The sequence below is a fragment of the Ralstonia sp. RRA genome (genome assembly GCF_037023145.1).
GTDB lineage: Bacteria > Pseudomonadota > Gammaproteobacteria > Burkholderiales > Burkholderiaceae > Ralstonia.
Map to the genome: position 1 here is coordinate 1,835,654 of NZ_CP146092.1, position 115,343 is coordinate 1,950,996.

The following is a 115,343-nucleotide window of genomic DNA, read 5'->3' on the forward strand; positions in this document are numbered from 1 at the left end:
CCACGGCGGCCAGCAGGTCAAGGTAGTCGTCCAGTTGCGTCAGCGGCGGCATGAAGACGTGCAGCAGGCGTTTGCCGCTGCCGAAGGCGTCGTGCTCGACCTTGGGGCCAGCAGCTCGGGCTGGGTCGCGCGCTTCCACGCATAGCGCGGTGCGGTGCGTCCACGAGGCTGACTCGCCTCGCGCCGGCACACGCTCCACCGCTGGCTGGCCAGCGCCCACGCCCAGCGGGGACGACGGTTCGGCCGCGCCATCGGTGCCATCGGTGCCTTCGCCCCGCTCACCCTGGTACTGCATGCGCAACGCTGCCGCCGTGCGTAGCGGCGTGGCTGGACCAAACGGATCATGGGGATGCTGATACGGGTAGTCGCCCTTGCTCACCCACGGCAGGGAGTCCAGCGGCAGGCGATAGCCCATGGGCGAATCGCCCGGCATCAGGTACATGCGCGCATCGCGGAAGAACCACGGGCCCGTCACCCAGCGCGGGCCTGACAGCGCCGCATCCTGCTCGCGCGCCAGCGGCAGCACATAGCCCGTCACAGCCGACAGGCCCGCATCGAACACACGGCGCAGGCGCACGCGCTCCAACTCATCGTCCAGGCGCGCATCGAATGGATCAACGTTGATGGGCAGCCGCCGCTCACGCCACAGGTAGTACAAGGTGTCTTCATAGGCGGGCTGAATGCACTGCGCATCCACCGACAGCTTGCCCGCCAGATGGCGGATGAAGCGCTGCGCATCGTCAGCGGTGTAGTGGCCGGGGTTGCGCTCGTCGGCAAACAGCGTAGGGTCGGCCCAGCAGGGCTGGCCATCGGTACGCCAGTAGAGCGATAGCGCCCAGCGCGGCAGCTGCTCGCCGGGGTACCACTTGCCCTGGCCGATATGCAGGAAGCCGTTGGCGCCGTATTGCCGGCGCAGCTTGTCCATCAACGCGACGGCGTAGCTGCGCTTCGTCGGGCCCAGCGCGTCGGTGCTCCATTCAGCGGCATCTCGATCGCGCACCGCCACAAAGGTGGGCTCGCCGCCCATGGTCAGGCGCACGTCCATGGCCGCGAGCTGGGCATCCACGTGGGCACCCATCTGCACCACATCGGCCCAGTCGGCCTCGGTGTAGGGCTTGGTCACGCGCGGGGCTTCCAGCACGCGCGTGATGGTCATGCGGTGCTCGAACTCCACCTCGCTTTCATCGACCGCGCCGGAGATGGGCGCTGCGCTGCCTGGCTCCGGCGTGCACGCCACGGGGATGTGCCCTTCGCCCGCCAGCAGGCCCGAGGTCGGGTCAAAACCGATCCACCCCGCGCCCGGCAGGTAGACCTCGCACCAGGCGTGCAGATCAGTGAAATCGACCTCGGTACCGCTGGGGCCGTCAACGGCCTTCACATCAGGCACCAATTGCAGCAGGTAGCCCGACACGAAGCGCGCAGCCAACCCCAATTGCCGCAGCGTCTGCACCAGCAGCCAGCCGGTATCGCGGCACGAACCGGAGCCGAGCGCCAATGTCTCTTCCGGCGTCTGCACACCGGGCTCCATGCGGATCAGGTAGCGAATCTCCTGCTGCAGACGCTGGTTCAACTCCACCAGGAAATCGATGGTGCGACGCGGCGTGCGGTCGATGCTGGCCACAAACGCGGCAAAACGCGGCGTCATCTCCCGCTTGACGAGGTAGGGCGCCAGCTCGGCGGCCAGCGCATCGTCGTAGGTGAACAGAAATTCCTCAGCCTCGGGCGTCAGGAAGAAATCGAACGGGTTGTAGACCGCCATCTCGGCAACCAGGTCGATGGTCACCTTAAACTCGGTGGTCTTCTCGGGAAACACCAGCCGCGCCTGGTAGTTGGCGAAGGCGTCCTGCTGCCAGTTGATGAAATGCTCGGCCGGCTCCACCCGCATGGAATACGAATGGATCGGCGTGCGGCAGTGCGGCGCCGGGCGCAGGCGCACCACCTGCGGCGACAGCCCGACGAGCCGGTCATAGCGATAATGGGTAACGTGGTTCAGCGCGACTCGGATCGACACACGGACTCCTCAATGGCTCGGACTGGTAGGGCCGGCACGGTGCCGGTGGGCAGTTCAAGCAAGGTTCATGCCGTTTGTGCGGCATACCCGGCTTGGTGCGACGGACCATCGTGCCATGTGTGCACGGCCGTGCGTATGACACGCCAATGCGGTACAACGTTTGCTGGACTGCTCGTCACTGCCATCCCAACATCTTGGTTGGCGATCACCCCAAACGCTAGCCTTCGCCCCGTCCTTGGATCGCCATGAAAACGTTCCACTGCAACCGTTGCCAGCAACTCGTCTTCTTCGAAAACGTCTTCTGCGAGCGCTGTGAAGCCCTGCTCGGCTACCTCCCCGACGTCGGCGAGATCAGCGCGTTTGAACCTGCCGACGCGCCAGCAGAAACAGCCGAGACAGGCGAGGCCGCAGACAAGCGCTGGCGCAGCCTGCACCCCGATGCGCAAGGCCAGCTCTACCGCCAGTGCCACAACTACGCGGTCGAGAACGTCTGCAACTGGATGATCCCCGCCGATTCGCCCGACACCCTGTGCCGCGCCTGCCAGTTCACCGACACCATCCCCGACCTGACCGTGCCGGAAAACCGGTTCTACTGGTACAAGATGGAGGTGGCCAAGCGCCGGCTGCTCTATACGCTCATGACGCTGGGCCTGCCACTGGAATCGCGCCTGGAGAACCCCGAGACCGGGTTGGAGTTTGCGTTTCTGCAAAGCAAGGAAGACAGCGAGCCCGTGATGACCGGCCACAACCATGGCCGCATCACGCTCAACATTGCCGAAGCCGACGATGCCGCGCGCGAAAAAGCCCGCACGGAACTGCGCGAGCCCTATCGCACGCTGCTCGGCCACTTCCGCCATGAATCCGGGCACTACTTCTTCGACCGCCTGATTGCCGGCAAGCCAATGTGGGAAGCCGCTTTCCGCCTGCGTTTTGGCGATGAACGCGCGAGCTATGCCGACGCCCTCAAGGCCTACTATGACAATGGACCGCCGGCCGACTGGGCGCAGCACTACATCAGCGCCTACGCCACCATGCACCCCTGGGAGGACTGGGCCGAAACCTGGGCGCACTACCTGCATATGGTTGACGCACTGGACACCGCCGTGTCGTACGGCCTGGCCCTGCTGCCCGACCACCCGCAAGAGCCCGAGCTGACCGACCAGACGCCGGTGGAAGAGGCGAGTTTCAATAATCTGATGAGCCGCTGGTTTCCGCTCACCTATGTGCTCAACAGCCTGAACCGCAGTCTCGGGCAACCCGACGGCTACCCGTTCACGCTGGCCTCGCCGGTGATCGACAAGCTGCGCTTCGTGCACCGAGTCATCGCCACTTCAGCAGTGAAAACCGGTTGAACGCACCAATGTTGTGCAGCCTGCACGCGATGTCCACCAACTGCAGCCGGCGGATGGAATATTTCCTGCACCTGGCGCGTTTACTATCAGGGCCGGGCATGCACGGCCCGGCTCAACACCGGAGGATGGCCATGCAGACTCAACTTACCAAGTGGATCGGGATTGGCGCGGCGGCGCTCGCGCTCGGTGCCTGCGCGACGCTGGAGCCGGTGCAGACCGCGCAAAAAATGATCGGCCAGCCGGAAAGCGCCGTGCGCACCGCCTTTGGCGCCCCCACTGAAACGTATCAGCTTGCAGGCGGCACGCAACGCTGGATCTATTCGAAGCAGCCCATGGGGCACGAGGTCTATGCGGCGGATTTTGACAGCGGCGGCAAACTCACCGGCTTTCGCCAGATGCTGACCGAGAAGGAAATCTACGAGGCACGCCCGGGTGTGTGGACCAAGCATGACGTGGCCGAGCGCTTCGGCATGCCGCGCGAGCCGACACAGTACTACCCGCTCATGAAGCGCGAGGCGTGGTCCTACCGGATGTACATTGCCGGCTATCAGCAAGCGCACTTCAGCGCGCTCTTTGACGACAACGGCGTGCTCGATCGCACGATGATCGTGGTCGATCCGCTTGGCGGCGATCACCACAGCCGCAAGTGACGCTCAGGTGATACCCGGCGGCGCATTGCACGCCGCCGGTCATTCGCAATGCTTAGGCCAGCGCCGACGCAATCGCCTGCGCCAGTTCATTGGCCTCGAACTTGGCGACGTAGCCATTGGCACCGACACGACGCACGTGGTCTTCATTGGCCGAGCCCGACAGCGACGAGTGAATCACCACCGGAATCGACTGGAACGCCGGCTCGGTCTTGATCTTGCGCGTGAGCGTGAAGCCGTCCATCTCGGGCATTTCCAGATCGGTGAGCACCAGCGCAATCTTGTCGCGCACGGTCTTGCCTTCGCGGGCTGCGTCACGTGCGATGTTCTGCAGCGTGTCCCAGGCTTCCTGGCCGCTCTTGGTCATTACGTACGGTGTGCCCATGGCTTCCAGACCGTTGGCGATCAACGTACGCGCCAGACCGGAATCATCCGCCACCAGCAGCTTGGCGCCCGGCGGCAGCTTGATCGGGCGCTCGTCGTTGTCGGGGGCCAGATCAGTGCGGCGGGTCGGGAACACGTCAACCAGGATTTGCTCAACATCAATCACCTGCGCCAGGCGCGAGTTGTCGGCATTGCCGTCCAGGCGCGCCAGGCTGGTGATGTTGCTGCTGCCCACGCTGGCCTCGGCCGGGAAGATCTGGCTCCACTCCAGGCGAACGATCTCGTCCACCTCCTCCACCGCAAAGCCCTGGGTGGAACGCGCGTATTCCGTAATCAGCAGGATGTTGGCGTTGCTGTTCTTGGTGCCGATCACGCTGGCCAGGTCGATCACCGGGATGATCTGACCGCGCACGTTCACCGCGCCCAGGATGTGGGCGCCGGCATCTGCCACGTGCGTCACAGGTGGCATGACCATGATCTCGCGCACCTTGAACACGTTGATGCCGAACATTTCGCGCTGGTTGGATCGCGCAGATTCGCCCAGGCGGAACAGCAACAGCTCAAAGCGGTTGTTGTTCGTCAGATTGGTCCGTTCATCGACTTCCAGTTGCGAATGCAGTGACATTTGCGTCTTCCCCCCGTTCAAGCACACGTTATGTGGCGGTAAACGGCACGCCCGCATGCAACTAAAGAGGCAACTTGAAGGGATTTACGAATGTGAACGCCACGCCCTTCCTGCGTGGGGAGACGGCCGCCTAGGCAACCTTCACATGCGCGACCAGAAAGTCCAGAAACGCCCGTACACGCGCCGGCAAATGCGCGCCCTGACCGACATAAACCGCGTGAATATCTTCGGTTTCGCCGGGGTTGTAATCCTCTAGTACCGGCATGAGACGGCCGGCATCAAGATCCGCCCGCACCTGAAACTCAGCCAGCCGCGCCAGGCCCAGGCCGGCTACGGCCACCGCGCGCAGGGCCTCGCCATCGCTGATCTGCGTGTTGCCCTGCGGCATGACCTCAGTGCGGCGCCCCCGTTTCGTGAAAGGCCAGCCGTTGACCGCGCGCACGTAGCTGAACGCCAGGCAGTTGTGACTGGCCAGGTCGGCCGGCGTGCGCGGCGTACCCATGCGGGCCAGATAGGCGGGGGAAGCCACCACCATCAGCCGCGTCTGCCCCAGCTTGCGCGCGACCAAGCGGGAGCTCTTCAGTGGCCCGCTGCGCAGTGCAACATCGGTGCGGTCTTCCAGCAGATCCACCACCCGATCCGTCAGCGCAATGTCGAGCGACACCTGCGGATGGCACGCCAGAAACGCCGGCACGATCGGCAGCAGTAGATGCGTACCCACCGGCACATTGGCGTTGACGCGCAACCGCCCCGACGGCAGCGCACCGGCTGAAGCCTCGCGCTCTGCCTCGTCCAGATCCGCTAGCACCGCCACGCTGCGTTCATAAAAGGCCGCGCCTTCCGGCGTGAGCTGAAAGCGCCGCGTTGACCGGTTCACCAGCCGTACGCCAAGCCGTGCCTCCAACCGGGCCACCAGCTTGCTCACCGCCGACGGCGTCATCCGGCACGCCCGCGCGGCCGCTGAAAACCCACCCTGCTCCACCACCCGCACGAAGACTTCCATCTCGCCAAAGCGATTGATATCGAGCCGCGACATTGTGATTTGAATTCATAGATGTTGTGCTTCCAGGCAGTCTATCGCACAAGCCACGACGTCGACATACTTGGCCGCATTCCGCCACTGCGGCCAGTTTCAAGGACATCGAACCATGCCTGTCGCTTTACTCGCCCTGACCGCCGGTGCATTTGGCATCGGCGTCACCGAATTCGTTTTGATGGGGTTGCTGCTGGAGGCCAGCGCAGACCTGCACGTCACCGTCGCCCAGGCGGGCTTGCTGATCTCCGGCTACGCGTTCGGCGTCGTGCTGGGCGCCCCAGTACTGACCGCGCTCACGGCGCGGTGGCCACGCAAGGCCGTGCTGCTGGGGCTCATGGTCATCTTCACGGTGGGCAACGCGGCTTGTGCGCTGGCACCCAACTACGCCCTACTGATGACCGCCCGCGTGCTGACCGCATTTGCACACGGCACGTTCTTCGGCGTTGGCTCGGTGGTTGCCACCGGCCTGGTGCCACCCAACCGCCGCGCCTCTGCCATCGCCATCATGTTCACGGGGCTGACGGTGGCGTCCATCCTGGGCGTGCCGCTGGGCACGTGGTTGGGCCAGGCCTATGGCTGGCGCGCCGCGTTCTGGGCCATCGTGGCCGTTGGCGTGGTGGCGCTGGCCGTCATCGCCCGCTTTGTACCGAACGAACCCGCCCCGCAGGATGCCGGCGACTGGCGCCAGGACATGCGCGTACTGATGCGCGGCCCCGTGCTGCTCGGCCTGCTGACCACGGTGCTCGGTTATGCCGGCGTGTTTGCAGTGTTCACCTACATCGCGCCGCTCATCATCGAGGTGACGGGCTATACCAGCGCCGCCGTCTCGCCGGTGATGCTCGTGTTTGGCGGCGGGCTCATCGCCGGCAACCTGGTGGGCGGTCGGCTGGCAGACCGCCACTTGCGCGGCACGCTCATCGGCACCCTGGTCGCCCTGGCCGTGACGCTCGCGCTGATGACGTTTGCCGTGCACGACAAGGTATGGGCCGTGGTGTTCGTAGCGCTGCTGGGCGCGGTGGCCTTCTCCACCGTGCCGCCGCTGCAGATGTGGGTGCTGGAGAAGGCGCAGGGGGCCGGCCAGAGCATCGCATCGAGCTTCAACATCGCGGCGTTCAACCTGGGGAATGCGCTCGGTGCATGGGTTGGCGGCGTGGTGATCTCACATGGCCCAGGGCTGACCGCCCTGCCTTGGGTTGCCGCCCTGGCCCCCATCGGCGCGCTTCTCCTCATTGCCATCGGCCTGCGCCTGCATGGCACTGAAGATGCCGCAACGCAGCGCCCACAAGCCGCCTGATCGCACAGCACATCACCGCACACCATCATGACTGCACACCACAAAGTCGCGCTCGTCGTGGGCGCCCAGGGCGTAATCGGCCGCAATCTGATCGACCACCTCGCGACGCTGGACGACTGGCGCATCGTCGGGCTTTCGCGACGCGGCGGCGAGTCGACCGAGCGCGTCCGCCACATCGCCGTCGACCTGCTGGATGCGGCTGACACCCGCGCCAAGCTCGGTGCGCTCAGCAACGTCACACACATCTTTTACGCCGCCTATCAGGACCGCCCGACCTGGGCGGAGCTTGTGCCGCCCAACCTGGCCATGCTGACCAACGTGGTCGACGCCATCGAAGCCGCGGCGCCGCACCTCGCGCACATCAGCCTGATGCAGGGCTACAAGGTCTACGGCGGTCATCTTGGGCCTTTCAAAACCCCGGCACGCGAAACCGATGCGCACTTCATGCCGCCCGAGTTCATGTTCGACCAGCAGACCTTTCTGGAAGCGCGTCAGCAGGGCAAAGCGTGGACGTGGTCGGCCATCCGCCCGTCAGTGGTGGGCGGCTTTGCGCTGGGCAACCCGATGAACCTGGCGGTAGCCATTGCGACATACGCGTCGATATCGAAAGAGCTGGGCCTGCCGCTGCGCTTTCCCGGCAAACCCGGCGCATACGACCATCTGCTTGAGATGACTGATGCCGGCCTGCTCGCCCGCGCCACGGTATGGGCCGCGACCGACCCGCGCTGCGCCAATCAGGCCTTCAACATCAACAACGGCGATCTGTTCCGCTGGAGCGAAATGTGGCCCAAGATCGCGCGCTACTTTGATCTGGAAGTCGCCCCGCCACTGCCCCTGTCGCTCGACACCGTCATGGCCGACAAGGCACCGCTGTGGCAAAGCATGATCGCCAGGCACAGGCTGGCCGACACACCGTACCGCGACGTGTCTTCGTGGCGCTTTGCCGACTTCGTCTTCTCGTGGGACTACGACATGTTTGGCGACGGCTCCAAAGCACGCCGCTTCGGCTTTCATGAATACGTGGAGACGGAAGCGATGTTCATGCGCATCTTCGACGACCTGCGGCGGCGCCAAATCATTCCGGGCTAGAGCGTCCGGATGCCTCGACCACCCCGACCGACTGACCGATCGGGCTAGGGAAATGTCCCGACTCGGGATTCCTCAGGAAGCGTCGATATAGTGAAGGCGGGACGGTAGCTCATGGGTCGAGCAGCGCCGGTTTACCGACGCAGGCAGGCAGGTTCAAGTCCTGTACGTCCCACCATTTCTTCGACAATGCCGCGATTTTCCGGATGCAGGAAAGCGCGGCATTTCAATGCTGCGCGTTCTGATAGTGCGCCTCCAGGCAGCGCACCACCTCGGGTGCAGGCGTCAATTCGCCCTGCACATCAATCCCTCCGCTCGCCGCCACAAGAATGGCGTGCTTCGAATGCCGCCAGGCCGATGGGGGTCAGACCGTTGCAATACGTCTTGGGTTGATTCAAGTTGGTTTGCACGCAGACTGCCGAAGTGGGCTGTTCACTTGCAACTGCTGTGTCTATTCACAACCGCCGGGCAGTCTCCGTTCAACGGGATTGGGAAAATGAACCCGCGCGATTGCATGTGCCGATGTTTTCATCTCGCCCGCTATCCCCAGCGACCAAATATCGCTTAGGCAGTGAAGACGAATCAGTCGGCCAATCGCAAAGCCCATCACGAAAAGCCGTTCAATGCTTGCCTTATCAGCAAACAGAACAGCGATCGCCCCTACAACAAAATCCCCACATCAACTTTTGAACGGCTTTCCGACGCGCCCGGAACCATGGAAAATCGCGCACTGATTCCTCCTCCCCACCCTGCGCTTCGGCATGACAGACAACAATCCCTCGGAGACCGCGCGGCACGCTCTCAAGCTGCTGGCCTCACGCAGGTTGGCCCCCACGCCAGACAACTTTGCCGCGGTCTACTACGAAATTGCCGGCAGCCAACCCAACGGGGACGCGCAGAACGCAGACCGGATGACGCTGGTGCGGGAGTTGCGCGAACAGCTTGCGCGCACGGTTGAGCACTGCCTGCCCGCGCTGGGCGAAGATGACGTCGCGATCGGCCCGGTTGCCTGGGCATTGATCAAGACCTGTCGCTCAGAAACAGAAAACCTCACGCACCTGAACGCCAAGCTGGCGGCGTTCAACCATCGGCTATCGCTGGTGGCAGACGACCAGAACGAGATCCGAAAATCGCTGCTGGGCCTGCTGCAGCTTGTCTTTGAGAACATCGGCCAGTTGTCATTGGACGACCGATGGCTGCGCGGCCAGATCGATGCGCTGTTGAAAGCCAGCGAAGCACCAGTCAACCTGCGACGGCTTGACGACGTACGGCGCCGCCTCAAAGAGGTGATCCACAAACAAGGCGTGTTGAAGGCAAAGTCAGTCGAAGCCCAGGAAGACATGAAGCGGCTCCTGGCCTCGTTCATGGAGCGGCTGTCTACGGCTGCTGAAACATCCGGCGAGCATCACCGGCAGATGGAAGCGTGCGCCAAGAAGATCGAGTCGGCCGAGACCCTCTCCGAGATTGCCCCCGCCATTCAGGACGCACTAGCCGCCACGCGCTGGATGTCGCAGCAGGCTGCCCACAATCGCGACGAGCTTTCGGCAATGAAGCAGAAGGCCGAAGATGCCGCGGCCGAAGTTGCGAGTCTTCGCAAGGCGCTCGACATGGCGTCAGCCTCGGCACGTCACGACCTGCTCACGGGGGCACTCAACCGCAAAGGGCTGGAAGAAGCGTTGGAGCGCGAGGTCGCCCGCGCCGCGCATCAGAACTCGACACTCTCCATCGCCTTCCTGGACATCGACGATTTCAAATCCATCAACGATGCCCACGGACACAGCCTCGGGGACGATGCCCTGTCACACCTGGCCCAGGTAGCGCGCGAGTGCATACGCCCCCAGGACGCACTCGCGCGTTTTGGCGGTGAAGAGTTCGTGATCCTCATGCCCGGCACCTGCCTGGAAGACGGTGTGCAAGCCATCACCCGCCTGCAACGCACCCTCACCCAGCGCTTCTTTGCCTCCGGTGAGACCCGGCTTTTCATCACGTTCTCTGCAGGTGTGGCGGAACTCGGCAAGGATGAAACCCCGATGGCGGCGATCCAGCGTGCGGACCGCGGCATGTATCAAGCCAAGCGCGCGGGAAAGAACAAGGTCGTCAGTGCATGACGCCCCGTTGCCAAGGACTTGGCAACGCACGGGCCAGAGGCCAGTGATAGAGTCGCTTTCCGCTGCAGCACGATCTTCCATTTCCGAACGTGCCACGCGTCTCGCCTGCCAACGACATAGCAACGTTGCCATTGCGCCATAGCGACTGACCCAAGGAATCCAACCTTCATGCCGTACGTCAACATTCAGATCACGGCGGGTGCAACCCGTGAGCAGAAAGCCCAACTGGTCAAAGACGTGACCGATTCTCTGGGTCGCGTTCTCGGCAAGAAGCCCGAGCACACGCACGTTGTGATTCAGGAGATCAAGGAAGAGGATTGGGGATTTGCTGGGTTGCTGACGGATGAATGGAAGAGGCAGCAACAGCAGGCCACGTCGAACGAATAAGCCGACCCATGAACCGCTCGTACCAAGTGATCTCGATGATGTTGGATGAGGTCTCGTCTCTGCACTATGAGTCGTATCGCGATAACGTCTTTACCGTGTTCGACTTCGTTGCGGGCGATATCCGGCAGCGCTGGTTCAGGGTGCCCGGACGCCATGAAATACGGCCTGGGATGCGCGTCACGGCCGTCCTTGGAGAGCCGGAGAATTGGCAGACATTGCAAGCCTGGCGGTTCGACGGGCAGAACAAGGTCGTGATCTCCATCTCGCCCGTCGCTGGTTTGATTTACCTGTGTCTGCTATGCGTAGCGACCGTCGTACTGCTGTGGCTGCTCTTCGTTGGACACAGCCGGGTTCAGGTGCCGACTGCAGGGTTGGCATTTGGCGCGTTTGCGGTGGCGTCCTTTGCCGGGGGCATGTACTTTGAGTGGCAGAACAGCCGGGCTGTGATGCGTCTATTGGCAGCAACACCGCGCCAGCAGCATGACCTATCAAGATAGCCCCAGGAAAAGCCGGAATGCCGCAGACACTCTATTGTTGGCGCTGCAAGATTGACGTACCGATGCTGACAGAGGAGGAGTGGAGCCTTGTCAGGCCGGGCGACGTCATTGCGGAGATCAAGCGCTACCGAGAGGCGACGGGATGCTCGCTTGCCGAGGCGAACCGGAAGGGATGGGGGCAAAGATCGCTGGCCGCCTATGAGCGCATTACCGGGTTCAAGGAGAGCAACCCGCATGCACTGCCTCACCATCGAATCAGTTTGTATGGCCCCCAATGCCACGTCTGTGGTAAGCCACTAAGGACTCCCAAAGCGGAACATTGCGCCGCGTGTGGCGCTGAACGACGCTTGTAACGCCCTAGCGCGACTTGCTCCGCGCACCCTTGCTGCCCGCACCAGCACGCCCAATCTCCTGCCCGGCACCAGCCCCCTCCCCGCCCATCCGCTCCAGCCAGGACAGCGCATCCACATACGCCAGGAACTGCCGCAGATACTCCGGCGACACCTCGCGCATCAGCAGCAGAGACCGGTGCACAAGGCTGCTCGAATTGAGCGGCCCGGCGTTGGTCGGCACTTGATCAAGCGATTGGCGCAACTGTTTCTCTGCACTGACGCGCGACCAGGTTTCCCGCACGTCTTCGAGAATCTTCAGTTCAGTGGCGGCATGGGGATGGCGTTCCAGGCCAATGGCCGCTGCGCTGCCGGCATCCGCGCGCGCGTGGTTGGCGATGCTGTCGAGCAATTCAGCCAACACGCTACGGGCAGGCTCACGGGACCCCGCATCCGGCTCGGACGAGGGCATCGCCCGATCAAGGTCATCCGCATACGCGGCAATCAGGTTGCCAAGCCGTTCATCCAGAATGCGCCGCGCCTCGCCCGTCTGGCCGACCGCACGGCGATGCAGCGCTTCAATGAAATGAAAGCGCACGCGATCGAAGCCATCCGCACCACGTGCGCGCCACGCATCGAGCGTTGCCTGCGTGGACGAATCAGTTCGGCTCACGGCGCCCACCGTTGGAAGCAGACTGCCTCGGCACCGGCGCAATCTCCACGCGCCGGTTCTTCGCGCGGCCCACATCATCCGCGTTGGAACTCACGGGCTGCTGCGAGCCAAACGCCGCAGCAAACACGCTCGACGCCGGGATACCCTCGTCAATCAACGCGCGCGTCACGGTCAACGCGCGCTTGGCAGACAGCTCCCAGTTATCGGCAAACTGGCGATTGCCTGCCCGCACCTGCTGGTCATCGGAGAACCCGCTCACCATCAGGATCTCGTCACGCGATTTGAGATAGGCCGCCAGCGGCCCCGCCAGACTTTTCATCAGCGTGCGGCCTTCGGGCTGCAATTGGTCAGAGTTGAGCGCAAACAACACGTTGCCGTTGATGCCGATCCGCCCGTTGACGAGTGTCACGCGCCCCGCCGCCAGCGGGCCAGCCAGCGCCTGTTCCAGCGTCTTGCGGCGCTGCGCCTCTGCCTCACGCTGCTTGACCTCGTTCTCCAGCTTGGACGACAGCTCCAGCTGCACGCCAATCACGCCCACCAGAATCAGCACGAAGGCGCCCAGCACCACCGACATCAAGTCGCCAAACGCGGCCCAGACCGGCGCGGACTCCAGGCCGCCGTCAATCTCGTCGCTCATTGCATCACTCATGCCGCTTCGGTTCCGGCAAGGGCACGCTGGTCGCCCAGGCGCTGCAGGTCCTCAAGAATCTGCTTTTGCGACAGCATGCTCAGATCGATCACCTCACGGGCCTGCGCCACGTAGTAGGCAAGCTGTTCATCGCTGCGCGTGAGCGACTTGTCCAGCGCAGATTCGATCCGCTGCAGGTGCGCCACCAGCTTGTCGTTCGACTCGCCAAACAGGTGCACCGCCGCGCCAAACGCCTCGCCCAGGCTCGCCACCTCAACGGCACTGCCGGTCACCTGCGCGGCCACCGTGCCCAGCTTGCCGGTCTCGGCCTCGACCCGATCGGTGAACCGCACACCAACGCGTTCGAGCAACTCCGCCGAGCTCGCCACCAGGGCATCCACCGCGCTTCGCTGTTCGGTCGACGCGTGGTTCACGGCGTCGAGCAGCGTCTCCAGCGTGCCCAGCATGCGCGTGCGTTCTTCCAGCATCGCCGTATCGCGAACCATGCTGTCGGACAGCTTCTGCCGCAGCTCGGCAACCACTTCGGCCGCAGCCTTGGGCGCCTCCGAGGCGGCCTGCACCAGTCGAGAAATCTCGGCGATCGTGTCGCTGGCGTGGGCCTGTGTTTGCGAAGAGATGTCGCACGCGGTCTGTGCCAGCGCATCGCAAATCTCCTGCTGACGGCTCGCCGTGTCGGCACCCGCCTTCTCCCACGCTTGGCTCAGCTTGGCGCCCATCGCGCCCAGCGCATCGGTCCAGGCCGTCAGACGTTGCTCGTCGCGGGCTTGCAGCGCGTTGTGCAGCTCCACGAGCGATTGGCGCGACGCGTCCTGCGCCGATGCAACATCGCGTGCGGTCTGCGCCAGCGCATCGCAAATTTCCTGCTGACGGCTCGCCGTGTCGGCGCCGGCCCTCTCCCACGCCTGGCTCAGCTTGGCACCCATTGCACCCAGCGCATCCGTCCAGGCTGCCAGACGTTGCTGATCGCGCGATTCCAGTGCCGTTTGTAGCGCCGTATGCGATTGGCGCGACGCGTCCTGCAGCGAGACAGCATGCTGCTCGAATGTCGCCACAGCCGCCTCCAGCGCGCGCTGGTTCTGCCCAGCCAGTTCTGCGTGGGTGTGCTCCTGGCGCGCAAGCGCATCGTTCCAAGCACCGGACAGGCTACCGGCCGTAGCATCCAGGCGCTCGGCAACGCCGTCGAGCAGACGGGTCGAGCGTTGCTCAAAGGTTTCGGCAAACCGGTCCAGCGACGTGCCCACGTTCTCCACCAGCGCAGCGCTTGCGCGTTGGTGCTCCGACAAGGCGGTGTTCCAGATGCTCGCGACCATCTCGGCGGTGGTTTCGAAGCGCGTCGACAGGCCGTCCAGTTGGCGCTGCACGGCATGTTTCACCGTCTCATGCAGCGCGGCTGATTCACGCGCAAGCCCCGCCATCGTCGAGTCAACCACCGGTTGCAGCGCCGCACCAGCCACGCGTGCGCTTTCGGCGGCGCTGTCCTGCAATGACTGCCCAACAGAGGACGCCAGTTGACGGTAAGCCACCTCCGTCTTGTCGAGAAACGCTTGCTGGCTGGCGATCTGGCGTTCACTGCTGGCGGCGCTCTGTTGCTCCAGCGCGGCCATCATTGCCTGCAGCCGGTCCACCAGGGCGGGCATGACGTCCGACTGCCGCTGCAGCAGCTTGAACGTCTCTTCGCGTTGATGCGTGTGCGAATAGATGCGCAGCGTCGTAGCGATCTGGGTGTCGAGCGCCTGAACCGCCTGCAGCCGCTCACGCCGGCACAGCGCGGACAGCAACCCCAGCATGGCAGACGTGGCCACACCGGCAATCGAGGTGCCGAACGAGAACCCCAGGCCCTTGACCGGCGCCGCCAGCGACGCGCGAATCGCCTGCAGGTCGGTGGCGCTCTCCAGCGCGGCGCCCGTGCCCTTGAGCGTCATCACCATGCCGAGCAACGTCCCCAGCATGCCCAGCAGGACAAGCAGACCCACCAGATACGGCGTCAACGCGGGGCCGGGCAACGCAACGCGCTCGCCTTCCACGCGCAAGCGCACGGCGTTGCGCAGGCTCGGATGCAGTTGCTCCAGCCAGGCCCCCAGCTTGGGCGGCTGTTCAGACAGCCCGGCCACGGCTTGCGTGAGCGTGCCGGTGGCCTGCTGATAGCGGCGCAACTCCAACGCACCTGCCACGTAGGCGGCGCCAATCACGATGGTGACGACCAGCGCGAGCGGGTTGAGGCCCACGACATAGCCTGCCGCGATCCACCCCAGGGCCACCAGCCCGGCAAAGAAAACGATGAGATTCAGGTGATTTCTGGACATGGTGTCCTGTTTAACGCTTAGCGAGTACGAAGGGCGGCAAGCAACCCGTCGACCGGTTGAAAACGAACATCCAGCTCTGCAAGCAGCACGCTCTGCATATCCTTGCGGAACGCATGCAGCCATGCGCGGGATGTGGGTTGGGTGGTTTGGGCCGGGCTCTCCGATGGCGCATCAGCTTGCGGCTGCTCGGCCGCGCGCAAGCGCTCGAAGTACGGCCCGAGCATCGTCGGGATGGCACCCAATAGCGTGCGTTCGCGTGCGCCAAGGGCCTGCTCCATGCTGGCGTCCAGCACGGCAAGCCGGGCCAGATCCGGCGTCTTGGCGGCCAGCACGCGTCGCAGGCGGCCACGCAGCTCGCCAATCTCCATCTCCATGGTCTGCTGCATCAAGATGTAGCGCTGCCGAATGTCCGCATAGTCGACCGGCGCGGCCGGCATGGCGGGTTGAATGGGCGCGCGCCCACCTCCGCCCGGCCTGGCATCAGGCGCACAAGCGGTGGCGATGGACTTTGCCAATGCGGCGCGCACACGGCTGCACATGGTCTCGGCATCCATGCCAACGGGCCGCACACCCGGGGTGATGGCCGGCGGACTGGTGGCAAGCGCGGTCGAGAGCGTGATGGCATCCGTCCAACTGAGCCATTGGCTCAGCCGGTCTGAAAGCGGCTGCCCGGATTCGGAAACGTCAATGTCCGCCAGGCGAGCAAGTAAGCGGATCAGCGCAGGGCCGCTGAGCGCCCTGCGTTGCTGGGCGTGCGCCATGCTACGAGTGCCAAAAAAAGGCTGGAGTTTACACTGCCCGCCCGCCCAGACCGCCTTCCGCGAGCGGCGAAAGCATCACTTGCGCGGGAAGAATCGTAACAACTAGCCAGACCGCGGGCGATACAAGGCCGCATCGGCCAGCGCATAGCGCTGCATCAGGCCCGGCTTCCGGGTGCGCAAACAGGCCAACGGCCAGTTGGATTATCCTCATGCCCCTTCTTGCACGACTGGGAGCACCCGCATGCGAATCGCCGTCATCGGCACATCGGGGGTGGGCAAATCGACGCTCGCCCGGCGGCTGGCCGTATCGACCCAGGCTGCGTACATCGAGCTCGATGCCATCAACTGGCAAGCAGAATGGAAAGCGCTGGCCACCGACGATCCGGCGGAGTTTTACCGTCGTGTCGAGGTAGCCGTCGCCGGCCCGTCGTGGGTCTGCGATGGCAACTACCCCGGCGTGCGGGACATCGTCCTGGCCCGTGCAACGCACGTCGTGTGGCTGGACTACGCCCGCCCGGTCATCATGTGGCGCGTGATCCGGCGCTCGTTCTGGCGCGCCGCCACCAAGGCCGAGCTTTGGCCGGGCACGGGCAATACCGAGGGATTTGCGCGGTGGTTCGACAAGGGCCACCCGATCCGGTGGGCGTGGGACACGTTCGCACAACGCCGCGAACAGTACGCCCGCCTGCTTGAGGCGCCGATCCTGGCGGCGGCGCAGAAGTACCGTGTGACACATCCCCGGGATCTTGCGGCAGTCGAATCCATACTGGGTCTGCAGCACGATGGCACCAGAACATGATCAGACAGGTGCAGTACCCTGCGCCCGCCTGCATTGTGTGTTTGCACCGCCAGCGGTATCGTGTCGCCCACTACCGCGCCCTACCCCGCCTTCTACCCATTCCGCTGTGACCCATCACCCCACCCTCACCTGGACCGACGTTGAAACCGACGCCGTCCACACCGCCCTGTGGCGCTCCGAAGCCGGCAACCCGCCGCCCAAGCGTGTGGTCATTGCTGACGACCGCACCACCGCAGACACCGCCTACCGCCTGGCCTGCGAAGGCACAGCACTGCTCTGGCGCGGCGACTTCCAGAACGCGCGGCAACTGCTGCAGGCCATATCCCGCCGCACCGATCGCAAGCCGCGCAAGGAAGCCACTTCGCCCATCGAGGCGTTCAACTTCCATCGCCAGGCCCAATCGCAGCGCGCCCGCACGCTCGGCATGCTGCTGATTCCGCTGGATGCCGATTACACAATCCCGCTGCGCCGTGCACCTGACATGCGCGAAGCCTGCAATGAAGCGTATGGCGCGGGTGAAGCCGCTTCGGTCGTTTCGCTGCGCGAGCTGCTCGGCCTGATCGGCGCGCACGAATGGCGCAAGAAGGGGGTGGAGATTCCCGCGTTGGATGGTGCGCGCATTCACCCGCACTACGGCGTGTTCTCACCCGTGCGTGGGGAATACATCGACTTGGTTGCGCAAGCGCCGTTGCCGTCGAAGGCGCTGGCATTCGATATCGGCACGGGCACGGGTGTGCTGGCTGCGGTGCTGGCAAAGCGCGGCGTCAAGCGTGTCGTTGGCACCGATCAAGACCCGCGTGCACTCGCTTGCGCGCGAGACAACCTGACACGCCTTGGGCTGCAAACCCAGGTGGACGTCGTTGACGCCGATCTCTTTCCCGAAGGGCGTGCACCGCTGGTCGTGTGCAACCCGCCGTGGTTGCCAGCGCGGCCCAGCTCGCCGATCGAGCGGGCCGTCTATGACCCGGATAGCGCCATGTTGCGCGGCTTTCTCAACGGCCTTGCCGCACACCTAGAGCCCGGTGGCGAGGGCTGGCTGATCCTGTCGGACTTTGCCGAGCATCTGGGCCTGCGCACACGTGAGGCCCTACTGGCCATGATCGACGCCGCCGGCCTGCAAGTCGTCGGCCGCCAAGACATCAAGCCCAAGCACCCGAAAGCCTCGGATGAAAACGACCCGCTGTACCAAGCGCGCGTGGCCGAGGTGACCTCGCTGTGGCGCCTGAAGGCGCGCTAACGCCTTGACGCTCTAGTGCCCTAACGCCCTAACGTGTCGCCAAATAGTCGAGCACGCCCTGCCCAGCAGCCGCGCCCGTCGCAAAGCACGCTGTCAGCAGATAGCCGCCTGTCGGGGCTTCCCAATCGAGCATCTCGCCCGCGCAGAACACGCCGGGCAGGCGCTCGATCATCAGGTTGGCATCCAACGCTTCAAACGCCACGCCGCCCGCGCTGCTGATCGCTTCGTCAATCGGCCGGGTGCGCGTGAGGCGCAGCGGCAGTGCCTTGATGGCAGTGGCCAACTGTGCGAGATCAGCAAACGCCTCTTTCGACAGGCACTCGCGCAGCAACCCCAGCTTCACGCCCGTGATGTTCAGCTTGCTCTGCAGATGGCTCGACATCGAGCGCGCGCCACGCGGGCGCATCAGCTCATCGTGCACGCGCTGCGCACTCCACCCAGGCGCCAAGTCCAGCCAGATCGTCGCCTCTCCGGCGGCGGCCAGCGCATCGCGAATGGGCGCCGACAACGCATAGACGAGGCTGCCTTCCACCCCCGTCTGCGTGACCATGAACTCGCCCTGGCGGAACTGCAGCGCACCGTCGTCGCCAGACGGCAAACCAATGCCCACCGACTTGACCGGCTGCCCCGCAAAGCGCTCCTGAAAATGCGGGCTCCAGTCCGCATCGAACCCGCAGTTGGCAGGCTTAAGCGGCAACACCTGCACACCGCGCGCCTCCAGGTGCGGCACCCATGCACCATCGGAGCCCAGGCGCGGCCAACTGCCACCACCCGTCGCCAGAACCACGGCATCCGCTTGCACCACGCGTTCGCCATCCGGCGTGTCGAAGCGCAGCGTTTGCGCATGCCCCGCATCCGACGGCGCGCCCCAGCCAACCCAGCGATGCCGCATCTGCAACTGCACGCCGGCCTGGCGCAGCCGATGCAGCCAGGCGCGCAGCAACGGCGCCGCCTTCATCTCGGTCGGAAACACGCGGCCCGAGCTGCCGACAAACGTGTCGATGCCCAGCCCATGAATCCACGCGCGCAACGCATCGGGGTTGAGGCGATCGACGATGGGCGCAAGCTGCTCGCGGCGCGCGCGATAGCGCCCCAGAAACGCATCCAGCGGTTCGGAATGCGTGATGTTCATCCCGCCAATGCCCGCCAGCAGGAACTTGCGCCCGGCTGAGGGCATGGCGTCAAACACCTCCACGCGCACGCCTTGGTTGGACAACACTTCAGCGGCCATCAGCCCGGCCGGGCCGGCACCAATGACAGCAACCAGGGGAACGTTTTGGGGTTCAGACATGCGAAGGTGAATCAGAGAAATAAGTGCCGGAGATCAAGCAGACCGACTCCAGATCCTGCTCGGCGCATTGCATTCGCAGAACCTGAAACGTTGCAAACGCCCCCTCCATCAGCCACCCGAACGCTTGCCGCGCAAACGCGCGAGCACGTCCGCAGCGGGCTTGACCTTGCCGTCTATCGCCTCCTGCGTGCCCAGCGCCAGCACCTTAAGCAGCGCATGCGTCTCTTCATAAGACGTCTCGTCTTGCAGCACCGGCGTGGTTTCGCCGTTCTGGGTGGTGAGTTTGACTGGGAATGCGTAGCGCATAGGGGAACAGGCTTCCGTGAGGGGGACTGAATATAGTCTTTTGACGAGCCTCGAACAACCACAACCGCGCGCCAAAAGCAAACTTAATTAGCTTATTTGTTAGCAAAATGCTAACATGCTCTCATGCACGCAATCGAGTTCACGAAGCAAGCCGCACAAGCCCTGAAAGCCATGCCGCGCAATGTCGCAGCAACGATTCGAGCCAAGATCGATGCACTTGCAGTCGACCCCTATGCGCCGAACCCGAACGCAAAGAAGCTCGCCGGACGTGAAGGCTACCGGCTCCGCGTTGGTGACTGGCGTGTGCTCTATCAGATTGAAGACGGCCGCGTCGTGATCGTGGTGCTGGCCATCAAACCGCGCGGAGGCGCATATCAATGACGCAAATCCAATACATCGAGCGTGATGGACATCGCGAATTTGCCGTGGTGCCCATCGAACTCTGGGACCGCATCAAGCATCTGGCCGAAGACCTGGACGACGAAACCCTGTTCGACCAAGCGACCGCCGCAGACGACGGTTTCCGCATTCCTGCCGCCGTTGTAGATGCCGAACTTGCCGGCGATCACCCCGTGCGCGCATGGCGCAACTACCGACGCATGACCCAAGATGCCCTGGCAGAGGCCACCGGTATCAGCAAACCCTATCTCAGCCAGATTGAAACCGGGCAGCGCGGCGGCACAGCCGAACTGCTCAAGAAGCTGGCCGATGCATTGAACGTGCCCCTCGACCTGCTGGTCGATGCTCAACATTGATTCACCTGCGATGTCCAACAAGACCCACGAAATCCGCCCCAACCAGTCGATCGAGCTGCTCAAGGAACTGCACATCCTCACGCGCGACGGCAAGATGAACCAGGACAGCCGCCGCAAGCTCAAGCAGGTGTATCACCTGTTCCAGTTTATCGAGCCGCTGCTGGCCGACGTGCAGCAGGCCAAGGGGCATGTCTCGCTGGTTGACCACGGCGCGGGCAAGTCGTACCTGGGCTTCATCCTGTATGACCTGTTCTTCAAGGAGCAACCCGCTGGTGACACCGCCCATGGCACCTCGCACATCTACGGCATTGAAACGCGCGAAGAGCTGGTCACCAAGTCGACCGAGCTTGCGGCGCGGCTCGGCTTCAAGGGGATGTCGTTCCTGAACCTGTCGGTGGCCGATTCCATTACGTCAGACCGTCTGCCGGCCACCATCGACATCGTGACCGCGCTGCATGCGTGCAATACCGCCACGGATGATGCGATCCGCTTTGCGCTGGAAAAGCAGGCGCAGTACATCGTGATCGTGCCGTGCTGCCAGGCAGAAGTGGCCGGGGTGCTGCGCAAGAACAAGGGCAAGTCGCTCGGCAATGCGCTCACAGAAATCTGGCGCCACCCGCTGCACACGCGTGAATTTGGCAGCCAGGTCACCAACGTGCTGCGCTGCCTGCAGCTGGAAGCCCACGGCTATCAGGTGAGCGTGACCGAGCTGGTTGGCTGGGAGCACTCGATGAAGAACGAGCTGATCGTTGCGCAGTACAAGAACCTGCCGCGCAAGCGCCCGACCGAGCGGCTGCATGAGGTGATCAGCACGTTGGGGCTGGAAGAGCTGAACGAGCGGTTCTTTGCGCCGGCTTGATTGCCAGCGTTCCACCCCAGGTTTATCGCGATAAAAAAAGGGCTTGGACCATTGCGGTTCAAGCCCTTTTCTCTTTCATGCACCCATACCGATGTGGTGAATCGGCTATTCGCGCTGTCACGGTAAAACGCCCATGGCCATCTCAATAGAAATCGCTTGGGCATATTGCTTATTGCCTTGTTTCTGCCCGCGTCAGCTGCCCGTGAACACCGCCCTCCATTACGCATGCTCCCCTGCTCAGGGCGTTGGCTGCACACACAACAAATAACAGTTCCCTCGGGGCGCGTTGCGTCCGCTGAACCGCATAATTTGGCCCCGGCTTCGCCCATCAACTGACCGTCTGCCACGGGCCAATACGTTGATGACGACGTCGCAATCTATGCGGGCCAACCCACTCGGGTGGCCAAAGCCCATTCCCTTTCTTGATTGCGTTTCTGATGGATGCGTTGCGCACGCTTGCCAACGGCTCGATCGCAACTGAACCCTTCTTTTAAACATGAGGTGACACATGAAAACATTGTTGATTACGGGCGGCACAAGTGGCATTGGCGAAGCCACCGCGCGGCACGCTGTTGCCGAAGGCCATCAGGTGTATGTCACCGGTCGCCAGCGCCAGCGGCTGGACGATTTTCTCGGCTCGTTCGATGCGGACGCCCGCCAACGGATCACGGGCGATGTTGTCGATGCATCGTCCTGGGAGCAAACGCAGCGCGCGGTGCAGGCCTGCGTCGACCACTTCGGTGGCCTGGATGTCGCCTATGCCAACGCGGGGTTTTCTTCGCGCGGTGATTTGCTGACCGGCGACCCGGACAGCTGGCGCGACATGATCAACACCAACTTCCTGGGCGCCGCGCTGTTGATCAAGGCCGCACTGCCGGTGTTGACCGAACGGCGCGGGCATTTTCTGTTCACCGGTAGCGTGTCCGGACGCAAGGTGTATCCGGGCAACCTGTACACCGCCACCAAATGGGCCATCACCGGGCTGGCGGAAAGCCTGCGACAACAGGTTATTGGCACGGGGGTGCGTGTTTCCATCATTGCCCCCGGCCATGTCGACACCCCACTTTGGGGAGAGACCCCAGTTGCGATGATGCAGCCCGACGACGTCGCGCGTGTCGTGATGTGGGTACTCAAGCAGCCAGAGCATGTGGACGTGAGCGAGGTGATTGTCCGGGCGCTCGGGCAGATCATTTGACGGTTGAAGGGTCCGTCCTGTTTGGCGGCGTTGCTGCCAAGCGTGTATCGCGATCATGCTTTCCATCGCGCAAGGCGCTGTCGGCGCGCTTTGCCACCCGCGCCACGAAGAAGGAAACCCCCACGGCGCACTCACGCTGCAACGCTGTTGCCAAGCCCCCGCCCCCGTGCGGGGGCTTTTTGTTTCTGATGTGGATCAAATGGCGCTACGGCGCGGCTTTCCGGGTTGTGCACCTGCACATTTTTTAGGACTTTTCTTATTCTTTGAACACCGCCCCATCCCTATCCTGACCTTGTCACCTTTAACTCGCTGGAAGGAACTGGGAAATGAACAAGATCTATCGCTCCATCTGGAACACCACCACCAATACTTGGACGGCTGCTGCTGAAACGGCGAAGTCGCGCTCGAAGGGGTCGGCCCGTGCTGCGCGCAGTGCGCTGGCTGCGCTTGTGCTGGGTGGTGCGGCCATGGGCGGCGCATCGGCTGCCGAGGTTTGCACAACGGAAGATGGCAAGCATGGCACGCTCGATGTAGCGGGCGTTTGCAAGGCGGATGCTGGCGCCACCGGCACGATGGGCTCTGTTGGCACGATGGCGGCGCTGGACGATGCCCGCATCAAGATCGGTAACGCCGCCGTAACGGGCAACGCCACAGCCACAGGTACGAACGACATCGCTATCGGTCCAAGGGCCACGGCAGACTCCGCCTCAGCAATTGGCCACACTCCAGGGGACTACTCCTTGGCGCTTGGTGGTGATGCACGGGCTATCGGGTCGGGTAACGTTGCAATTGGTGGCGGCGCAGTAGCTTCCAACGGCGACAATAAATTCCAACTGATGGGAACCGCAATAGGTGGTCTAGCTACTGTCACGGCAACCAACAGCGTCGCGCTGGGATATAGCTCGGCAGCAAACCGCGACAACACCGTCTCAATCGGCAACGCCACAACGCAACGCCAGATCGTCAACATGGCCGCCGGCACGCAAGCCACCGACGCCGTGAACGTCTCGCAACTCAAATCCTCCGTAGAAGCACTGGGCGGCGACGCCACGATGAATGCGGACGGCACCATCAAGGGCCCGAGCTACACCGTTGCAGGCGGCACGCAACCACCGTGGGTGGTGCGCTGACTGCGCTCGACGGTGCGCTGACCACCACCAAAGCAACGGCAGACAAGAACACGTCGGACATCACCAACATCCAAAACAACCTGAACAGCGGCACGGTCGGCCTGGTGCAGCAGAACGCCACCACCAGCAACATCACCGTGGCTTCGGACAAGGGCGGCGACCTCGTCAACTTCACCGGCACCGATGGCGAGCGCAAGCTCACCGGCATTGCCAATGGCGAGGTGTCCGCCACCAGCACCGATGCGGTCACGGGCAAGCAACTGAACACGGTGGTCGACAGCGTGACTGGCCTGACCGGCCGCATGGTCACGGCCGAAGACAACATCGATAAGCTGAAAACCGAAGTCGGCTCGGGCGCCGTGGGCCTGGTGCAGCAGAACGCCATTACCAACAACATCACCGTGGCTGCGGACAAGGCCGGCACTCTGGTCGACTTTGCGGGCACCGATGGCGAACGCAAGCTGACCGGCATTGCCAATGGCGAGGTGTCTGCCACCAGCACCGATGCCGTCACGGGCAAGCAACTGAACGCCACCAACGCGGCGGTGGACAAGAACACGGGCGACATCTCCAAGCTGAACACCACCGTGTCCGGCATCGATGGCAACGTGAAGAAGAACACGGGCGACATCACCGACATCAACACCAAGCTCAGCGGCCTGGAAGGCGGCTCGGTCGGCCTCGTCCAACAGAACGCAGGCACCGGCGACATTACGGTGGCAGCGGCCACGGGGGGCTCGGTGGTCAACTTTGCGGGCACGGCAGGCGGCCGCGTGCTGACCGGCGTGGCCAACGGTGTGAATGACAGTGATGCGGTGACGATTGCACAGCTGCGCGCCACGGGCCTGATCGACTACACGGGCAAGGAAATTGGCGCGGTGACGTATGACGATCTGACGCTGGGCAGCGTGTCGCTGGGGGATACCACCGGCTTGGGCACCTTCCTGAACAACGTGCGTGCGGGTGACATCTCCGCCGGCAGCAAGCAGGCCGTCAACGGTGGCCAGCTGTTTGCCATGCAGCAGAAGTACGACAAGCAGTTCAGCGACATGGATGACCGCGTGAAGGACATCGAAAGCGGTGGTGGCGTGGGCCCTGTCCTGCCCCCGGGCACGGGTGGCGGCGTTGGAGAGGGCTCGGGCGGCCCGGGTTCGATCGTGGTGGGTGATGGTGCCGATGCCTCGGGCAAGAACAGCACGGCCATCGGTTCGGGCGCCAAGGCCTCGGGTGAAAACTCGGTGGCGCTGGGCAACAGCGCGGTGGCCGATCGCGACAACGAAGTGTCGGTCGGTGCGCCTGGTCAGGAACGCTTCCTGGGCAACGTGCGCGATGGCGAACGTGATACCGATGCGGTGAATGTGCGCCAGTTGAACAACGCGATTGGCGGCCTGCAGAACCAGGTGGACACCAACCGCCGTGACGCCATGGGCGGTACCGCCGCGGCGATGGCGGTGGCGGGCTTGCCGCAGTCGTCGATGCCGGGCCGCACGTTCATGGCCGTCGCGGGCAGCACGTACGGCGGCGAGCAAGGTACTGCGCTGGGCGTGTCGTACATGTCCAAGGACGGCCGCTGGATGGTCAAGAGCGCAGTCAACACCAGCTCCCGCGGAGAAGTGGGCGCGGTGGTGGGGCGGCTTCTACTGGTAAGCCAAACCCGCAACGTCTCTAGCACGCACGTAAGACCTGCTCGCCTTCTGGTCTTGCTTTCCCAGCTCCTTCCTTGGGGGCGGATGGGTCAAACGTGCGGCACATAGGGGGAAAGGGCCTCGGGAAACCGGGGCCTTTTTTTCATGGCGCGCTCGCGCGTGCATTGCAGCACGCCTAGTCAACCTCATGCACCTGTGTGCATGTGCGCCCCCACCATGCAGCCAATGAGGTGAGAGCGTGTCTGCCGGATCCTGCACAACGTTGCCGAGTTGGTTGGGTGGAAGCACGCGATGAAGAACAAGCTGGTCATCGCGCAGTACGCAGTGGACGAACCCGCTGCGCAAGTGCCCGACCGAGCGGCTGCGTGAGGTGATCAGCACACTGGGGCTGGAAGAACGGCATGAGCGGTGCTTTGCGCTGGCTTGAATCGGCATTGGGTGGCATCGGCCTGCACGGCCTGATGGCATCCCCGCCCGTCTCGGGGACACGTCCGTCTGGTTGTTACTGGCTCTCGCCAGCCCGCTCTATGGCGGCAAGCACTTCCCACGTATCAGGGTTGATCTGACAGCCCTCCAACACCATCGACACGAACGCGCAGATGCCATCCAGAAACCCCGCGCGATATTCCGGCGGGTGCCTGCTGGTGTAGGTCAGTTCCCAGCGCAATGTGTCGGGTCGGAGCTTGCGGTGGACACGCAGGTCTGCCTGTGTATAGCGGAGGTAGTCCCGCGCGGCCAGTGCGCCGGTCAGGTAGATGCGACGTTGGGCAGGGGTCATCATTGCGCGCCTCCTGACCGGCAGGAATGAAGGCAGCGTATGGGTGGGGATGGGTAAGACGCGGGGCGGTACCCGCTATAGACAGATGGCATGTCGGCCTCTCTAAGTTGCGTAGGAGGCTCGCCATCTCGTCGCCAGACGAGGGTGGCGGGCCTGACGGCGGGGCTGGCGAACCGGCCCTTAGAGAACGACCGGCAGACCCGAAGGTCTCCCCACCCGGCCCGCCGTAAGAAACACAAGCGAGTGAGGGCGGACCGTCGCTTGCGCGACAGCCTCTCTAAGAACTGCTGTGCAGATCGCCAGACCCGGCTACCGTTGGTGCGGCAGCGGTGGCAATTATAACGAGGAGGATTGCGCGCGGATTCTGATTCTTGGGCGCTAGATTGCAATCGCCCAAACAAAAGGCCGCCTTTGCAGGCGACCTCCATCACATCATGTCGTTAGCATTGCGCTTGGCACCTGTCTTTGCACGACGCGCCAGCAACTTCGCCGCGTTGAAAACACTGGCACCAAATAAAAAAACCGGCCACGTAGGCCGGTCATGTCACCCGCTTCGACACTCAGGGGGCAATTTGCGCGTCGGTTTTTTTGTCACTGCCGAAATCGTCAATCCACGTAAAAGAGAGTCTGCCCTCACCTTGCTGAAGCGCCTGGACTGGCACAGGCAACTCAATGGATGACAACGGCGGCACCACACCATCGCCCGTTTCCAACGGCGTCTTTGCGTCGCCCAACTCGACAGTCGCCAGGTTGACATGCCACGGCGTGGGGTTGTCGATATGCAGCTTGCGCTCGTTACCTTGCCCCACCCAGCGCCAACGCAACATGGCCGGCGCTTCGGCGGCGCTACCCGGCAGACCTGATGGCCGGTAGAACAGCTTGATGCGCGACCTGACAGCCAGATTCAGCTTGGCATCGGCTGTGTTGGAGCGTTCCGGCACATCCAGCACGTTGATATAAAACAGGGATTCACGATCGGTGGCCAACGCTGCGCGGTCAACCGTCAGAATCCGGATCGCCTGCTGGCTGTCGGGCTCCAGCCGGAAAAACGGCTTCGAAACGATGAATGGGATTTTCAGCTGCGCGGGGTCAACAAAGCGGTCCCCCTGATCCAACCAGAGTTGAAACAACGCTGGGCGCTTGCCCGAATGGATGATCGGCAGCGCTTGTTCGCGGTCAGCCTGCGTCAGGATGACACGGGTTAAGCCAAGGCTGGTGCCGCCGCTCTCACCGCCAGCGTAGGCGGCAAACGGTGCGCAGCAGGCCAGCACCGCACCGGCCAGAGCACGCGCAAGAGCCCATGATTTCATGTACGACATCTCCGTGCGGCGCTGTTGTCCAGCGCACGGCTGGACGCTGGGCCAGCGCTGGTTTAACGATAGTCGATTGTAAACGTCGCCTCAGCCTCAACTTTTCCTGGGCTCACGGTAGGCGCCGTCTGGTACAGGGCCGCGCGCAACGGAACCGTATAGTTGCCGGCCAAGCCAGAAAAACCGGGCACATCATATGCCGTGCCAAACGCCAGCGTGCTTTCCGTACTGCCGCTCAGGCGCCGCACGCGCACACCGAGGCCGGTTGCCCCACCCGCTTTCAGTGCCAGCACACCATCCGTCGCACTGATGGGCGTGATGACCGGGTCCAACTGGTATGTCATGGACGTACCTGCTGGGCAACTGGTCAGGGCCAAATTGAAATCGCGCTGTGCCGGGGTGGAACCCACACCGGTAAAGCGGCTTGCATCAACGGAGCCAAAATCCACCTCCACGTTGGAGGTCGTGCATGCAGGCCGAACCACGCTGGTTTTTCCTCCAATGGTGTAGTTCGTCTCTGGTACTGTGCCGAAGTATTGAGCCGGCGGCAAGGCGGCCCAAGCACTGGGCTGAGATCTCGCAATGACAACACCATCCAGGTCAATGGTCCCAGAACCCACTGCACCTGTCGTCCGTACCAATGCAATAGCCACCCGCTCACGTAAAGACTCGGTGCCCGAGCCACCGCCGGAGAGCCCGCCCGCTGCGGCTGCCACTACCCCCGTGGTGGCGCTATAGGACTTGTAGTAACTGCAACTCGCAACAGGACTAGAACCGCAACCGATGGTGTAACTGCTATAGTTGGCTCCAGCAACTGCAATCCCAATTCCTGGCACACCGCTCTCGAATACAGCAATGGTGGCGTGGCCAGCATCTGGCGCGGTCACGGTCGTATCAGTAATACTCTTGCCTCCGCTATACACCAATGTGGTTCGCGACCCACCACTGGAACCGGAACCGCTGGACACATTGATAGAGCAGCTGTATCGGACCGGCATGGTTGTTGCAACCCAAGTTGACAGTAGCTGACCCTTAGTCGCGCTGGCCGGCACCGTTATCGTAGCCGGCAGCGATAGCACTACAGTGCCGCCTCCCGTGCAGCGTACGCTGCTCGACGCATGCGCCGCACCTGCTATGAGCAGCATCACGGCCATTGGCAGCAGGCGCTCCATCACAAACTTATTCATTTCATCCGCTCCGTTCTGAGCACACCACACTCAATATTCAACATGGAAACTCGCGCGCTTTGGCGCCGCTTCAATTTCCGCCCCTGCGGCGCATTTAGCGCGCCGTTCTTGCCGCCAGCGGCGTCATGTTCCGGTTCTTCGTCAGCACATCAACCCGGCACTTGGTGACCACCAATTCGCCACTGGCCACACCGGCCAGGCTGTAGTCGATCGCACACTGCTGCGCGGCACCTTGGCCCCAGTTCACGGACAGGCGCCCCTTTTCTTCCACACCCCGCACCCACAACCGGCTGCCCTGGCCCACCACGCCCACCACGTCGCCGGCTTCGTTGGTCACTTCCACACCAAACGGCAGCGGTTGACCATTGTCTTGCGGCGCCTCGATCAGTGCGCTGCGGCCGCTGACGGTGGGAACCGTCACCTTTACGATTGCGCCGGCGGTGGGCACCGTCATCACAGAAGCGACCTTCAGATCGATATCCAAGGGCAGGCCCTTCGGGTCCACCGTCACATCGTTGCGGCGGTAGGGGCTCAGATACGGCACCACGGCAAACCCCTGGGCGTTGGTTTTCACGCCCACCGCGTTACCAATCTGCGCGCCTTCTGCGTTGGGCACTTCCACAATACCAATGGTGTCGCCCAATTGCTGCGAGAACGCAACGCCGCCCTTGTGCAGCACCACGCCCCCCGAAGCGCCCACCGACAACTGGCGGCTGCCCGAGGCCTGGCTGAAGCTGGCATTGAGGTCGGCAACCGGCAGGTTGTAGTTCAGGCCACCGCCCACGTTGTTGTTGCCGGTGCTATGGCCCACCGAAGCGTTGTAACTGCCCTGGCGGTTTTCGCCAAAGCTGCCGCTCAGGTTGCTGTTGATGCTCGAGCCGCCGTTGCTGCTACGGTTGAAGCTGGTGCTCATCGACGGCGCATTGCTGCCTGCCTTGCCCAGCGGAATACTCACGTTCAGGCTGATGGTGTTGTTGGTACGCGTAGCACCACCGTTGAACAGCGACTGTTCCATCGTGCGCTGAACGTTGATGTTGTAGTTGATGCGGCGCCACGAGTTACTGTAGCCGGCCGAGTAGCTGGTGGTGCGTTGGCTGTTGCTCCAATAGTTGGCGCTGCTGCCGCTGATATACAGCGAGCCATTGCCTTCGCCCAACCGCTGGTTGACGGTCAGATCAACACGGCTGCGCTGGCGTTGCACATTCTGCCCGTCCAGCCCGGCGCTCAGGTTGTCGCGCAGGCGCGCCGCGTCCGACAGCGACAGGTAGCCCTGCGTGGAATACCGATAGGCCGCCACCGAGAAATAGGTACCGGTGGTGACCATGTTCTTGCTGTAGGTCACGCGGTAGGACTGACCCGACATGGTGCTGCCAAAACCGGGCATCTGGCCGGGCAGGTTTGTCCTGGACGCAGTCACGTCACCCGAGAAAGCACCCAAGCGCGTGTTGACTGCGCCGCCAAACAGCGCAGCCCCGTAGCCTTGCGATGCTGTCACGCCGCCAAAGAGCGTGACCTGGTTGCTGATGCCGCGACGCAGCGTTGCTTCCACAAAGCCGGGCTCGCTGCCTGCGGTGGCATTGCGCAGCTTGCCAGCCGTCACGCTATAGCGCTGCTGGCCTTCGCGCAGCAGTTGCGGCACGGCGGCAAAGGGCACGGTGAAACGCTGCACGCGGCCGTCGGCCTCGGTCACCTCAACCTGCAGGTCACCGCCGTAGGACGTGCCGTAAAGGTCTGCGATTTCAAACGGGCCGGGCGACACCATGGTTTCGTAGACGACCGTGCCAAGCTGGCGGATCGTCACGCGCGCGTTGGTCTGCGCAATACCACGTACAACCGGCGCGTAGCTGCTCTCGGAATCGGGCAGCATCCGCTCGTCGCTGCTGATGTTGGCGCCGCGATAGTTGACGCTGTCGAAAATGTCGCCGTTGGTGGTGAAGTCACCCAGCGTGAGCTGCGCTTCCAACTTTGGCACGGCGCGCTGAACGTAGGTACGCCCCGCACTGTAGTGCGTGCCGGCGCCGCTGGTGTCCGAAAGATAGCCGTCGTGACGGAAGCGCCATGCGCCCACGTTCGCGCCAGCATTGAGCACCACGCTGGTGGTGTAGTTGCTGCCACCCCCGCTGCTGTTCAAGCGCAGGTGGTTGGCGCTGTAGCCCACGCGCGCGGCGGTGATGCCGTCGTCCCAAAGCTCCGGGCTCACCCACCCGCGCGGATCGCGTGCCAGATAAGCCTGCGGAATACTGACGTCGAGCACCTGCTCACCGGCATCAAAGCTGACGGTGGCGTCGGGAATGTAGTTGGACAGGGCATCGCAGAACGTCTCTTTCGGCAGCGGGCGCAGCCGTGTTACCTCGCCCGTTTGCTCCGACACCACCCGCCGTGCTTCCACACGCGTGGCGTTCAGGCCAAACAGGTCTACCAGCTGGGGCGTCAGGCAGACGGCGGTGCTGCCGTCATCCATGGCGCGCACTTCCACATCACGACGGCCAACAGTCGCGCCGTTGATTCGGACGTCGGCACTGTAGATGCCCGGCAACATGTCGCCCTTCTCGAAACGATCCAGATCAACCTGCTGCGCGGATTTGCCGTACAGGAAGTTGCGGTTGAACTCAACGGCCTGCGATGCCATCGCAGCCGACGGCAACAGCAACGTGGACATCACCGCTTGAGCCAGTTGGCTTCGTCGCAACCCGATGAGGGTCAGAGGTGAATTGCGGGACATAGCTGGATGCTCGGGAAAATTTGGGCGCAGGAATGCGCCCACGCAAATGCGTGGGGCGCACCACACTTGGGGAAACGGGAACTACGAGAAACGAGAACTACAAGATGCGATGCCGCGTCTGGTGCGGTCAGCGCGCGGCTTGTGCCAGCGGAACCGATTGGGCGCGCACTGCGCCTTGGTCATTCACGTACTGGAACTGCACGTCGCCAGCCGCAGGCTTGTGATTCAGGCCTTTGAGCGGAAACACAGCAACAGACGCCGGTGCCACCAGGCCGATGTCGCTATACGGGTAGTTCTGCCCATTGGCGCTCAAACCCACGCTGCTGAAGTTGACGTAGTACGGCGTCGGATTGTTGGCTTGCAGAGCCCAGCCGCTGCCATGAGCAATGACAGACCATTGCAGGTGTTCATGGGCCTCTGCAGCATCCACTGCATTCAACCCTTCTGGGCGATAGATCAGCTTCAGACGCGTACGCACGCTGAGCTGCATGTAGTTGTTTGGGGCCGCCTCAGCTTCAGACTTGGCAGAAGGCGTGGGCGGAATGTCCAGCACGTTCAGCCAGTACAGGCTCTCGCGATCCTTCGGCAGGTCTGCTGCAGTCGACAGGATGCGCAGCACCTGGCTCTTACCTTGATCAAGACGGAACATCGGGGGCCGCAACACGAAGGGCGCATTCGCCGCTTCCGGTGTCGACCGTTCATTGCTGCCATCGTCTGTCCATGCCTGGACCAGTGCAGCACGCTTGCCGGTGTTCTGGACTCGGACGGTCACTTCACGTTCCTTGCCCGGAAAGAGGACTCGGGTGCCGTGCACAATGACCTCGGCTTGTGCAGCCACGCTCGCAAACAAGGCAAGCGGCGCCAGTACGCAAGCACCAACTAGATGGCTTTTGATCTTCATTGTGCATTCCTCCCTTGAGTTTGCCCTGGGAGCACCCAGGAAATGGCTGGGGCCAGAAGCGCCCCAGCCGCTGCAATCAACCGTTCAGGTCGATTACGGGTAGATCACCGAGTATTCAACGCTGGTGTCCACCAGGCCTGCAGTCGCGGCACCCGTGGCGTAGTACTGGCCGTACAGCGGAATGGTGGCCGAGCCGCTGGTGACGGCGATGGTTTCGGAGTTGGTGTTGTCGAGCAGGTTGATGTCTTGACGCTTTTCGTTCATCAGCACCACGTCCACGTTGGTTGCCTGACCGGCACCAGCGGTGTTGCTCAGACGACCAGCGGTGTTGACGTTGGCGCCGTTGTGGAAGTACGCCTTGACGTTGCTTGCCGAGCAAGCGTCGGCACCCGTACCACCCACCACGATGTTGAACGGCACTTCAGCGATACGCGAGCCCGCCGTTGCCAGCGAGTTGGCAGCAACCTTCGGCAGCGTAACGGTGGCGTCAGCGGCGCCGGAGCCGCCCACGTCGATCTTGCAGCTCGTGGCAACGACTTCACCCTTGAAGGTGATGGTGCCGTCTGCATCAGCAGCTTGTGCCGAAGCAGCAACGCCCATGGCCAGAGCGGCGATTGCGATAGCGATCTTGTTCATAGTTTTGCGCAAAAAAACGATATTGAGATACGGGAGCATTGGGTTTGACTGCCAGGCATCGCCTCCCGAATGCGCTTGCCTGTTGTCTGCAACTTTATGGAAAACCGGCACACTCGATAATCGGAATGCTCTGAATCTTGGGCGTTGCAGCATGACCACAAGCATTTGGCTGGCGCAGGTTGCGCCCGTGTTCTGCGCAAGATTTGTTGCTGCGCCGCCTACCAAACGACCCTTCAAGCGCATGTCGCGTTGCGATGCGATTCGGCTCGTAGGCCCGCAAGTAAATTCGGATGGGCAGGAACGCCATGCGAGCGGCGCTCATCTGCAGGTAGCTGGCGATACGCGTTCGGGAGGGCCTGGCGGTGCGTCAGAACAACGCCCTCGCCAGATTGCGCCGAACAAGCCGATGTCAGGTAATGCACTGACGGCCGGAAGCAAAAGCCCCGGCCGTTGCGATCACCAGATCAGGTCGATTACGGGTAGATCACCGAGTATTCGACGTTGGTGTCCACCAGACCCGCAGTCGCGGCACCCGTGGCGTAGTACTGGCCAAACAGCGGAATCGTGGCCGTGCCGCTGCTGATGGCGATGGTTTCAGAGTTGGTGTTGTCAACAAGGTTGATGTCCTGACGCTTGGCATTCATCAGCACCACGTCCACGTTGGTAGCCTGACCGGTACCAGCGGTGTTGCTCAGGCGCCCAGCTGCGTTGACGTTGGCGCCCTTATGGAAGTACGCCTTGACGTTGCTTTGGGAGCAAGCATCCGCGCCAGAACCGCCCACCACGATGTTGAACGGCACCTCAGAAGTACGGGAGCCCGCCGTTGCCAACGAGGTGGCGGCAACCTTCGGCAGCGTAATGGTGGCGTTGGCTGCGCCTTCGCCACCCACGTCGATCTTGCAGCTCGTCGAGAGGACCTCGCCGTCAAAAGTGATGGTGCCGTCGGCGGCTTGCGCTGAAGCGACAACACCCAGGGCCAGCGTGGCGGCCAGTGCGATAGCGATCTTGTTCATACTTGTACGTGTACGCCAAACAAGGCGATTGAGCTTGCGGGAGATGGGAAATCGGAACCGAGGCATCGCCCCCCGAACGCGCTTGCCTGCAACAGGCAAGCCTACGAAACCCATACACTGCGCAGCAATCAGAATGCTCTGACTTTGCCGCGCCCGTCACGCAAAAACAGGCTTTCTTTGGACGTCACGCTGCCGCATCGCAAGCGGACAGGCAGGCGTTGGAAATCTCTACCGACTGAGATCGGCTTCTTGTTCCCTGACTGCACCGTAGTCATCAATCACATCAAAGCTGACTTTGACTGTGTCGCCGAGTTGGGCGGGGAGTTTGCGCGCATCGAGCCTGAACATGGCTTTATCACGTGGTGCCACCATGCCGCCTTCATTCAACTTGCCGCCGCCATCGATCTTCAGGCCAATCCGTGCAAAGTTGACGTAGTAAGGCGAAGGGTTGAAGACCTGGAGCGCCGCACCTGTTCCGCCCCCGTCGGCCACCCACGTCCATTTCAGTTGCTTGAACGCCGTCGCAGCGCCTCCCGATAGCGCCACCGGCCGGAAGATCAGCTTGAGTCGCGTGCGAAATGCGAGTTGAAGAGTATTGCCATCCTTTGCACCAGCAGATCCGGACGGCACTTCTAGCGCGTTGAACCAGTACAGGGTTTCTCGATCGAGCGGCAAAGGCTCGCGCGTATAGCGCAGGCGTACCACCTGGCTCCTACCGGGCCCCATGCGAAAGATGGGTGGCACAAGCGCGAATGGCACATCGGCCTCTTCCGGTGCAGCCAACTCATCGCCGGCATCCACCCACACCTGTACCAGTGCGGGCACGGTGTTTTCGTTGGTCAGCCGGACAGATACCTCTCTATCCTGCGCGCCGTAGATGACGCGCGTTCCATCAACAACAACGGCGGCATGAGCGATGCTCGCACTCAGCCCGGCCCACCAGACCAGTGCAGCGGCGACACGACGAAATTGACGAAATGGACGAGACATACCAATAGATGCTCTTGCGTTGAATCGTGCAATTTTGATGAAGCACCGGCACGAAAGTTATAGGACTACGCCTAACCTCGCTGAAATTTCGTTACGTGCTGAACCGTGGCGCAGTCATACCGCCATCGGCTGCATGCGCGAAAGACTCAGCAACATCGCATAGTCACGCACCAGCTCCACAACAGACCTCACCTGCAGCTTGTCGAACACATTGGCGCGATAGGTCTCCACGGTACGTGGCGACAGGCCGCCGAGATTGCGCGCAATCTCCTTGTTGCTGAGGCCGCTTACGATGCCGTCGAAGACCTCTCTCTCGCGCGTGCTCAATGTCGCAATACGCTCGGCCCGCACTTGCTGGTCGTCGTTGCCATCGCCTTGCTGGCGCCGCTTGCGGATTGCCTGCTGGACCACGCCAATCAGCTCGTCGTCATCAACGGGTTTGCGCAGAAAGTCGAGCGCGCCGCCTTTGAATGCGCGGCGGCACGAGTCGATGTTGCCGTGGCCGCTCATCACAACAATTGGCAAGTCGTAACGGCTGCTCACGTGATCCAGCAAGTCCAGGCCGCTCATGCCCGGCATGCGAATGTCGAACAGCGCGCAGCCGAGCGCGGTGTCGCCGGCATCTGCCAGAAAGCTGTTCGCATCGGGGTAGCAGCGGGTCTGCAGGCCGACCGTGCGCAACAGCAAGGCAAGGCCTTCGCGCACGGCTTCATCGTCATCAACGATGGCGACCACGGAGGTGTCGATCTGCGTGTCGGGGGTGGTGTTCATGCGGACGCCTCTGCGAGTGGAAGTGTCAGTACTGCCTCGGTACCACCCGACGGCAGGTTCTGCAGGGTCAGGGCGCCATCCAGGCGTTGTGCGAGCGTGTCGCACAACGGCAGGCCAAGGCCCAGCCCGCCGGAGCGTGTGGTGAAGAAGGGTTCGAACAGGCGCGGCAACACATCGGCGGGCACACCCGGGCCGTTGTCGACCACGCTGAAGCGGTAACGCTGCCCGACACAACTGCCACTGACGCGAATCTCGCCACGCGTGCCATTGCGCGGCGTGGCCGCAAGGGCATCGCGTGCATTGCGGATCAGGTTGTACAGAATCTGTTCCACGGCAACCTGCTCGCCGAGTGGTTGCGCGCGCGGTGCGGTGTTGCTCCACACAAGGTGGATGTTGTCGCGCGCCATTTCATCGCGAAACAGGAACAGCAGCGTGCCCATCAAGGCATCGGTGTCGATGGCGCTGCGTTTTCCCGCCTGCGTGGAGGCAACGCCCGTGCGCAGCCGATCAAGAATGGCAGCCGCCCGCTTGGCCTGTGCGACACCGGTTTGCAGCGCCCGGCGCACGCTGTCGCGCTCGGCCGGCATGTCGAGCATGCGTTCTGCGGCGCGGGTGTGCGTGATGATGGCGGTCAACGGTTGGTTGAGTTCGTGCGCGAGGCCGGCGGCCATCTCGCCAAACGTGTCCAGCCGGCCAAAGCGGTCAATACGGGCCCGCGTGTGCTCGCGTCGATGGACTTCACGCATTCGCCATGCACCCGCTGCACCCAGCGCGATCAGCACTGCAACGACATTCCATAGAGCAATCGGGAGCCAGGGCAGATCGGCCAGCGTCAGGGTGCGCGTGGTATCCAGCACAAAGGCTTGCGGCTGCACGGGGAGGTGTTTTTCAAGGTGAAACTCCAGCCCGGCTGCGCATCTGAACGGGGTCGCTGCAACAGGCTGAACGTGTGGTCGCGCAGGCGCAGCGCGGCGGATGACACCGATTCCGGCCAATCCCCCGCGTCGAGCATTTGCGACGGTTCGACGCGCACTGCCCAACCACTTTCCGCAACGATCCAGTACGCCTGTGCGCCATCAAATTCCAGTGCGAGCGTCCCGTTGCCGGCATGCGCAAGCGCGGTCGTCGGCATGATGCCGCCCTCCCCCTGCCATCCGGCGCCGGGCGTCCAATGGGCGATGGCGGTGACTTGCGGCATGCGCTCGCGCAGGCTGTCGAGCATGTCTTCCGGAGGTGCGGCAAGCGGGGTCGCGCCCAGCGTTGCCAGGATTGCCTCATGCTGCGCGGCCTTTTGACTGAGCTGCCGGATGGCGATGCTGGAATCCTGAAAGAAGCGGTTGTACGCCTCTGAAACAGCGCGCGAGACGATCAGCGCTGTGCCCGCAAGGCTCAGTGCAAGCCAGGCCAGTAACAGGATGACGCGGGCGGGAATCTTCATAGATGGGATGGGCGTTGGCTGGCGTTGTGGGGAGTGGGTTGTAGGTTGCGTTGGCCACGGTGGCCCGGGATTCGCTCATCCCTCCTGTCATAACGAGGATGGCGATCGGACGGCGGCCGTCATCCGTCGGGCAACGCGGAGCGAACTGCACGGCGTCTTCACGTGCAGAAGAATCGAAACGGAGAATCAGGTTGCGCCAGGGCCAGTGACCGGCCCCGCGTCACAATTCGACACGTGAGCGAATGTACCGACCGGCTGCGGTTGGGCGAATCGGAACGGTCTGATTCCGCGTGGATGCGGCGCACCGGGTGCCGCCTAGTGTGCGCGGTAGTGCTCGCTCATGTAGTCGACAAAGGCCCGCACCTTGGGGGCCACATGGCGCGTGTGCGGATAGAGCGCGTAATAGAAGCGCTTGCCGAGCGTGCAGCCCGGCAGAACGTGGACTAGGTGCCCACGCGCCAGCGCCGGCCGCACGGTGTTCCAGGTAAACGCGGCAATGCCGACGCCCTCCAGCGTGGCCGAATAGGCGGCGGTAATGGCATCGGTCGTGAGCCGCCCCTCCAGGGGGAGGTGGACTACCTCGCCCCGCGCGGGTTCGATCACCCACTCGGTAGCTGTCTGCGAGCCGGAAAAGGCGATCAGCTCGTGCTTGGCAAGGTCATGCGGCGTGGCCGGCAACCCGTGCCGGGCCAGATAGGCCGGTGAGGCGACCAACACGATATCGGACTCGACCAGCGTTCTCGCTACGAGGCTGCTGTCGCCCAAGGGCTGGCTGATCCGCAGCGCAACGTCAAAGCCGTCGGCAACGAGGTCGACCATCTCGTCACTGCACGACAGATCGAGGCGGATGTCGGGGTAACGCTTCTGGAAGGCCGGCAGCCAGTCGTCAAGCTCCAGGGTGCCGATGGCCAGCGGCACGCTCACGCGCAAGGTGCCGGCCACACGCTGGTGCTCATGTGCCATGGCCTGCGTGGCGGCGTCCACGCGCGCGAGGATGTCGATGCAGGCTTCGTAGTAGCGCTGCCCGGCGGCCGTCAGTGAAAAGCGCCGCGTTGTACGGTTGAGCAATTGCACGCCCAGCGCAGCTTCAAGATTCTTCAGCTGCCGTGACACGGAGGAATGCGTGCTGTCGAGGCGCTCCGCCGCAGCGGAAAACCCTTGTGCTTCGACGATGGCGCAAAACACGCGCATTGCAAGCAACTGGTCCATAGGCGCAAATGAAGAAAGCGGGCCTAGGCCCGCCTTGTGCATCAAGAAAGTGGATTAGCGCAGCGGCAAGCGCTCGATCTCCGCCGTCTTCATGACATAGCCGAAGGTGTCTTCAACTTCTGCCAGCGCAGCGCGGTGGAGGTCATCCTTGTTGATCTTGTCGCCATTTGCACGGGTGATATCGCGCGTGGCAGAGGCGTCGGATGCTACCACGACGTTGTAGCCCAGCGGCGCTGCGTCACGCGCGGCACCGGCCACGCAGGCGTGAGTCATCAGACCGGCAATCACGACCGTCTTGATGCCCTTGGCCTTCAATTGCTTGTCGAGCTCAGGCTTGAAGCTGTTCGCGCTGGAGAACACGCTCACGGTGTCCTTCTTGACCAGGATGTCGTTCGCGCGCGGCTCCATGCCCGGCTGGAACTTCACCGTGTCGCCGTCCACCGCAAACACGGCGGAGCCGGCGGGGGTGACGTGCTGCACCTGGAAGACCGGCATCTTGTTCTGGTCAGCAAAGGCGATCAGCTTCTTGGCGTTTTCAGCGGCCTTGGCGCCGTCCGGAATCGGCATCTTGCCGGTGGAGTATTCCTTCTGGAAGTCGATCACGATCAACGCGGTCGTCTTCGGGTCCAGATGATCCAGCGTGCCGACGCCCGACATGGCGCGAATGGTCGGATGCGGGTTGGGTTGCGCGGCAGAGGCGTTGGCAACCACGGCAGCCGTGAGCGACATGCCGGTGGCGAGCGTTTTGATGAAATGGACAAGGCGGAAGGTCATGGCAGCTCCTGGGAAGAAAGTCAGGAGCGCAGTCTGTCAGCGTGCCTTGTTCAGGACCAGACCACTTGGGCGACAGGATTTGTGCACGATCTGCACAAGTTGCCGCCCCCCAAAAAAATAGACCAAGTAGCCCAGCCCACCTAAGCGGCCCGTCAGGTGATACCGTCCGACCGGCATATGCCTTGCATACCCGGCACCCGCTTCAACCATCACAACCCAACATCCGGGGAGACTGCGCGACATGCGGCGCATGGGAATCATCTTGTCGGCACGGCTGCGATCGCCGCGCCTGTTGCAAACCTTGTTGGGCACCGCCCTTCTGCAACCGCTGGCCGTGATGGCCGGCGGCACACAGCAAAACGAACTGGCACTGGATGCCACCACCGTGCATGCACCACAAAGCGGCACGCGCACCGATGTCGACACGGCCAATACAGGTTATGTGTCGCGCGCGCAGCTGGAAAACCGCCCGCTGCTGCGCCCCGGCGAGCTGCTGGAAACGGTGCCCGGCCTGATCGTCACGCAACACAGCGGGGACGGCAAAGCCAACCAGTACTTTCTGCGCGGCTTCAACCTGGACCACGGTACCGATCTGTCGACCACCGTGGCGGGCATGCCCGTCAACATGCGCACACACGCGCATGGGCAGGGCTATACCGACCTGAACTTCGTCATCCCGGAACTGCTGAACGGCATTGCGTACCGCAAGGGGCCGTACTTTGCGGAGGACGGCGATTTCTCCGCCGCAGGTTCGGTGCGCATGGACTACATCGACCGCTTTCCTGATGGGCAGCACGGCATCGCCCAGGCCGAGATTGGCGAGCACGGCTACAAGCGTGGGCTGCTGGCAGGGTCGACGGAGTTGCCAACGGACAGCCTGCTCTACGGCGTTGAGTGGTTGACCGAGAACGGCCCGTGGACGGTGCCCGAAGGCGTACACAAGCTCAACGGCGTGCTGCGTTACACCGTACCGCTGGGCGGCGGCGAGCGCTTGCGCATGACCGGCATGGCGTACAAGAACGCGTGGCAATCCACCGATCAGGTGCCGCAACGTGCGATTGACCAGGGCCTGATCTCCCGCTTTGGCGCCATTGACCCGACGGACGGTGGTGCGGCGTCGCGCTATAGCCTGTCGGCGGATTGGCTGCGGCCGCTGGGCGATGGGTCTGTCACCGCCAACGCTTACGTCATCAAAAGCCGGCTCACGCTGTTCTCCAACTTCACCTACGCGCTGAACAACCCGGAGCGCGGCGACCAGTTCATGCAGTTCGAGAACCGCACGACGGCCGGCGCCAACGCGGCACGCACGTGGTTCGGCGCCCTGGCCGGGCTCGACAGCGAAACCGAGATCGGCACGCAAGTCCGCTATGACCGGCTGGACCCGATCAGCCTGTCGCAGACCGAAGCACGCACGCCGTATGCACTGGTGCGCAGCGACACCGTGAACGAAACCAGCGCCGCACTCTACGCACGCAACAGCACGCAGTGGACGTCCTGGCTGCGCACCGTGGCCGGCCTGCGCGCCGAGCAGTACTGGTACAACGTGGGCAGCAGCAATGCCAGCAACGCCGGGCGCGGCTCTGACCACATCCTCAGCCCCAAGCTGAGCCTCATCCTCTCGCCCACCGCGCAGACCGATGTGTTCTTCAACTGGGGACGCGGTTACCACAGCAACGACGTGCGCGGCGCCACTACCACAGTCGACCCCAGCACGGGTAGCCCGGTGCAGAAGGTGAGCGTACTGGTGCCTGCAGTGGGGTATGAAGCTGGCGTACGCACCCGCAATGTGTTGCCGGGTCTGCAGCTCTCGGCATCGTTGTGGCGGCTGGATATTGGCTCGGAGCTGGTCTTCTCGGGCGACAGCGGCACCACCGAGCCCAGCCGCCCAAGCCGGCGCACGGGCATTGAGTTAGCGGCGTACTACACGCCCCGGCCCGATCTCATCATCGATGCCGATGCGGCGTTCTCACGTGCCCGGTATCGAGACCATGAAGCGGCGGGCGACTACATTCCCGAGGCAATCCAGACGACGGCATCGGCAGGCGTGTCCTGGGCGGTCGGCCGCTGGACGCTGGGCACGCGGCTGCGCTACTTCGGCCCGCGCCCGCTGATTGAAGACAACAGCGTGCGCTCGGCGTCGTCGTTCCTGGTCAACCTGAAAGCGGGTTATCGCATCCGCAAGGATGTGCGCGTGTTCGTGGAGGTGCTCAACGTGTTCAACAAGCGCGCGAACGACATCGACTACTACTATGCGTCGCGCCTGAAAGGCGAGCCCTCACCCGTTGATGCCGATGGCGTGCCGACCGGCATCCAGGACCACCATATCCACCCCGCCGAACCACGCACGTTGCGCGCGGGCATCGCCTGGCGTTTCTGACGCTTGCGCCCTACGCTGGCCGCCCGCTCTCGTGCTGCACGCGCTTGTCTTCGTACATGGCGGCATCGGCTTCGCGCAGGGCGTGTTCCAGATGGCCCGCCTCGTAGCAGGTTGCGCAGCCCATCGAGAAGCCCAGCGCCGAGCCTGAATAGAACTGGTTGTTGAGCTCAACCAGCTTGCGCAGGCTTTCGATCAATGTCTGGCCGGCATGGGCGTCTGCGCCGGGCATGAGTATCGCAAATTCGTCACCACCGATGCGTGCCGCGTAGGACGGCTTGTCGACGGCCTTGCCGAGTACCTCGCCGGCGCGGCGCAGCAGTGCATCGCCTGCGGCATGGCCGAGCTGGTCGTTCACGGTCTTCAGATCGTTCAGGTCGATCATGATGACCGTCACGGGGAACGGCCCCTTGCGCTCCAGCCGGTTGACCTCATCCACGTAGAACGAGCGGTTCTTCAGCTTGGTCAGCACATCGTGCTTGCCGAGGTATTCCAGGTAGGACTCGGCCTTCTTGCGCGCGGTGATGTCGGTCAGGGCCAGCAGCACCTTGCTCCAGTCCTTCTCACGACCGGGAAACACCGAGAACTGCAGGTGGATGTTCAGCGGATTGCCATCTAGCCCGTAGTTGACCACCTCGCGCTGTTGGAAGAGCTTGCCTTCCCACAGGTCGATCAACTGCTCGCGAAAGTGCGGGCGCATGTCGTCGCGAAACACTTCGGGCAAGCGGCTGAGCAAATCATTGCGGTTGCGCGCCTTGAACATCTCCAGCGTGAAGCCGTTGACGTCCAGCACCTGGATCTCCTGCATGCAGCGCTCGACAAACTCGGGGTGCACGTCGGTAAAGGTGCGGAAATCGGTGATGCCCTGCTCGCGCACTTCATCCAGCAGCGTCTTGATGGTGCTGAAGTTCTCTACCCAGAGCGAAACGGGGGCGTGCTCGAACACACCCTGCGCATAGAGCTGGCTGGCGGCGGCGCGGCGACGGGCGTCTTCCAGCTCGGTGATGTCGTCTACAGCCACGAGCACGCGGTCCCACGGCTGGTCGTGATCGGGCAGCAGCACGCCTTTGAGCAGGATGTCGAGGCGGCGGCCATCGAGCGTGTAGTTGACGCTGCGGCTCTCGAACGACCGCTCGCCAGACCACATCTGCACCAGTTCGCCCACGTGGGCTTCAAGCATGTCGTCGCGCAGGACGTCGGCCAGGCGGGCGGTCAGGGTTTCGGCGTCCGGGGCGGCGTACATGGCCAGCGTGCGCCGGTTCACGCGCAGCACCTTGATGCAGGCGGAACACGCCGCCACGCGTGATACGTCTTCTTCCAGAAAGCGCTGCAGGTCGGTCACCCCGGCTTCACGCCATTTGGCGAACAGGCGGTGGAGATCGCTGTAGTCCTCCAGCCAGAGCGAGGTGGGAGTGACATCGAAGAAGTCGATCAGATCGACTCCGACGGCAGCCGGGCTGCTGACGCTATCGGATGCGGATTGCATGAAACTCAACCAGGAGAGCAAGTTAATAACCAACGTTGCGAGCGTACAGGCTTTGCGCACCGCCGCGCGTGACGCTTGCCTCATCCGGAAGAATTACCCCCGCATGACGACCGCCCCCAAGCGTCGTCAGCAAATCGTCAGAATATATTCAGCGCGTTTTTATTCCGCATTATCGACAGGTGCTGCGCGTACAGTTTTGCTTTATCTAACGTTGTAATAAAGCGCCGCCGCATTTTTACGAAACATTCAAGAAGCGCGCGCTTCATTTCGATTTTTCAACGCGCTTTGCAAAACTCGCATGCAACCGCCAAGATAACCCGTTGGAACGTGCTCTTCCGGGTCAAAAACTACAAGAAATCGGGCAACCCACTGCCGCGCGTGAATTAAAAAATTTCGTCTCGATTCAGAGAACTTTTCCTCCAGAATCCGTGCATCCCTGAGCAGGGCTGTGGCGACACTGTCACGCCATGTCGTCGTTTATGTCCTGCGACTGCGGGGTTATTCCTGTCCTGATTCGGCGGTCCTCCCCCCCCAAATCTTTTCGAGCCCTGGGCTGCCGATTCGTTTCCATCTGAGGAGAAAGGCAATGCGGGATTCGACCACCACCCGTCGTACGGCCGCGACATATGCCAACGGCGCAGCGACCAGCGGCGCAGGCAACCGTCACACACGCCGCACGTTCAAACTCGCCCTAGTGGCCCAGGCGACAGCGGCGATGATGATTCTGGCGGCTTGCGGCGGCGGCGGAGACGACACGCTCAGCCCAGCAGGCGGCAAGCTCGGCGCCAACGGCTCGGAGCAGCAGGGCAATGCCAATACCGGCAACACCAATGCACCGGCACCGGCCGTTGATGCATCCGTGCCGCCCGTGGAATTGCCGGACTACATCAAACCCGTCAACTACAAGCTGTGGTTCCGCCCCAGCGCAGACCTGAACAGCTTCTCCGGCCGCGCGGATGTCGAGATCAAGGTCACCAAGCAGACCGGCGCTGTCACGCTGGCCGTGCGTGACCTGAAGCTCGACGCCTCGCGCCTGACGCTCACCCCCACCTCCGGCGGCGCATCGCGCGTGCTGGTACCAGTCCCGCAATCGCAAGGTGCCTTCTATGACCTGCGCGACCCAATCGGCGACATCAAGCCCGGCAACTACGTGCTGCACATGGAGTGGACGGGCACGATCAACTTCACCAAGGCAGAAGGCATCTTCAAGCTGGGCCTGCAGGCTGCGACCGGCGAAAGCTCCGACGCCATCGTCACGCAGGGCGAATCCAACTTCGCGCGTGAATGGTTCCCGAGCTGGGACGAGCCCGCCTTCCGCAACACATTTGAGGTGACGGCAGAAATCCCAGGCGACTGGAAGGCCGTGGCCAACGGCAAGCAAACCGGTGCGACCAAGCTGCCGGACGGCTATCAGCAGGTCTCGTTTGCCAAGACGCCTTCGATGCCGGCCTACCTGCTGTTCTTCGGCGGCGGCAAGTTCGACATTCTGGAAGACAAGTTCACCAACCCGCTGGACGGCAGCAGCATGCGCCTGCGCTGGTGGGTACCACCTGGCGAGGCGCACTCCGCAGTGGCCGGCATGCAGTTCACGAAGGAAGCGCTGAACCACTACTACAACTACTTCCAGATCCCGCTGCCGTTCGACAAGATGGACACCATCGTCGCCAACGACAGCTACAACAACAAGAACGCCGGCTTTGGCGGCATGGAGAACTGGGGCGCCATCTTCGAGTTTGCCGACCAGGTGCTGGTGCCGCCCGATGGCGCGCCCACGACAGTGCACTCGATGGGCAAGGCGCGCTCGTTCGTGGTGGTGTCGCACGAGCTGGCGCACCAATGGTTTGGCGACCTCGTCACGCTGGACTGGTGGGACGACATCTGGCTGAACGAATCGTTCGCCAACTGGTTCGAGAACGTCACCAAGATTACGATCCACCCGGAATTCCAGGGCAACACGTGGGCCGACTACGCTGCGGTCAAGCAGCGCGTGATCACGCTGGACCTGCAGCCGACGGCCGTGCCGGTGCAGCACAACCTGAGCGATGCCGGCTCGATGGACTTCCTCGACCGCTTTGCCTACAACAAGGGCGGCCACGTTCTGCAGATGCTGGAGAACTACGTTGGCAAGGACGCCATGCGTAAGGGCCTGCAGAGCTATCTGAACAAGTACAAGTTCGGTAACGGCACGCCGCCGCGCCTGTGGGCAGAACTGGAAGCCGCCAGCGGCAAGCCGGTGGGCAAGGTGGGCGACAGCTTTGTGCGTCAGACGGGCCTGCCGCTCGTCACCATTGATGCGCAGTGCAACCCGGCCACCAACCAGAACGTGCTGACCATCACGCAGAAGGCCTTCCCGAACAAGAACGTCTACTCCGGCTACCAGTGGAATGTGCCGCTCACGCTGGCGTACGGCGACAACTTCGGCCAGACGCAGACCATCGTGCTGGATCAGCAGACCGCGCAGGTCACGCTGCCGACGTGCTCTGCCGTGCTGGCCAACCCGTCGGGCCTGGACTACTACGTGACCAACTACAGCCCGACGCTGTGGAGCAACCTGCTGGCGCAGGCTGGTGCCATCACCACCGATGCCACCAAGACCAACATCGCGGGCGATGCCACGCAGTTGTACAACGCACAACTCATCACCAAGGCGCAGTACGACCAGATCGTCGGTATCAAGAACTTCCAGCCTGCCGTGGCAACACTGGCCGCCCAGGCCGTGAAGCCGACCGGTTCGCTGCGTCCGCAAGCGGTGCAGCTGCAGGAAATGCAGTCGATGGATCGCCCGATCCACACCTTCCGCTACGAAGGCGTCATGAAACACCTGACCGACATCAAGCGGTAAGGACCAAAGTAAACGGGCCGCTTCCCGAGTGTGCTGGGAAGCAGCCCGCTGCAACGTTGGCTCCTGATTTCGGCGGACATGGTCCGCCGTTTTTCATGCGCGCATCACACGATCATCAACCCGTGCGATGCAGAAAGGTGGCCTGTATCACGTCGGTCATCCAGATCGCGCTATCGCCGGTCTGGCCGTGCTCCAACACCTTGACGGCGCTTTCGAACAGGATGCTGGCCAGTGCGTCGGATGCAACGATCTCGATACGCAAGCGCGGCACGAACTCCGTCAGGTCTTCCTTGATGGAATGCGGCCCAGCCTGAGAGGCTGTGGGCGGATAGCCATTCACCTCGCCCACCGTCATGCCGGGGAAGCCCTGGCAACTGCGCAGCGCCTCGTGCAGGCGCTCCAGCAATTGCGGGCGCACTACGATGCGGATTTCCTTCATGCCTTGCTCTCCTCATCAAACCATTTGTACAGCGTGGGCAGCATCACCAGCGTGAGCAGCGTGCAGGTCAGCAGACCGCCGATCACCACGATGGCCAGCGGCCGTTGCACTTCCGAACCCGGGCCGGTGGCAAACAGGAACGGGATCAAACCCAGCATGGCCACGGTGGCCGTCATCATCACGGGGCGGAACCGCATGCGCGAACCCAGCCGCACGGATTCCTCCACCGACATGCCCTGCTCGCGCAGGCTACGGATCGTGCTGACCAGCACCACCCCGTTGAGCACCGCGATCCCCCATAGCGCCACGAAGCCCACGGATGCCGGCACGGAGAGGTATTCCCCGGTGACAAACAACCCGATGATCCCGCCCACGGAGGCGAAGGGCAGCACCAGGATGATCAGCGTGGCGTAGCGCACGGAGTTGAACAGCAGGAACAGCAGGAAGAAGATGGCTGCGACCGTAATCGGCACGATCACCTTCAGGTGGCCCATGGCGCGCTCCATGTTCTGGAACTGGCCGCCCCACTCCAGGTAGTAGCCCTCGGGCAGCTTGACCTTCTGCGCCACAGCACCCTGCAGCTCGGCCACGAAGCCGCCCAGGTCACGGTCACGCACGTTCACGCCCACCACTACGCGGCGCTTGCCGAGCTCACGGCTGATCTGCGCGGGGCCGTCGGTCACCTCGATACGGGCGATGCTCTCCATCGGCACCTGTGCGCCGTTGGGTGCTGCCACGATCAGATTGCGGATGGCCTCTACGCTGCCACGGTAGGTCTCTGGCAGACGCACCACCGCGCTGAAGCGGCGTTCGCCTTCGAAGATTTCCGTGGCCTCCTTGCCGCCGATGGCGGTTTCGATCACGTTGTGCACATCAGCCGCATTCAGGCCGTGGCGCGCGATGGCTTGGCGGTCAATGGCGATCTGCAGATACTGCTGGCCGGTGATGCGTTCCACGCGCATGTCCTGCGCACCCTGGATGCCCTGCGCGACCTTGGCAATCGCCTCGGCCTTCTCACGCAGTACGTTCAAGTCGTCACCAAACACCTTGATGGCCACGTCCGAACGCACGCCGGTCACCATCTCATCCACGCGGTCGGAAATCGGCTGGGCCATGACGATCTGCACGCCGGGCAACACCTGCAGCGCCTTACGCATGGCCTCGGCAATGTCGTCCTGATTCCAGCCCTTGGGCCATTCGTCACGTGGCTTGAGCGAGACGATCGGCGTCGATTCGTTCTGGCCCTGCGGGTCGGCTGGAGATTCGCCACGGCCTACACCCGACACGGTTGACTTCACGCCGGGCACCTGCATCACCAGGCGCATGGCTTCCATCTCCATGCGGATCGACTCTTCCAGCGAGATGTTCGGCGCGCGGTTGATACCGGGCACCACCGAGCCTTCCTTCATCTCGGGGATGAACGCCGTGCCCAGGAACGGCATCAGCGCGCCGGTGGCAAGGAACACCGCCACGGCCACCGCGACAGTCTTTCGGCCGTTGTTCAGGCTGAACTCCAGCATGCGCAGATACGGTTTCTTCATCTTGCGAATCAGCCACGTGTCGTGTGCATCGTGCTCGGCATGCTTGTCGTGTGGATGGTCGCTGTGTTCGCCTTCCACATGCTTGTGCGCCTTCGGCTTGAGCAGATACGAAGACAGCACCGGCGTGAGCGTGAGCGACAGCACCAGCGAGAAGAACAGCGCAATCGCAATCGTGAAGGCCAGCGGCGCAAACATCTTGCCTTCCATGCCCTCCAGCGTCATCAGCGGCAGGAACACCAGAATGATGATGCCCACGCCAAAGATCACGGGTGTGGCCACTTCCGTCACCGCATGCAGGATGATGCGCGCGCGGCTCTCGTTCGGGTCGCGTGGTTTGGCCAGATGCGCGAAGGCGTTTTCCACCACCACCACCGAGCCGTCCACCATCAAGCCAATGGCGATCGCCAGCCCACCCAGCGACATCAGGTTGGCGGAGATACCGAGCTTGTTCATCGCGATGAACGTCAGCAGCGGCGTAAGAATCAGCGTGCCAACCACGATGAGCGATGAGCGGATGTCGCCCAGGAACAGCAGCAGCACGATCACCACCAGTACCACGCCTTCGGCCAGCACCTTGATGACGGTCTGCAAGGCAGAATCCACAAGGTCCGAACGCTCGTAGTACGGCACGATCTTCAGGCCGCCGGGCAGCATGCCGTCGTTGTTGATGGCCTTGACGCGATCTTGAATGCGGGCGACGACTTCCTTGGCGTTGCCGCCGCGCATCATCATGACCACGCCACCGACCGATTCCGTCACACCGTTCTTGACCACCGCGCCGGCGCGTACTGCCGTGCCGATCTTCACCTCCGCCACATCGCGGATGTTGAGCGGCGTGCCGTTGACCTCCTTGAGCACGATGGCGCCGATATCGTTGGTGTCACGCACCAGGCCCACACCACGGATCAGGTACTGCTCTGCAAAGTGCGGCAGCACACCGCCGCCTGAGTTGGCGTTGTTGGCAGCCAGCGCCTCGAACACCTGCTTGACCGTCACGTTGTGATGGCGCAGACGTTCAGGGTTGACCAGCACCTGGTACTGCTTCTCGTAGCCGCCCTGCGAGTTGATTTCCGCCACGCCCGGAATGGAACGCAGCAGCGGACGCACCACCCAGTCCTGCGCAATGCGGCGCTGCGTAAGTTCCTCTACGGAGAGCTCCTTGTCGCCATCATCCGGCCTGTCGAGCGTGTACTGGTACACCTCGCCCAGGCCTGTGGAGACAGGCCCCAGCACCGGTGTCACGCCTGTGGGCATGCGCGACTGCACCTCGATCAGCCGCTCCATCACAAGCTGGCGCGCGAAGTACACATCCGTCTCGTCGGTAAAGACGAGCGTGATGAGCGACAGCCCCGGCTTGTTGAGCGAGCGCATCTCAGTCAGTGCCGGCAGGCCGGTCATGGCCATTTCCACCGGCACGGTCACAAAGCGTTCGACCTCTTCTGGTGAGCGGCCAGGTGCTTCCGTGGCGATCTGCACCTGCACGTTGGTCACGTCCGGAAACGCATCCAGCGACAGCTTGCGTGCGGCGTCCAGCCCGAAGAACAGCAGCACGGCGGCCAGCACGGCCACCACGAGCCGCTGCTTGAGCGCGCCGCGAATCAATGCGTCGATCATGCACCCTCCATCTCGGCGCGCTTGCGCTCATTGTTCAGATGGAAGCCGCCTTCAACCACGATGGGCTGGCCCGCCTGCACACCCGAGACCACGGGGCGCACACCGTTGGATTCATCGCCCAGCTTGACGGGGGTGAGGCGGTAGTCGCTGTCCTTGTCGCTCGCGCGCACGAACACGTAGTCGCGGTTGTCTTCGCGCACCACGGCGGACGTCGGCACGACCACGCGCTCTTCGGGGCGCGACTGGATCAGCAGCGTAGCCAGCATTGACGGCTTGAGCGTGCGCTCAGCGTTATCGACCTCCGTGCGTACCGTGACCGTGCGTGATTGCGGATCAACAATGTCCGATACCCAGATCAGCTTGCCGACCATGCGTTCGCCCGCGCCGGTATCGATCTCCACCGACTGGCCTGCACGCACACCGGCGGCGGCATTCTCGGGCACCTCACCCACCACCCACACGCGCGACAAGTCGGCCACGGTGAAGAGTTCGTCGGCCGGCTGCACCACCTGGCCGCGAGTCACCTTGCGCTCGACCACCGTGCCGCTGATGCTCGCCACCACGGGCGAGATCGACGACATGCCGCCCGTGCGCATCTTGACCAGCGTGCCGGGGGATACACCCATCACACGCAACTGGTCCACCGCTGCGCGTACTTCAGCGTCGGCCATCGCCAGTTCGCTTTGGCGCTTCTGCAGTTCTGCCGAGCCGATCACGTCGGCGGCCAGCAGCAGCTTGGCGCGTTCCAGCGCGCGTGCCTGCAAGTCGCGCTGTGCGGCGGCCTTCTGATAAGCCAGTTGCGCGGCGCCCAGCTCGGTGCTGTGCAGTTGCGCGAGGATGTCGCCCGCCTTGACGTTCTGGCCCGGTGTGGCAACCAGTTCCGTCACGCGGCCTGTGACAGTGGCACCGATGCGTGCAACGCGCTGTTCGTCAAAAGCAATCTGCCCCGGCACGCGCAGCCGCTCGGAGATCGGCAGCTTGCCGACCTGTGCCACCTTCAGCCGTTGCACCAACGTGGGCTGCGCGACCACCAGGTTCGGGTCGGTGGCTTGCTGCGCGGACTTGGCATCGCTGGTGGCGTCCTTGCCGCAGGCGCCGAGCAACAGCATGGCCGCCATGGCCAAACCGGCCAGCCGGATCGAAGAAGAGAAAGAAGAACGTGGGTTCATGGTCAGGTGGGATTCTTGGGTTCGGTAAGCGGAGTGCTGGCTCATTGAGCCTCCGGGCGCAGGCGATCGAGCTCAACGGCGGCGGTGCGCAGATCGGCACGCGCGGCAATCAGGTCGTTGCGCGCCTGGCGGAAGACGCGCTGGGCGTCGAGAAAATCGAGGATGCCGCGCTCGCCATGGCGGTAGGCGGCTTCGGCCACGCGCAAGGCGGATTCGGCCTGCTTGACCACGCCAGACTCCAGCGCGCTGACTTGCGACTCGGCAATCTCGTATTGGCGATAGGCGGACTCAACGGCTTGGCGGGTCTGCAGCTCACGATCACGCAGCACGGCGCGCGCGCGTTCGAGCGCCGCCACCGCTTCACCCACCGGGCCATCGCGCCGGTCGAACAGCGGGATCGACATCACCACGCCCACGCGGTTGTCCTGCAGATCGGGGGCGCGATCCACCGTGCCGCGCAGCGCGAGCGATGGCCAGCGTTGGCTGCGCTCGTGCGCCAGGCGCGCCTCGCCTTCGCGCACGGCAGCGCGATCGGCTTCGAGATCGGGGTGGGTTGCCACCACCATACTGACCAGATCGGCCAGCGGCGGCAGGTGCGCGACCGGCGGTGCGTCGGCGCCGGCATCCACGTCAAAGGTCAGCGGCAGATCGGTGCCGACTGCGCGGCGCAGTTCGGCCAGCGACTGCTGCACGCGCAATGCGGCGGCCTGCTCGGTGCGTTGTGCGTTGAGCAGTTCGGCATCGCCACGGATCAGCTCGTAGCGCGGGGCCTCGCCGGTTTCCACCCGCACGGCGACACGACGGCGGATCTGTTCGACCAAGGCCACGTCTTCGCGTGCGTTGCGTTGCTCGGCTTCACGGCGGACCACGTCGTAGAAGCGCAGTTTGAGCTGGGCATCCACGTCACGCGCTTGCGATCGTGCGTTGGCCCGTGAGCCTTCGTAGGCGGCATCGGCGGCTTGCGCGCGGGCGGCGCGCTGCCATGGCAGATCGAGCTTCTGCGTGATCGACACGCTATTGGTGCGTCCTTCTGCCGCACCGGGCATGCGGGCACGCTGGCGGCCGGTCATGGCTTCCACCTCGGGGTTGGGCCAGGCGCGCGCGGTGGTCATGCCGGCCTGTGCAGCACGCACCTGCGCCTGCGATGCGGCGAGCGCCGGATGGTTGGCGCGCGCCAGTTCCAGCAACTGCGGCAGCGTGTAGCGCGGCAGGGGAAGCGCCTCGTCACGTGGCGCGGTGGGGGTGGCCGCAGGCGCCTTGGCCTGCGAGGGCGCAGCGGAGGCTGCGGGGGCTGCGAGAGCGGAAGCCGCCGAAGCCGACAACACGGTCAGCACAGCAGCAAGAAGCAAGCGTTGCGACGCACGCGCGCCCGCAGCGGGGCACGGTCGGGCCGCGTCCTGGTTGGACAACATCCGGATCATCCTGAAAAAGAAGAACAGCCAAGCGCGGGCGCCCTGCCCGTCAAAGACAAGGCAGGTGCCGCACTACGAACTCAAGGGAGGGGCTTCCGGCAAGCGCCGGAGAAGATCAGACGTGCGCAGGCGGGCGCAGCATGGGTGCCGGCACAGGGCCGGCCTGGAACGGCGGGAGTGCAACGCGGACGCGCGCGACACGCAGGCCGGGCGCAAGCGTCATGGGAGGCGGCGGCAGCCAGAGTTCTGGCGCGTCGCTGGGGTGATCGGGGGTAGCGGCGTTGCTGGAAGGGGCATCGGGCGCGGTGTGCGCCTGCGCCACCCAGTGCTCCACGCTGAAGCACTGGCCGGGCTGCTTGACCAGCTTGCCGAGCGCCACCTTGATGGCGCGCTCGAAGCCCTTGCTGGGCTGGGCAACCGGCTGCACGTCGTCCAGTGCATCGTCGACGACGGCCTCGATAGCTTCCAGCGCATCGTCAGCAGCTTGCCCATCGGGGAAATGCGTGGCCGAGAACACCGTGACGGTAAACAGCAGGCACCAGATCGTGACGATCCACCGTACACCACGCGCGCGCGACAGCACGCCACGCGCGTGGGCGCGAGACAGTGTCGGCAAGGCGAAGTGAAGATTTGGCACAAACATGGGCCCCGAATACTAGCAGGAGAATTACTGCATCTGCACATAACTTCCGGCAGAACGCACGGATGTCACTCGGAATCGACCTGGGCGGCGCGAATCCGTTCCATTTCCTGCCAATGCGTCTTCACCCAATCGTCCAGGCCCATGAGCGTGCGGTTGAGCGATTCGCCCAGGGGGCTCAGGCGGTATTCCACGTGCGGGGGCACGCTGTCGTAGATGGTGCGCAGGACGAGGCCGTTGGCTTCCAGCTCGCGCAAGGTCTGCGTGAGCATCTTCTGCGAGATGCCGTCGCCCACGCGGCGCAGGAGTTCATTGTTGCGCACGGGGCCGTTTTCCAGCGCAGGGAAGATGCGCAGGGCCCACTTGCTTGCGACCAGTTCAAGGGCGCGCGTCGATGGGCAGGCCTCCACCTCGATGGCATGTTCCGCGCTCTTCTCATGCGATTGCTGAGTGTCGGCAATAGCCTTGTTGGCCGTCACGGTTACCTCCGGGTGCGTACTTGTTGGCGTGTGACCGTACCCCTAATCTGGCCCCACTGCAACGCATCGGAGGTGATATGCAACAAGCCGCCTGGCTCTGGCTGTTGGCTGCGGGCGCCGTGGAAATCGCCATGGCGATCTCGCTCAAATTTGCGCAAGGGTGGACACGCCCCATCCCCAGCGTGCTCGGCATCGTGACGGCGCTTGCCAGCGTCTTCCTGCTCACGCATGCCATGCGCGGCCTGCCCGCCGGCACGGCCTATGCCATCTGGACGGGTATCGGCTCGGTGGGCGTCACGCTGCTGGGCATTCTCGTCTTTGGCGAAAGCATGCAGCCGGCGCGCCTGGCCTGTATCGGGCTGGTAATTGCCGGCACCGTTGGCCTCAACTTCTTCAACGCTGCATAAGGAGCCCTTACATGACCCGCCTGCTCCACATCGAAGCCTCGCCCATGAAAGCGCTGTCGCACTCCATTGACGTGGCCCGGCAGTTTCTCGATAGCTATCGCACTGCCCACCCTGACCACGAGATCGACACGATCGACCTGTGGAGCCCGGATCTCGACCTGCCCGAGTTCGATGCCGACATGATCGGCGCCAAGTTTGCGGTGCTGCGCACGCAAGACGCCACGCCGGCGCAACGCGCGCAATGGCAACGCGCCGTAGTGCTGTCGCAGCGCTTCAATGCAGCAGACCACTATCTCTTCTCGGTGCCGATGTGGAATTTCGGCGTGCCCTACCGGCTCAAGCATTTCATTGACGTGGTGACGCTGCCCGGCCAGAACTGGAACTGGTCACCCGGCACGGGCTATCAGGCGCTGCTCTCGGGTAAGAAGGCGGCGCTTGTCTACGCCAGTGCCGGTGCCTATGCGGCGCACACCGAAAGCGCCAGCGAGTCACCCGACGATTTTCAGAAGCCCTATCTGCGCCGCTGGCTGCGCTTCATCGGCATTGAAGACGTGACGGAGATCAGCGCCGCACCCACACTGACCACGCCCGATGCGCTGGCAGCAGCCAAGGCGAATGCCAAGGTGCGAGCCTCGGCACTGGCGACCGCCTTCTGAGTCGCACGCGGCGGACGGGGTTGACTGCACGCATAAGTGTATCTACACTGGTTACACTTTATCTGACCACCATGTCTACCAGCAGCCGCTTTGCCGTCGCCGTGCATATCCTGACCCTGCTTGCCAGTGCAGAAGGGCCGTTGCCGTCGTCGCGGATTGCGGGCAGCGTGGGCACCAATCCGGCGTTGATCCGTCGCCTGGTTGCGCAGTTGGCCGAAGCCGGTTTCGTCAGTTCGCAGATGGGCGCAACAGGCGGCGCAACGCTGGCGCAGCCGGCAGATCGCATCACGCTGCTCGACGTGTTTCGGGTGGTGGAATCGTCCGTGCTGATCGCGCTGCCGCCCAACGCACCCAACCCGGCGTGTGATGTGGGCCGCGAGATCACCGGCGTGCTGGAGCGCGTGACCGAACGTGCGCAGGCCGCCATGGAAACCGAGCTTGCCGCGCAGACCATCGCGAGCATGCTGGAAGAAGTCGGGCACGCACAAAAGCGTCGTCGCCGGGCCTAGCGCTTTGGCGGTTTTTTTTATCGATATATGTAACTGCATTAATTACATATCGCATCACAGCCACTCAACAAGGAGTTGAACCATGAAGATTGCAATCATTGGCGCCACCGGGCGCGTTGGCACCCGCCTGATCGACGAAGCCCTGCGCCGCGGCCACCAGGTGACGGCCATTGCGCGCACCGCCTCCAAATTGCCCGCACGTGCAGGCCTGACCGCCAAGGACGTGGATGTGGCTGACCAGGCTGCGTTGGTGGCCGCGCTGGCAGGCAACGATGTGGCCTTCAGCACCGTGCGTTTCCTGCAAGCCAATGCGGACCAGATTGTGGGCGCCGTGAAGAAGGCGGGTGTGCCGCGCCTGCTGGTGGTGGGTGGCGCCGGCAGCCTGGAAGTGGCACCGGGCGTGGCACTGATCGATACGCCGCAGTTCCCCAAGGAGTACTTTGCCGAAGCCTCGGCAGGCCGTGACTTCCTCAACGCGCTGCGCACGGAGACCGAGCTGAACTGGACGTTCGTATCGCCGTCGGCCATCTTCGAACCGGGCGAGCGCACGGGCCACTTCCGCGTCGGCAAGGACACGCTGCTGGTGGATGCCAACGGCAAGCCCTGGGTGTCGATGGAGGACTACGCCATCGGCTTCCTCGACGAGACGGAAAAGCCGGCGCACCCGCGCCAGCGCTTCACGATCGGCTACTGATCAACGGCAGGTGGACGGCACCGCCAGCGCCTTCTCGAAAGGGTCACGGCGCAGGCTTGGGTCTTGCGCGCTCAGGCAGTAGGCACTGCCGCCCACCTCAACGCGTGCCTGCCAGCGGCTAGCGGTGCCGCGCGATTCTTGAATCGCCCCGGTAGCACGCGGCGTGGATGCGGCGTCCGGCCCGAACGCGTGGCCGGTGCCGCGCGCTGTGCTTGCCGCGAGATTGTTTTCTGCCTGTGACCGTGTGCGCGGTGGCAGTGTTGCCGGCGCGCTGAGGTCGAGCGTGCGTGCTTCAACGGCATCCACCGTGGCAGGTGCAACAGGTACCGATTCCGAGGTCGTGGAACGCTGCATCGGAACCGGCGACGTGGCCTGCGGGCTGCGGGCCGGTGTTCGCGCGGGTGGTGGAGGTGTTGGCCTCGGCGATGTGTCGATGCTGAGCAGCCGCCCTTGCAGCAGCGGCTCATCACGTTCAGCGGGTGTCGGATGATCCCGCCACCACGCCAGCAATGCCAGATGCCCCAGCACCACGAGTGCCAGGACGATCAGCCTTGCGCCGTGCCTGTCAGTGGCTGAGCGTATCGGCCATGCCTGGTGGCGCGCCATCCGGTTCGATCGGTTCAGGAGCACTGTCCAACGCCGGAAGACGGATCACCACGGCACAGCCCTTTCCACCCAGGCCGTCCTCGATGGCCACCGAGCCATTGCCGAGTTCGACAATGCGCCGCACGATCGCCAAACCCAGGCCGCTGCCTTGCGACTGACTGCCGCGCGGGCGGTAGAAGCGCTCGAACACACGCTCGCGCTCGTCGGGCGGGATGCCGGGGCCGGTGTCTTCAATGCGCAGTTCGATCATCGGCACGGCTGCGCCCGAGGCGGCACTCGCCGCGCCTTGCTCAACACGCTTGACCACCACGCGCACCTCGCCGTCCTTGGGCGTTTCGCGCACGGCGTTGTCGAGCACGTTTTCAACCAGCGTGGCGGCATCTTCATGCGACACCGACACCCACGCCTGATTGGCGCCCTCATACGACAGCGTAACGTTGCGACGCTCAGCACGTGAGGCTTGCTGAATCACGCCGCTGCGCGCACAACCAGCCAGATCAGACAGCGCACCTTGCGCCAGCTGGGCTTCCACACGGCGTGCATCGAGCCGTGCGATGGCCAGCAACTTGGCCAGCGATTGCGTCGCGCGCGAAATGCCACGGTCAAATTCACGCAGCGCGGTGGAGCGATCGTCCTCGCTGTCGGAATGCGAGACGACATACGCCTGCGCCTGAATGGCCGCCAGCGGCGTACGCAGCTCGTGCGCGGCATCGGCAAAGAAGCGGCGGTCTGCCTCGATGCCGCGTCGCACGCGCGCGAACAGATCGTTCAGCGCTTCCACCAGCGGTTTCAGCTCGGCGTGCTCGACACTCTGCACGGGGTCCAGATCCGCCGAGTCGCGCGACTCCACCTGGCGTGTCAGCGTACGCAGCGGCTTGAGCCCCTGATGCGCCGCCCAGCCCACCATCACCATCAGCGCGATGGCAAGAATGGCCAGTGCAATCGCCACTTCCTCGAAGAGATCGCGAATGGCACGTTCATACGCAGAGAGCGGCTGTGCCACGGTGGCCGTGAGCTTGCCGTCGACGCTATCCACCGTATAGCTGCGCCACGGTTTGCCCTCGAGCATGATCTCGACCACGGTCTCGTGCGCCTTGCCACAGGGCATGGTGGGCGCACCAGGGAAGGCGGTGATGACGTGGCCAGCGCGATCGCACAGCACGTAGCGGAATTCACCGGGGAGGATGTTGGGCAGCGAGAGGCCCAGCTTGATGTCGGTAAGGCGGCGCAGGAATTCCTCCCGGCGCGGCACGTCATCCATGTTGAGCGTGGTGAGATCAGCGTAGGCCTGCGCCGACATGCGCAGATCGCTCACCACTTGGCGGCTGTTGGTGCGGGAGATTTCCAGATGCGCGATCACCAGTTGCACCAGCAGCATCAGCACCAGTGCCAGCAGGATCAGCACATATAGGCGAAACGACAGCGACCGGACCCGCAGGATCGCTGGAACCGCCAGCTTCACCGGTTGCCCCCGATCATGTAGCCCACGCCGCGGATGGTCTGGATGGTCTCATTGCCGAGCTTGCGGCGCAGGTGGTGGATGACGACTTCAAGCGCGTTGGCGCTGACGCTGTCGCCTTCACGGTAGAGGGCGTCCATGAGCGTCTCGCGCGGGACCCAGCGATGGGCACGGCGCACGAGTTCAAGCAGCAACTGGTATTCGCGCGGGGTGAGCTCGATGATCTGCCCATCCTGCGTCACGCGCTTTTGCGAAGGCTCGACCACCAGGGCGCCAACGCTCCACTGGTTGGTGCTCTGCCCGGCATGGCGGCGCAACACGGCACGCAGGCGGGCGACGAGTTCATCCACGGGGAACGGCTTGACGAGGAAGTCGTCGGCGCCGGAGTCCAGGCCCTTGAGGCGTTCGGACAGTGCATCGCGCGCGCTCGCAATGATGACCGGCACATCGCTGTGTGCGGCACGCAGTTCTTCGAGGAAGGTATGGCCCTCACCATCGGGCAAGCCGAGGTCGAGCACGATGGCCTCGAACGTGTTGGTGGTGATCCATTTCTGCGCGTCAACCAGGCGGCGTACCCAGGTCGCGTTATAGCCGGCCTGACGCAGCGCGCGGGCCAGTGCGGTGCCCAACGGCAGGTCGTCTTCGATGAGGAGGATGGCGTTCATGCGAGTGAGTCTTGGCGGATCGACGGTAAACGGACAGCCGGCACCTGGGAACAGGCGCCGGCAAAGCTGGAAATCTACCCCAACGGACTGAGATTTGCCTTAAATCTGCCGCGGCAATATGACCCACCCATCACCTAAAAGCGGCGCCAGCGGCCAATGTCCGCATGGGCAGCGGCACTTGGCTATCATGATGGCCATATCGATTGATTCCTTCTTTACTCACGGACCCCGGCCGCATCATGTTCCGCTTGCCAGCCCTGCCCACCACCGCCACCGCGCCGTTCTGCCCATCGGAAGTGCGCGGTACCGTGGCTGTCCCGCCTGACCTGCCACTGTGGAAAAAGCTGCTGCGTTTTGCCGGGCCGGGGCTGCTCGTCTCCGTCGGCTACATGGACCCGGGCAACTGGGCAACCGACATCGAGGCCGGTTCGCGCTACGGTTATTCGCTGCTGTTTGTGGTGTTGCTCTCCAGCCTGGCGGCGATGGTGCTGCAATGTCTGTCGGCGCGACTGGGCATTGTCACGGGCAAGGATCTGGCGCGCGCCTCGCGCGAGCGCTACCAGCCCGGGGCCGTACGCGTGCAATGGCTGTTGGCCGAGCTGTCGATCATCGCGTGCGATCTGGCGGAGGTGTTGGGCTGCGCGCTGGCGTTCCACCTGCTGCTGGGCGTGCCAATACTGGGGGGCGTGGCGCTCACCGCGCTGGACACGCTGATCGTGCTGGGCCTGAAGGGGAAAAACTTTCGCCAGCTTGAAGCCATCGTGCTGGGGCTGATCCTCACCATCGGGCTGTGCTACTTCGTGGAGCTGGTGCTCATCAAACCGCACTGGCCGTCGGTGGCGGTCGGGTTGATGCCGTCATGGCAAAGCGTGAGCGAGCGCGAGCCGCTGTACCTTGCCATCGGCATCCTCGGCGCGACGATCATGCCGCACAACCTATACCTGCATTCGTCCATCGTGCAGACGCGCATGACGGCCAGCACGGAAGCCGCCAAGCGCGAGGCGGTGGGCTTGTCGCGGCTCGATACCATCCTCTCGCTCTCGCTGGCGCTGCTGGTGAACGGCGCCATCCTGGTGCTGGCCGCCGCCGCGTTTCATGCCCACGGCCATCACGACGTGGCCGACATCCAGGATGCGCATCGCCTCCTCGAACCCATCGTCGGTACGGCGGTGGCCGGGGTGCTATTCGGCATCGCGCTGCTGGCGGCGGGGCAAAGCTCCACCTTCACCGGCACCATCGCGGGGCAGATCCTGATGGAGGGTTTCCTGGACCTGCGCATCCCCTGCTGGCAGCGGCGCCTGATCACCCGTGCGCTGGCACTGATTCCGGCATTCATCGGCGTGGCCATGCTGGGCGACCATGCCATCGGCAAACTGCTCGTGATCAGCCAGGTGGTGCTGGGTTTTCAGTTGCCGTTTGCGATGTTTCCGCTGATTCGCATGACCGACGATCGCAAGCTGATGGGCGTGTTTGTTAACAGCCGATTAACGTCCGTACTGGCTTGGGGTTTATTCGTCGTGATCAGCGTGGCCAATCTTTGGCTGGTGTGGCAGACGCTAGGGCCTGTCATCCCATAGAACGTGCGCGCGTTGACCCGAGCCGGGGTCAGATACGCGAAGGGTGTCGCTGCAAAGGGTCATTCCCTTTGCAAGGCGCCCGACAAAGTAGATGGCCCCGGATCGGGTCAACCCGGAGGGCAAGGGGACTTTGGGATGACAGGCCCTAGGTTGAGGGACTCCCCCCACTAAAAATTCGCGCACGGCGACACGTACCGCCATTAGAATGCGCGCTTTGTTGCGCAATCCGGCCACGCCCGCGCTCGCACCATCCAGCCGCGCCAGTAGGCCACACTCGCCTAGCCTTGAGCGCGAACCCGCCTACCGCCTCCGCCCTGCCTGACGCACGCACGCCCTCTCGCGACTATCAAGCGCGCCATTTCGTGCCGATGATTCTCGCGCTGAGCAAATGCGGTGTGCTGGGTTACGCCTTTGCCATCGTGCTGGGCTGGGCCGCGGGGCTAGTGCATACGCTGGTACCACTGCTGGCGTTGCTCGGGGTGCTCACCGCCATCGTGATCATTGCGCAACGCCATCGTCATACGGGGTTGTGGGGGCCGCTGGCGCTGGCGCATCTGCTTGCAGAAGAAATCGCCATCATCGCCTTTGGCCATCAGGCCGGGCTCGAATGGGTGCTGCCCGCGTTCTACCTCATGCCGCTGGCAACCAGCCCGGCGTGGCTCACGCGCCGGGACTTCTGCATCGCCATGACGTTGTGCGCGGCTGGACCCATCGTTGCCGTGCTCAGTACCGATGCGCCCGCTACCACCCTTCACCATGCCTGGCTGGGCATCGCGCTGTATCTGCCGATCTGCATTGCTGCAGCGGCGGTCATCCACCGCTATCTGCTGCGCGCCATGGCGCGGCACTTTGCTGCTGAAATCAATCTGGCTGACCGCGCCAACACCGACCACCTGACCGGCATGCTCGCGCGCCAGCGCTTCTTCGAGCTGGGCAGCTTTGCGGTGGAGCGCGCCCAGCACCATGCTGAACCGTTGTGCGCGCTGTATCTGGACGTCGATCACTTCAAGTCCATCAACGATGCCTGGGGCCACGCGGCTGGTGATGAGGCGCTGATTTCATTGTCCGATGCGCTGGCCGACGTGCTGCGCCCGGATGACCTGTTCGGGCGGCTGGGCGGCGATGAATTTGCCGTGCTGCTGCCCGGCTGCGGCTTGACCAATGCATTGGCCGTGGTGGAACGCCTGAAGGCCGCCGTGAGCGCCAGCGCAACGCCGGTCGGTCCGCTCACGATCAGCGTGGGTGCGGCACCGCTGCGGCCAGGGCAAGATCTGGCCAAGCTGCTGGCAGATGCCGACATCGGCCTGATGGAAGCGAAGCGGCAAGGGCGCAACCGTGTGTGTGTAGCACCCGACGCCCAGCACGTACCCTTCGACACCTAACCTATCCGCACAGCCAAGAAAACGGCGTCACAGGATTGTCGGGTTCGGCGCACTGCCATAGACAGCCACTGGGTCAAAAGTTTTCTCTGACTCAACAAACACCAGTGCGGCACCATTGACACGCTCGACCGCCACCGGCACGTGCCGGTAGAAACACGAGCGATAACCCACATGGCAACTCGCCCCAGCGCCCGCGATGCTCACACGCAACCAAACGGCATCCTGGTCGTCATCGATACGAAGTTCGTGCACACGCTGCGTTAGCCCACTGGTTGCGCCCTTGTACCAGAGTGTCTGGCGTGATCGGCTCCAGTAATGGGCCTCACCGGTGGCAATCGTGCGAGACAATGCCTCGGCATTCATAGTGCCCACCATCAGCACATCACCGTTTGCGGCATCCGTCGTCACGCAGACGATCAAACCCTCGGCGTCGAACTTGGGCGCGAGTTCAGCGCCCTCTTCGACTTGCTCGATCGACGTGCGTCGCGCAAACATTCGGCGCATCGCCGATGGTTCAGACAGATCGGACATGGCTTCCTCCTTCTGAAAAAAAACGATGCGATCAGGTAGACCTTCGCCCAGGCGCCGTTTCAGCAAAACGCACCGGCTGCCCAACTGGCTGGCCAACTACCGCCCCATCTCTCACCACGATCCTGCCGCGCACGACAGTGGCGATAGGCCAACCTGTTACGCGCAAGCCGTCGTACGGCGTCCAACCCGACACACTGGCAATCCAGCCATGCGTGATCTCGCGCCGCGCTTTCAGATCGACCAGCGTCAGATCAGCGTCGTACCCGATCGACAGGTGCCCCTTGGCTTCAATACCGAAGATGCGCGCGGGCCCGGCACTGGTCAGGTCCACCAGCCGCTGCAGGCTGAGCCGCCCGGCGCTGACGTGATTCAGCATGATCGGCAGCAGCGTCTGCACACCCGTCATGCCACTCGGTGACGACGGATATGGCCGCGCCTTCTCATCCAGCGTATGGGGTGCGTGGTCGCTGCCGAGTACATCCACAACGCCATTGCTGACGGCCTGCCACAGTGCCGCCTGATGGCGGGCGTCGCGCACGGGCGGATTCATCTGGGCCAGCGTGCCAAGACGCTCGTAACACTCGGGCGCGACCAGGCTCAGATGATGCGGCGTGACTTCAACGCTGATGCTGGCACTGGCCTTGTGCCGCGCCAGGAATGCCATCTCTTCCGCGGTCGATACGTGCAGGATGTGCAGGCGGCGTTGCGCCTCCATGGCCAGCTTCACCACGCGCTGCGTCGCCAGGAGCGCGCTTTCGGCATCGCGCCAGACAGGGTGGTCGCGCACGTCAGCAGAGTGCTCAACCAGGGCGCGCCGCTCGCGCAGCCGGGCCTCGTCTTCGGCATGCACCGCCAGGCGGCGACGCCCCTTGCGCAGAATGCGGCGCAGCACCGTCGCATCGTCGACCAGCAGATCACCGAAGGAGCTTCCCATGAAGACCTTGACGCCCGCGCAGGCCGGCAACCTCTCCAGTTCCGGCAACTGATCCACATTGGCAGCAGCCCCGCCCATGTAGAAGGCGTAGTCGCACCACGCGCGGCCACGGGCCCGCTCGCATTTGTCTTGCCGATCCTGCGCGCTGAGCGTGAGCGGATGCGTGTTGGGCATCTCGAACACGGCCGTCACGCCGCCCAGCAGGGCGCCACGCGTGCCTGCTTCCAGGTTCTCTTTGTGCGTGAGGCCGGGCTCGCGAAAATGCACCTGGCTATCAATCACGCCCGGCAACACATGCAAACCCCGGGCATCGATGGATTCGTCAGCCGTCCAGCCTTGCGCACTGAGCGCGACGATGCGTCCGGCGCAGCAGACGACATCGCCCACATGCAGCCCGCCGGGCGTTACGAGCGTGCCGCTGCGAACGATCAGATCAGCGTGCTTCACTGCATCAGGCCTCGAAGGTGGCCTGGATGCGCTTGTACCCCTGCACGAGGTGATTGTTGGTGCGTGCCACGTCTTCGGAGAACGCCGACTCGCGCGCAGACACCTTCCGGATATCGCGCAGATCCGTGTCGGGCCCAATACGCTCGGTGGATGGCACGTAGAACCCATCCGGCAAGTCGCAGCCGTCCACCACGGCGTTATGCCGCACGACACCGCCCCGCCCGATCGTGCAGTTGAACAGCACGCTGTTGAAACCGATGAACACACCGTCGCCCACCACGCAGGGCCCGTGCACGATGGCACGGTGCGCAATCGATGTCCGCTCTCCAATGGAGACGGCCGCGCCGGACTTGGAATGGATGACCACACCATCCTGAATGTTCGAGTGCGCACCGATGACGATGGGTTCCATGTGGCCCTCTGCGTCCACCTCGTCTGCGCGAATTACGGCGTAGGGACCGATGAACACGTTCTCGTACACGATCACGCGCCCACACACGATGGCGGTCGGGTCAACAAAGGCACTCGGATGAATCTGCGGCAGATCACCGCGCGGGTTCTGCCGGATCATGCACGGGGCCACTCAGGAAACGGATTGGTGTAGCGCTTCCAGGCGTGCTGGCCGGCGGCCATCTCGGTCTCGGTCAGCAGGCAGGCATCAAAGCGCACGCGCAATGCGGTTTCGTTCATGCCGATGCCGATCAGGACGATTTCCTGGCGTGCGTCGCCCACGTTGCTGTCCCAATGCTGGTGAATCGTGGCAACGGACTCCGGGTCGGTTGGCCAGCGCTCAGGGGGCACGGCCGCCCACCAGTAGCCCGCTACGTTATGCCGTGCCATCGCCCCCGCCTGTGACCACGACCCGGCATGCGCCGGATGGCTCGCCAGCCAGAAGAAGCCTTTGGATCGCACCACGCCCGGCCACTCGCTTTGCACCCAGTCGAAGAAGCGTTGTGGGTGAAACGGCCGCCGTGCTCGATAGACGAAGCTGCCGATGCCGTAGGTATCGGATTCGGGCACATGCTCGCCGCGCAGTTCCTTCAGCCAACCGGGCGCCTTGGCGGCCTCGTCAAAGTCGAACCGGCCCGTGCCCAGTACGCGATCGATCGGCACCTGACCAAACATGGCGCGTTCAATGCGAGCGCGCGGATTGAGGCGATGCAGGATGCCCTCCAGGCGCGTGAGATCGGCGTCGTTCATCAGGTCAGCCTTGTTGAGCACGATCACATCGCAGAACTCAATCTGATCGACCAGCAGGTCCACCACGGTGCGCTGGTCTTCCGCGCCCATCGATTCACCGCGTGCCTGCAGGCTGTCGCGCGAGCCGTAGTCGCGCAGGAAGTTGTAGGCATCCACCACGGTGACCATGGTGTCGAGCCGTGCAACGTCGGCCAGCGCGGTGCCGTCTTCCCCCTCGAAGGTGAAGGTCTCGGCCACCGGCAGCGGTTCGGAGATCCCCGTGGATTCGATCAGCAAGTAGTCAAAGCGCCCTTCCGCGGCCAGGCGGCGAACCTCGACCAGCAAGTCTTCGCGCAGGGTGCAGCAGATGCAGCCGTTGCTCATCTCGACGAGCTTCTCGTCGGTGCGCGAGAGTTGTGCGCCGCCATCACGCACCAGCGCAGCGTCGATATTGACCTCGGACATGTCATTGACGATGACCGCCACACGCCGCCCTTCGCGGTTGTTCAGGACATGGTTGAGCAGCGTCGTCTTGCCCGCCCCCAGAAAACCGGACAGGACGGTGACGGGCAAGCGGGTGGGCGGAGTCATGGGCAGATTCACGGCGGTCACGTCTTTTATGCAACTGTGTTGCAATAGAAGATAACGCAACTGTGTTGCATTTGCAATGCGCATGTCAATCCACGCGGCACAATTTGTGCGACGCGACATGCCGTGACTTTGCACGGAGATGTCTATGGCCATGGAGTGGCTCAACGTCCATACCTTCCTGCGCATACCGGCGCGTGACTGGGCCGCCGCTGCGCTCACGGTGGTGGCCACGTATGTGGTGCTGGTGAGCGTGCTGCGCCTGATCGGCAATCGGCTGGAGGTGCGTGCGCGGCGCACCGGCTACCGTTTCGACACACTGGCTGCGGCCGTGCTGCACGATACGCATCCGCTGTTCATCGGGCTGGCGGCGTTGCTGGCCGGCTCCTACTTCATCGAGTTGCCCACGCGCCTGGCCAACAAGCTGGACCACATCTGGTTCGTCATCATCGGATTCCAGATTGCGTTATGGCTCAACCGGGGCGTGAAGCTGTGGGCACGTGACAAGCTGTCGGCGCAAACCCAGACGACACGCAACCCAGTCATCACATCGATGATGGCTTGGGTGCTGCGCTTTGCACTGTGGTCGATGTTGTTACTGGCCATCCTGGCCAACGTGGGCGTGAACGTCACCGCCTTTGTCGCCAGCCTGGGCGTGGGTGGTGTGGCCGTGGCGCTGGCGGTGCAGAACATTCTGAGTGATCTGTTTGCCTCGCTCGCCATCGGGCTGGACAAGCCATTCGAGATTGGCGACTTCATCGTCTTCGAGTCGATTGCCGGCACGGTGCAGCACGTGGGGCTCAAGACCACGCGCATCCGCAGTCTCTCGGGCGAAGAAATCGTGACGTCCAACACCGCGCTGCTCAAAAGCACCATCCACAATTACAAGCGGATGCAGGAACGACGCATCGTGTTCGCGTTCGGGGTGACGTACGACGCGCGTGCCGCGCAGTTGAAGAAAATTCCGGACATCGTGCGCCACGCCGTGGAGACTGCAGGCGACACGCGCTTCGATCGCGCGCACTTCAAGGAGTTTGGCGAGAACGCACTGAACTTCGAGGTGGTGTATTTCGTGACCAGCCCCGACTTCAACCTGTACATGGATATCCAGCAACGCATCAACCTGGCGATTCTTGAAGAACTGCAGAACCTCGGCGCGGCTTTCGCACTACCGACCCGCACCATCCAGCTCGTCCGGCGCCATGGCGAGCCCGTCGAGCCCGATGGAGAGAGCCGCGGTCAACCGTCACAAGGCCTGCAATACCCGGGCGCACGGGCTAGGGCGTAGGCGTTCTGGGTGGCTTAGCCGGCATCGACTGGAACGCCGCGTCGATGCTGCGCCAGAGCGGCCGCGTGCGCGGCACCATGTCCTGCCGGAAGTACCACCAGAAATAGCCGCCGACAAAACGCGGATGCGCAATCGACAAGCCGTAGTAGTGCGCGATCAACGCGCCCTTGCCTGCCGCATGGCGTGTGCCGACTTCTCCAAAACCGAGCATCGCCTGCGGAAACAGACGCCCCAGGCGGTCGAACACGGCATTCCAGTCGGGCGGTGCGATCTTGCAATCGTCCTCGTAGAAGCTGATGAAGACGTAGTCCGCGCCATTGCGCAAGCCTGGCGGCACGTTGCGCTCGGTCCAGTCGAACATGGCGCGCGAGGGTGCTTCAGCGCAGCCTTCGTTGTAGTAGAGCGTGAGCGCCGTGCGGCCGCCGCGCTGCTTGATGGCGTCGTAGGCGGCCTGTGTCTTGTCGATGACGTCGCGCGTGCTGCCTGTCCATTCGCCGTTGATCTCGTTGCCGATTTCCCACACGTCGACGTTGTTGCCGAGCTTATCGATGTAGGCGATGGCGCGCTCGCGCAGTTGCGTTGCGGTGGTTTGCTTGAGCGTGGAGGAATCGGCCAGCTCACCCATCACATAGGCCACCTGCCGGATGGCGGCGACAGGCGCGGCATAGTGCGGCGCATCCATGCCCTCATCAAAGACGATGCGCACGGTGGGCGTGCGCGACAGGTGCGCCAAGGCATCGACCACGGCAGGCACATTGTCCACCGCGTCGATCGTCACCCCATATAACGGCACGGGGCCGGCAGGCATTGCACCCGCCGGCCCCGCAGCCTGCACAGATGCACCAGACACTAGCAGGGCCGCCAGTATCAAGCCCATCCGCTGCATGGCCTACTGCACCGTGCTGGCATCGGCCCAGGTGAACCCAAGCGCCGAAATGCCGGTGATGATCTGCTGGAAGTCCGTAAAGCCTGCGGTGCCAAGTCCGGGCTCCAGCCAGAACGGGTGGAAGAAGAACGAGGCAAAGCCGTCGCGCACGACCAGCGCGTAGTTGGCGTTGGTCAGGATGTCCGTCACGTTGTAACTCAGGCAGGACGACGGATCGATCGAGCAGATGTTGTACTCAACGTTGCCAAGGTTTTCCGGAATGACGCGCTGGTTGTAGTAGTCCTTCTGAATGATGTAGGGGAAGAACTGCCCCACCGAGAAGTCATGACCCGGCGTGGTGGCGGTCAGCGTCTGCGGGTTGTCGGACGTGTAGTACACCACGCGCTGGTAGGTGTTCTTGAAGTACTTCGGTACGGCCTTGATGGCCAGTGGCGACGACTGGTAGTGCGGCGCCTCCCACGCAAACGGGAAGTAGCCGTTGAGCTGCAGTTCCAGCAACCCCGCCGAAAGACGACCGGCCGCCCATTGCGTCGAGTCTTCATTCACCGGACGGTTCTGCGTGGCCAGCCAGAACTCATAGTCGTTGGCGCTGACCGCGTTGATCAGGTTCGGGATATTGCTGTACTGGTGCGTGTAGCCGTGCATCAGGACATGTCCGCCACGCGCCCTGGCGTAGTTCAGCGACTGCTTCAGGCCTGTTGCGTTGACCATGTGGATGGTCTGCGCCACACCGCCGTTGTAGACCCCGTTCGGATCGGTATACACCGGGATGGTCGCGATCGAGAACGGAATCTTCTGGCCGTACATGTAGTCCGTCAGCGTCTTCATGGAGTCAACCGTGGTCGTGGCGTTCACGTCTTCCAGGCGAACCATCGCACGGTGCAGCGTGGGCGCATTGGTGCCGAGGATGTCATGCAGCATGTCGCAGACCACCAGATAGCGGTCGCGCGGCCCGATGAACGAGAACGGCATGTCGGCGAAGTACCAGAAGTTGCCCGAGCGGATCACGTAAGGCACGGGTGGCTTCGTGGTCGGGCTGGCCGAGTTGGAGATGGTCACCAGCGTGGTCGCCTTGGTGGCATCCGCCACCGCCGTCACACCGATGTCCGGATCCGCCGCAATGGCACCGGTGGTGGCATTGAAGGCGTAGTACTTGGTCATCGTCTGACTCTTGTACGTGATCGTGTCGTAGAAGCCGGGGTTCGGTGCGCTGGCCGAGGGCGCCGCGTTCATGCCAGCGAGGGCGGAGAAGGTGATGCCGTAGCGCGAGGTGAACGGATACGCCGTGTTCCAGGCGAGTTCCCACAGGTTGTACTTGAACCAGACGACGGTCTTTTGCGTGGTGCTCACGTCCGACAGGAACGCCGCCGGAATGGGGTTGGCATAGTAGCTCCCCATGTAGAACGTGGCGGTGTACTGCTCGGTCATGCCCGCCGTGTAGTTCTGCACGGGCAGCATCGTGATCGTTGTGTTGAAGTGCGCGAGCAGGTTGTACAGCATGATCGCGTACGCCTTGCCCAGATTGGTGTACTGGTCATTGGGGGGCGCGTCGTACAACACCAGGATGGGGGCTGGGGGAGTCTGCGCCGATGCCGAGCCGCCAATCGTCACACAGATGGGCCCAAGCCCGATCGTGCAGGTGGAAGCCTGCGCAGGCCCGGTCAGCGAGATGCCTAGCAGGCCGCCCGCAAAAATCAGTGCGCAGAGGAACTTACGAAACATGAATTTCATGATGGCTCTCCGACTCATGGGCGATACACCGAGCCGTCCGCTTGGCGGTAGAGCCCGAGGTTGAAGTTGGGACCACGGTCGTGGCCACGTTCCGTACCGGTTGGTTCGTTCTCCGGCATACCGGGACGGATTTCGGTGATGCCAGGCGGGCGCGGCGGCGGAACGACCTGCCCGTTTTCATCCATGACGCCGTAGCCGTAGGCGCGTCCGCCTCCGGTCACGGGCTTGTGTGTGGCCACAGCCACCACAGCCGATTGCACAGGCTGCCCAGCTGTGACTGTGCCGCTGGATGACGCTGGCGCAGATTTTTTCTTGTCTGCGTCCGTGCCTGGGTTGCGCTGGTCAGAACCGCCGACAACCACTGCCGGAACCCCTGCATTGCTGGCCCATGGTGGCGCCAGTACCAACCATCCGGCGATTAGGGCGGAGGCCAGCAAGATGCCGCCCCCGATGCGTTTCGCTTTCATCCAAGCCTCCTAGCCATTCAGGCGTTGCGCAGATGCAGCCCCGACCGCCGTGGCGCGTGCCGCTTCCAGATTGATGATCTCGGCCTCGGTGGCCGGCTTGCGAACGAGTTGCGGGCCACGCGCCGCCACCTGGGCGGGCGCGTTGAAGGCCGCTTTCAATGCATCGACAATGCGATGGCACGCCTGCCCGTCGCCATACGGGTTGTGGGCTTGCGCCATGCGCTGGTATTCGCCAGCGTTCTGCAGCAGCGTTTCAGCTTCCGCCACGATGCGCTGCGTATCGGTGCCGACCAGGCGTGCGGTGCCGGACGCCACGGCTTCGGGCCGCTCGGTGGTGTCACGCGTCACCAGCACCGGTTTGCCCAGCGCAGGCGCTTCTTCCTGAATGCCGCCGGAATCGGTGACGATCAGGTAAGCGCGGTCCATCAGGTAGACGAAGGGCAAGTAGTCCTGCGGCGCGATCAGATGCACGTTGTCGTGGCCCGCCAGGATGGCGTTGACCGGCTGCTGCACGTTGGGGTTCAGGTGCACCGGATAGACGATCTGCAGATCCGGATGGCGCGCTGCCAACACGCGCAGCGCCACGCAGAAGTTCTCGAACGGCTCGCCAAAGTTCTCGCGCCGGTGGCCGGTCACCAGAATCATTCGCCGGCCGGCGTCGAGGAACGGATAGCGCGCGGCCATCTCCGCCGATAGCGCCGCATCGGCATCCAAGCGCCATTTCACAGACAACAGCGCGTCGATGACGGTGTTGCCGGTGAGCGTGATCTGGCTCGGGTCGATGCCTTCATCCAGCAAGTTCTGGCGCGATTCGGCCGTCGGTGCAAAGTGCCACGTGGTCACGGAATCGGTCACGCGGCGGTTGAGTTCTTCGGGCCACGGAGACCAGATGTTGCCCGTGCGCAGCCCCGCCTCGACATGTCCTACGGGAATGCGCCGGTAGAAGGCGGCCAGGCTGGCGGCCAGTGTGGTGGTAGTGTCGCCGTGCACCAGCACCGCATCGGGCTGGAAGACATCCAGCACGCCATCGATGCCGCCCAGCACGCTGGAAGTGATGCCCGACAACGTCTGCCCAGGCTGCATCAGGTTCAGATCAAACTCCGGCACGATGCCGAAGAGCTGCAAGACCTGGTCGAGCATCTGCCGGTGCTGCGCGCTCACGCACACCGCCGACGTGAAGCCTGCCTCGGCTTGCAACGCCTTCACCAGCGGCGCCATCTTGATGGCTTCTGGCCGCGTGCCGAACACTGTCAAAATCTTCCCGGTCATCTTGCTCTCCCCATATCGTCTGCATCGGCTGGCCACGCCAAAGCGCGACGACGAACGCGTCGCTTCTTACGCCGGCATAGAGCTCACCCTAGAGCGAAGGCCGTGCCATGCATCCCGCCTTGTCCTGCCGTGGCGCTGCGACGCCATCGCGCGCCCACCGATGCCAATCCTTCTCGTTACCCGTATTCCTCGTTGATCAAAATCGTTTCATCCGCGACACGCCGGCTCCGGGTTCCCCTAGAACCAAAGGATCGCGCGCGCCACTACACCCTTCGCCCGGTCGGCGTGGGTGAGCGGCAAGCGGTATTGCACAGTCAGGTCCAGCCAGCTGGCCGGTGCGCTGTATTGCGACTCTCGAAACCAGTAGCGAAAGTTGATGCCTGGGCCGACACCCAGTGCGAGTTGCCGGTCGGGGGCTTTGTTGTCGTGGTCACCGGCCAGCACCACGTGCGGATAGACCGTCAGGTGATCGCTGATCGAATTGAGCAGCCAGGTGTGTCCATAGCGCATCTCGGTACTGGCGATCATGCGGCCTTGGTTGAGGAAGTAGGCGCCCTCGCCATACACCTGCCAGGTCTGCCAGCGTGGCTTGGTGACCTGAAGGTCAAGGCCCTGGTCAGTGGAAAAGCCGATGCGCAGCAGCGTGTCGTTGGTGGTCAGCTGGCCGATGCGAAACAGGCGCTCGGCGGTGAACACCAGATTGAGGTCCTTGATCGGCTTGTAGCGTGCGCCCACCGACCCCTGCGCAGTTGGCAGACCGGTGGTGCCGTTGCGGTCGTACACGCTGTCGTAGCCGCGCACGAAGAGCTGGAAGATGCTGCCGTCACGATAGCCGATGCCCGGCGGCTGCCAGTACACCTCCGCGCCGCCCTGCGCCGTACTGACGGTATTGGGCAAACCGAATGCCGATGTCTGATACGCGCCTGAGAGCACCATGCCGAATGTGCGCTGCATCTGCTCGACTTCGCGCCGGTAGCCGAAGCGGCGGTCTGGTGGGAGACGGTCATCACTATTGCCACCGCTGTCGCCCTTTGCATCCGCATCGGCATGGTCCAGGCTCTGGCGAAACAGTTTGATGGCGGTCGGGTTGTCGCCCAGGCGTTTGGCGGCATAGGCAGCATCGGCGTAGTGGCTCCAGTTGCCCTGGCCGGTGGCAAAGCCGCGCTGGAACGCCGCCAGCGCTGCGCGGTCGTCACGGGCCCGCAGGTGGCTGTAAGCCTCGTTCAATTCACGCTGGCCAATCGCGCGCGGGTCATCGGGTGACGTGGCTCCGCCCTGAGCCTGGGGTGCCATCGCCTCGGCAAGCAATGCCTTGGCGTAGCGTTTTTGCGCCGGGTCCGTGGCGTGTTCTTCCGCCAGTGTGGCGGCCTGGGTTGCGCCATCGCGATCCCCCAGTTGCAGGCGTGATTGCGCGAGGCGCAATTGCACGTCGGCTTTAGGCTGATCCGGCAGGCCACTGAGCGCGTCAAGCGCCGCCTGCGGATGCTTGGCGGAATACGCGCTGTCCGACCATGCCAGATGCAGGTTGCGCTGTTCCTGTGGCGTCCAGTCCGTGCCCTGGACGGCGTGGGCGAAATCCTGTTCGGCCGTGGCCGGGTCATTCGCCTTCTGCGCAAGGAACCCGTGCTGCGCATACACGCGCGGCTCGTTGGGGTATTTCTGCACCAGCGCATCGGCTTGCGTGCGCGCCGCATCCAACTGGCCCTTGCGCGTCAGCACATCAAGCAGCAACAGGTTCAGCTGCAGGCTGTCAGGCTGCACAGCCAACGCAGCGCGCGTGGCGGCTTCAGCATCGTCGAGCTTGTTGGCGTCGATCGCGTGGTAGGCGCGGTCTGCCCGGAAGTACGCGTCGGGCTGCAGCGGCTGCGGCGGCTGTTCCGCGACCGACACACCATGACATAGCGCCCACACCGCGGCAGCAATTGGCCACTTGATCGGCCAACCTGCGCGGCGCAGGGTGAAACGGTGGATTCTCTCGGTTTTCATGCCACACCTCCCGCAACAGATGGATTGGGGTGTACCTCTGGGCCAGGGGTCAGGTCTTGCAAGACCGGCGCCGGAGGTATCGGGGGGATGGGGGGAGCCTCGGTTGCGGATGCCGTGCCTGCTGTAACGACCGGGCCGGCGCCCGTCATGGATTCGACGGCCAGCGTGGCCGAATATGCCGCAGGGCCGAACACGACCGTAGCGCGGCGATTGGGATCGGCCATCAGCGCCAGCTCGGTCGCCATCTCGTGGTCGCACGCCATGAAGCACGCAACCTTGCGTCCGGCTGCGCGGGCCAACTCTTCCAGCACTTCGCCATTGGGCAATTCCGACACGGCGATATTGAGCGAGCCGTCCTCACCAATGGAAAACGGCACCACGTGATGCCGCACAGCCAGGTCGCGCGGCAGACAGTCCGCCAGTGCGCCCAGCACGACGTTGGTCAGGCTCACGCGGGGCAGGTCAACCTGCTCGGCCAGCGCATCGGCCAGCGTGTCGGGCGTGACCAGCCCTTGCTGGACCAGGATGGTCCCGAGCCGGCGGCCGGTCTCCCGCTGCATGGCCAGCGCGGCATCAAGCTGCGCTTGCGTGAGCACCTCCCACTTGAGCAACGTCTCGCCCAGCATGGAGCGCGTGCGGCCGAGCGCATCATTCGACAAGTACGTGTGCTGGGTCTTGTCCCACGCGATCGGCTTGCCGGTCAGGCAGTAGACCAGGAAGATCTTCCACGCCCGGCATACCGAGAAGAAGTTGATGAAGTTGTTCACCACCAGCCTGGGCAAGCACAGCACGCCCTGCAGCGGACCATTCAGGCGCCCGACAAAATACACGCGCTGCGCCAGCCGGTTGAACAGCAGCGTTGCGTTGATGGCCAGCAAGTCCTGCATCCACACAGAGCCGACCACGAAAGAGCCATCGGGAATCGCAACCCATCCCTTGACCAGCAACGCGCCAATCACCAGGTAGTTGAGCGACAGCACATACGCCAGGATCGAAAACAGCGCGGTCACCACACCCTTGCGGTCACGGAAGAACATGTACCTGGTGATCAGGTTGCCCTTCCACCCCATCTGCAGCCAGCCCTGGAATGCAATGCCGAGCACCCAGCGCGCGCGCTGCCGGTAGGCGGTTCGAAACGTGCTGGGGAAATACTCGCGCGTGGCCAGCAGTTGCGGGCGCACGCCACGCCGCTTGCCAAAACGCCAGCGCGTGCGCGTCTTGCCCTCGGCATCCTCTGCAGGCTCTGTGGTCTCGCAAATCGGGAAGTGCACAAATGCCTCCCGCATGCCGAGATCGTGCAGCCGGAAGCTGAAGTCATAGTCTTCTGTGAGCGTGCTGGTGTTGAAGGGCGAATCGCCCCGCACCTTCATCACCGCCTCGATGGCGCGGCGGCTATAGCACAGCGCCACGCCTGCCCCGGGCACCGTACCGGTCAGCGCCTGGCGCGCCACCAGATCCTTCTGGTGTGTCTCTGAGAAGTCATCCATGTAAGTGCCGGCCACCCACTCGTACCACTTGCGCTCAAGCGAGAGCACCGGCAACTGCACCAGATCCTGATCGCCAATGAAGTAGTTGAAATACTTCAGCTCCAGCGGGTGAATCACGTCTTCGCAATCGTGCATGATCACGCCCGCAAAGCGGATGCCGTGGCCTGCCTCGTGGCGGATGATGGTCTGGATGATGGTGTTCAGGCAGTCGGCCTTGCACGTGGGGCCATCGTGCGTGACGGCCGCCCGCACCACGCGCCCTGGGTAGCGGCGTACCATGCGCTCGACCTCGGTGGTGGTCTCCGCATCATTGCGGTAGGCGCCGGCAAAGATGATGAAGCGCGTGTACTCCATCGTCGCCAAGGTGTTCTCCACCATCTTGGCGATGACGTCGTACTCCTTCCAGGCCGGGACCATGATGGCGAGCCACTGCTCCTCACGATCACGCAGCGCGCGGGCCGAGATGGTGACGGGCACGCGACCGCGCTGCGGCCAGAGCCATAGCTCCCGCACCCAGTAGAAGGCATCCAGGAAGAAATCGTCGGCTGTGCTGATGAGGATGACGAGCGTGGTCGCCACCGTCAGCGTGTTGAGCAACGCCAGGTAGATTTCCCATGGCACATCGCTCATGGCCCCTCCCCCATACCGGCATACGGACGATGCCTGGCAGCTCCCCCGCTTTGCGCTGTGGCGCTCATCGCTTTCCCCAAGTGCTTGTCGACCTGCGGCGCAACCGCTTGCGCCGTGCATCCGGCGCCGTCGCTTGGCAAACGATGGCTGCCGATGCGGGTTTCTCTGGCCCGCTCCGCAAGCATGAACGCGAGGACCGTACCAACGCCCGCCAGGGCGCGCCGTTATGCGGTGCGGCGTGCTGCACGAGCGCGCGCACGGACGTTGCTCACACTGGGTTGTTGCACCGGTGAACGCGATGTGAGGTTCCGGGCCGCGCTGCAATTGCAGCCACGGCACGCAATGCGCGTTGAAGCGGAAACGCACTCGTTCGGGCAGCCGACAGGGCCACCCTACAAATGGCGGAGACGATTAGCACTCAGGCGCAGGGTGTTCGGCTGAGGCGCGCGTGCGCGCGACTTGCCGGGCATGGCACATGCCCTCGCGCCCAAGGTTCAACGGACCGGACTGAGGCGGAGCGAAGCCTTGCTGCTAAAGGCTTTGCGGAAGGCTGAGCATCATGGCCGTGATGCTCAGTGAAGGTATGCCGCAATCGTGCAGCAGAAGCCGGATGACATGGCCTGATTGGAACGGCCGAGACGGCAGTCTCGGCAACGTCGCCGCCGACTATCACTCAAATTGGTTACAGCGCTGAAACGCAAAAGCCGCGCACGAGGCGCGGCTTTGCAAGGGTCATGCGTGTCAGCGCATCAGGCCATCAGAACTGTTCCCAGTCATCAGCATCGCTGGTGGCTGCAGCGAGTGCCAGCTTGCCCGGCTTCGGCTCGGTTGCCGCGGCAGGGGCTGCTGCCGGTGCGGAAACCGGTTTGGCAGGCGCAGTTGCAGGCGACACAGCAGGCTTGCGCACGGCACGCTTGATTGTCGAGGCAGGCTTGCTCGCCGCAGGTTTGGCAACAGCAATCGGTGTCGCCGACGGCGCCTTCGCAGCGCTCACCACAGCAGCCGGCACAACGTGCGTGCCTGCCGGCGGCAGGCGGAACGACGCAACTGTCTCGCGCAGCACGCTCGCCTGCTCTTCCAGCGATTGCGCGGCAGCGGCCGCCTCTTCCACCAGCGCCGCGTTTTGCTGCGTCACTTCGTCCATCTGCGTGACGGCCTGGTTGACCTGTTCGATGCCGGTGCTCTGCTCGGCCGACGCGGCACTGATCTCGCCCATGATGTCGGTCACGCGCTTGACGGCCACCACCACTTCGTCGATCACCGTGCCGGCCTCAGTCACAAGCGTCGAACCGTTTTCAACACGGCCAACCGAATCGCTGATGAGTTCCTTGATTTCCTTGGCCGCCGTGGCCGAACGCTGCGCCAGGCTGCGCACTTCGCCGGCCACCACCGCAAAGCCACGGCCCTGTTCGCCCGCACGCGCAGCTTCCACTGCGGCATTCAGGGCAAGGATGTTGGTCTGGAAGGCAATGCCTTCAATCACGCCAATGATGTCGGCGATCTTCTTGCTGCTGTTGTTGATGCCCGACATCGTTTCGATGACGCGGCCCACCACTTCACCGCCCTTGACGGCGATGTCCGAAGCATTGCCCGCAAGCTGGCTGGCCTGGCGCGCATTGTCGGCGTTCTGCTTCACGATGCTGGTCAGCTCTTCCATGCTGGAAGCCGTCTCTTCCAGCGAAGACGCCTGCTCCTCAGTGCGCTGCGAGAGATCGAGGTTGCCGGCGGCAATCTGCTTGGTCGCGCTGGCAATGGAATCGCTGCCGCCGCGCATCGTCTCGATGGTGCGGATCAGTCCGCGCTGCATGTCGATCAGGCCGCGGGTGAGCGCGCCCATCTCGTCATGGCTGCTCACGGTGATGTGCTCGGTCAAGTTGCCGCGCGAAATCTCACCAAAGTGGCCAAGCATGCGCGACAGCGGTGCCGAGATCGCACGGTGCAGACCAAACGCACAGCCCAGCGCTGCAGCAATGCCCACCACGATGGCGGCGATGATCAGCATCAGAAACGCGTGCGAGCGGGCCACTGCGTCGTCGTATCCGGCCTTGGCCTGCTCGGACTGACTGCGATCCAAGGCATCTGAGGCGGCGGTCATTGCCACCGACAGTGGCGGGATGACATCCATGACCATTTTGTCGACTGCGGTTGCGTCATGGGCACGCAGTGCGTTCATCAGCGGCTCAATGCCATCGCGAAACAGCGCTGCACGTTTGCCTTCCAGATCGGCAGCCAGACGGGCCTCATCTGCACTCATGGGCAGCGCCTTGTACTGTTTCCAGGCGTCGTCGGACTTGGCACGGTAGCCGTTGGCCTTGTCGAGGATGGCCGGCACGTCAGCAGCATCGGGGTGGAAGACCGCACGATCCAGTGTGGTGCGCACAATGGCGGCATTCAGTTGCGCCTTGGCCACCAGCGAGGTTGAAGCGAGCTGGTTGCTATAGATCTCTTTGATGGTCGCGTCTGACGCGCGCATGCCGACCGCGCCAATGGTGCCAATGATGGCCAGCAGCACGGCGAGTAGCGCAAGGGCCGCATTGAGTCGGAAACGGATGGAAAGTCGATTGAACATGGGAGTCGAAGCGGGCAAGAAACAAGTTGCAGCACCCGCTATAACGGCCAGTCCGCGCCATTCCTGAAGTCCGGCGCGGACAAACTCCCAAGCAGAAAGTGGTTAGTAAGGCACAGCCATGTTGTTTTCGATGCGGGCACGGTTACCCGGACGCAGGCCGTTCGGGTTGTTTTGCGTGAGCGTGACCATGGAGTTGTCGTTCAGGCGCATGGTCACGCGGTAGGTCTGACCGACCATCGTATTGCCTTCCACAGCGTTGCCCGCCATGGCACCGGCCACCGCACCGCCAATGGTGGCCACGGTATTGCCGCGTCCGCCACCCACCTGATGACCGAGCAGGCCGCCCACCACGCCGCCAAGCACTGCGCCCACACCGGTGGGCTGCCCGCGCACCGGCACCGCGTCGATGCGCTCGATCACGCCATAGCGATTGTCGGCCGGTGCCTGATAGGCAGGCTCGCTGCTACTCGGATACGGGGAATAGTTCGGCTGCGGCTGCGAATACACCGGCGCAGGGGTCGGCCGTTGAGACGGATACGGCTGCGGCGCGCTCGGATCGTAGCTGCCGTTGTAGCCGTTGTAGGTGTTGTCGTACCCGCTGGTGTAGCCGCTGGCGTACGGCGTAGTGCTGTAGGTCGTGCCGCCATAGTTGTTGCCGTATGCACTGCTGCCGGCCGCATAACCGGCGCCATAGCCCGCACCGTAGCCGGGGTACGGCGCCGTGACACAACCGGCCAAACCTGCTGCTGCCGCTGCCATTGCCGCCAATGCCATCCACCGCCCTGCGCGACTGGCGCGTACCCGCTTGTTCGTTGCTTGCATGATTGATCCCGTTTGTGGACGAGGCGTCTGGTTCAGGCCGGAGGCCTTCCTGCGGTTTGCACCCCTTGCCGCAAAGTCTATGCCGCAGCCCGCGCGCCCCGTGAAACCAAATTTCTTCATTGGTAACGGCGTGTAACCTCGTTGCGCCAGGGGCTTCCGGCGCCACGGCCAGCGGGCGCGCTATGATCCTCGGGCGCCGTGCGCGGCACTTCCTGCTGACAAGACACGGCCCGCCCCCCTCCTCGCTTCGCCTCACCATGCAGCCGACACTCCTGATCCTCATTGCGATGACGCCCGACAACGTGGCGCAGATCGCTCAGCACTTCCACATCATCCACGCCCCAACCCGGGCAGAACGCGACGCCGCCATCGCCCACAACGGGCAAGACGTGCGCATCGTGCTAACCAATGGATCAACGGGCCTGACCGGCGCAGAGATCGCCGCCCTGCCCAAACTGGAACTGGCCTGCGCCCTGGGCGCCGGCTACGAGAACATCGACGTGGAAACCGCTCGTGCGCGCGGCGTGGTGGTGGCCAACGGCGCCGGCACCAACGACGCCTGCGTGGCTGACCACGCCTTCGGCCTGCTGCTGGCTGCAGTGCGCGGTATCCCGAAGCTGGACCGCGCCACGCGCAATGGCGTCTGGCGCGACGACATTCCGCTGCAGCCCGGCGTGTGCGGCAAGCGCCTGGGTATCGTGGGCCTGGGCACCATCGGCATGCAGATCGCACGCCGCGCCGCAGGCTTCGACATGCAGATCGGCTATCACAACCGCAAACCGCGCGACGGTGTGTCGTACCAGTATTTCGCTGCGCTCAAGGAGATGGCCGAGTGGGCGGACTTCCTGATCGTTGCCACGCCGGGCGGCGCGCAAACCAAGCATCTGGTGAATCAATCCGTACTGGAAGCGCTGGGGCCGAACGGCTGCGTGGTCAACATCGCGCGCGGCAGCGTAGTGGATACGGCGGCGCTGGAAGCGGCCATCCGTGCAGGCAAGCTGGGCAGTGCAGGGCTGGATGTGTACGAGAGCGAGCCGAAGCCGCCGGTGGGCTTGCTGGACCTGGAGCAAGTCGTGCTGACGCCGCACATTGCCGGCTGGTCGCCGGAATCGGTGCAGGCCACGGTGGATCGCTTTCTGGAGAACGCCCGCCGGCATCTGGCGGGCACAGGCGTGGTGTCCCCGGTCTAAACCGAAGACACCTCAACTACAGGGTCACGCAGGGGTTCACGAAACCGGCCGCTTCATCTGGCACGACGTCGGCTGCGCACCGAGGTGCGGTTCAAGCGTGACGTCGGTGCGCCAGCCGTAGCCGGTGTTCTCCTGGTCGTACTTGATCTTCTTGCCATCGGCCTTCACCCAGGTGGTGACATACAGCGTCTGCTGTGCCTGGTGATCGGTCTTGCGCATCTCGACCGGGCCATTGAGGCTGTCGATCGTCATGCCTTCCATGACCTTGGCCACCTTGGCGGGCTCAGCCGAGCCTGCCGTCTTGACGGCCTTGGACAGGAAGGCCATGCCGGTATAGACATCGGCGTTGAAGAAGTCGTCGTTGTACTTCTTCTTGAAGCCGTCGAGCACGGCGTTGGTCTTTGGGTTGCCGTCGTTCGGCGCGAAGTAGCTGATGACCTTCACACGGTCCGCACCCGACGCGCCCATTGCGGTCGGCACGCCGGTGGTACCGGCGTAGTACGTGTAGAAGTTGGTGTTCAGGCCTGCATCCTTGGCAGCGCGAACCAGCAAGGCCAGATCGCTGCCCCAGTTGCCGGTGATGACCGTATCGGCGCCGGACGCGCGAATCTTGGCCACGTACGGCGAGAAGTCCTTCACCTGCGCCAGCGGGTGCAGGTCTTCACCCACCACCTGGATGTCCGGACGCTTGCGCTTGAGGTAATCCTTGGCCGCACGCGCCACCTGATGGCCGAACGAGTAGTTCTGGTTGAGCAGGTAGACCTTCTTGATATTCGAGTCCTTGGCCAGGTAGGTGGTCAGGGCCTCCATCTTCATGTCGGAGTTGGCGTCCAGGCGGAAATGCCAGTAGTTGCACTTGCTGTTGGTCATGTCCGGATCGACCGCGGCGTAGTTGAGATAGATGATCTCCTTGCCCGGATTGCGGTCGTTGTACTTGGCGATCGCATCCTGCAGCGCCATGCCCACGCTGGAACCGTCGCCCTGCGCAACGTAGCGGATGCCCTGATCGGTGATCTGCTTGAGGATCGTCAGGCTCTCTTGCGGCGAGACCTTGTTGTCAAACCCCACGACTTCAAACTTGGTGCCGTTGCCGCTCCAGTTCTGTTGGTTGGCCAGATCGGCCGCGTATTGCCAGCTGCGCAACTGGTTCTGGCCCAGCGCGCCCATCAGCCCGGACAGCGGGTCGATCCAGGCGATCTTGACGGTCTCAGCGTGAACAGTGCTCGCGCAGAATGCGCCTGCGATGGCCGCCGCGCACAGCGCGAATCGGAATGCCTTCATGCAAATGTCTCCTGATGTCTTATCGTTAGACGCCGTGCAGAAGGCATCGTCGAGCATGGTTATTGCACAAAACCGCAAACCGAGGCTTACGGTAGCTCGATCCTTCCATACACAAACGTATGTGCATGGTAGGAGTGCGTTTGTTGACATGTCAACCGGAGAAAACCTGGGGCAGTCAGCATGCGCTCAGCGCTGGACAGCGGTGTCAGCGCCGCTAGAATCCGCCTTCATGTCCAAGCCGCACGAGGTGCGCATGCCCTCCCCGCTGATCGACGAACACGACGCACCCGTCGATGCCGAGCCCACCTCCACCGCCGCGCCGCGTGCGCAGCTCACGCCCAACGACTGGGTGCGCGCGGCCACCGATCTGCTCGTCACCAAGAGCGTCGACGCCGTGCGCGTAGACGTGCTCGCCAAACAACTGGAAGTCACGCGCGGCAGCTTCTACTGGCACTTCAAGAACCGCGACGATCTGCTGCATCAGGTGCTGCAGGACTGGAGCGAACGCACGCGCGTCGGCCCCAAGCTCGAGCGACAGAACCCATCGGTACAGGGCCTGGTGCGTGATCTGCTGGCGCTGCCGTTTCGCGGTCGCAGCGCGCGCCGCACCGCTATGATCGAGTTCGCCATCCGCGCCTGGGCACGACGTGACCCGATGGCACAAGAGGCCGTCGAAACCGTCGACGAGCACCGCATGGACTACTACGTCCAGCACTTCCAGGCGATCGGCTTTGCGCGCAAGGATGCCAAGACACGCGCCTTCATGCTGTACGCCTACCAACTGTCCGAAGCCACGCTTTGGCACCAGGGCAGCAAGCCCGACAAGGACGCGCGCCGCCGCTTCTTTGAAGACACACTGCTGGCCGGCGCGCCGCTTGCCGGTTCAAGCGACGCCACGCAGGAATAAACTTGTAATACTCCACAATTTTGAAGCCGCATTTCACATAGAAGTGAATGTTGCGCTTCTCAAAGTACGGTGTATGCGTTTCCCACACCTTTGTTTCGGGATAGCGTTCTTCGATGGCGAGCCAAGCTCTAAACCCAATGCCTTGACCACGGAATCTAGGCGAGATAAAGAAGAGCTCCAGCGCGTTGTGTTGAGTCCTCTCGTTCCGGAAGCGCTGCTTGGCGGGAATACGGTGGGCGTCAAGGTGACCATACGTAGTAGCCTGATTTTTTGCTTTCGAATCTACGCAACGCGTCGGTACAGTTCGTGGACTCGCCCGGCCCTCGAAGCTGCGCAGCAACCAAAGACAGCATGATGATCCGCCCCCATCCGCACCGGTCAGCACCTCGGTGAACTTGCTCGTCTTCATGGCATGTCTTCCATCTCAAATCGTGAAAGTCATGCCGGATTTTCTGCTTCTGAGCAGTACTTTCCTTAGTGTAGGGACATCGCCGTCGAGCCCCTGGGCTAGCTGCCGACCTGAGCAACCAGCTCTGGGGCGCTGCCTGCAATGGTGGTGGAAGCAGCTGCCAAAGGTGTCGAGTGCACCACGTAAGGGAAACGAAATCCTACGGCTCAAGACGTTTGGGTATCTGCCCGTTACCGAGGTTGCAACGCGCTGGATGCCGCAGGAGCCGAGGGCGGCATCGCGCATTGCGCCCCCATCACCGGCAATGCACGTCAGGAGTTTTCATGTCACTAAGCCTCAATACCAACATCTCGTCCCTGCAAACGCAGCAAGCTCTGTCGCAATCGCAGTCTGCTCTGCAGACCTCGCTGCAACGTCTGTCGACCGGCCTGCGTGTGAACAGCGCCAAGGACGATGCCGCCGCTTACGCTGTGGCCTCCAGCCTGACCACCACGCTGAACTCGCAAACGCAAGGTATCCAGAACTCCAACCAGGCGATGTCGTATCTGCAAACGGCCGACTCGTACCTGAGCCAGGTTGAAAGCAACCTGCAGCGTATGAATCAGCTGGCTGTGGAAGCCAACAACGGCGGTCTGTCGACCACCGACCAGGCCAACCTGGACAAGGAATACCAGAAGCTGGCCACCGCCAACAAGAGCATCCAGACCAACGCGAACTACAACGGCAACAAGCTGTTCGACGGTTCGGTTACGTCCACGACGTTCCAGTACGGCCAGAATGCGGCGACCGATGTGACCACGGTCTCCAACGCCAACCTGTCGACCTTCGGCACGCTGTCTGGTACGAGCGTGACCAGCGCCGCCAACGCCACGGCAGCCCAAGCCTCCATCGCCACCGACCTGACCAACCTGAAGGCAGCTCGCGCCAGCCTGGGTGCTCAGCAAAGTGGTCTGACCTCGACCATCAACACGCTGACGTCGAACAACACTGCGCTGTCGGCTGCCAAGTCGTCCTTGATCGATACGGACTATGCGGCGGAAACGTCGAACATGACGCGTCAGAACATCCTGCAGCAAGCGGGTACGGCCATGCTGGCGCAAGCCAACTCGGCACCGAACAGCATCCTGAACCTGCTCAAGGGCTGAACGGCACAACCCGACAAGACGGCTCGGGCCGGCTCTCCATGGGGATGGGGGCCGGCCTTTTTTTTGCTTTGTGTAGGTACAGCGCTCTGTAGATCGGGCATGCCCGGCGTAAGCGGGTCCAGGCGCAGGCCATTGACCTGCACCAGGTCGAAATGATGTGGTTCTTTTATCCTTTAAACTCAAAGTTTCGACATCAGAATCTCACAATAATCGTAAGAAATTTTTTTTAAAATCAGGCTCATTAAATTGTTCGCAAGGGAAAAGCAACACCTGCACCATTTCCTGACCTAAAACCCCTTGAAAGACCTGCTTCGCGTCTGTCCTAAACTACAGGCCACACGTTTCAACCAAGGAATGCCGCGAATGCTGCACTTCTCGATAAGCGAAACGATTTTGCAGTGCAAAAACGGCTTGCCCGCATGCCGCACCGCAGCCATTTGACAAGAAAAGAGGGCTGTCTGGAAAATCGTGCTGCATCGCGCGCATTCCCAATCGGATGCATAGCAATGCCCGATTCGCCAGCCCTCCATACCTCTGATCTACCCAGCCGTCTAGACCGCCTGCCGTGGAGCCGATTCCATACGCGCGTGGTCGTGGCGCTCGGCATCACGTGGCTGCTCGACGGGCTGGAGGTCACACTGGCCGGTGCCGTGGCCGGTGCGCTCAAGCAAAGCCCAGCGCTGCAACTGACCAACGCACAGGTGGGCATGGCAAGCAGTGCTTATCTGGTTGGCGCGGTGCTGGGTGCGCTGCTGTTCGGCTGGCTGACCGATCGACTTGGGCGGCGCAAGCTGTTCTTCATCACGCTCGGTGTCTATATCTCGGCCACTGCTGCGACGGCGTTCTCGTGGAGCTTCGCCAGCCTCGTCGTCTTTCGCTTGCTCACAGGCGCGGGGATCGGCGGGGAATACGCGGCCATCAACTCGACGATTCAGGAACTGACACCGGCACGCGTGCGCGGCTGGACGGACCTCGCCATCAACGGCACGTTCTGGGTGGGCGCGGCATTGGGCGCAGGGGCATCGCTGTGGCTGCTGGCCCCGGCGCACCTGCCCATCGACACAGGCTGGCGGCTGTGCTTCTTCATCGGGGCGGTGCTGGGGTTGGTCATCCTGGTCATGCGCTTCTGGATTCCTGAGAGCCCACGCTGGCTGCTCACACGCAGCCGGCACGATGAGGCACAGGCGATCGTCGATCGCATCGAGCGTGAGGTGGCCGCGCGTGGCCACCGCTTTGACAATGCGCCGCTCCCCGCACTGCGCCTGCGCAATCGCAGCCATCCCGGCCTGCTGGAAGTCGCGCGCGTGCTGCTCGTACAGCACCGCCGGCGCGCGCTGGTCGGCCTCGCGCTGATGGCCGCGCAGGCCTTCTTCTACAACGCGATCTTCTTCACCTATGCGCTGGTGCTGACCGATTTCTACGACGTGCCCGCCACGAAGGTCGGCACGTACCTGCTGCCATTTGCGCTGGGCAACTTTCTCGGGCCGCTACTGCTTGGCCGATTGTTCGATGTGCTGGGCCGGCGCACGATGATCGCCGCCACCTACGCGATCAGTGGTGTGCTGTTGCTCGCCAGCGGTGCGCTGTTCAACGCTGGTGCGCTCGACAGCACCACGCAGACGCTCGCATGGACGGTGGTGTTCTTCTTTGCATCGGCGGCCGCCAGCTCGGCCTACCTGACGGTGAGCGAGACCTTTCCGTTGGAAGTGCGAGCGCTAGCCATTGCGCTGTTCTATGCCGTGGGCACAGGGCTGGGCGGTGTCGCAGGCCCCGCGCTGTTCGGTTGGCTGATCGATACGCACGCGCGCAGCGCGGTCTTTGCCGGCTACGCTTTCGGTGCGGTGCTCATGCTTCTGGCCGCTGCCGTACAGGCACGTTGGGGGACTGCCGCCGAGCGCAAACCGCTGGAACAGGTTGCCGCGCCGCTGTCTGCGGATGACGGTGTCGCTTGATCTACGCCAATTTCACGCCACGCGTGCCCCCGCCTGTGGCAGATATACTGCGCGCTGCCCTTTCCTGTTTTGCCGGAGACATCCATGCCTGACGCGACGTACAACGACCAGAACATCTTCGCCAAGATCCTGCGCGGCGAGCTGCCCTGCATCAAGGTGTATGAAGACGACCACACCATCGCTTTCATGGACATCATGCCGCAGGCCGACGGCCATGTTCTGGTGCTGCCCAAGGAAGGCGCGGCGGAGCTGTTCGACCTGTCGGATGAGGCCGCCTCGGCCGCCATCCGTACCACGCGCAAGCTGGCCCGCGCCGTACGCACGGCCTTCACGCCGCCGGGCATTGCCATCTTCCAGCTCAATGGCAGCGCTGCCGGCCAGACCGTGCCGCACGTGCACTTCCACGTACTGCCGCGCTACAGCGATACGCCGCTGCAACCGCACGCCCGCGTGCAGGCGGATTCGGACAAGCTCAAGGCGCACGCTGAAAAGATCATCGCGGCACTGCAAGCCGAGTAAGTTCTCCTGCTACGGCGCAGCGGATGGCAGTGCCGCATCCTCCTGCGCCATTGCGCCGTCCCGCTCGTCATCACGTCGATACGCCAGCCGGTACAACACCGGCAGCACCAGCAGCGTCAGCGCCGTCGACGACAGGATCCCACCGATCACCACGGTTGCCAGCGGACGCTGCACCTCCGCACCTGTGCCGGTCGCCAGCGCCATCGGTACGAAACCGAGCGACGCCACCAGCGCCGTCATCAGCACCGGGCGCAAGCGCGTCAGCGCCCCTTCCCGCACGGCCTCATCGACGGACTGTCCGCCCTCACGCAGGCTGCGGATAAAGCTCAGCATCACCAACCCGTTCAGCACCGCCACGCCCGACAGCGCGATAAAGCCCACCGCTGCAGAGATCGACAGCGGAATGCCCCGCAACGCCAGTGCCAGGATGCCGCCCGACAGTGCAAACGGAATGCCGGAGAACACCAGCAAACCATCCTTCAGGTTGCCGAACATCATGAACAGCAGCGTCAGCACCATCGCCAACGCCAACGGCACCACGATCTGCAGGCGCTCGGTGGCCGATTGCAACTGCTCGAACTGACCGCCCCATGCCATCCAGTAGCCCGTCGGCAGGTGCACTTGTGCATCGAGCACGGCCTGCGCCTCCTCCACGAACGAAGCGATGTCGCGCCCGCGCACATTGGCGCTGACGACAATGCGCCGCTTGCCATCTTCGCGGCTGACCTGGTTGGGGCCGGTGACCTCGTTGAGCGTTGCCACATCGGAGAGCGGCACGTAACCCTGCCCGTTGGGCAGCGCGAGCGGCAGACGGCCGAGCGCGGCGGGGTCACTGCGCAAGGTTTCCGGCAGACGCACCACGATGCCGAAACGGCGATCGCCCTGGAACACCGTGCCGGCATCCTTGCCGCCAATGGCCGCCGACACCGTGCCCTGAATCACGCCGATGGACAACCCATAGCGCGCCGCCTTGTCGCGGTCGATGTCGACGTTGAGAAATGGCAGGCCCCCTGTCTGCTCGATCTTCACCTCAGTGGCGCCGGCGAGCTTGCCGAGTTGCGCCGCCACGATCCTTGCCTGCGCTTCGAGCACGGTCATGTCGTCGCCGAACAGCTTGACGGCTACGTCGCTGCGCACGCCAGAGATCAGCTCGTTGAAGCGCAGCTGGATCGGCTGTGAGAGCTCGTACGCGTTACCGGGCAGTGCTTCGACCGTGGTGCGAATGTCGGCGAGCAGTTGATCGCGGTTGCGGCGTTTGCCGTCGGAGCCGGTGGGCCAGTCCTTCTCCGGTTTGAGCATGATGTAGCCGTCGGAGATGCTGGGCGGCATCACGTCGGTTGCCACCTCGGCCGTACCGGTGCGGGCGAACACGCGTTCAATCTCGGGGAATTTCGCCTTGAGCGTGCGCTCGATCTGCATCTGCATCTCCAGCGATTGCGCCAGACCCGTACCGGGCACGCGCATCGCCTGGATGGAGAAATCACCTTCGTTCAGGTTGGGCACGAACTCTGCGCCGAGGCGCGTGGCGGCGACCAACGAGACCGTCACTGCGACAGCGGCAAAGGTCAGCACCACAGCCGGTGCGGCCAGCACGCGTTCAAGCAGCGGGGCGTACACGCGGCGCGCCCAGCCCATCAGGCGGTTCTCCTTCTCTGCCACACGAGCACCAATGAACAGCGCCACCGCCGCCGGCACAAACGTGATGGAGAGGATCATGGCCGCAGCCAACGCCAACACCACGGTGATGGCCATCGGGTGGAACATCTTGCCTTCCACACCTGAGAGCGCAAAGATCGGCAGGTACACGACCATGATGATGAGCTGGCCGTACAGCAGCGGGCGACGTGCCTCGCGGGCAGCTTCAAACACTTCTTCAAAGCGCTCGGCGCGTGTGAGTGGTCGGCCGCGCGCTTCCTGCGCATGCGCCAGGCGCCGCACGCAGTTCTCGACGATCACCACCGCACCGTCGACGATGATGCCGAAGTCCAGCGCACCCAGACTCATCAGGTTGGCGCTGACCTTGGCCGACACCATGCCGCTGAAGGTCATCAGCATCGACAGCGGGATCACCAGCGCAGTGAGCACCGCTGCGCGCAAGTTGCCGAGGAAGAGGAACAGGACAGCCATGACCAGGATGGCGCCTTCCAGCAGGTTCTTCTTGACCGTGGCGATGGCCTTGTCGACGAGCACTGTGCGGTCATACACGGATTCCACGCGAATACCCGCCGGCAGCGTCTTGCGGATCTCCTGCACGCGCTTGTCCACCACCTGCGACACCGTGCGGCTGTTTTCGCCCATCAGCAAGAATGCAGTGCCGAGTACGACTTCGCGCCCGTTGCTGGTGGCTGCGCCCGTGCGCAACTCACTGCCGCTCTCGATGGTGGCTACATCACGCAGGCGCACAGGTGTGCCGTTGGGGCTCGCCAGCACGACGTTGCCGATGTCGGCCGCCTCGCGCAGCTGGCCCGGCGCACGCACGAGGTATTGCTCGCCCTTGCGCTCGATGTAGCCGGCGCCGACGTTGGCGTTGTTGCGATCGAGCGCCGCCACCACGTCAGCCAGCGTGAGCTTGTACGAGGCCAGGCGCTCCGGGCTGGTTGCTACCAGAAATTCCTTGGCAAACCCGCCGATGGTGTTCACTTCCGTCACGCCCGGCACATTGCGGATCTGTGGGCGGATCACCCAGTCCTGCAGCTCGCGCAGGTCGGCCGGCGTGTAGGCGGTGCCGTCCGGCTTGCGCGCGTTGGCATCGGCCTCGACGGTCCAGAGATAGATTTCGCCCAGCCCCGTGGAAACCGGGCCCATGCTCGGCGCCATACCGGCTGGCAGTTGCTCCTTGGCAGCCTGCAGGCGTTCGCTCACCAGCTGGCGGGCGAAATAGATGTCAGTCCCTTCCTTGAAGATCACCGTCACCTGCGACAGGCCGTAGCGTGACAGCGAGCGCGTCTGCTCCAGCTTCGGCAGCCCGGCCATGGCCGTTTCCAGCGGGTAGGTGACGCGCTGCTCGGTTTCCAGCGGTGAATAGCCCGGTGCCGGTGTGTTGATCTGCACCTGCACATTGGTGATGTCGGGCACCGCATCGATGGACAGTCGCGTGTAGCTGTACGCGCCGAATGCGGCAGCGGCCAGCACAGCCAGCAGTACCAGCCAGCGCTGGGCAATGACGGTACGCAGAAGGCGTTCGAACATGGTGCGCCTCTCAGTGGCCGTGGTCTGCAGACTTACCGGCTTCCGCCTTCAGCACGTAGCTGTTGGCGGCGGCATAGCGCGTGCCTGCGGGCAGGCCTTCGACGATCTCTGTCCAGGTGCCGTCGGTACGGCCGGTCTTGACCGGGCGCACTTCGAATCCGGTGGGCACAGGGACGAACACCGATGGTTTTTCGTCCACCGTTTGCACAGCGTCGGCGCGCACGGCCACGGGCACCTGCGTGCGGCCCGACTCCACCGCCACGTTGACGAACATGCCTGGGCGCCAGGCCAGCTTGGGGTTGTCTAACGTCACACGCGCAGGTGCCGTGCGTGTCTGCTCGCCCAGCAATGCGCCCACGTACGACACCTTGCCCTGCACGGCGGTACCGGTGGCAGTGGCATGGACGGTGGCGGCGGCGTTGGTGGTCACGGCTTCCAGGTCCTTGGCGGTAATCGAGAAATCTGCCCACACAGTGCGCAGATCAGCCACGGTAAAGACTGCCGTCTCGGCCTGCACCGCCTCGCCTTGCGACAAATGCTTGGCAACCACCACACCATCAAACGGCGCGCGCAGCTCGAAGCGGTTGAGCGTCGACCCTGATGGTGCCGCGCCAATGGCCATCAACTTCTGGCGCGCGTTGTTCGCCGCAATGCGTGCTTCCTGCAACGACGTGCGGGCCTGCTGGTAGTCCTGCTCGGCGGCAATGCCCTGCTCCCACAGGCGCTTCTCGCGCGTGTGGGTTTCCTGCGCCAGTGCCAGGCGCTGTTGCGCGGCCTGCAACTCGCTGCGCTGGTCTGACAGCGCGGGGCTCGACAGCACGGCAAGCAGTTGGCCTTGCTTGACAGGCTGGCCCAGCTCCACCGCCACCTTCTCGGCCACGCCCGCCACGCGCGGCACCACGTGTGCGGTGCGATCTTCGTTGAGCTTGATCTCGCCAGGCAGGACGACTTCCGTGCGCAGCTCCGTCGCACCCGCTGTCTCCACGCCAATCTTGGCGTTGGAAATGGCCTCGGCCGTCATGGCGAGCGTCTCGGCGTGCGGCGCCTCGGCCCGCTCTGCTGCGGCGGGCGCGGGTGCGGCTTCTGCCTCGGTGGTAGCGGCCTGGCGTGCGCCCATGCCGAACCACAGCCCGGCGGCGGCCAATGTGCCCAGCACGACGATGAGCGCGATGGCGCGCCGTTGTTGCGGTGGAAGTGTCATGTCAGCAAAGTGAGAGATGCCGGATCACCGGCCGAGAATGCGATCGATGCCGGCTGCCGCCTGGTGTGCGCGCGACAACGCGGCCAGGTACTGCGCACGCGCCTGAAACAGCGTGCGCTGGGCATCCAGCACATCGAGAAAGTTGAACTTGCCGGCATCAAAGCCAATGCGCGCGGCGTCATAGGCACGCTGCGCGCCAGGCAGCACGTCCTGACGCAGCGACTGCACAGCGGTGCGCGCCGCATCGAGCCGGGCAACGTCCTGGGCCAGGGTGGCGTTCTGTTCGAGCTGCAGCGCGCGGTAGTCTTCAAAGGCCTTGTCGGCCAGGCGCTGTGCTTCAAGCAGGTTGCCCTGGTTGCGGTCAAACAACGGCAGCGGCACGGCAATGCCGAGCACCGCCATGTTGTTGTTCGCGCTGCTGTCACGCTTGACCCCCACGTTGACCGTCACATCGGGCACGCGCTTGCTGCGCTCGACGTTGGCGAGTGCCTGGCGGCGGTCGATCTCCAGCCGGGCGCGGACTGCACGGGGGGTGTTGTCCAGTGTGGTGGTGGCCTGACGCGCTTCGCGCGGTACGACGGGCAGCGTCTCGGCACTGCCGTCAGCTTCCGGCGCGGCCGCCGCCCCGCCCCAGAATGCAGACAACGCGCGCTGCGCGACCAGCAACTCAGCACCCGCATCGCGCAACTCAATGGCAGCGCTGGCACGCGCCACGCCCGCCTTGGTCTGCTCTACGGGCGACACCTTGCCCGCTTGCACGCGCCGCGCGGCAGCCGACTCCGCCTGCGCAGCCAGCGTGTCGGAGGCCTGCGCCAGCGTCAGGCGCTCCTGCGCAATCAGCAAGTCAAAGAACGTGCGTGTCACGTCGGCGCGCAACTCGGCGCGCAGGACTGCCGCATCTTGCGTGACGGCGTCACGCCCCAGCTCGGCTGCACGCGTACGGGCTGCGCGCTTGCCGCCAAGCTCCAGCGGGATATTGAGTTGCGCCGTCATGGTGGCGCGGTTGCGGCGCACGTCTTCGGTGATGAACACGGCCTCGGGGTTGCGCAGGCGGCTCGCCTGATCCAGCGCACCTTCACTGGCGGCAATCTCGTAGCCCGCCGCCGCCAGCGCGGGATGCGTCTGCATGGCGCGCTCCACCGCCTGCTGCAGCGTCACGCGTTCTGTCTGGCCGGCAACCACATCGGCGGAGACCGTTGCAGAAAGGGCTGCCGGGGTGACTGGGTCAGTTGCCGCCACGGCAGCCAAAGGCGCGGCCAGAAGGCACGCAAGGGCCGCTCCAACGGGCCGATAGAGCCAGGGCTTGCCGTCCATCACACGAGAGCGCCGTCGGTGTACGGATTGCGCTCGCGCGGGCCACGCGTGTCGGTCAGGCCGCCATCGGTGTACGGGTCGCGCGGGCCGATACGGGCTTCGAGCACGGCTTGCGCAGCAGCACCGTCGGTGTACGGATCGCGTGCGCCGGTTCTGGCGCCGTCGGTGTAGGGGTCACGCTGGCCAGCCTTGGCCAGCGGCGCGGCCATCGACTTGACCTGTCCCATCTGCGGCAGACAGCAGGCGTCGTGGTGGTCTTGCGCGGCCACGGCAGTGCCGGACGCCATCAACGCCGCCAGCGCGGCAGAAGCAGCCAGGGGCAGTACACGTTGGAATCGAATCGCCATGATGCTCTCCTTGGATAACCCGACACCAGCAAGACAGGAAGGGGGGCGGTGTCAGTGGGGCCAGTCTAGGGAGGGGGTCGCCACGCGGGCATGACCTGAACATGACAAACTTGTCATCTTCGGCCCCGCGGCTGGGGTTTTGGCATATCGTGGCGGCATCGGCAGCCAAGACGGGAGCGCTCTACCACGCGCGCCTGCAACTTTCATCATGCGACTGCTCATCGTTGAAGACGAGCCCAAAGCGGGCGACTACCTCTTGAAGGGCCTGACGGAATCCGGCTTCGTGGCCGATCTCGCCCGCACCGGCCCGGACGGCCTCTTCCAGGCCATGGAACACGACTACGACCTGATCGTGCTCGACGTCATGCTGCCCGGCATGGACGGCTGGCAGGTCATCCAACAATTGCGCCGCCACAAGAGCACACCGGTGCTGTTCCTGACCGCGCGTGATGATCTGAATGACCGCCTCAAGGGCTTGGAACTAGGTGCCGACGACTACCTCGTCAAACCCTTCGCCTTTGCCGAGCTGGTGGCGCGCGTGCGCACCATCCTGCGGCGCGGCCCGCTGCGTGAAAACGAAGTCCTGGAAATCGCCGACCTGACCATCGACACCATCAAGCGCCGCGTCACACGTGCTGGACAACGCATTGACCTGACCGCCAAGGAATACGCGCTGCTGCATCTGCTGGCACGCCGCGCAGGCGAGGTACTGTCGCGCTCGCTGATCGCCTCGCAGGTGTGGGACGTGAACTTCGACAGCAACACCAACGTGGTCGACGTGTCGATCCGGCGCCTGCGCGCCAAGGTGGATGACCCCTTCGAGCACAAGCTGATCCACACGTTGCGCGGCATGGGCTACGTGCTGGACGCGGTGGGTCGCTGATGGGCTCGCTGATGCGCTGGCCTGCATCGCTCGCCGGCCGGCTGGTGCTGGCCTTCGTTGTGGTGGCGGCCGTCACGCTCACCGCAGCCGGTGCGTATCTGTACTACGCGCTGAACGCCCAGCTGCGCGCTGCCGACGATGCCATGCTGCTCGGCAAGATCGCGCAACTGCGCCACCTGTCCAGTGAGACGCCCAGTGCAGACGATCTGGCTCGCAACACACATCGCTATACCGACGTGGTCTCCGGCCATGACGGGCTGATCCTGCGCGTGGCGACGCCTGCGGGGCGCACGCTGATCGAGGTCAACCCAGAAGGCGAAGTGGTCACGATGCCGCCCCTGATCCAGGCGGAGACATCGCCTGCGGAATCGGCCGTGCACACGTGGACGTCGATGTCCGGCATTGCGTCGCGAGCAGTGGCGGCGGAGGCATGGCTTGGCCAATCAGGCTCCAAGATCATCGTGCTGGTGGCCCAGGATGGCGACAGCCGTGCCGCGCTGCTTGCCAACTACCAGCGGCACATCGTCTTTGCGGTGGTGGGCGGCGTCGCAGCGGTTGCGCTGCTGAGCCTGCTGCTGGTGCGCAGCACGTTGCGGGGTCTGGCACGCATCGGTCGGCAGGCTGCGGCGGTGGTGCCCAGCCAGCTCGACACACGTCTTACGCTTGAGGGTGCGCCGCGCGAACTGGCCGATCTGCTGGCCTCGCTCAACGCCATGCTCACGCGCCTGCAGGATGGCTTTGCGCGGCTCTCGCAATTCTCGGCAGACCTGGCGCACGACTTCCGCACGCCGCTGGCCAACCTCGTCGGCCAGACTGAAGTCACGCTCGCCCACCCGCGCACGGTGGAGGAATACCGCAGCGTGCTCGAATCCAACCTGGAGGAATACGCACGCCTGTCGCACATGATCGAAGACATGCTGTTCCTGGCGCGAGCCGATCACGCACGCGTGGCGCTGTCGGTGGCGCCGCTCGATGCGCGACACGAAATTCAGGTGCTGGTGGACTACTTTGAAGCCGTGGCCGCCGATCGCGAGATCGCCATCCGCGTCACGGGCGATGCGCAGGTGCGCGCAGACGCGACGTTGCTGCGTCGCGCGATCAACAACCTGCTGGACAACGCGCTGCGTTACACGCCGACGGGTGAACGCATCGATGTGGTGGTCGAGCACCTGCCGCACGAGATCGGCATTGTGGTGCGCAATCCGGGGCCGACCATTCCGGCCGAGAGCCTGCCGTTGCTGTTCGAGCGGTTCTACCGGGGCGACCCCTCACGGGCGCAATCCGGTGCGCAGTCCGGTGAACCATCCAGCCAGTCCACGGGGTTGGGACTGGCCATCGTGAAGACGATCATGGACCTGCACGGGGGTACGGTGCAGGCCAGCAGCCCGCCGGGTGGGCGGACCGAGTTCCGGCTGGTGTTTCCGGCTTAACGACGCTTAGGTCCCCGCAGTTCAAGTCCCAATTCGTAGTGCCGACGGCGTACGTGTTGCATCCCGCCCGTCATCACGCAGAACCTGCCGGTACGCGGCGGCCACCAGTTGGCCGATGAAGCGCAACAGGCGGCGCGGTGCGTTGATGTCTTCCGTGACGGCAAAGCGCGCTGCCATGCCGTCTGCGGGATCGCCCGAGAGCCAGAAGCGCACGCCAGCCGGCACGTCGATCGATTGACCGGGCTTGAGCCAGATATCCTGCAACTGGTGTTCTTGCGTAACCCACAACAGCCCGGCTTGTGCGGCGATGGTTTGGGTCCGTGCCGACCGCCAGCTCACCGGCACGCCCGGCCGGTCCAGTTCGAAGATCCTGATTTCGCGCATGATGGAGACTCCTTGTGCCGGGGTTCGTGGTGGATGTATTTGGTATTGGGCACTGCTGGTCGGCACCATTCCATCTTGCGCGGCGCGTCAAGGCATTGACATGAACAGTTGCGAACAGTTTGGCTGAACTGTTCAGTATCTTTCGCGAACAGTTTGCCACCCCAATCCGGCCCGGAATATTCGATTGCTAAACTGGCGGCCCTCCTCCTCTTTGCCCATCAGGCATCCCCATTGATACCTCACCGCTCCAGCCGGGATGGCGTCCTACTGGTCAGGGCGGAACCGGGTGTGGTAGGTATGGACAGTATTGACTTCAGATCGACGAATCCGTGCAGGCAAGCGTTATGCAAAGCAAAAGTAGGGCAACACTCATCGGACTCATTGCGGTGTTGCTGTGGAGCTCAATCGTCGGCTTGATCCGCGGCGTCAGCCAGAACCTGGGGGCGGTGGGCGGCGCCGCCATGATCTATTCCGTTGCGTCGGTACTGCTGTTGTTCACCGTGGGCCTCGGCAACCTGAAGATGTTTCCTCGGCGTTATCTGGTGTGGGGCAGCCTGCTGTTCGTTTCGTACGAGCTGTGCCTGTCTTTGTCGATCGGCTATGCCAACAGCGGCCGGCAGGCCATCGAAGTGGGGATGGTCAACTACCTCTGGCCGACCTTCACGATGCTGTCGGCCATCGCATTCAACAAGCAGCGCGCGAATGCCCTGATCGTGCCGGGCGCGCTGGTCTCCATCCTGGGGATCTGCCTGGTGCTCGGCGGTGACCGGGGATTGGATCTCGCCGGCATGGCCGCAAACGTGAAGGACAACCCGCTCAGCTACGGACTGGCCTTCGCAGGGGCGGTGATCTGGGCAGCGTATTGCACGGTCACCAGCCGCATCGCTGGGGGCAAGAATGGCGTCACGCTGTTCTTCATGCTGACGGCGCTCGCCCTGTGGATCAAGTTCTTCACAACGGGCGGTGGCGCGATGCACCTCAGCGCACCAGCGCTCATCTACCTGGCGCTGGCCGCTTGCGCAATGGGGTTCGGCTACGCAGCCTGGAATGTCGGCATCCTGCACGGCAACGTGACGGTGCTGGCCGGTGCGTCGTACTTCATCCCCGTGTTTTCCGCCGCGCTGGCGGCGGCGCTGCTGCATGCCCCGCTGTCGTTCGCGTTCTGGAAAGGCGCGTCGATGGTGGTTGCGGGGTCGATCCTCTGCTGGCTCGCAACGCGCGGACAACGCGCAAGGGCATCGTCCGCGCCAAAGCCCTCGCACGAGCGACAGAGCGCCCACGGGCAGTGAGCGCTCAGTCGGTTCTCGTGCCTGAACGGCCTGCGCTCAGCTCGCTGCCTGCTGCACCAGCCGGTGGTAGAAGCGGATCAGCTCGACCAGATTGGCCTCGGTAATCCGCTCGTTGGTGCCGTGAAAGCGCGGCAGGTCTTCCGGCTTGGCGCGCACCGGCGAGAAGCGATACACATGGTCCGCAATGCCGATCATGTGGCGCGAATCGGTCGCGCCGATCATCAACCCCGGCGCCACCACCGTGCCCGGAAACAGCTCACGCACCGTCTTGTTGATCAACTGATACGACGCCGATTGCGTGGGCGACACCGGCGAGGCTTCGCTCACGCCCGGCAGGTTGCTCAGCTCGAACTTGCCATTGGGTGCCGCGGCCTTGGCGGCGTTCTCCACGTGCTCAGTGATTGACGCCACGGTATCGCCCGGCAGCAGACGGAAGTTGACGATGGCCTCGGCACGGCCGGGCAGCACGTTGTCCTTGTTGCCGGCCTGGATGACGGTCAGCGCGGTGGTGGTGCGCAGCATGGCATTGGAGCTGGCAGACGCCTCCAGCTGCTTCTGCACCAGCGGACCGAACAGCCACAGGTTGGACAGCGCGACACGGCTGAAGCCCTGCATCTCGGGCGCCAGCGTCTGGAACATCTCCTGCGCCACGCCGCGGATGCCGGCGGGCAGCTGATCGTCATCCAGGCGCTTGAGCGCGGCGCTCATCATGGCGATGGCGCTCTGGCCATGCGGCGGCGGCATCGACGAATGTCCCGGGGTGGCCGACACCTTGAGCTGCATCGACAGGAAGCCCTTCTCCGCCACACCGATCAGCGCGGCCGGCTTGGCCAGCCCCGGCAGCACGCCTTCGGTAATCAGCAGCCCTTCGTCGATCACGAAATCGAGACGCTCGCCACGCGACTTGAGCAGCGCGGCGATCTGCTTGGCGCCACGGTCGCCACCCACTTCCTCGTCAGCACCAAAGGCCAGGTGGATGGTGCGACGCGGCTTGAAGCCGCTGGCGGCCAGCAACTCAATGGCCTCCATCTGTGAGATCAGGTTGCCCTTGTCGTCCCACGCGCCACGGCCCCAGACCATGCCGTCTTTGATCACGCCGTCGAACGGCGGCTGGGTCCAGTCGCCTTCCGTACCGGAGGCGATGGGCACGACATCCTGATGCGCCATCAGCATGATCGGCTGCAATGACGGGTCAGAGCCCTTCCAGGTGTAGAGCAGCGCAAAGTCACCCACCTGCTCGCGTTGCAGCACGGCGTGCGCCTTGGGGTAGCGCGCCTCCAGCATGGCGTGCAGCTGGCGGAACTGGTCTGCGTTCAATTGCGCGTCGGTGGCGCTGGATACGGTACGTGCACGCACGGCCTCCGCCAGGTGCGCCGCTGCCGCCGGGCCATCCACGGCCACCGGCGTGACGGCCGGCACATCAAGCTGGCGCGAGCCGTGCCGCCAGGTATTGAAGGCCACATAGGCCGCCACTACAACCACCACTGCAATCACGAGGCGCAACAGCCGCCCGATCACAGCACCACGACGTTTGTACGACGCTTTCATTGGGTCTCCGCTCCTTGAGGTGAACTGCCTTCGCCCAGCATGCGTGCACTGAGCGTAAGGCATCAGTATCGCTGTACTGGCGTGCCGCCGCCAGCACACCTCAACACGTCACCATGCCCTGACCGAGTAACCATCTACGCAAATATTCGTGGGAATAGGGCCACCCGCCATGCTGGAATCACCCCATGTTCCCTTTGCAGCATGCACACTCATGAAGCTCACACATCGACTCTTCCTCGCCCTCGCCACCCTTGCTTTGAGCGTCACCGCGCATGCGGCACCGTTGCGCATTGGCGTCACGCCCGGCGCGCTGGCCGATTCCGTAGAGGTGGCCGCCGCCGAAGCCCGCAAGCAGGGGCTGGACGTCAAGGTGGTCGAACTGACCGACTGGACCACGCCCAACGTCGCGCTCGCCTCGGGCGATCTGGATCTCAACTACTTCCAGCACCAGGCTTTCCTGGACAACGCCATCAAAGAGCGCGGCTATGCGTTCAAGAGCGTCGGCATTGGCGTGCTGGGCAACATTGGTTTGTATTCCAGCAAGATCAAGCGCCTGTCCGATCTGAAGGATGGCGCGCGCGTGGCGGTGGCCAATGACCCCGTCAACCAGGGCCGCGGCCTGTTGCTGCTGCAGAAGGCGGGGCTGATCAAGCTGCGCGATGGCGTGGGTGCACGCGGCACCCTCAATGACGTGGTGGCCAACCCGAAGAAGCTCAAGTTTGTCGAAATCGAAGGCCCGCAACTCGTGCGCGCACTGGACGACGTGGACCTCGCGCAGGGCTATCCGGCGCACTTCGTCAATGCGGGCAAGGGGGATGTTGCCGGCGCTGGCCTGCTGTACTCGGGCATCGACGACGAGTACTTCGCCATCCGCTTCGTGGCGCGGCGCGACAACGCGGGCGACCCGCGCATCGCGCGCTTCATCAAGCTGTATCAGGAGTCGCCGGCCGTGCAGCAGCAGATCCACACGTCGTATGCCAACGACAACAAGCTCTACACCCTGCCCTGGCTCAAGCGCTGAAATGACGATCCGGTAACGCCATGACCACACTTGTCTCGAACCCCGTCCACGCCTGGCCTGACGCCCCCGCGCCCCACGCCAGGACCGCCGATGCGGTTGTTGCTGCGCCCACCGCCGGCACCATCACCTTCCGCAACGTCGGCAAGACGTACCGCGCGGCGGCGGGCGATGTACATGCGCTGCAAGGCATCGACCTCGACATTCCGGCCGGTGGCATCTTCGGCATCATCGGGCGCAGCGGCGCAGGCAAGTCCAGCCTGCTGCGCACCATCAACGGGTTGGAGAAGCCGACCAGCGGGCAGGTGCTGGTGGATGGCGTCGACGTCGGCACGCTCAGCACGCATGCGCTGGTGGGGTTGCGCCGGCGCATCGGCATGATCTTTCAGCACTTCAATCTGCTCTCCGCCAAGACGGTGTGGGAGAACGTCGCGCTGCCGTTGAAGGTGGCCGGCGTGCCGGCCGCAGAAATTGCGCAACGCGTGGATGCACTACTGGCGCTGGTTGGGCTGGAGGGCAAGCAGCACGTGTATCCGGGGCGATTGTCCGGCGGGCAGAAGCAGCGCGTGGGCATTGCCCGCGCACTGGTGCACCGGCCCGAGATCCTGCTGTGCGACGAAGCCACCTCCGCGCTTGACCCGGAAACGACTGACGCCATCCTCGCGCTGCTGCGCGACATCAACCGCCGCCTGGGCCTGACCATCGTGCTCATCACACACGAGATGGGGGTCATCCGCGACATCTGCGACAACGTGCTGGTACTCGAAGCCGGTCGCGTTGCAGAGCAGGGCCCCGTGTGGCGCGTCTTTGGTGATCCACAGCACGACGCCACACGCGCCCTGCTGCAACCGCTGCGCGGCGGCCTGCCCGACGACGTGGCGGCACGCCTGCAGCCCACTCCGCCCGCACGCGGTGCCTTTGAGCAATTGATTGAGCTGGGCTACACCGGCACGGCCGCCGTGCCCGAACTGGCGCAGATCGCCCAGGCGCTTCGCTACCCGACACGCCTGCTGCGCGCCGATCTCGACCGTATCCAGGGCCGCACGCAAGGGCGCCTGCTGGTTGCCGCAGCGGGCGGTGCCCTCTCGCAAGACGCGCTAGCGGCCTTGCAACTGTCTCAGTCAACCCGGAGCCTCGGCTATGTCCCCGCTCACGATTGACCGCATCTGGCAGGGCCTGCTCGACACGTTGACGATGGTGTCCGCATCTGCGCTGATCGCCGCGCTGGCCGGCATTCCGCTGGCGCTGATCCTGGTGCTGACGGCACCCGGCAGCACGCTGGAATCGCCCCGCGTGCACCGTGTGCTGGGCGCACTCATCAACGGCTTTCGTGCCACGCCCTTCATCATCCTGCTGGTGGCGCTGTTGCCCTTCACGCGGCTGGTGGTGGGGGCCACCATTGGCGTGTGGGCGGCGGTGGTGCCGCTGTCGATCAGCGCCACGCCGTTCTTTGCGCGCATTGCCGAGATCAGCCTGCGTGAAGTCGACCGCGGCCTGGTGGAAGCTGCACAGGCCATGGGCTGCGAGCGCCGCCACATCGTCTGGCACGTGCTGCTGCCCGAGGCACTGCCCGGCATCATCGGCGGCTTCACGCTCACCATCGTCTCGCTGATTGGCGCATCAGCCATGGCGGGTGCGGTGGGCGCCGGCGGTCTGGGCGACATCGCCATCCGCTATGGCTATCAGCGCTTCGACACCACGGTCATGGCGGTCGTGATCGTGCTGCTGATCGCCCTGGTGAGCCTGGTGCAGTGGGTGGGAGATCGATCGGTTCGGCGGCTGAAAGCGCGTTGAGCAGCCTGTACGCGGCATCGCGCGACTAAGCATCTGCGCAATCCTTCGTTGTTGCCGGTGCGGACGCATCCTTAAGATGGGCGAAGGGGTCGGGGGGGCCCTTTCATCCATTTCATCGCACCACAATGACGCCGACACACGCACGCTCGCGCCTGCTTTCTCGTACGCTGTTCCGCCGACTGGCTACCGCCGCTGTCGCCGCTATCGCCGCCCTGAGCGCGCTTGTGCTCGCGCCCAATGCCCAGGCGCAGAATGTGCTGCCGCAAGAGATCCGGCTGGACTACGCCTACTACTCACCGCCCAGCCTGGTGCTCAAACGCTTCGGCTGGCTGGAAGACGCGCTCAAGGCCGACAAGGTGAACGTGCGCTGGGTACTGAGCCAGGGCAGCAACCGCGCGTTGGAGTTTCTCAACAGCGGCAGTATCGATTTCGGCTCAACGGCCGGCCTGGCCGCCGTGCTCAGCCGCGCCAACGGCAACCCGATCAAGGGCGTCTACATCTACAGCCGCCCGGAATGGACCGCGCTGGTGGTGCCCAAGGATTCACCCATCCGTTCGGTGCGCGATCTAAAAGGCAAGAAGATCGCCGCCACCAAAGGCACCGACCCTTACCTGTTCCTGTTGCGCAGCCTGCACGACGCCGGCCTGCGCAAGACCGACATCGAACACGTCAGCCTGCAACATGCCGACGGCCGCGCCGCGCTGGAGCAAGGCCGTGTCGATGCGTGGGCCGGGCTGGACCCGCTCATGGCAGCCAGCGAGCTGGAATCCGGCGCGCGGCTGCTCTATCGCAACGTGAACTACAACACGTACGGCCTGCTGAACGTCAACGAGGCATTTGCCACGAAGTATCCGCAGGCAGTGGAGCGCGTGCTGGCCGCCTACGAGCGGGCGCGCCTGTGGATCCTGGCCCACCCGGATGAGACCGCACGCATCGTATCGGAAGAAGCCAAACTGCCGCTGGCCGTGATCAAGGTGCAATTGCTGCGCAACGACTTCAGCCAGCCGGTGCCTGGGCAGCAGCACATTCAGGCGCTGACAGCCGCGGCCCCCATCCTGACCGAGGAAAGCCTCGTCAAGCCGGGGACGGACGTTGCCCAGGTCGTCCGCACCCTCATCGAGCCGCGCTATGCACGCGCCGTCATCCGCTGATCATGCCTGCCGAGCCCGCCACGCTAAGCACCACCACTGCGCCTGTCACCGACGATGCACCCCCACGCAATCGTCTGGCGTTGCATCCGGGTAACCGATTCGTCGGGCTGGTGCTACCGATCGTCGCGCTGCTGTGCTGGGAAGGCGCCGTGCGTGCGGGCTGGATTGCCGCCAACCTGCTGCCGCCGCCATCGGAGCTGGCGGCCACCCTGCGTGAGCTGGTCACCGGCGATGCGCTGCCCGCCCACATTGCCGTGAGCATAGTGCGCGTTCTCGCGGGGTTCGCCATAGGGGCGGCGCTTGGCATCGCCTTGGGCACCGCCGTTGCGCTCAACCGGTGGACCGCCGCCCTGCTCGACCCGACGTTCCAGGCGCTGCGCGCCATTCCTTCGCTGGCCTGGGTGCCGCTGCTGCTGTTGTGGCTGGGTATCGACGAGGCGCCCAAGGTGGTGCTGATCGCCATCGGCGCGTTCTTTCCGGTGTATGTGGCCGCGCAGGCAGGCATCCGCAATGTCGATCGCAAGCTGGTGGAAGTGGGCGTGATGGCGGGACTGCAGCGCGGGGCGATCATTCGGCGCATTCTGGTGCCGGCCATGTTGCCGCATCTGTTTACCGGGCTGCGTACCGGGCTGAGCGTGGCGTGGATGTTTCTCGTGGCGGCGGAATTGATTGCCGCCACGCGCGGCCTCGGCTACCTGCTCAGCGATGGCCGCGAAACCGGCCGCGCGGACATCGTCATCGTCGCCATCCTGATCCTGGCCGTGCTGGGCAAGCTGAGCGACAGCGTGCTGCGCGCGCTGGAGTCTCGCAGTCTGGCCTGGCGCGACAGTGCACTGCCATGAATGCTCCGACGCATACTTCCCTCCTGCGCCATACCCACGAACCGCTGGTCGATGTTCGCGTGGATGCGCTCCGGTTCGGCACGCAACCCGTGCTTGGGCCGATCCGCTTTGACGTGTCTGCCGGTGAGGTCGTTGTGGTGCTGGGCCCCAGCGGCTGCGGCAAGAGCACGCTGTTGCGAATCGTGGCGGGTCTGGAGTGTGGCCACGTCGGCCAGGTCACAGCGCACCAGCACGCCCCTGCCGACCACGCCGGTCGTACCGGCTTCGTGTTCCAGGAACCGCGCCTGCTGCCGTGGCTGACGGTGGCCGAGAACGTCGGCTTTTCGGCCGGCTTGCGCCGGGATGCCGCGCTGGCTGACCCGCGCGTTCGCGCCCTGCTGGCTGAAGTCGGCCTGACCGATGCGGCAGCGCTACTACCCAAGGCGCTGTCCGGCGGTATGGCGCAACGCGCCGCGATTGCCCGTGGGCTGTTTACCGAGCCACCCCTGCTGCTGCTCGACGAGCCCTTCAGCGCGCTCGACCCCTTCACCCGCATGCGCCTGCAGGATCTGCTGCTGCAGCTTGCGGCACGACACGGCACCACGCTGTTGATCGTCACGCATGACGTGGACGAGGCACTGCACCTGGCCGACCGCATCCTTGTCCTGGCACCCGAGCCGGGGCGCATCGTGGCGGATCTGCCAGTCGACGTACCACGCATCGTTGCGGGGCCGGCCGTCATCCGCCCGCGCCAGCATGAACGGCTGACGGCATTGCGCACGGAAATCTTCACCCACCTTGGCACCGTCGTCTGATGAAAAGAAAACCGCCGATCCAACACACAAAGCATCGGACCGGCGGCAGACCTTCCCTTCTTGATGTCAGCGCCGCGCCAGCGCGCTCACCACACGCACCAGTTCGTCCACTTCCTCGCAGGTGTTGTAGAACGCCAGCGACGGCCGCACCGTGGCCTCCACCCCAAAGCGCCGCAGGATCGGCTGCGCGCAATGGTGGCCAGAGCGCACGGCAATGCCCTCGCGGTTGAGCGCCGCACCCACCTCTTCCGTGCGATACCCCGCCAGCGTGAACGACAACACACTCGCCTTGTTGGCGGCCGTACCGATCAGCCGCAAACCGGGAATGCGCGACAGCCCATGCGTGGCATACACCAGCAGGTCGTGCTCATAGCGGGCGATGTTTTCCAGGCCAATGCGATCGACGTAATCGAGCGCGGCGCCCAGCCCCACCGCATCCGCAATGTTGCCGGTGCCGGCCTCGAAGCGCGCGGGTGCGGGCTGGTATAGCGTCTTCTCGAACGTGACGTCGGCAATCATGTTGCCGCCGCCCTGCCACGGCGGCAGCGTGTCGAGCAGATCCTGCTTGCCGTACACCACGCCAATGCCCGTCGGCCCGAAGATCTTGTGGCCGGAGAACACGTAGAAGTCCGCATCCAGCGCCTGCACGTTCACACGCAAGTGCGAGACCGCCTGCGCGCCATCCACCAGCACGCGCGCACCTGCTGCATGTGCCAGCGCGATGATCTCCTGCACCGGCGTCACCGTCCCCAGCGCATTCGACACCTGCGTGACAGACACCAGCTTCGTCCGGCTGCTGAGCAGCTTGCGGTATTCGTCCAGCAGGATCTGCCCACTGTCGTCCACCGGAATCACGCGGATGCGCGCGCCCACCTGCGCGGCAAGCTGCTGCCACGGCACGATGTTGGCGTGGTGCTCCAGGTGCGAGACGATGATCTCGTCCCCGGCGCCGATGTGCTGGCGGCCGAACGTCTGCGCAACGAGGTTGATCGCCTCCGTGGCGCCGCGCACGAAGATGATCTCGCTTGACGACTTCGCACCCAGGAAACGCGCGACCTTGTTGCGTGCACCCTCGTAGGCATCCGTGGCACGCGCGGCCAGTTCATGCGCCGCGCGGTGGATGTTGGAGTTCTCGTGCGCGTAGAAATACGCCAGCCGATCGATCACCGCTTGCGGCTTGTGCGTGGTGGCGGCGTTGTCCAGCCAGATCAGCGGCCGGCCATTCACGCGCTCGGCCAGGATCGGAAAGTCACGCCGAACCGCGTGCACGTCGAACGTGCTGGCGCGATGCGGCTGGTGGCTGGTGTCACGTGACGCTTCCAACGTAGGCACCGTGGGCGGCGCAAGGAAGTAGAACTGCCCCGCCTGCGCCGCGCCACCGGGCTGCTGCAACGCAGCCGGCCCAGCGGGCGGCGTACCGGCCGCACCGTCGATCAACCGTGCCAGCGCATCGGTGCCCGGCAGGTGGAACGGCTGCGCCGAGACGCGATCATCCGGCACACCCGCCTCCGACGCCGCCACCCCCGCATGCGGCACAGCGGACTGATAGCCGCTCGCCTCACCCAGAAAGTAGTACGGCGAACTGGGTGCCGACACGGGATGCGCAGGTACAGGCTGGCCATGACCGGATGCCGCCTGCGGCAGCGCCGCAGCGTACTGCGTGGGCACACCCAGCACAGGCACCTGCGGTGCAATCGGTGCGGCATCTGCAACAGGCAACGCACTCAGTTGCGGCGATGCACCTGCCGGTGCCAGATCGATCGCAGGCTCCGGCTCGCTGCCCGGCAGCGCCGTGAAGAACGCGTTGGCCAACTGCGCCAGCGCGGCCGGGTCAGGCAAACCCGCCGGCAGCGTCAGGCCACTCACGCCGGGCGCATTACTTGTAGGTGTCGGGGTAGTCATGGTACTTGCCGATCTCCACGTCTTCGAGCACCGCCAGCGCGTCTTCAGTCAGCACGGCCAGCGAGCAATACAGCGAAATCAGGTAGGACGCGATGGCGTTCCGGTTGATGCCCATGAAGCGCACCGACAGACCCGGGCTCTGCTCGCCCGCCACACCCGGCTGATACAGGCCGACCACGCCCTGGCGCTTGTCGCCCACGCGCAGCAGCAGAATCTTCGTGCGGCCGTTCTCGTCAATGGGCACCTTGTCCGACGGAATGAGCGGCAGGCCGCGCCAGGTGATGAATTGCGAGCCGAACAGGCTGACGGTGGGCGGCGGCACGCCACGGCGCGTGCATTCGCGGCCAAACGCGGCAATCGCCAGCGGATGGGCCAGGAAGAACGCCGGCTCCTTCCACACCTTGGTGATCAGTTCGTCCAGATCGTCCGGCGTGGGCGCACCGGTGAGCGTGGAGATGCGCTGCGTTTCATCCACGTTGGCCAGCAGACCGTAGTCGGGGTTGTTGATCAGTTCGCTTTCCTGACGCTCCTTGATGGTCTCGATGGTCAGGCGCAGTTGCTGCTGAATCTGGTCGTGCGGGCTGCTGTACAGGTCGGACACACGGGTGTGCACGTCCAGCACCGTCGTCACCGCGTTGAGGAAGTACTCGCGCGGCTGGTCTTCGTAATCGACGAAGGTTTGCGGCAACTCCGCCTCCGCCTCGTCGCGCTGCGAGCAGGCGACGCGCACATCGCGCGGATTCTTCACGCGGTTCAGGCGGAAGATGCCCGCCTCCACCGGCTGCCACTGCAGCAAGTGCACCAGCCAGCGCGGGCTGATGGTGGACAACTGGGGAACGGTCTTGGTCGCGTTCGCCAACTGGCGTGCTGCGCTGTCGCCTAGCGCAGTGCGCACGTCCTGGGTATCTGCTTCTGCCATGCAATGACTCCCAACTTCACGTAGAAAAATGCCCCCGTTTCTCTGGCGGGTGCGGTGGAAAAAACGGTAGAAAAACGCGTCAGGCGGATCAGCGTGCGGGGTGTGCCTCGCTGTCGCGACGCGCGTGCGGCGGACGGTTCTGAACTTCGTCCTGAACTGCGCTCTGTACGTTTGCCTGGGTGACACTGCTGCCCGGCGGCACGCTGCGCGTGAGCCACACGTTGCCGCCGATGGACGAGCCACGCCCGATGGTGATGCGCCCGAGGATGGTCGCGCCGGCGTAGATGACGACGTCGTCTTCCACCACCGGATGGCGTGGGGCGCCCTTCTCCAGGTGGCCTTCGGCGTCGGCAGAGAAGCGCTTGGCGCCCAGCGTCACCGCCTGATAAATACGCACACGTTCGCCAATCACGGCCGTCTCGCCAATCACCACGCCCGTGCCGTGATCGATGAAGAAGCCGCTGCCAATCTGCGCGCCGGGGTGGATGTCGATGCCGGTGTCAGCATGCGCGGTCTCGGCCACCATGCGCGCGAGCAACGGCAGTCCCGCGCGGTACAGGTGATGCGCAATGCGGTGGTGAATGACGGCGAGGATGCCCGGGTAGCACAGCAGCACCTCGTCGACGCTGCGCGCTGCCGGATCGCCGTGGTAGGCGGCCAGCACGTCGGTATCGAGCAACCGGCGCAGCGCTGGCAGCGCCGCCGCGAAGTCGCGCACCCGCTGTACAGCGTCGCTATCGGTATGGATATCGGCATCGTGCGCGCCGGCCTGGCGTGCGGCGTGGCGCAACTCAAGCCGGACTTGCGCGACCAGCGCATTGAGCGCCGCATCGAGCGTGTGACCGACATAGAAGTCTTCGCTTTCTTCGCGCAGGTCCGTCGGCCCGAGCCGCATGGGGAACAGCGCCCCGCGCAACGCATCCAGAATCAGCCGCACGGCCTCGCGCGAGGGCAGCTCGCGACCCGTGACTTCCGTACGGCCGTGGCGCGCACGCCAGTCGGCGCGCGCCGTGCGCAGCTCGCTGACAATGCGGTCCAATTGCCAGCCTGCGCTTTGCACGGGCACAGGCCGCCCCGCGATGATGCTGTCGCTCATCGTCGCTCCCCTGTTCAGTATTCAGTGATTGGTCTTGTGGTTGGGTGCTGCGGGCCAGCGCGCGCCTTCAGTCCTGCTGCCAGGGCAGACCCCAGCGGCGCCAGCCACCGGCCTCGCCGCGCTGCTGCTGTTCATCGAGATCGCCCTCGAAACCCTCGAGCACGTTGAACACGTTGGCGAAGCCTGCCGCTGCGGCGGCTTCGGCTGCCGCCGCAGAGCGCTTGCCGCTTCGGCAGAGCAACAGCAACACGGCACCCTTGGGTGCGGCCTTCTCCAACTCGCGCAGGAAGCGCGGGTTCTTGAGCATGGCGGGGCCCGTCTGCCAGGCAACATGCGCGGTGTTGGGCACACGGCCCACGAACTTGCGCTCCTCTGCGGTGCGCACGTCTACGAGGATGGCCTCGCCGCGGCTGGCCAGCGCCCAAGCCTCGGCCGGTGAGAGACCGCCCGCATAGCGCAACCCTTGTGCGGCAGCGTGGGCGCGCGCGCGCTCCAGCAGGGCGTCAGAAGGCGTCGCCAATACACTGTCGAGCACGGCCTGAACGGCCGGATCACGCGCAACAGCGGCAGCTTGAGCAGGGTTGGAAGACATCGGACCTCCGGCTTGGCAACAATGAGTGATGGACAAGCCCACTCTAGCCGTGGGTGATATTTGATAAAACGAATAAAACCGCCCTTCGATCAACGCCCAACGCATAAAGGGGGTATCGGCGCGTCTTCCACTTGCACAGCGGGTCGCTACAATACGAACACTCACGAACAGTTACATGTGACTGTTCTGCATCATCCGCTACGGAGGGCTGCCGCCCATGAAGCTCCTGATCGACGCCACCACCCGCGTGCCCATTGCTGACCAGATCGTGGCCGGCGTGCAGACGTGGATTCGCGACAACGACGTACGACCCGGCGCCAAGCTGCCGTCGATCCGCCAGTTGGCGGCCGAGTACAGCATCAGCCGGTTTCCGGTGATCGAGGCGTACGACCGGCTGGTGTCGCTGGGGCTGCTGGACTCGCGCCACGGCTCAGGCTTCTACGTGGCAGAGAGCGGCCTGACGGGGCGCGGCGGGCGCGGCTGGTCTGACCCGCGCCGCGCAGAGATCGAATCCGATCACATCCTCGAGCAGTTCAACTACCCCGATGCGTCACTCAAGCTGGGCGGCGGTTTTGTGCCGGCGGACTGGCGCGACCTGGACGGCCTCACGCAGGCCATCCGCCAGGTCTCGCGCACCGACGTGGAAGCCGTCATCGACTACGCCACGCCGCTGGGCAATACCGCGCTGCGCCACCAGATCATGACGCGCGCACGCCAACTGGGCATCCAGGCCGAGCTGCCCAACGTGATGATGACGGTGGGGGCCAGCCAGGCCATCGACCTCGTCATCCGCCATCTGCTCAAACCCGGTGACACCGTGTTTGTAGAAGACCCGGGCTACTACAACGTGTTTGGCCTGCTGCGCCTGCATGGCGTCAAGCTGGTCGGCATTCCTCGCACCGCTGATGGCCCCGACGTGGAGGTGACGGAGGCGATGCTGCGCGAGCACCGCCCCAAGCTGTTCTTCATCAACAGCGTGCTGCACAACCCGACGGGTTCGGTGCTGTCACCGCCGGTGGCGTTTCGCCTGCTGGAGCTGGCGCGGCGCCACGGCTTCGTGTTTGTGGAAGATGACATCTTTGCCGACATCCAGGGCGACCCGACCGCGCGGCTGGCCACGCTGGACCAACTCGAGCACGTGATCTACGTTGGCGGGTTCTCCAAGACGGTGTCGGCATCGCTGCGCGTGGGTTATCTGATTGCGCGGCGCGATCTCGTGCAGGATTTGACCGACGTGAAGATGCTCACCAGCGTGGGCGGCTCGCGCTTTGCAGAGGCCGTTGTCGCCACGTTGCTGGAACGCGGCGCCTATCGCAAATACGTCGAGCGGCTGCGCCAGCGCATCGGCGATTCCATCATCGCCTCGCTCGATGTGCTGACCGACGCTGGCTGGGAAGTGTTTCATCACCCGCCCGGCGGCAACTTCCTGTGGGCGCGCGTGCCGCACGTGGAGGATTCGCGGGATCTTGTGACTGCGGCGGAACAGCATGGCGTGACGCTGGCGCCCGGCAGTTACTTCCGGCCGAACCTGGAGGTCTCGCCCTGGGTGCGGATCAACACGGCCTACACCAGCGAGGCGCGCGCTCAGGCCTTCCTTCAAGAGATGGGCCGGCGCCCGGTGCGCAAGCGGGCCTGAGTCTGCTGCGCATGCCGCACTGACACGCTTGTGCAAACTTTCGCACACCACAACGCCATCTTTGTCGCCTAGAGTCGGTCCGGCTTTGCTGATGAACCCGCAGTTCTCGCCCGTTCTCGCTCATGCCGACCTTCCGCTACGAGGCCGTCACGCCGGCCGGACAACTGCGCCGTGGCGTCATCGACGCCGATGGCAGCCGCGGCGCACGCACCCTGCTGCGCTCGCGTGGCATGACGCCGATCGACGTATCCGCCGTGGCCGAGCGCACCGCCAATGCAAGCGTCAGCGGGCTGCTCGGTCATCGCCTCGGCACTACGGAGCAGGCGCTCTTCACGCGCCAACTGGCCAGCCTGTTGACCGCTGGCCTGCCGCTGGACGAAGCACTGTCCGCCCTGGCGGCTGAAGCCGAACGCGATTACGTACGTGACCTCATCAGCACGCTGCGCTCGGAGGTAGTGGGCGGGCAATCGCTGTCCGGTGCGCTGGCCCGCCATCCGCGCGACTTTCCTGACATCTATCGCGCCCTCGTCTCCGCCGGGGAGCACACCGGCAAGTTGCACGTGGTGCTCTCGCGCCTGGCCGATTACATCGAAGGCCGCAATGCCCTCACCCAGAAGATCAAGCTGGCCTTCACCTACCCGGCCGTCGTTACCGTGGTGGCATTCGGCATTGTGGTGTTCCTGCTCACCTACGTGGTGCCGCAGGTGGTGGGGGTCTTCACGACAACCAAGCAAAAGCTGCCGACACTGACCATCGTCATGCTGGCCTGCAGTGACTTCGCCCGCGACTGGGGCTGGTTGGCCGCCATGGTTGCGGTGGGCATCGGCGTGAGTGTCAAACGCTTGCTGCAACGCCCTGGCCCCCGACAAGCCTGGCACGGCTGGCTGCTCGGCGCACCGCTGGTCGGCCGGCTCGTGCGCGGCTACAACACAGCGCGCTTTGCCAGCACGCTGGCGATTCTCATCAGCGCGGGCGTGCCGATCCTGCGGGCGCTGCAGGCGGCCGGTGAGACGCTCAATAACGTGGTGCTGCGCCAGAACGTGGAAGACGCCATCAGCCGCGTGCGCGAGGGCACATCCCTCTCGCGAGCGCTGGCGCATGCCAACCGGTTTCCACCCGTGCTGGTCCACCTGATCCGCTCGGGAGAATCCACTGGCAACCTCGCCCCCATGCTGGACCGCGCAGCCGAGGGCGAAACACGCGAGTTGGAGCGCCGCACGCTGTTCATCACCGGCCTGCTAGAGCCCGCGCTCATCCTGAGCATGGGCGTGATGGTGCTGCTGATCGTGCTGGCCGTGCTGATGCCGATTCTCGACATCAACCAGATGGTGCGCTGAGCATGCGTATAGGTAGGCGCGCACGCGGCTTCACGCTGCTGGAGATGCTGGTGGTGGTGGTCATCATCGGCATCGTGATGGGGGCGGTGGTTGTCAATGCGCAACCGAGCCAACGCACGGTGCTGGAACACCAGGCGCAGCGCCTGATCTTTCTGCTGCAGGCGGCGCATGACGAAGCGCGCCTGCGCTCGCAACCCATCGTGTGGGAGGCCACGCCCGAGGGCTACCGCTTCCTCATCCGTGAGCACGATGCCTGGCAGCCGCTTCGCGACGATGTGCTACGCGCGGGCCAATGGCGCCAGCCGTTGTCTGCGCTGTCGCTCATGCAGGTAGGCCGCCCCGCGCAGTCGGGCAGCGTGCGCGTGCTGTTCGGCCGCGAAGCCATCGAGGCGCCCATCACCCTGCGCATGGCCGTCGATGCTGCACAGGTCGATATCGTCACCACTGGCCCGAGCCGCTATGTCGTGCAATAGGCCCGGGCGGCGGCGCGCTGCCGGCTTCACGTTGCTGGAAGTGCTGGTGGCGCTGGTGATCGTGGCCGTGGCGCTCGGTGCCTGCCTGCGGGCGACCGGCTTGCTGGCCGATTCCAGCGCCGGCATGCGCGAGCGTACGCTGGCGCAATGGAGCGCCGCCAACCACCTTGCGCGCATGCGCTTGGCCAACGTGGTACCACCGCCAGGGCTGCATCGCACATCGTGTGGCCAGGGGCGTATTGCGCTTACATGCGAGGACATCGTCATCGTGCTGGAGAACCCCGTATTCCATCTGGTCGTCGTCTCCGTTTACCGAGAAGGCGAAGGGTTGGAGACGCGCGTGCGCCTCGCGCAAGTGGCCACCGTGCTGGCCGATACCTCCAATCAGGCCTTCTGATGCTGCGCCCCCGCGCATCCGCCGGCTTCACCCTCATCGAGATGGTGATCGCCATCACCATCCTCGCAATCATTGCGCTGATCTCGTGGCGTTCGCTGGACGGCATCATTCGTGGCCAGCATCGGTTGACAGAAAGCCTGGAAGAGACGCGCGCCATCGACCGCCTGTTCGAGCAGCTCCAGACGGATTTTGGCGAGGCCGTGCGCGACGACGATCTTGGCCAGCCCACCGTTGTGTTTGGTGATGGAGACTTGCGCATCGTGCGCATGCTGCGCGACGCGCGTCAGCCGATCCGCTGGCAGGTGGTGCGCTATCGCGTGGACGGTGGCTCGCTCATCCGCGAAGCTTCAGCGCCGCTCAACGAACGCGGCCCCGCACGCGAAGCGCTGAATGCCACATTGCCGGAGCGACTGACGCTGGTGGAGCACACGTCGGCGCTGCAAGTACGTGGGTGGACGACACAGGGGTGGCAGGCATTGTCGGCGGACGCATCGCGCTCCGCATCTGCCGTGGCGGTCCCCGGCATGCTGTGGCGGATAACCCCCAACGCCGTGACAGGCCTGGAAGTGACGGTGATGGTCAACGACGCGCCCTATACCAAGGTCGTTCTAGCGGATCTGTAGCGTGCGGCTCCCGCTTCAACCATCAATGCCTGGCATGGCCGGCTCGCGCACCCACAGCACTGAGGTGCGGTAACGCTCGCCGATGCCCTCGCGCAGAATCAACGCATCCAGCGAGCGTGTAGCCCGCCCGTTGCGCAGCCGGCTGTGCGCGATGAAGTAGCGACTGCGCGTTTCCAGCAGGATGTCACCTTGCTCAGCTAGACCGGGTGCGATGGCCTTCAGGCGGTTGGTGAGATCCCCCATATCGCGAAACCATGCCCTGTCGCGACTCGACACCAGCGCTGCGGCCTGCCCCGGCGACAGGCCATGGATCGTCGCAGCCAGGACCTCCGCCCCCGCAGTGTTCAGGTTGACCGACGTAGGCTCGGGCAGCACAACCACATAGGGTGCGAGCTTGCGCACACCGTCGGCCGTGTAGCCCGGAATACGCACTAGGTCTTCCGGCTGGGCGAGCGCAAATGCGGACGAGCCCTTTGCATCAAAACTGCGCAGAATGGTGGTGGCCGTCAGCATCGCCAACGACGGATCGAGATCGGCTTTCGCCAGTAATTGCTGGTACACACGCACGCCTTCCGGCCGAATGCCAGGCGGCTTTCCCCCTTCCGCCGCCGTCACCAATGTGTTGAGGTTAAAGCGGGCCTGCGCATCTTCGATGTAGCCGTCGACGCGCATGTCACCTGCAGCATCGAATGCTTGCATGCCCGTCTTGCCCAGCACGCCGGCAACGGGCAAATCATTGACGGGCGATGCCCAGCGCTGGCCGAGATGATCGACGGGCGTCGTACGTGCGTTCTCGCGCAGCAGCATGCGTGCCCACTCCACGGAAGCTCGCTGCATCCACACCGTGTCGGTACGCAGGCGTTGCACCTCCACCGTGCGAATGGCCGCGCGCTGGCCTGCGAACATCGTCGCCACCAATGTCACCGCCATCGCCACTACCAGCAATGCGGTGACGACAGCCGCGCCGCGCTCACGGCGCATCATGCCTCGGCCCGGCGCAGATAGGTCCAGAACGCACCCACGTCTTCTGCGTTCACGGCGGGCTGTGCTTCTTCCAGATACGTCTGCGACAAGCTCACCTCCTCCATGTGGAACAGATGCTGTTGCGACGGCAGCAGCGTCGCGCGCGGGTGCGTATAGTGCGCGCGAAAGAAACGCGGTGGCGACCGGCGCGGCGTATGCAAGTCGTGCACATCACGCACAGACGAGTCGAACCAGAAATGCAGCCATCGCCCGCCGCGCTGCCGTCCCGCCAGAATGAAGCCTGCATACGACAGCAGGATGTACGGCACGCTCGCGGGCTTGAGTTCTTCGTACGCCCATAGATTGCGTGCGGACGCATAGTCGAGCAAGGCAATGAAACGCGCCATGGATAGCGTAGGCGCATGGTGTGGCCGCTTCATGAACGCAAAGTGCCACTGCCATTGCGTGAGAAAGCGCTCGCGGTTGCGCTGCGCGAGTACGGCATCCGCTTGCTGTTCGACCGTGATGTCGGACGGCGCCTCGCCATTGCGCACGAGCGGGCAGCACAGCCGCTCGCCGCTGATATGGCTGAAGCGCGGCTTGAGCTTGTCGCTCTTCGAGCCAATCACATACAGCGCCCCATGACAGATCGGACAACGTGCGCGCGGCACATGCTCCGCCTTTGCCAGATAGGCAAACTCCTCGAGATACATCGCTACCGTCAACATACGCTCTTCGGTCGGATGCAAAGCCAGGTTCATGAACGGACCTCATGGTTGAATGGTTCTGCAGCGCCCCCCTTCATATGTTGCATTGCGTGGTGCCCTGTGTCCTGCTCTACTTTGGAGCGAGATCAAAAGACAACACGCATCCCTGGCAAATACGCCATGGCTTGTATTCAATTGAATTTCAATCAGAATGCAGTCATACAATTCAATTGTTCGAATTGCATTCCCCATTCATGCATGGCGCAATGCCTTGCGTCTGTCACGTGTGAAACTCAAACGCACAGTCCGCCTCTAATTGACGAACGGCGACCTGCAAAACCGCACACTACTTATATTCCACGGCTTTCATTCCGCAGAAACTCATGACGAGAACGCATGAGCTATCGCCATCGCTTTTTCATCTGCTTATCCCGTCTGATTCACACCTGGCATCAATACTTTGCATGCCGGTGTGAGTTCATTCCTGAGTGCACATCGGCAAACAACACAACTTGTATTTGCTGATCCCTATTCCTCTGGAGCACTCCATGAAGCTGAAGCAAGTCATGATTCAAGCCGCCTGCGCCACACTGGCCCTGGGCACGGCAGCGGTGGCCTTTGCCGGTACGCAACCGAACCCGAATCCGCAAACCCCTGTGGTGGTCGGTGGTGGCGCATCGCTGCCTGAGTTCCTGTACGGCTCGGAAATCGCCGCGTTCGGCCCGAACCACATCTATGCCGTGACGGGCAGCGGCGCTGGCAAGACCGCCCTGCTGACCAACGCTCCGACTGCCTTCAACAACGCCTACCAAACGCCGCGCTCCGACACGACTGTGCACTTCGCCGGTAGCGACTCGGTGCTGAGCAGCACGGAAATCAACACCTACAACACGAACCGCCGTCCCACGGAAGGCAACCTGGTGCAGATCCCGTCGGTCGGCACGCCGGTCGGCATCCCGTTCAAGAAGGATGGTCTGAGCGCGGTTACGCTGAACGACGACCAACTGTGCGGCATCTTCTCGGGCCAGATCACCGATTGGAGCGCTATCGATAGCTCGGTTTCCGGCACGATCAAGGTCGTCTACCGTTCGGACAGCAGCGGCACGTCGGAAATCTTCACGCGCCACCTGAACGCCGTTTGCACGAGCGGCGGCAACTCGAACGTCGCTTTCGTGGTGAGCACGAAGTTCTCCGACAGCTTCCCGGGCGGTTTCCCGAGCAACTTCGTGGGTGGCAACCTGAGCGCAGGTGTACGTGATGGCGTGGCAACCGGTAACGCAATCGGTTACCTGAGCCCCGACTACATCAACACCACGCTCGCCCCGAGCTCGGGTGTTGCCACGCAAAACCTGGCCGCCGCTTCGCTGACCAACGCAACCGACGGTCTGGACTATCAACCGACCTCCTCCAACACCACGCAGGCACTGCTTTCGCTGCCGGCAGTGGGCTCCGACCTGTCCAAGCCCGAAAGCTGGGCGCTGACGGTCGCTACCCCGGCCGCTGGCTACCCGATCTCGGGCTTGACGTACCTGGACCAAGTCCAGTGCTACAAGGACGCCACGGTGCAAAGCAAGATCCTGGGTTTCCTGGATCGTCACACGACGTACTCGGGTACGAACGACAACCGTCCGCTGATCCGCAACAACGGTTTCGCTCCGCTGCCGACCACGCTGGTCAGCGCCATCCGTGACAACCTGATCAACAACGTCAACGGCAAGAACGTCAACATCGGCAACACCACGGCTTGCGCAGGCAAGGCTGGTCGTTAATCGATAGCGACATTGGCAGCGGTTCGCCGCTGTCGCGAGGTTTAAGCCCGGCATTGCCGGGTTTTTTTCATGGTCGTGCAAACGCTGCAGCATCAAAGCAGAACGACGGATTGCATTACTGCGCGACGGCTTCCGTGGACTGAGCTGCGTTTACATCCGATGCAACGGCCTGTGCTTCCGGCTCATCGCGGTAGTTGCGCAGGTAGACGAAGAACTCGCCCATCATCTGCATCCACAAGCGGATCTGCATGGCCAAGTGCTCGTTGGAGATGCCGCCAGCGGCGATCACGTCCATCTCCAGCACAACAAAATCACCGTGCTGTGCGAGACGCGCAAAACGGCGCGAACGGTGCCAATCAGCAATCAGCCCGTCGGGCAGCGTGCCACCCTGCACACGCAGCGGGCAGCTCAGCGTGAAGTCTGCATAGTGATCTGGCTCGATGGCGTTGCCCCACAGAATCTGGAAGCTGATTCCATGGCTGGCGCTG

At 63.9% G+C, this 115,343-nt stretch carries 102 protein-coding genes and 2 pseudogenes (2 of these 104 running past the window's edge); 45 read left to right on the forward strand and 59 right to left on the reverse strand.

The window, feature by feature from the left end:
- A protein-coding gene (locus tag V6657_RS26330; RefSeq protein ID WP_048931490.1) for a transglutaminase family protein crosses the window boundary here: on the reverse strand, positions 1-2,011 show its 5' portion. Its footprint begins 1,439 nt before the window's first position; only the first 2,011 of its 3,450 coding nucleotides appear in the window; the start codon lies at positions 2,009-2,011; its stop codon lies off the left edge, out of view.
- A 245-nt stretch (positions 2,012-2,256) separates the two neighbouring features.
- Here V6657_RS26330 and V6657_RS26335 point away from each other — a divergent pair, with 245 nt between their 5' ends.
- Entirely contained in the window at positions 2,257-3,363 is a 1,107-nt protein-coding gene (locus V6657_RS26335) for a putative zinc-binding metallopeptidase (protein ID WP_048931491.1), read from the forward strand.
- Between the two features lie 131 nt (positions 3,364-3,494).
- On the forward strand, positions 3,495-4,013 hold the full coding sequence (locus V6657_RS26340) for a hypothetical protein (protein ID WP_048931492.1): 519 nt from the start codon (positions 3,495-3,497) through the stop codon (positions 4,011-4,013).
- A gap of 52 nt (positions 4,014-4,065) precedes the next feature.
- Here V6657_RS26340 and V6657_RS26345 read toward each other — a convergent pair whose 3' ends face one another.
- Together V6657_RS26345 and V6657_RS26350 are read right to left on the reverse strand one after the other, a co-directional pair.
- The gene (locus tag V6657_RS26345; protein WP_048931493.1) at positions 4,066-5,019 is read right to left on the reverse strand and encodes a chemotaxis protein; all 954 of its coding nucleotides are present in this window, start codon (positions 5,017-5,019) and stop codon (positions 4,066-4,068) included.
- Between the two features lie 130 nt (positions 5,020-5,149).
- On the reverse strand, positions 5,150-6,055 hold the full coding sequence (locus V6657_RS26350) for a LysR family transcriptional regulator (protein WP_048931494.1): 906 nt from the start codon (positions 6,053-6,055) through the stop codon (positions 5,150-5,152).
- 112 nt (positions 6,056-6,167) lie between these two features.
- On the opposite strand from V6657_RS26350, the gene V6657_RS26355 reads away from it, so the two are divergent.
- From V6657_RS26355 to V6657_RS26375, 5 genes are all read left to right on the forward strand, one after another.
- Positions 6,168-7,349 carry an MFS transporter gene (locus V6657_RS26355; protein WP_048931495.1) on the forward strand — a complete coding sequence of 394 codons (1,182 nt, stop codon included), beginning with the start codon at positions 6,168-6,170 and terminating at the stop codon, positions 7,347-7,349.
- Positions 7,350-7,376: 27 nt separating this feature from the next.
- Positions 7,377-8,438 (forward strand): SDR family oxidoreductase, encoded by a 1,062-nt coding sequence (locus V6657_RS26360; RefSeq protein ID WP_048931496.1) that lies wholly within the window; start codon positions 7,377-7,379, stop codon positions 8,436-8,438.
- 758 nt (positions 8,439-9,196) lie between these two features.
- Complete coding sequence (locus tag V6657_RS26365; RefSeq protein WP_048931497.1) at positions 9,197-10,543, forward strand: GGDEF domain-containing protein; 1,347 nt, start codon at positions 9,197-9,199, stop codon at positions 10,541-10,543.
- Positions 10,544-10,711: 168 nt separating this feature from the next.
- On the forward strand, positions 10,712-10,930 hold the full coding sequence (locus V6657_RS26370; protein ID WP_048931498.1) for a 4-oxalocrotonate tautomerase family protein: 219 nt from the start codon (positions 10,712-10,714) through the stop codon (positions 10,928-10,930).
- An 8-nt stretch (positions 10,931-10,938) separates the two neighbouring features.
- Positions 10,939-11,427 (forward strand): hypothetical protein, encoded by a 489-nt coding sequence (locus V6657_RS26375; protein ID WP_048931499.1) that lies wholly within the window; start codon positions 10,939-10,941, stop codon positions 11,425-11,427.
- Between the two features lie 357 nt (positions 11,428-11,784).
- Here V6657_RS26375 and V6657_RS26380 read toward each other — a convergent pair whose 3' ends face one another.
- From V6657_RS26380 to V6657_RS26395, 4 genes are read right to left on the reverse strand one after another with little or no spacing between them, the layout of a single operon-like run.
- A complete protein-coding gene (locus V6657_RS26380) occupies positions 11,785-12,429 on the reverse strand; it encodes a DUF2894 domain-containing protein (RefSeq protein ID WP_048931631.1) in 645 nt (214 codons plus the stop codon).
- On the reverse strand, positions 12,416-13,066 hold the full coding sequence (locus tag V6657_RS26385; protein ID WP_048931500.1) for an OmpA family protein: 651 nt from the start codon (positions 13,064-13,066) through the stop codon (positions 12,416-12,418). The genes V6657_RS26380 and V6657_RS26385 overlap by 14 nt, the downstream gene beginning before the upstream one ends.
- Positions 13,067-13,074: 8 nt before the next feature.
- Positions 13,075-15,381 carry a DUF802 domain-containing protein gene (locus tag V6657_RS26390; RefSeq protein ID WP_048931501.1) on the reverse strand — a complete coding sequence of 769 codons (2,307 nt, stop codon included), beginning with the start codon at positions 15,379-15,381 and terminating at the stop codon, positions 13,075-13,077.
- 17 nt (positions 15,382-15,398) lie between these two features.
- Complete coding sequence (locus tag V6657_RS26395) at positions 15,399-16,142, reverse strand: DUF3348 domain-containing protein (protein WP_048931502.1); 744 nt, start codon at positions 16,140-16,142, stop codon at positions 15,399-15,401.
- A gap of 241 nt (positions 16,143-16,383) precedes the next feature.
- Between V6657_RS26395 and V6657_RS26400 the strand changes: the two genes are divergently transcribed.
- Both V6657_RS26400 and V6657_RS26405 read left to right on the forward strand, forming a co-directional pair.
- The gene (locus tag V6657_RS26400) at positions 16,384-16,941 is read left to right on the forward strand and encodes a membrane protein (protein ID WP_048931503.1); all 558 of its coding nucleotides are present in this window, start codon (positions 16,384-16,386) and stop codon (positions 16,939-16,941) included.
- A 106-nt stretch (positions 16,942-17,047) separates the two neighbouring features.
- Positions 17,048-18,178 (forward strand): class I SAM-dependent methyltransferase, encoded by a 1,131-nt coding sequence (locus V6657_RS26405; RefSeq protein ID WP_048931504.1) that lies wholly within the window; start codon positions 17,048-17,050, stop codon positions 18,176-18,178.
- 28 nt (positions 18,179-18,206) lie between these two features.
- Here V6657_RS26405 and V6657_RS26410 read toward each other — a convergent pair whose 3' ends face one another.
- Both V6657_RS26410 and V6657_RS26415 read right to left on the reverse strand, forming a co-directional pair.
- On the reverse strand, positions 18,207-19,469 hold the full coding sequence (locus tag V6657_RS26410; RefSeq protein WP_048931505.1) for a TIGR03862 family flavoprotein: 1,263 nt from the start codon (positions 19,467-19,469) through the stop codon (positions 18,207-18,209).
- Between the two features lie 108 nt (positions 19,470-19,577).
- A complete protein-coding gene (locus tag V6657_RS26415) occupies positions 19,578-19,775 on the reverse strand; it encodes a hypothetical protein (protein ID WP_053166272.1) in 198 nt (65 codons plus the stop codon).
- A gap of 123 nt (positions 19,776-19,898) precedes the next feature.
- Here V6657_RS26415 and V6657_RS26420 point away from each other — a divergent pair, with 123 nt between their 5' ends.
- From V6657_RS26420 to V6657_RS26450, 7 genes and pseudogenes are all read left to right on the forward strand, one after another.
- On the forward strand, positions 19,899-20,156 hold the full coding sequence (locus V6657_RS26420) for a type II toxin-antitoxin system RelE/ParE family toxin (protein ID WP_048931506.1): 258 nt from the start codon (positions 19,899-19,901) through the stop codon (positions 20,154-20,156).
- Positions 20,153-20,530 (forward strand): helix-turn-helix transcriptional regulator, encoded by a 378-nt coding sequence (locus V6657_RS26425; protein WP_048931507.1) that lies wholly within the window; start codon positions 20,153-20,155, stop codon positions 20,528-20,530. Before V6657_RS26420 ends, V6657_RS26425 begins: the two co-directional genes overlap by 4 nt.
- A 10-nt stretch (positions 20,531-20,540) precedes the next feature.
- Positions 20,541-21,389: an SAM-dependent methyltransferase gene (locus tag V6657_RS26430; RefSeq protein WP_048931633.1), complete on the forward strand. Its 849-nt coding sequence runs from the start codon at positions 20,541-20,543 to the stop codon at positions 21,387-21,389.
- A 520-nt stretch (positions 21,390-21,909) separates the two neighbouring features.
- Positions 21,910-22,584, forward strand: a complete 675-nt coding sequence (locus V6657_RS26435; protein ID WP_200900869.1) for an SDR family oxidoreductase — start codon at positions 21,910-21,912, stop codon at positions 22,582-22,584.
- A gap of 326 nt (positions 22,585-22,910) precedes the next feature.
- Positions 22,911-23,714, forward strand: coding sequence for an ESPR-type extended signal peptide-containing protein (locus V6657_RS26440; RefSeq protein ID WP_048931510.1), 804 nt, complete (start codon positions 22,911-22,913; stop codon positions 23,712-23,714).
- Positions 23,699-25,468, forward strand: coding sequence for a YadA-like family protein (locus tag V6657_RS26445; RefSeq protein ID WP_048931511.1), 1,770 nt, complete (start codon positions 23,699-23,701; stop codon positions 25,466-25,468). Before V6657_RS26440 ends, V6657_RS26445 begins: the two co-directional genes overlap by 16 nt.
- A 150-nt stretch (positions 25,469-25,618) precedes the next feature.
- Positions 25,619-25,787 (forward strand): annotated as a pseudogene (locus V6657_RS26450) (SAM-dependent methyltransferase); the annotation flags it as partial.
- A 75-nt stretch (positions 25,788-25,862) separates the two neighbouring features.
- On the opposite strand, the gene V6657_RS26455 reads toward V6657_RS26450, so the two are convergent.
- From V6657_RS26455 to V6657_RS26515, 13 genes are all read right to left on the reverse strand, one after another.
- Complete coding sequence (locus V6657_RS26455) at positions 25,863-26,141, reverse strand: hypothetical protein (RefSeq protein WP_248694748.1); 279 nt, start codon at positions 26,139-26,141, stop codon at positions 25,863-25,865.
- A gap of 557 nt (positions 26,142-26,698) precedes the next feature.
- On the reverse strand, positions 26,699-27,448 hold the full coding sequence (locus V6657_RS26460; RefSeq protein ID WP_048931512.1) for a molecular chaperone: 750 nt from the start codon (positions 27,446-27,448) through the stop codon (positions 26,699-26,701).
- Positions 27,449-27,510: 62 nt separating this feature from the next.
- Positions 27,511-28,635: a fimbrial protein gene (locus V6657_RS26465; protein ID WP_082170074.1), complete on the reverse strand. Its 1,125-nt coding sequence runs from the start codon at positions 28,633-28,635 to the stop codon at positions 27,511-27,513.
- A 94-nt stretch (positions 28,636-28,729) separates the two neighbouring features.
- Positions 28,730-31,294, reverse strand: a complete 2,565-nt coding sequence (locus V6657_RS26470; protein ID WP_200900870.1) for a fimbria/pilus outer membrane usher protein — start codon at positions 31,292-31,294, stop codon at positions 28,730-28,732.
- 190 nt (positions 31,295-31,484) lie between these two features.
- Positions 31,485-32,258, reverse strand: coding sequence for a fimbria/pilus periplasmic chaperone (locus tag V6657_RS26475; RefSeq protein WP_048931515.1), 774 nt, complete (start codon positions 32,256-32,258; stop codon positions 31,485-31,487).
- 93 nt (positions 32,259-32,351) lie between these two features.
- On the reverse strand, positions 32,352-32,894 hold the full coding sequence (locus V6657_RS26480) for a fimbrial protein (RefSeq protein ID WP_048931516.1): 543 nt from the start codon (positions 32,892-32,894) through the stop codon (positions 32,352-32,354).
- A gap of 473 nt (positions 32,895-33,367) precedes the next feature.
- The gene (locus V6657_RS26485; RefSeq protein WP_048931517.1) at positions 33,368-33,907 is read right to left on the reverse strand and encodes a fimbrial protein; all 540 of its coding nucleotides are present in this window, start codon (positions 33,905-33,907) and stop codon (positions 33,368-33,370) included.
- 228 nt (positions 33,908-34,135) lie between these two features.
- Positions 34,136-34,897 carry a molecular chaperone gene (locus V6657_RS26490; protein WP_048931518.1) on the reverse strand — a complete coding sequence of 254 codons (762 nt, stop codon included), beginning with the start codon at positions 34,895-34,897 and terminating at the stop codon, positions 34,136-34,138.
- Positions 34,898-35,011: 114 nt separating this feature from the next.
- A complete protein-coding gene (locus tag V6657_RS26495) occupies positions 35,012-35,668 on the reverse strand; it encodes a response regulator (protein WP_048931519.1) in 657 nt (218 codons plus the stop codon).
- Entirely contained in the window at positions 35,665-36,543 is an 879-nt protein-coding gene (locus V6657_RS26500) for an ATP-binding protein (protein WP_248694749.1), read from the reverse strand. The genes V6657_RS26495 and V6657_RS26500 overlap by 4 nt, the downstream gene beginning before the upstream one ends.
- A complete protein-coding gene (locus V6657_RS26505) occupies positions 36,501-37,106 on the reverse strand; it encodes a hypothetical protein (protein WP_248694750.1) in 606 nt (201 codons plus the stop codon). The genes V6657_RS26500 and V6657_RS26505 overlap by 43 nt, the downstream gene beginning before the upstream one ends.
- A 315-nt stretch (positions 37,107-37,421) precedes the next feature.
- Positions 37,422-38,315 carry a LysR family transcriptional regulator gene (locus V6657_RS26510; protein WP_048931520.1) on the reverse strand — a complete coding sequence of 298 codons (894 nt, stop codon included), beginning with the start codon at positions 38,313-38,315 and terminating at the stop codon, positions 37,422-37,424.
- Positions 38,316-38,369: 54 nt separating this feature from the next.
- The gene (locus V6657_RS26515; RefSeq protein ID WP_137884620.1) at positions 38,370-39,044 is read right to left on the reverse strand and encodes an isochorismatase family protein; all 675 of its coding nucleotides are present in this window, start codon (positions 39,042-39,044) and stop codon (positions 38,370-38,372) included.
- A gap of 382 nt (positions 39,045-39,426) precedes the next feature.
- On the opposite strand from V6657_RS26515, the gene V6657_RS26520 reads away from it, so the two are divergent.
- Complete coding sequence (locus tag V6657_RS26520; RefSeq protein WP_248694759.1) at positions 39,427-41,466, forward strand: TonB-dependent receptor; 2,040 nt, start codon at positions 39,427-39,429, stop codon at positions 41,464-41,466.
- 10 nt (positions 41,467-41,476) lie between these two features.
- On the opposite strand, the gene V6657_RS26525 is transcribed toward V6657_RS26520, so the two are convergent.
- A complete protein-coding gene (locus V6657_RS26525; protein ID WP_048931522.1) occupies positions 41,477-42,949 on the reverse strand; it encodes a sensor domain-containing diguanylate cyclase in 1,473 nt (490 codons plus the stop codon).
- 586 nt (positions 42,950-43,535) lie between these two features.
- On the opposite strand from V6657_RS26525, the gene V6657_RS26530 reads away from it, so the two are divergent.
- On the forward strand, positions 43,536-45,791 hold the full coding sequence (locus tag V6657_RS26530) for a M1 family metallopeptidase (protein WP_048931523.1): 2,256 nt from the start codon (positions 43,536-43,538) through the stop codon (positions 45,789-45,791).
- Between the two features lie 115 nt (positions 45,792-45,906).
- Here V6657_RS26530 and V6657_RS26535 read toward each other — a convergent pair whose 3' ends face one another.
- The 6 genes from V6657_RS26535 to V6657_RS26560 all read right to left on the reverse strand — a co-directional run bounded on the left by V6657_RS26535 (position 45,907) and on the right by V6657_RS26560 (position 53,067).
- Positions 45,907-46,230 (reverse strand): P-II family nitrogen regulator, encoded by a 324-nt coding sequence (locus V6657_RS26535; RefSeq protein ID WP_048931524.1) that lies wholly within the window; start codon positions 46,228-46,230, stop codon positions 45,907-45,909.
- Entirely contained in the window at positions 46,227-49,385 is a 3,159-nt protein-coding gene (locus tag V6657_RS26540) for an efflux RND transporter permease subunit (RefSeq protein WP_048931525.1), read from the reverse strand. The genes V6657_RS26535 and V6657_RS26540 overlap by 4 nt, the downstream gene beginning before the upstream one ends.
- The gene (locus V6657_RS26545; protein ID WP_048931526.1) at positions 49,382-50,599 is read right to left on the reverse strand and encodes an efflux RND transporter periplasmic adaptor subunit; all 1,218 of its coding nucleotides are present in this window, start codon (positions 50,597-50,599) and stop codon (positions 49,382-49,384) included. The genes V6657_RS26540 and V6657_RS26545 overlap by 4 nt, the downstream gene beginning before the upstream one ends.
- A complete protein-coding gene (locus V6657_RS26550) occupies positions 50,596-51,966 on the reverse strand; it encodes a TolC family protein (protein ID WP_048931527.1) in 1,371 nt (456 codons plus the stop codon). The genes V6657_RS26545 and V6657_RS26550 overlap by 4 nt, the downstream gene beginning before the upstream one ends.
- A gap of 115 nt (positions 51,967-52,081) precedes the next feature.
- Positions 52,082-52,609, reverse strand: a complete 528-nt coding sequence (locus tag V6657_RS26555; protein ID WP_048931528.1) for a hypothetical protein — start codon at positions 52,607-52,609, stop codon at positions 52,082-52,084.
- Positions 52,610-52,674: 65 nt separating this feature from the next.
- On the reverse strand, positions 52,675-53,067 hold the full coding sequence (locus tag V6657_RS26560) for a helix-turn-helix domain-containing protein (RefSeq protein WP_048931636.1): 393 nt from the start codon (positions 53,065-53,067) through the stop codon (positions 52,675-52,677).
- Positions 53,068-53,162: 95 nt separating this feature from the next.
- Between V6657_RS26560 and V6657_RS26565 the strand changes: the two genes are divergently transcribed.
- The 4 genes from V6657_RS26565 (at position 53,163) to V6657_RS26580 (ending at position 55,351) form a co-directional block, all read left to right on the forward strand.
- Positions 53,163-53,492 (forward strand): multidrug efflux SMR transporter, encoded by a 330-nt coding sequence (locus V6657_RS26565; RefSeq protein ID WP_048931529.1) that lies wholly within the window; start codon positions 53,163-53,165, stop codon positions 53,490-53,492.
- 11 nt (positions 53,493-53,503) lie between these two features.
- Complete coding sequence (locus tag V6657_RS26570) at positions 53,504-54,148, forward strand: NAD(P)H-dependent oxidoreductase (protein ID WP_048931530.1); 645 nt, start codon at positions 53,504-53,506, stop codon at positions 54,146-54,148.
- A 71-nt stretch (positions 54,149-54,219) separates the two neighbouring features.
- Positions 54,220-54,657, forward strand: coding sequence for an Rrf2 family transcriptional regulator (locus V6657_RS26575; protein ID WP_048931531.1), 438 nt, complete (start codon positions 54,220-54,222; stop codon positions 54,655-54,657).
- A gap of 82 nt (positions 54,658-54,739) precedes the next feature.
- The gene (locus V6657_RS26580; RefSeq protein WP_021193642.1) at positions 54,740-55,351 is read left to right on the forward strand and encodes an NAD(P)-dependent oxidoreductase; all 612 of its coding nucleotides are present in this window, start codon (positions 54,740-54,742) and stop codon (positions 55,349-55,351) included.
- Here V6657_RS26580 and V6657_RS26585 read toward each other — a convergent pair whose 3' ends face one another.
- The 3 genes from V6657_RS26585 to V6657_RS26595 form a co-directional block, all read right to left on the reverse strand.
- A complete protein-coding gene (locus V6657_RS26585) occupies positions 55,352-55,705 on the reverse strand; it encodes a hypothetical protein (protein ID WP_048931532.1) in 354 nt (117 codons plus the stop codon).
- A gap of 211 nt (positions 55,706-55,916) precedes the next feature.
- The gene (locus V6657_RS26590; RefSeq protein ID WP_048931533.1) at positions 55,917-57,419 is read right to left on the reverse strand and encodes an ATP-binding protein; all 1,503 of its coding nucleotides are present in this window, start codon (positions 57,417-57,419) and stop codon (positions 55,917-55,919) included.
- Positions 57,416-58,081 carry a response regulator gene (locus V6657_RS26595; RefSeq protein WP_021193639.1) on the reverse strand — a complete coding sequence of 222 codons (666 nt, stop codon included), beginning with the start codon at positions 58,079-58,081 and terminating at the stop codon, positions 57,416-57,418. The genes V6657_RS26590 and V6657_RS26595 overlap by 4 nt, the downstream gene beginning before the upstream one ends.
- A gap of 239 nt (positions 58,082-58,320) precedes the next feature.
- Between V6657_RS26595 and V6657_RS26600 the strand changes: the two genes are divergently transcribed.
- Together V6657_RS26600 and V6657_RS26605 are read left to right on the forward strand one after the other, a co-directional pair.
- Entirely contained in the window at positions 58,321-59,658 is a 1,338-nt protein-coding gene (locus tag V6657_RS26600) for an Nramp family divalent metal transporter (protein WP_048931534.1), read from the forward strand.
- 284 nt (positions 59,659-59,942) lie between these two features.
- Positions 59,943-61,040 (forward strand): GGDEF domain-containing protein, encoded by a 1,098-nt coding sequence (locus V6657_RS26605; RefSeq protein WP_171017940.1) that lies wholly within the window; start codon positions 59,943-59,945, stop codon positions 61,038-61,040.
- Positions 61,041-61,067: 27 nt separating this feature from the next.
- Here the strand turns inward: V6657_RS26605 and hisI are convergent, their stop codons facing one another.
- Genes hisI through zigA form a run of 4 tightly spaced genes read right to left on the reverse strand, consistent with a single transcriptional unit; the run spans position 61,068 to position 64,722 of the window.
- Positions 61,068-61,571 (reverse strand): phosphoribosyl-AMP cyclohydrolase, encoded by a 504-nt coding sequence (hisI, locus tag V6657_RS26610; protein ID WP_048931536.1) that lies wholly within the window; start codon positions 61,569-61,571, stop codon positions 61,068-61,070.
- 31 nt (positions 61,572-61,602) lie between these two features.
- Entirely contained in the window at positions 61,603-62,952 is a 1,350-nt protein-coding gene (locus V6657_RS26615) for a dihydroorotase (protein WP_048931537.1), read from the reverse strand.
- A 4-nt stretch (positions 62,953-62,956) separates the two neighbouring features.
- The gene (locus V6657_RS26620; protein ID WP_048931538.1) at positions 62,957-63,523 is read right to left on the reverse strand and encodes a carbonate dehydratase; all 567 of its coding nucleotides are present in this window, start codon (positions 63,521-63,523) and stop codon (positions 62,957-62,959) included.
- Positions 63,520-64,722: a zinc metallochaperone GTPase ZigA gene (gene zigA, locus V6657_RS26625; RefSeq protein WP_137884619.1), complete on the reverse strand. Its 1,203-nt coding sequence runs from the start codon at positions 64,720-64,722 to the stop codon at positions 63,520-63,522. The genes V6657_RS26620 and zigA overlap by 4 nt, the downstream gene beginning before the upstream one ends.
- A gap of 151 nt (positions 64,723-64,873) precedes the next feature.
- On the opposite strand from zigA, the gene V6657_RS26630 reads away from it, so the two are divergent.
- Positions 64,874-66,007, forward strand: coding sequence for a mechanosensitive ion channel family protein (locus V6657_RS26630; RefSeq protein ID WP_048931638.1), 1,134 nt, complete (start codon positions 64,874-64,876; stop codon positions 66,005-66,007).
- Here the strand turns inward: V6657_RS26630 and V6657_RS26635 are convergent.
- The 8 genes from V6657_RS26635 to V6657_RS26670 form a co-directional block, all read right to left on the reverse strand.
- On the reverse strand, positions 65,997-66,893 hold the full coding sequence (locus V6657_RS26635) for a hypothetical protein (protein WP_048931539.1): 897 nt from the start codon (positions 66,891-66,893) through the stop codon (positions 65,997-65,999). The two genes, V6657_RS26630 and V6657_RS26635, sit on opposite strands and share 11 nt — an antisense overlap.
- Before the next feature lie 3 nt (positions 66,894-66,896).
- Complete coding sequence (locus V6657_RS26640) at positions 66,897-68,624, reverse strand: DUF2334 domain-containing protein (RefSeq protein WP_048931540.1); 1,728 nt, start codon at positions 68,622-68,624, stop codon at positions 66,897-66,899.
- Between the two features lie 14 nt (positions 68,625-68,638).
- The gene (locus tag V6657_RS26645) at positions 68,639-69,091 is read right to left on the reverse strand and encodes a hypothetical protein (RefSeq protein ID WP_048931541.1); all 453 of its coding nucleotides are present in this window, start codon (positions 69,089-69,091) and stop codon (positions 68,639-68,641) included.
- A gap of 9 nt (positions 69,092-69,100) precedes the next feature.
- A complete protein-coding gene (gene wecB, locus V6657_RS26650; RefSeq protein ID WP_048931542.1) occupies positions 69,101-70,360 on the reverse strand; it encodes a UDP-N-acetylglucosamine 2-epimerase (non-hydrolyzing) in 1,260 nt (419 codons plus the stop codon).
- Positions 70,361-70,597: 237 nt separating this feature from the next.
- Positions 70,598-72,346 (reverse strand): tetratricopeptide repeat protein, encoded by a 1,749-nt coding sequence (locus tag V6657_RS26655; RefSeq protein ID WP_048931543.1) that lies wholly within the window; start codon positions 72,344-72,346, stop codon positions 70,598-70,600.
- Positions 72,343-74,463, reverse strand: coding sequence for a glycosyl transferase family protein (locus V6657_RS26660; protein WP_048931544.1), 2,121 nt, complete (start codon positions 74,461-74,463; stop codon positions 72,343-72,345). Before V6657_RS26660 ends, V6657_RS26655 begins: the two co-directional genes overlap by 4 nt.
- 757 nt (positions 74,464-75,220) lie before the next feature.
- Entirely contained in the window at positions 75,221-77,032 is a 1,812-nt protein-coding gene (locus tag V6657_RS26665) for a methyl-accepting chemotaxis protein (RefSeq protein ID WP_048931545.1), read from the reverse strand.
- A gap of 102 nt (positions 77,033-77,134) precedes the next feature.
- The gene (locus tag V6657_RS26670) at positions 77,135-77,854 is read right to left on the reverse strand and encodes a glycine zipper 2TM domain-containing protein (RefSeq protein WP_048931546.1); all 720 of its coding nucleotides are present in this window, start codon (positions 77,852-77,854) and stop codon (positions 77,135-77,137) included.
- Between the two features lie 257 nt (positions 77,855-78,111).
- Here V6657_RS26670 and V6657_RS26675 point away from each other — a divergent pair, with 257 nt between their 5' ends.
- Entirely contained in the window at positions 78,112-79,044 is a 933-nt protein-coding gene (locus V6657_RS26675; protein WP_048931547.1) for a 2-hydroxyacid dehydrogenase, read from the forward strand.
- A 36-nt stretch (positions 79,045-79,080) separates the two neighbouring features.
- On the opposite strand, the gene V6657_RS26680 is transcribed toward V6657_RS26675, so the two are convergent.
- Entirely contained in the window at positions 79,081-80,325 is a 1,245-nt protein-coding gene (locus V6657_RS26680; protein WP_048931548.1) for a branched-chain amino acid ABC transporter substrate-binding protein, read from the reverse strand.
- Positions 80,326-80,578: 253 nt separating this feature from the next.
- Here V6657_RS26680 and V6657_RS26685 point away from each other — a divergent pair, with 253 nt between their 5' ends.
- Positions 80,579-81,232, forward strand: a complete 654-nt coding sequence (locus tag V6657_RS26685) for a TetR/AcrR family transcriptional regulator (protein ID WP_048931639.1) — start codon at positions 80,579-80,581, stop codon at positions 81,230-81,232.
- A 4-nt stretch (positions 81,233-81,236) separates the two neighbouring features.
- On the opposite strand, the pseudogene V6657_RS26690 reads toward V6657_RS26685, so the two are convergent.
- Positions 81,237-81,437 (reverse strand): annotated as a pseudogene (locus tag V6657_RS26690) (GNAT family N-acetyltransferase); the annotation flags it as partial.
- Between the two features lie 527 nt (positions 81,438-81,964).
- Here V6657_RS26690 and V6657_RS26695 point away from each other — a divergent pair.
- From V6657_RS26695 to V6657_RS26705, 3 genes are all read left to right on the forward strand, one after another.
- Positions 81,965-82,786, forward strand: a complete 822-nt coding sequence (locus V6657_RS26695; protein WP_048931549.1) for a flagellin — start codon at positions 81,965-81,967, stop codon at positions 82,784-82,786.
- 506 nt (positions 82,787-83,292) lie between these two features.
- Positions 83,293-84,738 (forward strand): MFS transporter, encoded by a 1,446-nt coding sequence (locus tag V6657_RS26700; RefSeq protein ID WP_048931550.1) that lies wholly within the window; start codon positions 83,293-83,295, stop codon positions 84,736-84,738.
- A gap of 84 nt (positions 84,739-84,822) precedes the next feature.
- The gene (locus tag V6657_RS26705) at positions 84,823-85,257 is read left to right on the forward strand and encodes an HIT family protein (protein ID WP_048931551.1); all 435 of its coding nucleotides are present in this window, start codon (positions 84,823-84,825) and stop codon (positions 85,255-85,257) included.
- A 9-nt stretch (positions 85,258-85,266) separates the two neighbouring features.
- Here V6657_RS26705 and V6657_RS26710 read toward each other — a convergent pair whose 3' ends face one another.
- Genes V6657_RS26710 through V6657_RS26725 form a run of 4 tightly spaced genes read right to left on the reverse strand, consistent with a single transcriptional unit; the run spans position 85,267 to position 91,308 of the window.
- Complete coding sequence (locus V6657_RS26710; RefSeq protein ID WP_048931552.1) at positions 85,267-88,446, reverse strand: CusA/CzcA family heavy metal efflux RND transporter; 3,180 nt, start codon at positions 88,444-88,446, stop codon at positions 85,267-85,269.
- A gap of 10 nt (positions 88,447-88,456) precedes the next feature.
- Positions 88,457-89,647: an efflux RND transporter periplasmic adaptor subunit gene (locus V6657_RS26715; protein WP_048931553.1), complete on the reverse strand. Its 1,191-nt coding sequence runs from the start codon at positions 89,645-89,647 to the stop codon at positions 88,457-88,459.
- Positions 89,648-89,671: 24 nt separating this feature from the next.
- Positions 89,672-90,961 carry a TolC family protein gene (locus V6657_RS26720; protein ID WP_082170078.1) on the reverse strand — a complete coding sequence of 430 codons (1,290 nt, stop codon included), beginning with the start codon at positions 90,959-90,961 and terminating at the stop codon, positions 89,672-89,674.
- Positions 90,961-91,308 (reverse strand): hypothetical protein, encoded by a 348-nt coding sequence (locus V6657_RS26725; protein ID WP_048931554.1) that lies wholly within the window; start codon positions 91,306-91,308, stop codon positions 90,961-90,963. The genes V6657_RS26720 and V6657_RS26725 overlap by 1 nt, the downstream gene beginning before the upstream one ends.
- Positions 91,309-91,516: 208 nt before the next feature.
- Here V6657_RS26725 and V6657_RS26730 point away from each other — a divergent pair, with 208 nt between their 5' ends.
- Positions 91,517-92,191 (forward strand): heavy metal response regulator transcription factor, encoded by a 675-nt coding sequence (locus tag V6657_RS26730; RefSeq protein ID WP_048931555.1) that lies wholly within the window; start codon positions 91,517-91,519, stop codon positions 92,189-92,191.
- A gap of 8 nt (positions 92,192-92,199) precedes the next feature.
- On the forward strand, positions 92,200-93,621 hold the full coding sequence (locus V6657_RS26735) for a heavy metal sensor histidine kinase (protein WP_048931641.1): 1,422 nt from the start codon (positions 92,200-92,202) through the stop codon (positions 93,619-93,621).
- Between the two features lie 21 nt (positions 93,622-93,642).
- Here the strand turns inward: V6657_RS26735 and V6657_RS26740 are convergent, their stop codons facing one another.
- On the reverse strand, positions 93,643-94,005 hold the full coding sequence (locus tag V6657_RS26740) for a DUF2917 domain-containing protein (RefSeq protein ID WP_048931556.1): 363 nt from the start codon (positions 94,003-94,005) through the stop codon (positions 93,643-93,645).
- Between the two features lie 344 nt (positions 94,006-94,349).
- Here V6657_RS26740 and yddG point away from each other — a divergent pair, with 344 nt between their 5' ends.
- On the forward strand, positions 94,350-95,294 hold the full coding sequence (gene yddG / locus V6657_RS26745) for an aromatic amino acid DMT transporter YddG (RefSeq protein ID WP_048931557.1): 945 nt from the start codon (positions 94,350-94,352) through the stop codon (positions 95,292-95,294).
- A gap of 36 nt (positions 95,295-95,330) precedes the next feature.
- Here the strand turns inward: yddG and V6657_RS26750 are convergent, their stop codons facing one another.
- Positions 95,331-96,842, reverse strand: coding sequence for a M20 family peptidase (locus tag V6657_RS26750; RefSeq protein WP_048931558.1), 1,512 nt, complete (start codon positions 96,840-96,842; stop codon positions 95,331-95,333).
- Between the two features lie 211 nt (positions 96,843-97,053).
- On the opposite strand from V6657_RS26750, the gene V6657_RS26755 reads away from it, so the two are divergent.
- From V6657_RS26755 to V6657_RS26780, 6 genes are all read left to right on the forward strand, one after another.
- Positions 97,054-97,863 (forward strand): MetQ/NlpA family ABC transporter substrate-binding protein, encoded by an 810-nt coding sequence (locus tag V6657_RS26755; RefSeq protein ID WP_048931559.1) that lies wholly within the window; start codon positions 97,054-97,056, stop codon positions 97,861-97,863.
- 20 nt (positions 97,864-97,883) lie between these two features.
- Positions 97,884-99,020 carry an ATP-binding cassette domain-containing protein gene (locus V6657_RS26760; RefSeq protein WP_048931560.1) on the forward strand — a complete coding sequence of 379 codons (1,137 nt, stop codon included), beginning with the start codon at positions 97,884-97,886 and terminating at the stop codon, positions 99,018-99,020.
- Positions 99,001-99,654 (forward strand): methionine ABC transporter permease, encoded by a 654-nt coding sequence (locus tag V6657_RS26765; RefSeq protein WP_048931561.1) that lies wholly within the window; start codon positions 99,001-99,003, stop codon positions 99,652-99,654. Before V6657_RS26760 ends, V6657_RS26765 begins: the two co-directional genes overlap by 20 nt.
- 125 nt (positions 99,655-99,779) lie before the next feature.
- Complete coding sequence (locus V6657_RS26770; protein ID WP_048931562.1) at positions 99,780-100,805, forward strand: aliphatic sulfonate ABC transporter substrate-binding protein; 1,026 nt, start codon at positions 99,780-99,782, stop codon at positions 100,803-100,805.
- A gap of 2 nt (positions 100,806-100,807) precedes the next feature.
- Positions 100,808-101,647 carry an ABC transporter permease gene (locus V6657_RS26775; RefSeq protein ID WP_048931563.1) on the forward strand — a complete coding sequence of 280 codons (840 nt, stop codon included), beginning with the start codon at positions 100,808-100,810 and terminating at the stop codon, positions 101,645-101,647.
- Positions 101,644-102,441: an ABC transporter ATP-binding protein gene (locus V6657_RS26780; RefSeq protein WP_048931564.1), complete on the forward strand. Its 798-nt coding sequence runs from the start codon at positions 101,644-101,646 to the stop codon at positions 102,439-102,441. Before V6657_RS26775 ends, V6657_RS26780 begins: the two co-directional genes overlap by 4 nt.
- 66 nt (positions 102,442-102,507) lie before the next feature.
- On the opposite strand, the gene V6657_RS26785 is transcribed toward V6657_RS26780, so the two are convergent.
- From V6657_RS26785 to V6657_RS26800, 4 genes are all read right to left on the reverse strand, one after another.
- Positions 102,508-104,343, reverse strand: a complete 1,836-nt coding sequence (locus V6657_RS26785) for a family 2A encapsulin nanocompartment cargo protein cysteine desulfurase (protein WP_082170079.1) — start codon at positions 104,341-104,343, stop codon at positions 102,508-102,510.
- On the reverse strand, positions 104,318-105,262 hold the full coding sequence (locus V6657_RS26790; protein WP_021193604.1) for a family 2A encapsulin nanocompartment shell protein: 945 nt from the start codon (positions 105,260-105,262) through the stop codon (positions 104,318-104,320). Before V6657_RS26790 ends, V6657_RS26785 begins: the two co-directional genes overlap by 26 nt.
- Before the next feature lie 88 nt (positions 105,263-105,350).
- The gene (gene epsC, locus V6657_RS26795) at positions 105,351-106,328 is read right to left on the reverse strand and encodes a serine O-acetyltransferase EpsC (RefSeq protein WP_137884805.1); all 978 of its coding nucleotides are present in this window, start codon (positions 106,326-106,328) and stop codon (positions 105,351-105,353) included.
- A 97-nt stretch (positions 106,329-106,425) separates the two neighbouring features.
- Positions 106,426-106,950, reverse strand: a complete 525-nt coding sequence (locus V6657_RS26800) for a rhodanese-like domain-containing protein (RefSeq protein ID WP_021193602.1) — start codon at positions 106,948-106,950, stop codon at positions 106,426-106,428.
- 217 nt (positions 106,951-107,167) lie between these two features.
- Here V6657_RS26800 and V6657_RS26805 point away from each other — a divergent pair, with 217 nt between their 5' ends.
- The 5 genes from V6657_RS26805 (at position 107,168) to V6657_RS26825 (ending at position 111,416) form a co-directional block, all read left to right on the forward strand.
- A complete protein-coding gene (locus tag V6657_RS26805; protein WP_048931567.1) occupies positions 107,168-108,586 on the forward strand; it encodes a PLP-dependent aminotransferase family protein in 1,419 nt (472 codons plus the stop codon).
- A gap of 122 nt (positions 108,587-108,708) precedes the next feature.
- A complete protein-coding gene (gene gspF / locus V6657_RS26810; protein ID WP_048931568.1) occupies positions 108,709-109,923 on the forward strand; it encodes a type II secretion system inner membrane protein GspF in 1,215 nt (404 codons plus the stop codon).
- 2 nt (positions 109,924-109,925) lie between these two features.
- Complete coding sequence (gene gspH / locus V6657_RS26815; protein WP_048931569.1) at positions 109,926-110,396, forward strand: type II secretion system minor pseudopilin GspH; 471 nt, start codon at positions 109,926-109,928, stop codon at positions 110,394-110,396.
- The gene (gene gspI, locus V6657_RS26820; RefSeq protein WP_082170080.1) at positions 110,383-110,793 is read left to right on the forward strand and encodes a type II secretion system minor pseudopilin GspI; all 411 of its coding nucleotides are present in this window, start codon (positions 110,383-110,385) and stop codon (positions 110,791-110,793) included. Before gspH ends, gspI begins: the two co-directional genes overlap by 14 nt.
- Positions 110,793-111,416: a prepilin-type N-terminal cleavage/methylation domain-containing protein gene (locus tag V6657_RS26825; protein WP_048931571.1), complete on the forward strand. Its 624-nt coding sequence runs from the start codon at positions 110,793-110,795 to the stop codon at positions 111,414-111,416. Before gspI ends, V6657_RS26825 begins: the two co-directional genes overlap by 1 nt.
- Before the next feature lie 15 nt (positions 111,417-111,431).
- Here V6657_RS26825 and gspK read toward each other — a convergent pair whose 3' ends face one another.
- Both gspK and V6657_RS26835 read right to left on the reverse strand, forming a co-directional pair.
- Positions 111,432-112,400, reverse strand: a complete 969-nt coding sequence (gene gspK / locus V6657_RS26830; protein WP_048931572.1) for a type II secretion system minor pseudopilin GspK — start codon at positions 112,398-112,400, stop codon at positions 111,432-111,434.
- Positions 112,397-113,140 carry a hypothetical protein gene (locus tag V6657_RS26835; RefSeq protein ID WP_048931573.1) on the reverse strand — a complete coding sequence of 248 codons (744 nt, stop codon included), beginning with the start codon at positions 113,138-113,140 and terminating at the stop codon, positions 112,397-112,399. The genes gspK and V6657_RS26835 overlap by 4 nt, the downstream gene beginning before the upstream one ends.
- Positions 113,141-113,634: 494 nt before the next feature.
- Between V6657_RS26835 and V6657_RS26840 the strand changes: the two genes are divergently transcribed.
- The gene (locus V6657_RS26840) at positions 113,635-114,855 is read left to right on the forward strand and encodes a substrate-binding domain-containing protein (RefSeq protein WP_048931574.1); all 1,221 of its coding nucleotides are present in this window, start codon (positions 113,635-113,637) and stop codon (positions 114,853-114,855) included.
- Between the two features lie 115 nt (positions 114,856-114,970).
- Here the strand turns inward: V6657_RS26840 and V6657_RS26845 are convergent, their stop codons facing one another.
- Positions 114,971-115,343: the 3' portion of a YbjN domain-containing protein gene (locus V6657_RS26845; protein ID WP_248694752.1), read on the reverse strand. Its footprint extends 98 nt past the window's final position; the window shows 373 of its 471 coding nt (coding positions 99-471); its start codon lies off the right edge, out of view; its stop codon occupies positions 114,971-114,973.

Bases quoted from the DNA above. Each gene is read 5' to 3' on its own strand.
- V6657_RS26335 (WP_048931491.1), top strand. From the start codon at position 2,257: ATGAAAACGTTCCACTGCAACCGTTGCCAGCAACTCGTCTTCTTCGAA.
- V6657_RS26340 (WP_048931492.1), top strand. From the start codon at position 3,495: ATGCAGACTCAACTTACCAAGTGGATCGGGATTGGCGCGGCGGCGCTC.
- V6657_RS26345 (WP_048931493.1), bottom strand. From the start codon at position 5,019: ATGTCACTGCATTCGCAACTGGAAGTCGATGAACGGACCAATCTGACG.
- V6657_RS26350 (WP_048931494.1), bottom strand. From the start codon at position 6,055: ATGTCGCGGCTCGATATCAATCGCTTTGGCGAGATGGAAGTCTTCGTG.
- V6657_RS26355 (WP_048931495.1), top strand. From the start codon at position 6,168: ATGCCTGTCGCTTTACTCGCCCTGACCGCCGGTGCATTTGGCATCGGC.
- V6657_RS26360 (WP_048931496.1), top strand. From the start codon at position 7,377: ATGACTGCACACCACAAAGTCGCGCTCGTCGTGGGCGCCCAGGGCGTA.
- V6657_RS26365 (WP_048931497.1), top strand. From the start codon at position 9,197: ATGACAGACAACAATCCCTCGGAGACCGCGCGGCACGCTCTCAAGCTG.
- V6657_RS26370 (WP_048931498.1), top strand. From the start codon at position 10,712: ATGCCGTACGTCAACATTCAGATCACGGCGGGTGCAACCCGTGAGCAG.
- V6657_RS26375 (WP_048931499.1), top strand. From the start codon at position 10,939: ATGAACCGCTCGTACCAAGTGATCTCGATGATGTTGGATGAGGTCTCG.
- V6657_RS26385 (WP_048931500.1), bottom strand. From the start codon at position 13,066: ATGAGCGACGAGATTGACGGCGGCCTGGAGTCCGCGCCGGTCTGGGCC.
- V6657_RS26390 (WP_048931501.1), bottom strand. From the start codon at position 15,381: ATGTCCAGAAATCACCTGAATCTCATCGTTTTCTTTGCCGGGCTGGTG.
- V6657_RS26395 (WP_048931502.1), bottom strand. From the start codon at position 16,142: ATGGCGCACGCCCAGCAACGCAGGGCGCTCAGCGGCCCTGCGCTGATC.
- V6657_RS26400 (WP_048931503.1), top strand. From the start codon at position 16,384: ATGCGAATCGCCGTCATCGGCACATCGGGGGTGGGCAAATCGACGCTC.
- V6657_RS26410 (WP_048931505.1), bottom strand. From the start codon at position 19,469: ATGTCTGAACCCCAAAACGTTCCCCTGGTTGCTGTCATTGGTGCCGGC.
- V6657_RS26415 (WP_053166272.1), bottom strand. From the start codon at position 19,775: ATGCGCTACGCATTCCCAGTCAAACTCACCACCCAGAACGGCGAAACC.
- V6657_RS26420 (WP_048931506.1), top strand. From the start codon at position 19,899: ATGCACGCAATCGAGTTCACGAAGCAAGCCGCACAAGCCCTGAAAGCC.
- V6657_RS26425 (WP_048931507.1), top strand. From the start codon at position 20,153: ATGACGCAAATCCAATACATCGAGCGTGATGGACATCGCGAATTTGCC.
- V6657_RS26430 (WP_048931633.1), top strand. From the start codon at position 20,541: ATGTCCAACAAGACCCACGAAATCCGCCCCAACCAGTCGATCGAGCTG.
- V6657_RS26440 (WP_048931510.1), top strand. From the start codon at position 22,911: ATGAACAAGATCTATCGCTCCATCTGGAACACCACCACCAATACTTGG.
- V6657_RS26455 (WP_248694748.1), bottom strand. From the start codon at position 26,141: ATGATGACCCCTGCCCAACGTCGCATCTACCTGACCGGCGCACTGGCC.
- V6657_RS26460 (WP_048931512.1), bottom strand. From the start codon at position 27,448: ATGAAATCATGGGCTCTTGCGCGTGCTCTGGCCGGTGCGGTGCTGGCC.
- V6657_RS26465 (WP_082170074.1), bottom strand. From the start codon at position 28,635: ATGAATAAGTTTGTGATGGAGCGCCTGCTGCCAATGGCCGTGATGCTG.
- V6657_RS26470 (WP_200900870.1), bottom strand. From the start codon at position 31,294: ATGTCCACGTTGCTGTTGCCGTCGGCTGCGATGGCATCGCAGGCCGTT.
- V6657_RS26475 (WP_048931515.1), bottom strand. From the start codon at position 32,258: ATGAAGATCAAAAGCCATCTAGTTGGTGCTTGCGTACTGGCGCCGCTT.
- V6657_RS26480 (WP_048931516.1), bottom strand. From the start codon at position 32,894: ATGAACAAGATCGCTATCGCAATCGCCGCTCTGGCCATGGGCGTTGCT.
- V6657_RS26485 (WP_048931517.1), bottom strand. From the start codon at position 33,907: ATGAACAAGATCGCTATCGCACTGGCCGCCACGCTGGCCCTGGGTGTT.
- V6657_RS26490 (WP_048931518.1), bottom strand. From the start codon at position 34,897: ATGTCTCGTCCATTTCGTCAATTTCGTCGTGTCGCCGCTGCACTGGTC.
- V6657_RS26495 (WP_048931519.1), bottom strand. From the start codon at position 35,668: ATGAACACCACCCCCGACACGCAGATCGACACCTCCGTGGTCGCCATC.
- V6657_RS26505 (WP_248694750.1), bottom strand. From the start codon at position 37,106: ATGAAGATTCCCGCCCGCGTCATCCTGTTACTGGCCTGGCTTGCACTG.
- V6657_RS26510 (WP_048931520.1), bottom strand. From the start codon at position 38,315: ATGGACCAGTTGCTTGCAATGCGCGTGTTTTGCGCCATCGTCGAAGCA.
- V6657_RS26515 (WP_137884620.1), bottom strand. From the start codon at position 39,044: ATGTCGCTCACGGCTGCCGTGGTTGCCAACGCCTCTGCCGCGCAACCC.
- V6657_RS26520 (WP_248694759.1), top strand. From the start codon at position 39,427: ATGGCCGGCGGCACACAGCAAAACGAACTGGCACTGGATGCCACCACC.
- V6657_RS26525 (WP_048931522.1), bottom strand. From the start codon at position 42,949: ATGCAATCCGCATCCGATAGCGTCAGCAGCCCGGCTGCCGTCGGAGTC.
- V6657_RS26530 (WP_048931523.1), top strand. From the start codon at position 43,536: ATGCGGGATTCGACCACCACCCGTCGTACGGCCGCGACATATGCCAAC.
- V6657_RS26535 (WP_048931524.1), bottom strand. From the start codon at position 46,230: ATGAAGGAAATCCGCATCGTAGTGCGCCCGCAATTGCTGGAGCGCCTG.
- V6657_RS26540 (WP_048931525.1), bottom strand. From the start codon at position 49,385: ATGATCGACGCATTGATTCGCGGCGCGCTCAAGCAGCGGCTCGTGGTG.
- V6657_RS26545 (WP_048931526.1), bottom strand. From the start codon at position 50,599: ATGAGCCAGCACTCCGCTTACCGAACCCAAGAATCCCACCTGACCATG.
- V6657_RS26550 (WP_048931527.1), bottom strand. From the start codon at position 51,966: ATGTTGTCCAACCAGGACGCGGCCCGACCGTGCCCCGCTGCGGGCGCG.
- V6657_RS26555 (WP_048931528.1), bottom strand. From the start codon at position 52,609: ATGTTTGTGCCAAATCTTCACTTCGCCTTGCCGACACTGTCTCGCGCC.
- V6657_RS26565 (WP_048931529.1), top strand. From the start codon at position 53,163: ATGCAACAAGCCGCCTGGCTCTGGCTGTTGGCTGCGGGCGCCGTGGAA.
- V6657_RS26570 (WP_048931530.1), top strand. From the start codon at position 53,504: ATGACCCGCCTGCTCCACATCGAAGCCTCGCCCATGAAAGCGCTGTCG.
- V6657_RS26575 (WP_048931531.1), top strand. From the start codon at position 54,220: ATGTCTACCAGCAGCCGCTTTGCCGTCGCCGTGCATATCCTGACCCTG.
- V6657_RS26580 (WP_021193642.1), top strand. From the start codon at position 54,740: ATGAAGATTGCAATCATTGGCGCCACCGGGCGCGTTGGCACCCGCCTG.
- V6657_RS26585 (WP_048931532.1), bottom strand. From the start codon at position 55,705: ATGCAGCGTTCCACGACCTCGGAATCGGTACCTGTTGCACCTGCCACG.
- V6657_RS26595 (WP_021193639.1), bottom strand. From the start codon at position 58,081: ATGAACGCCATCCTCCTCATCGAAGACGACCTGCCGTTGGGCACCGCA.
- V6657_RS26600 (WP_048931534.1), top strand. From the start codon at position 58,321: ATGTTCCGCTTGCCAGCCCTGCCCACCACCGCCACCGCGCCGTTCTGC.
- hisI (WP_048931536.1), bottom strand. From the start codon at position 61,571: ATGTCCGATCTGTCTGAACCATCGGCGATGCGCCGAATGTTTGCGCGA.
- V6657_RS26620 (WP_048931538.1), bottom strand. From the start codon at position 63,523: ATGATCCGGCAGAACCCGCGCGGTGATCTGCCGCAGATTCATCCGAGT.
- zigA (WP_137884619.1), bottom strand. From the start codon at position 64,722: ATGACTCCGCCCACCCGCTTGCCCGTCACCGTCCTGTCCGGTTTTCTG.
- V6657_RS26630 (WP_048931638.1), top strand. From the start codon at position 64,874: ATGGAGTGGCTCAACGTCCATACCTTCCTGCGCATACCGGCGCGTGAC.
- V6657_RS26635 (WP_048931539.1), bottom strand. From the start codon at position 66,893: ATGCAGCGGATGGGCTTGATACTGGCGGCCCTGCTAGTGTCTGGTGCA.
- V6657_RS26640 (WP_048931540.1), bottom strand. From the start codon at position 68,624: ATGAAATTCATGTTTCGTAAGTTCCTCTGCGCACTGATTTTTGCGGGC.
- V6657_RS26645 (WP_048931541.1), bottom strand. From the start codon at position 69,091: ATGAAAGCGAAACGCATCGGGGGCGGCATCTTGCTGGCCTCCGCCCTA.
- wecB (WP_048931542.1), bottom strand. From the start codon at position 70,360: ATGACCGGGAAGATTTTGACAGTGTTCGGCACGCGGCCAGAAGCCATC.
- V6657_RS26655 (WP_048931543.1), bottom strand. From the start codon at position 72,346: ATGAAAACCGAGAGAATCCACCGTTTCACCCTGCGCCGCGCAGGTTGG.
- V6657_RS26660 (WP_048931544.1), bottom strand. From the start codon at position 74,463: ATGAGCGATGTGCCATGGGAAATCTACCTGGCGTTGCTCAACACGCTG.
- V6657_RS26665 (WP_048931545.1), bottom strand. From the start codon at position 77,032: ATGTTCAATCGACTTTCCATCCGTTTCCGACTCAATGCGGCCCTTGCG.
- V6657_RS26670 (WP_048931546.1), bottom strand. From the start codon at position 77,854: ATGCAAGCAACGAACAAGCGGGTACGCGCCAGTCGCGCAGGGCGGTGG.
- V6657_RS26675 (WP_048931547.1), top strand. From the start codon at position 78,112: ATGCAGCCGACACTCCTGATCCTCATTGCGATGACGCCCGACAACGTG.
- V6657_RS26680 (WP_048931548.1), bottom strand. From the start codon at position 80,325: ATGAAGGCATTCCGATTCGCGCTGTGCGCGGCGGCCATCGCAGGCGCA.
- V6657_RS26685 (WP_048931639.1), top strand. From the start codon at position 80,579: ATGCCCTCCCCGCTGATCGACGAACACGACGCACCCGTCGATGCCGAG.
- V6657_RS26695 (WP_048931549.1), top strand. From the start codon at position 81,965: ATGTCACTAAGCCTCAATACCAACATCTCGTCCCTGCAAACGCAGCAA.
- V6657_RS26700 (WP_048931550.1), top strand. From the start codon at position 83,293: ATGCCCGATTCGCCAGCCCTCCATACCTCTGATCTACCCAGCCGTCTA.
- V6657_RS26705 (WP_048931551.1), top strand. From the start codon at position 84,823: ATGCCTGACGCGACGTACAACGACCAGAACATCTTCGCCAAGATCCTG.
- V6657_RS26710 (WP_048931552.1), bottom strand. From the start codon at position 88,446: ATGTTCGAACGCCTTCTGCGTACCGTCATTGCCCAGCGCTGGCTGGTA.
- V6657_RS26715 (WP_048931553.1), bottom strand. From the start codon at position 89,647: ATGACACTTCCACCGCAACAACGGCGCGCCATCGCGCTCATCGTCGTG.
- V6657_RS26720 (WP_082170078.1), bottom strand. From the start codon at position 90,961: ATGGACGGCAAGCCCTGGCTCTATCGGCCCGTTGGAGCGGCCCTTGCG.
- V6657_RS26725 (WP_048931554.1), bottom strand. From the start codon at position 91,308: ATGGCGATTCGATTCCAACGTGTACTGCCCCTGGCTGCTTCTGCCGCG.
- V6657_RS26730 (WP_048931555.1), top strand. From the start codon at position 91,517: ATGCGACTGCTCATCGTTGAAGACGAGCCCAAAGCGGGCGACTACCTC.
- V6657_RS26740 (WP_048931556.1), bottom strand. From the start codon at position 94,005: ATGCGCGAAATCAGGATCTTCGAACTGGACCGGCCGGGCGTGCCGGTG.
- yddG (WP_048931557.1), top strand. From the start codon at position 94,350: ATGCAAAGCAAAAGTAGGGCAACACTCATCGGACTCATTGCGGTGTTG.
- V6657_RS26750 (WP_048931558.1), bottom strand. From the start codon at position 96,842: ATGAAAGCGTCGTACAAACGTCGTGGTGCTGTGATCGGGCGGCTGTTG.
- V6657_RS26755 (WP_048931559.1), top strand. From the start codon at position 97,054: ATGAAGCTCACACATCGACTCTTCCTCGCCCTCGCCACCCTTGCTTTG.
- V6657_RS26760 (WP_048931560.1), top strand. From the start codon at position 97,884: ATGACCACACTTGTCTCGAACCCCGTCCACGCCTGGCCTGACGCCCCC.
- V6657_RS26765 (WP_048931561.1), top strand. From the start codon at position 99,001: ATGTCCCCGCTCACGATTGACCGCATCTGGCAGGGCCTGCTCGACACG.
- V6657_RS26770 (WP_048931562.1), top strand. From the start codon at position 99,780: ATGACGCCGACACACGCACGCTCGCGCCTGCTTTCTCGTACGCTGTTC.
- V6657_RS26775 (WP_048931563.1), top strand. From the start codon at position 100,808: ATGCCTGCCGAGCCCGCCACGCTAAGCACCACCACTGCGCCTGTCACC.
- V6657_RS26780 (WP_048931564.1), top strand. From the start codon at position 101,644: ATGAATGCTCCGACGCATACTTCCCTCCTGCGCCATACCCACGAACCG.
- V6657_RS26785 (WP_082170079.1), bottom strand. From the start codon at position 104,343: ATGACTACCCCGACACCTACAAGTAATGCGCCCGGCGTGAGTGGCCTG.
- V6657_RS26790 (WP_021193604.1), bottom strand. From the start codon at position 105,262: ATGGCAGAAGCAGATACCCAGGACGTGCGCACTGCGCTAGGCGACAGC.
- V6657_RS26800 (WP_021193602.1), bottom strand. From the start codon at position 106,950: ATGTCTTCCAACCCTGCTCAAGCTGCCGCTGTTGCGCGTGATCCGGCC.
- V6657_RS26805 (WP_048931567.1), top strand. From the start codon at position 107,168: ATGAAGCTCCTGATCGACGCCACCACCCGCGTGCCCATTGCTGACCAG.
- gspF (WP_048931568.1), top strand. From the start codon at position 108,709: ATGCCGACCTTCCGCTACGAGGCCGTCACGCCGGCCGGACAACTGCGC.
- gspH (WP_048931569.1), top strand. From the start codon at position 109,926: ATGCGTATAGGTAGGCGCGCACGCGGCTTCACGCTGCTGGAGATGCTG.
- gspI (WP_082170080.1), top strand. From the start codon at position 110,383: ATGTCGTGCAATAGGCCCGGGCGGCGGCGCGCTGCCGGCTTCACGTTG.
- V6657_RS26825 (WP_048931571.1), top strand. From the start codon at position 110,793: ATGCTGCGCCCCCGCGCATCCGCCGGCTTCACCCTCATCGAGATGGTG.
- gspK (WP_048931572.1), bottom strand. From the start codon at position 112,400: ATGATGCGCCGTGAGCGCGGCGCGGCTGTCGTCACCGCATTGCTGGTA.
- V6657_RS26835 (WP_048931573.1), bottom strand. From the start codon at position 113,140: ATGAACCTGGCTTTGCATCCGACCGAAGAGCGTATGTTGACGGTAGCG.
- V6657_RS26840 (WP_048931574.1), top strand. From the start codon at position 113,635: ATGAAGCTGAAGCAAGTCATGATTCAAGCCGCCTGCGCCACACTGGCC.